Here is a 115,343-nt window from a genome sequence, read left to right as displayed (position 1 = left end):
GTTTTATATAGTATTACTGCCACAGCAGCATCTCCGAAGGTAGAATAGCAGACAGGATCATATTCACTTGCTATTAGGCTTCCCATAAAACTGCCCACAACTAAAGCTTTATTAATTCGCGAATTACTTGAAAGTATTCTGCTTGCAACATCAAGGCCAGATAACATACTTATGCAGTTGGAATTCATGTCAAAAATCTGATTTGCATTAGTTGTATGCAGTTTATCATGTAATAATAATGCATTTGTTGGTGTTAGTTGTTCTGGAGTGTCTGTACAAAAAATTAATAAATCAATTTCAGTAGGATCTAGATTGGCTGATTTTAAGGCTTTGACAGCTGCTTCATATGCCATCGTAATGACATTTTCTGTGTTATGATCTGCAATATATCGTGTTTCACTGCTGAGGTGTTTTAGTAGCCCAGACACATCAACTCCTATGCTATTAAAGTGGTTAATATAAAACGAATTGTTAATCTGATTAGCGGGAGTATAGGTTCCAATACTTCCAATGATTATATTTTGATGCATAAGTCACTCTCCTTTTAAGGAATATTTAAAATAATCACAGCTGCAATTCTTTTAATAAGATACACAAGCAAAGGAATATGTTCCCGAATAAAGAAGACAATTTAAGAAGGTAATAATAAAAAGTTATTTTTTAGAAAATACTTATATGGTATGAAAAATGGCTGAAATAAATTGCAATATAAAAAAGAACATTAGAATTTATCTGGCTCCTAATGTTCTATACAAATTAAATTATATGGTTAAGTTAATTACTCAAAATTTCAAGTTGATAGTTTTAAGTCAAACTTAACAATTTAAGATTGAGTAACTCAAGCTTAAGTTAATATACTGCTTAAACTTAATATATTAGGTGTCGTAGTATTATCAAATGAAAAGTAAATAATTTTATAAGACAAGTTAGTTTACTGCTTAAAAAGCCATTTGTAAACTTGAACATAGTACTACTTTTCATCGGAAAGTTAGGATTAGCTTTGATATAATGTTTTATTTCAACGCCAATCTATTAAACTTTCTTCTAAGTCTAAACTCAGATGGATATTTATATGAACTATTATTAATTAGGCTAAGTGTATGTTCCACAATTTTTTGAGCAGAGTTATGGTCAAAATATTGTAACTGAGACTCTTTAATTGCATTTAATTTCTTTCCATTATCAGCTAATAGTTCAGAAACAATTTCATATAGATTTGATATATCCTTGCACACTATACCAAGATTATTTTTCTCAGCGAAGTCAGGATTTTCCTGCTCTTGGCCTGGTAAAGCACCTGTTATAATGAGAGGAACATTGCAGGCAACTGCCTCCATCATTACATTAGGACTTCCTCTGGTGAAAGCTATATCAGAGGTTAGCATATATTCTTCAATATTAGAAGTATATCCAAGAATATTTATTCTACCAGGATATTGCAGCGATAATGTCTTGTTAAGTTTCTCTTTCAAGGATTTGTTTCTGCCTGCTATTATGTTAACATTACAGTTAAAATTATCTAATAGAGTTTTGGCAATTGAACCCATATCACCGGAACCTTCACCACCGCTCATAACTAAGCACTGCATAGGGTTATCTAAGATATAGCTTGGCTTTGAAATTTTTTGAGAAATATGCTTTGTAAACCTTGATCTAACAGGAAAACCAAATACTTTTATGTTTTCTTCAGCAACTCCAAAGCCTATGCATCTTTCTTTTGCTTCTTCAGTAGGACATATAATACAGTTTGCACGCTTGTCAGCCCATAATGGAGATATGCTTACTAAATCTGCCACAAAGGTGACGAAAGGAATATTAATTCTATATTCCTTTAGTATATTTATTATTGGTGTGTTGAAAATAGGATGAACACATAATATTAAATCGGGCTTTAGTTTTTTTAAAAGGTTTACAAAATTATGTTTTACTGATAATTCAATGAATTCATGCATTACATAAAGGTTCCTGCTTGAAATTTTCCATGCTAAATTCCAAAGTTTTTTAGCGTTTCGTGTTACTAATCCATAGGATTTACCTACTTGAACTCCCATATTACCAGCTAAATCAAAACCATCTATAATATTTATGATAATATCTTTATGCAGATTGAATTGTTCTTGCAAAGCTTCACTGATACTTTTGTGGCCGTGACCTGTATAGTTTGAAGAAATTATTATAACATTTTTCATTCTTAGATTAATGCCTCCCAAATAAATATGAAAATTAAACTTATACAATTGATAAATATATCATACATACATACAATTTCACAAATGGTAAAGTTAAGTTATATCGCTTATACTCAAAATAAAATGATAATTATTATGCGAAAACTTCACAAATAGTAGAACAGCTTATTTTATCATTATATTGTACGAGTTACAAACATAATTGTTTCGATTAACTAATATTAAACCTAACTTACGTTATAAACAAAGCATGTATTACATATATTTAACACAGCAGGACTAATTTGTTGTAGAAGCATAATATAGCCCTCAAAAGCTGAAAATGGCATTATATAAGCTACTCCTAAATATAAATAGAGGATGACAAATGCTGTTAAAAATCTAACGATTATAGTGAAAAGGTTGGGATGTGAGGTTGTTGAAGACTTTTAAGATACTTTTATTGGTGTTTGCAATACTGATAAATATGATTTGTACAAATTTAGCATGTGCAGATGATATTAATGATGATGAACCAATTGGCGAACTTTTTGAACAGGATAGCGTAGAAACTATGGGAAATAATCGTATAAACATTTCTGCGGGTGCTGCTATAGTCATGGATACGGTTAGCGGAAGAGTACTTTATGAAAAAAATGCTTATAAGAGGAGTTCCATTGCTAGCACAACAAAAATAATGACAGCAATAGTTGCATTAGAGAATGGAAGAGATGATGAAGATGTAGTAGTAAGTAAAAGGGCGGCATCAATATCAGGCTCACAGGTAAATTTGCAAGAAGGTAAGACGTACAAACTTGGTGATCTAATGTATGCAATGATGCTTAGGTCTGGAAATGATGCTGCAATTGCAATAGCCGAACATATTGGTGGTTCTATTGAAGCTTTTGCAGAAATTATGAATAGAAAAGCAGCTGAAATAGGAGCTACCAATACAAATTTTGTAACCCCACATGGATTGGATAATCCTCAACATTTTTCAACGCCCTATGATCTTGCACTAATAACTCAATATGCACTTAGGAATGAGAAATTCTGCAAAATAGTAGGTACAAAAAACGCTATATTTCTGGGAAACAATATTACAAACACTAACGAGATGTTAAGCTTATATCCTGGTGCTGATGGAGTCAAAACTGGATATACTGGTCAAGCTGGACGATGCCTTGTAACATCGGCAACTCAAAATGGCTGGAGAATAATAGCTGTTGTACTGAACTGTAGTTCTAGGTCTACTAGAGCAAAAAACAGCAAGATATTATTAGATTATGCATTTGGAAACTATAAAAGCTATGAGTATTTAAAAGAGGGCCAGGAGATATCAGAAATCAAAGTACATAAGGGATTAAAAGGTAATATTTCTGTCTTTTCAGATAGGGATATATCAATACCTTTGAAGCAAGATGAAGTAGATAAGCTACAGACGGTATATAATATTTCAAAAGAAATTGAAGCACCTGTTAAAATTTATAGCAAGGTTGGAACAATTGATTACATACTGGACGGAAAAATACTTGCATCAGCAGATATTATAACCCATGATGAAATAGACAGAAAGGACTTCTATTATTATTTTAATATGATTTTTAAATCATGGACTGGACTTGTGCGTGCTAAGTAAAGATGGCATAATAGAGGTACAAAAACAAAAAGTATCAGTTATAGATGAAGAATTGATGATAAATGCAGAAAGACATAAACACTGTAATGAATAATACTAGTTCCTAACAGCTTACTGATAAAAATCAATTTAGATTTAAGCTTGATATCAAATGATTCTTAAGAAAGAGATTAATTTATGAAAACAGTTTTAGTAGGGATTAATTCAAAATATATACATTCTTGTCTAGCTATTTGGTATTTAAAGGCAAGCATTAGTGAAATCTCAAACAATTCAAATGGAATTGTTGTAACAAGAGAATTTACAATAAATGATAGTAAAGATAATATACTATCTGAGTTATATAAAGAAAAGCCTGATATTTTAACTTTTTCCTGTTATATTTGGAATATTGAGTTGGTACTTTTAATTTCAAAGGAGATAAAGAAGCTGTTACCTCAATGCAAGATTATTTTAGGAGGCCCTGAGGTTTCTTATGATGCAAAAAAAGTTTTACAAGAGAATTGCTCAATAGATTTTATTTTATGCGGTGAAGGAGAAGAAATATTTCCTCAAGTATATAGTTGCTTATTAAATCATTCTGAGGACTACAAGAAGCTGTGTGGCATAGCATATAGGATGGATAATACTATTGTGTATAATGAAGGCTTTTGTTTGGTAAACAATTTAGATGAAATAAAGTCGCCTTATACTGCAGAATTAATGGCATCTGTGACAAACAGAATAGTGTATTATGAATCTTCTAGAGGTTGTCCTTTTTCATGCTCTTATTGCATATCTTCAACCTTTAATGGTGTTAGGTTTTTCTCAAAGGATAGAGTTAAAAACGACTTGAGTGTTTTATTATTGTACAAGCCCAAGCTGATAAAATTTGTTGACAGAACCTTTAACTGTAATAAGAGAAGGGCTAAGGAAATGTTTGAATATATTATTGGTTTGAATTGTGATACGTTATTTCATTTTGAGGCTGCTGCCGATTTATTTGATGATGAAATTTTAGAGATACTAAGCCGAGCACCAAAGGGATTAATTCAACTAGAAATTGGTATACAAACTACAAATAATGATACACTTGAGGAAATAGACAGGGTAACTGATATAGAGAAGCTTGCTGAAAATGTAAGAAAGATACTTGCAAATGAAAATATACATGTGCATCTTGATTTAATAGCAGGATTACCCTATGAAAATCTGAAATCCTTCAGGAATTCCTTCAATGAAGTATATGGTCTAGGTCCTCATCAACTTCAGCTAGGTTTTCTTAAGCTTCTGAAAGGCTCAAAAATACGAAACGAGTCTCATAAGCATGGGTTCATTTACAGACACTATGCTCCATATGAGGTGCTGTGTAATAATTATGTCACTTTTGAAGATATTCTGCTATTAAAAGATGTTGAAGAGGTACTTGAAAGATATTTTAATTCAGCTAGATTTAACAGTTCACTTGAGTATATTGAAAAATGCTTGTTTTCTGATGCATTTGAAATGTATTATATGCTTTCTGTTTTTTGCAGGGAAAGGGGCTATTTGGACAGGCCAATTTCATATAAAGAAAATATAGCCATTCTGTATGAATTTTTTGAAAACTCTTTTGGGAAAATTCCCCAAGAGAAAAAAGAAGTGTTCAGACAAAAAATGATATTTGATTTCCTAAGTTCTGACCGCTCATGTGCTATACCAGAGTTCTTAAAGAGAGAAGAGGATTTAATTAGCATAATTGCTATTCATCAACTGCTAAAAAATGAAGAATTTATAAAAGAGTATCTTCCTGATTTTATTGGGGTTCAGACAAAAAACATATTGAAAAGTGTATTTTTTATTTCACTTAGTAAGCTATCGAGAACTGACGAAATTATAATGTTTGACTATTCTAAAAGGGACTTAATGAGTGATAAATATAGGTATGTTTTAGTAAGCAGAAAGCTTCTATACAATAAAGATTTAAGCTAATAATGCAGTTGGGATGTAAAGTTGTACAATTTATATTTTGACTATGTTTTAGCTGACTTTTATATGTATAATTGCGAAAAATTATTGACAGTACCGTATAATTTGCATGAGAAACAGTATAGGTTGTATTGGATTGAATTATAAAGTAAAATAATGCGAAGAATATCATAGTGATTTTATGTTTATATGTTGAGAAATAGCTGAACATTTTCTTGACTAAATGGTTCTAGTTATAATTTGGTGCTGAATATGCTTTTGATAATGAATATTACATTTATTGAATTGTAATTATTTGAGAAGTAAAGTAGTAGCTGCAATATTTGTGAATTACTATTTAAGCCAGTATTTCTTTGTAAGTATCTTTGTTTTAATAGAAGAAATGTTGTGAATGCCCAAGCTGCTTTTTTTATTATATTTTACTACCCTGTATAACTCGTATTTCAACGGCTTGTTTTTCAACTGTATTAGTAACACTGTCAAGCTTGGCTTCCAATCTGTCAAATTTGCTGTCTAATTGCTTATAACCATCAGATAATACACCAGTCTTAGTTGAAAACTCATTTTTAAGAGAAGCAACCCGATTGCCTAATTTTTTTATTTCAGACGTATTTTGTTCTACTCTTGCTGTAATATCTTTTCTAAATTCTGTAAATTCTAAATACATCTTAGTTATTAAATTATATATTTTTTCCTCCATATTTTCACCTCATTTTTTCGAAATTATATCATATTGGTGATTGAAAATAAATATAAAAAAGTAATGTTAGTAACTGAATAAAATAATTATTCAGTCACATAAAAAGCCTTTCAGTGTTCAAGATTATCACAAGCTTGCTGCCCAAATAATTCGAAAGTATATTTGGTATATTATGCACTTTGAGGTCTTAAAGGCTTCAAGCATTTATTGCTATGTGGATAGTGTTTAGTTAAATAAATATTTCTTTTTAAGTTATTAACTTGTCTATTTGATAATATTATAAAAAAAGAGCACATATATTTTAAAATGAAATACTTTATTTTAAGAGATATTAATTATTATTTGATTAAAGAACATCTACAACTAGGCAAAAAAGGGGGGTTTTTGTATGACCACACCGGAGTTTGATTTCAGAGAAATGATCCAAAAAGATAGGGAAGAGAGGGTGAAAAAGCAATTTGAAGGCACATTTATTGAGTATTTGAATTTAGTAAAGTCAAATCCGAGTATAGCAGTACTTTCACACCAAAGAATATATGAACTTATAATTTCTAAAGGTATAGAGGCTGTAAAAACTGATGAAAATCCAAGATTAAGAAGAATATATGGCAATGATATTATAAAAAAGTATTCCTTTTTTGAGAATGACTTTTTTGGAATCGATAAAACCATAATGAAAATTGTAAGGTATTTTCACTCTGCTGCAATGGCTGGAGAGGAAGCTAGACAGGTGTTATATTTAGTTGGGCCGGTAGGGGCTGGTAAATCTTCAATAATGGAAGCACTGAAGAAGGCACTTGAGTGTGCAGACCCTATTTATGCGTTAAAAGACTGTCCAATGCGAGAAGAGCCACTACACCTCATACCTAAGCATTTGCGAAATGAATTTGAAAAAACGCTAAATACGAGAATTGAAGGAGATTTATGCCCGGTTTGTAGATACAGGTTAAAAAACGAATATAATGGCGAGTATGAAAACTTTCCTGTAGTGTCCACGGGATTTTCAATACGCTCTAGGAAGGGTATAGGCGTAGTACCTCCAGTTGATCCAAATAATCAGGATACTTCGATTTTGACGGGTAGTGTTGACATTTCAAAAATTGACTTATATCCAGAGGATGACCCTAGAGTGCTTTCTCTCAATGGAGCTTTTAATGTTGGTAACAGGGGAATTGTTGAATTTATAGAGGTTTTTAAAAATGAGACAGAATACTTACATACAATGATTACTGCTACTCAAGAAAAATCAATCCCATCTCCTGGCAAAGGCTCTATGATTTATTTTGATGGAGTAATATTGGCACATTCAAATGAGGCAGAATGGAATAAATTTAAATCAGATCATACAAATGAAGCCATACTTGATAGAATAGTCAAAGTTGAAGTTCCTTACTGTTTAGAACTTAATGAAGAAATTAAAATTTATCAAAAAATGTTGTCCAAAAGTAATTTTAAAGCTCATATTGCACCCCATACAATAGAAATTGCTTCTATGTTTGCAATACTAACTAGGCTTAGCCCATCTAGCAAGGTTGATCCAATAACAAAGCTTAAAATATACAATGGAGAAGAAATTTTAGAAAAGGGAATGACAAGAAAAATTGATATATTTGAATTGCATGAGGAAGCACCAAGAGAAGGAATGACTGGAATATCAACAAGGTTTATTATGAAAGCACTTGATACTACCCTTTCAGAATCTGAAAACAATTGTATAAATCCAATAGCTCTTATGGAGACTTTGATTAAATCTGTCAAGGAGTTGGGAATAGGAGAAGAAGAAAAAGAACGATATCTTAGACTTATTTACGATTCAATTAAAAAAGAATATAATAAAATACTTGAAAAAGAGGTTACAAAAGCCTTTATACATGGCTACAAAGAGCAGGCTGAAAGCTTATTCAACAATTATTTAGACCATGCTGAAGCCTTTGTTAATAAAACTAAGATTAAGGATTTAAATACTGGAGAAGAACTTGAGCCTGATGAGAAATTTATGAGGTCTATTGAGGAACAGATTGGTATATCTGACACAGCGGTTAAAGGTTTTCGATCTGATGTTACTGCATATATGTTCTTTGTTATGAGGAATGGAGGAACTTTGGATTATACCAGCTATGAACCACTTAAGGAAGCAATAGAGAAAAAATTGACGGCTTCAGTCAGAGATTTAAGCAGAGTAATTACACAGACAAAGGTTAGAGATAAGGAGCAGACTCAGAAATACAATACTATGGTAGAAGAAATGAAAAAAAATGGCTATTGTGATAATTGCTGCAATGTTATATTGAAATATTCGGCTAATAACCTATGGAAAGATTAATTGCAGCTTTGGAGGGCTTCTACTATGACCATTTTTAGGGATTGCAATAATGGTGGCAGAGATAGATCTGCCGAGGACAGACGAAGGCACAGAGAATTAATTGAAGAATCTATTAAAAAAAATCTTGGTAATATTATTGCTGAGGAAAGTATTATAGGTAAAAGCAAAGATAAAAAAATAAAAATTCCTATAAGGGGCATTAAGGAATATCAATTTATATATGGTAAAAATAAACCTGGAATTGGCGTTGGTGAGGGTGACGAAAAAAGAGGAGATAAATTTCCAGGTGAAGCAAGCAATAATTCGGGAAAGGGGAAAGCAGGCAATCAGGAGGGTGAAGAAATATATGAAACAGAAATTACTATAGAAGAGGTGGTAAAATATCTATTTGACGACTTAAACCTTCCTGATATTGATAAAAAACAGCTGTCTCAATTAGAAGAGAAAAGCTATAGAAAGCTTGGGTATCAAAATAAGGGAATACCCCCAAAACTGGCAAAAAAACGTTCAGTTGTGGAGAAAATTAAGAGAAGACAGTCATATAAAAGAGCTTTAGAAGAGCAAAATCAAGAAAAGCTTACTTCCAGTCAAGCTATATTTGAGTCGAACAATGCTGACATAGACTCCAATGAAGATGAGTTGAATTCAAAGCCAATTTCTTCAGTTACTACCCGAAGGGAAAGATTTCCGTTTATTGAAGAGGATTTAAGATATTACAGGATTAAAGAGGAGAATAAAAGAGACTACAATGCAGTAGTATTGTGCATAATGGATGTTTCTGGTTCAATGGATCAAACCAAAAAGTACCTTGCCAGAAGCTTTTATTTCTTATTGTATCAGTTTTTACAGCTGAAGTATGCCAATGTGGATGTGGTTTTTATTGCTCATACTACAGTAGCTAAAGAAGTAAATGAAAAAGAGTTTTTTCACAGAGGAGAGTCTGGAGGTACCTACATAAGCAGTGGTTATGAGAAAGCACTTGAGATAATTTCTGAAAGATACAGTCCTTCTAATTGGAATGTATATGCTTTTCATTGCAGTGATGGAGATAACTGGTCAGAAGATAACAATAAGGCTATAGAAAGTGCAAAGAAGCTTTGCGAGGTTTGTAATTTATTTGGATATGGAGAAATTGTACCTGGCTATTATAGTATAGGCAGTACAATAAAAACTGAATTATTAAATAAGATAGAGAGTAAAAATTTTGCGGCTATTAACATTAACAAAAAGGAAGATGTTCTGCCTGCACTAAAAAAGCTGCTTGAGAAGGTTAGTGACAAAGATGTGGAACAGGAGGGTTAAGGCTTAATGGCAGACTTTAGCATAAGAGATTTGGAATATTGGAATGAACGTATTGAAAAGCTGGCCAAGGATTATGGATTAAACTATTATAATCAAGAATTTGAAATAGTAAACTATGAAGATATGATTGGTTATGAATCCTATATTGGAATGCCTTCTCATTACCCTCATTGGAGTTATGGGAAATCTTATGAAAGAATAAAAACTTTGCATAAGTATAATTTAACGGGTTTACCATATGAAATGGTAATTAACTCAAATCCTTGTATTGCATATCTTATGAAGGATAATTCATTGCTAGTGCAGGTGCTGACTATCGCTCATGTATATGCTCACAATGATTTCTTTAAAAATAATAGGCTATTTAAATTAGGAACTAAGGCAGAATATGCAATTGAAATGTTTAAAAATCATGCAGACCGTATTAGAGAATATATTTCTGATCCAAGTATAGGCTACGTTCGGGTAGAAAAAATTCTAAATTCAGCACATGCAATAAAGTTTCAAACGGAGCGGGTTGTTGAATTCCAAAATAGAAGAGAGGAAAAAGAGGAACCTAAATTTGCCGTGACAGAAAACAAAAAAGAATTTCCGAATTTAGAAAGATATTCCAACAATAAGTCAGAAGAGGAAGTAAAAGAAGTACAGCAAGATAATAGGTTTTTTGCTAAACAGGAGGAGGACCTTCTGAAGTTTATTATTGAGAATGGACGACTTCAAGATTGGGAGAAAGATATATTGTCTATAGTAAGAGAAGAAGCCCAATATTTTATTCCACAGATTGAAACAAAAATAATGAATGAAGGTTGGGCAAGTTTTTGGCATTATAATATATTAAATAACCTTGAATTACCTCAAAATATGCACTTTGAGTTCTTGAGAAAGCACAATGAAGTAATACGTCCGTTGAAATCCAGCATTAACCCCTATTACATAGGTTTTAAAATTTTTGAAAACCTTAAAAACAAATTTGGCTTTGAGAAAATATTTGAAGTTCGGCAAACTGAGAGAGATCAATCATTTATAAGAAGGTACTTAACTCAGGAGCTTTGCTGTGAAATGAATTTATTCGAATATGTTACAACAGGAAATGATTATATGATTTCAGAGGTGTCTGATGATGAGGGATGGAAAAAAATAAGAGAAACTTTGTGCAATACAGTTGGCATTGGAAGCATCCCAATAATTTTAGTAAACGATTGGAATAAAAATGATAACACACTTGAATTAAAGCATGAATTTGATGGACGTGAACTGGAATTGGGTTATGCATATGAAACATTAAAGCATATTGTTGACTTATGGAATGGAAAGGTTTCATTGTCAACTCAGTTGGAGGGAAAGAAAAAGACCATAAATTGTGATGAAGCAAAAAGAATTTCTTTGTATGGTTAATAAACACAGTTAAATTGGTGAAAAGTCTTAATTAATTTCATCTAAAAATAGCATATCAAAAGGCTAAAAAGGAATATGGTATTACTTTTATAATAGTTTATTCAGTATTTATCAAAATGAATGATATAGGAAGGTTTTGCTTAATAAATATAATTAACGAGCGATGAGAACTAATTCATCGCTTTTTTATTTCAAAAAAATGCACAATATAGATATTTAGCTAATAAAAGATGAAAATTAAATTAGATTTTGTATACTCATAGACTAATCTAATTCAATGGACTGATTAGTAATAAATTGTTAGCACTCTTATTAATTGAGTGCTAAAAAATACTTGAAATATTTCGCTATTAGAGGTATATTATTACTATCGTAATTAATTCAAGTATAGAAGTGCTTGAAATTAAATAATAACGAAAAGGAGGATTAGGTTCATTCCTGTACTATAATGAGTGTGCAGGGTTTGGACAAGATTATTATGGCGCAAGAAAAAGGAAACATATCTATTAATACGGAAAACATATTTCCAATAATAAAAAAATGGCTCTATTCTGAGAAGGATATTTTTATAAGAGAGCTTGTATCAAATGCAAGTGATGCTATTAACAAATTGAAAAAGCTAGATGCTATGGGAGAAGCAGAACTGCCAGATGACAACAAGTATGAAATAAAGGTCATTGTCAACAAAAATGACAAAACCATTAAGGTTTTAGATAATGGATTGGGAATGACTGATGAAGAAGTTAAAAAGTATATTAACCAGATAGCTTTTTCAGGTGCAGTAGATTTTATTGAGAAATATAAGGACAAGTCGGATGATGCTCAAATTATAGGGCACTTTGGATTAGGATTCTATTCAGCATTTATGGTATCTGAGCGTGTGCAAATTGACACATTATCTTACCAAAATGGCGCAAAGGCAGTAAAGTGGGTTAGTGATGGCGGTACTGAATTTGAAATGTCAGATTCTGATAAGACAGACAGAGGTACTGTGATAACCTTATACTTAGCTGAGGATAGCCTTGAATTTTTAGATGAATACAAAATGAGACAGACTCTTGAAAAGTACTTTGCATTCTTGCCTATAGAGTTATATTTAGAGGATGCTGCAAAAGAAGCAGAAAATACTGAGGAAAAAACTGAGGAGAAGGGCGAAGATAAGACTGAACCAGCAGCTCCAAAGCCATTAAATGATACTAAACCATTGTGGCTTAAGAATCCAAAAGACTGTACTGATGAAGAGTACAAGAAATTCTATACAAAGGTATTCCACGATTTTAATGAGCCTCTTTTCTGGATTCACTTAAATATGGATTATCCGTTTAATTTAAAGGGTATTTTATATTTCCCTAAACTAAAGCATGAATTTGAAACTATGGAAGGCCAGATAAAGCTGTACTATAATCAAGTATTTGTTGCTGATAATATTAAGGAAGTAATACCTGAGTTCTTGATGCTTCTAAAGGGTGTGTTGGATTGTCCAGATTTACCACTGAATGTATCAAGAAGCTTCTTACAGAACGATGGATATGTTAATAAGATTTCTTCGCATATAACTAAGAAGGTTGCTGACAAGTTAACTTCTCTCTTTGAAAATGAGCGTGAAAGCTATGATAAATACTGGAGTGACATAAACCCATTTGTTAAGTATGGCTGTATTAGAGAAGATAAATTCTATGATAGAGTGAAGGATATTATTATTTACAAGTCTACTAAGGGAGGATATGTAACTCTTAAAGAATATCTTGAAAATAATAAAGAAAAGCATGAAAACACAGTATTCTATGTTTCTGATGAAAATCAGCAAGCACAGTATATAAAGCTGTTTAATGAAAACGATATGGAAGCTGTAATTCTATCATCAATGATTGACAATCATTTTATGTCATTAATTGAAAGTAAAGTAACAGGAGTTAAATTTAATAGGATTGATGCAGATATATCAGCTAATATGAAACAGGAAAATACTGGAATATCTGAACAGGATGTAAGCTATCTTGAAACGCTGTTTAAAGAGACTATAAATGACGATAAATTAAAGATACAGGTTGAAGCTTTGAAAAATGAATCCATTCCAGCTGTGGTTCTTTTATCTGAGCATTCAAGAAGAATGCAGGAAATGAGCAAAATGTATGGAGGCGGTATGGACATGAGCAGTATGTTCCCTAAAGAACAGACCCTTGTACTTAATTCATCCAACAAGCTTGTTAAAGCAATTATTGATTTGAAGAATAATGAATCAAAGAAGGAAGATGTTAAGTTGATTAGTGAGCACATATTCGATTTGGCTATGATGAGTCACCAACAACTAGAACCTGAAGCAATGTCAAAATTTATTGCTAGAAGCAATGAGATATTAATGAAGTTAGTATAATAAAAATGTAATTATTATAAAAAATGGCTGAATTTAACTTAATGCTAGTTGAAATCAGCCATTTTTTCAGCTGTATCTAAATTTAACTTGAATGAACTAATTAATTAAATTTAGTATTTTCTGAAGTCATCTGTGCTAAACGTTGGCGGTGTGCTTATTCTGATATTAATTTAAATTTAATACTTTCTGAATTGCAACACAAATATATTTGAACACATACGTGAGAAGATTTGCATATACATTATAAATTAAAGTGTATCCGACAATGCAACTCATACATATACAAAATGAAGAAATATTTTAAATTAAAGAGTGGCAGCGCACAGGAAAATCCTGTTGCTGCCACAATTTTGAGTATTTGTATTAGTTATTAATTTGATAAAATTACTTTTTATTTTTATCTGTTTCTCTAATTTCTACACGTCTTATTTTTCCACTAATTGTTTTTGGTAATTCATTTACAAACTCAATAACTCTTGGATACTTATAAGGAGCAGTTACATTTTTAACATGCTCTTGAAGTTCTTTAATAAGCTCCTTGCTTGGAGTATAATTCTTTGCAAGAACAACTGTAGCTTTTACAATCTGTCCTCTTACTTCATCAGGAACAGCTGTTATAGCACATTCCAAAACTGCAGGATGTTCTAATAATGCACTTTCAACTTCAAAAGGCCCAATCCTGTAACCTGAACTTTTGATAACATCGTCAGCTCTGCCAACAAACCAGTAATATCCTTCTTCATCACGCCAAGCCAAATCACCAGTATAATATATGTCATCATGCCAAACCTTATTGGTTAAAGCTTCATCTCTGTAATATCCACCAAACATTCCTGCTGGTTTCTTTTTATCCGTACGAATAACAATTTGTCCCTCTTCACCAATTTGACATGAATTTCCATCCTCGTCAATTAAATCGATATCATAACCAGGAGAAGCCTTACCCATAGAACCAGGTTTAGCTTCTGTCCATTTAGTTATAGATAGAACAACTGTTAATTCTGTCTGTCCGAAGCCTTCCTTTAATTGAATTCCCGTTGCGTTATAGAACTGAGTAAATACTTCTGGGTTTAGAGGCTCACCAGCCACTACGCAGTATTTGAGAGAACTTAAGTCATATTTTTTAAGGTCTTCTTTTATAAAGAATCTATATATTGTTGGTGGTGCACAGAAGGTGGTTACTTTATACTTTGAAATAACCTCAAGCAAGTCCTTTGCAACAAATTTGTCAAAATCATATACAAATACTGCACTACCAGCTATCCATTGACCGTATATTTTACCCCAAACAGCTTTTGCCCAGCCAGTATCAGCAACTGTAAGGTGTAAGCCTCCATCAATTACATTTTGCCAATATTTAGCTGTAAAAATGTGACCTAAAGGATATACATAATCATGCCTAACCATCTTTGGCATACCTGTTGTTCCAGAAGTAAAATATAATAAAGATATGTCATCATTTTGAGAAGCTTGGTCACCTGTAGGTCTTTCAAAAACATTTGAAGCCTCGTCTACAGATTTTGTAAAGTCTATCCAACCAGCTTTACTATCGCATATTATTGCTTTATGCTTAAGAGATGGGCATTTGCTTTGTGCAGCTTCCACATTTTTTATTACCTCAGCGTCTGGAACGCATACAATCATTTTTATATCGGCAGCGTTAAATCTGTAAACATAATCTTTTTCAGTCAAAAGATGTGTTGCTGGAATAGTTATAGCACCTAATTTATGTAGGGCCAGAATACAGAACCAAAACTCATATCTTCTTTTCAATACAAGCATAACGGGGTCGCCCCTCTTAATGCCTATAGACTTAAAGAAATTAGCTGTTTTGTCGCTGTATTCTTTGAGCTGTGCAAAAGTAAATGTGGCTTCAGCGCCAGATTCATCACACCATACGATTGCAACTTTATTAGGATCAGTTTTTGCATATTCGTCAACCACATCATATGCAAAATTGAAATTTTCAGGTATTATTAATTTGTAATTTTCTAACAGATCTTCGTATGAAGTGAAGTCTGTTTTTGCTAGATATTTATGCAACATTTATTTTTCCCCCCAAGTTACTTAAGAATTATTGCTAAAAATTTTGCTTGTTTACCATTTAAGGCTTTCATTCCATGGCTTGCAGAAGAGTCAAAATATACTGAATCGCCTTCTTCTAAAACTAACTCATGACCATTTATTATTATTTGTACAGTTCCTTCAAGAACATAATTAAATTCTTGGCCTTGGTGTGAATTAAAATGAACCTCAGTAGCATCCGATGCAGCAGGAACAGTTACAATAAATGGTTCAGCCTTTTTTCCAATAAAATTATTTGCCAGATTATGATATTTATAATCTTCTCTTCTCTCTACGCTGGTACCTTTTCCTTTTCTTACTACTTGATATGTGTGCAGTTTTGGAGCGTCACCAGTGAGTATTGCTGAAAGTTCAACCTTGAATTTATTAGCTATTTGATAAAGAAAACTAACTGGTATATCCGTATCTCCGCTTTCATATGCTCTATAAGTTTCTTCGGGGATTTTAAGTTCATTGGCAAGAGTCTGAATGGATATTTCGGATATTTCTCTCAAGTCTTTAATTCTTGATGCTATTAGCTTTATTTGTTCAGACATGTAAATATCACCTTCCTATATTTTATAAATTATTTACATTAATTTGTTTTTTTCGCTGAAAACTCATTATTGCTATAATAATAATTTATGCTTTAATTGCCCTTGTGTATAAAAATCTGTACATATGTTCGAAGCATATAATATCATATAAAAACAGAGGGTGTAAAGCTTGTAAATAACCTTTTTGAGTAATTATTTTAACGATTTCAACCTAATTTATACTACCTTAATTATAAAAAGCAAAAAACAATATAAATTACTTTACTATTCACTTTATAACATTATATAAAAATTTACAATAAAATACAAATGTTTATATAATATTACATAAGTACAAATGTGCCTAAAATATTATAGAAATTATATATAAGATATGTTAATATATAAAATATGGAATAAATTTACTCGAATGATGGGGGCGAAATAAGTATGTCTATTAGCAAAAAGATACTTATTATTGTATTAGGTGGCATATTGATAACAGGTTTTGGAGTAATAGGTCATTTGTTTTTGAATTTTCCCGTTTTTGTGTTTCCTATTATTTCTTGGCTATTTATTATTTCAATTGGATTATATTTAACTATTTCAATCAGCAGACCCTTAAAAGTTATTGGAAAGGTTGTTGAAAGAACCGCAAACTTTGATTTGTCTCATGACAAAACATATAATAAAGTTAAAGAAAGAAAAGATGAAATAGGCTTTTTGGCAAAAAATCTGTCATTAGCAAGAGTTGCATTAAGAGATATTTTGGGATTGATGCAGGAAACCTCAAAGCAACTAACAGATAATACTCAAGAAGTTGAAAATATGACACTTCACTTAAAGGAACAAACTGATGATACTTTGCTGACAACAGAGCATATTTCTGCTGCTATGCAACAATCAGCAACAACTACTTATCAAATAAGTAATAGTACACAAGAGATAATGCAAAATATTAACCTTATATCACAAAACTCTGAAAAGGGTGCTAATCAAGCTAGCGCAATAAGTGAGCATGCTAGTGAATTGAAGGAAAGTGCAGTTTTATCTGCACAAAATGCAAACAATATATATTTTGATGTAAAACAGCAACTAAAAACGGCTATGGAACAAGCCGCAGAGGTTTCACAGATAGAATTGCTTGCTCAAGCCATACTTCAGATTACAGAGCAAACTAATTTGCTGTCTTTAAATGCAGCAATTGAGGCGGCAAGAGCAGGAGAAGCTGGTAAGGGTTTTGCAGTTGTAGCGGACGAAATTAGAAAGCTTGCCGACCAATCTTCAAAGACTGCAACAGATATAAAAAAGGTGGTTCAGACTGTAAATGAGTCAGTAGCTGCACTAACAGAGAGTGCGGGAGTTTTATTGGACTTTATGGACAAGGAAATTCTCAGTGATTATCAAAAGTTAATAGAGACTATTGAGCAATATTATACTGATTCCACATTGTTTAGTACAATGATGAACGAATTTAATGACTCATCAAAAGCAATGAATAACTCAATTTCTATTATCGTAAATGCACTTGAGCAGGTTTCATCAAGCGTTAACGAAAGTGCAAATGGAGTGGCATCAATATCAGTTAAAACAGCTGAAGTGGCTGGAAAAGTTACAGAGGTTAGGAATTCAACGCAAAACAATTTAGTTTCATCAAAAAGATTGGAGGATCAGGTTTCAAAATTCACTCTATAATTAAAAAAGTATATAGAACTAGTTTAATATAACCATAGGAAATGAGTCTCTATTATTTTTGTTATATGGAATTTATAATAAGGTAATATTATTATGAGGTGATTTCTGGTTATTAGGATTACAGTAGTATTATTCTAAAATAAATTTACATTATATGATGTGATGTGAGTTTATATAAAGGAGTAGGTGTTATTAGTATGAAATATGACTATGTAAAGGTTACCGAAGACATTATTGGAAGCTTTTTAGGTAATGATGTATATTCTACTTTTGGTAACATGATAGTGCCTGAAGATACATTAATTACAGAGTATATATTAAAGAAACTAAAAAATTTTGGAATTGAAAAGGTATATACTTACACAATTAACACCATTCATGGAGATGAGTATTTAGATAGTAGTGATATAAATGATGGGCAGAAAAAATACATTGAAAATGTAAACAAAGCAAAAGAATTGCTGCAAAATTTAGCTTCTGGTAAAAAATTGGATTTTGGTGTAGCAGAGGAAATTTCAGAAGATATCTATAGCAAGATTAATGATAGCAGTACTCTTATGGATTGCGTTAATTCAGTTAGAGTAGCTGATGAATATACATATGCGCATATGATAAATGTATCTGTATACGGCATGCTAATAGCGAAATGGATGGGATTGAGAAAAGAGCAGGTTCAAGATGTAGTAATGGCAGGACTTCTTCATGATGTTGGGAAATCACAGATTCCAATAGACATTTTAAATAAAAAAGGCTCATTGAATGAAGAAGAATATGAAATAATGAAAAAGCATACTGTTTATGGATTTGAAATTATAAAAAACAATAAAGAAATTAATATGGATGTTAAAAGAGCAGTAATAATGCACCACGAAAAAGAAGATGGTACTGGATATCCTTTTGGAATTAAGGGTAATCAGAAAAATTTATATGCAAAAATTCTTACTGTGGCAGACATATTTGATGCTATAACTTCTAATCGTGTTTATAGTAAAAGACAGACTCCATTTGAAGCTTTTAAGGAACTTGAACGAGTAGGATATGAGGTTGTTGATCCTAAAGTAATGATGGCTATGCTAAATAATATGCCTAGCTATTATGTAGGTTCAAAGGTCAGAATGCAAAATGGCGAAGTTGGAGAGGTTGTGTATGTTCCTTATCAGTGTGCTTATGCGCCAATTATAAAAGTAAATGAAAAGTTTTATGATTATTCAAAAGAGAGAGAGCCATTAATAGCCGAGTTTTTATAATTTTATCTAATGACCAAAATGCTAAATTTTCAAATTTATTGTTATTTATTAATTGGATAGAAGTATATTAATGAAAGTGTTCACAGCCTTTGATAAAACAACATTTTTCATCTTAACAATCCCAATTTCTCTAGTTGGGAGGGATTCTTTGAGCTTTATTTCAAACAATTCACCATTATTTATCAAATCTAATGCACTTTCTTTTAGTACATATGCTATTCCAGTGCCTATTTTTGCAAACTCAACAAGTAACTCAAGGCTTTCGAGTTCTATTTCAGGAGAGCAAACAAGTTCGTGATTTTTGAAAAAGGCATCTATAGTCTTTCGAGTTGAACTATCTGATTGCAGCATTATAAGAGGGTATTTTATTAATTCTTGTAATTCTATTTCCCTGTTTTGAAGCTGGGCATACTTATTTGAAGCTACAAATATATCATTTACACTAATAAAAGGAGTATACTCAAATACTTCTTTTTTTACTGGAAGAGTAGAAATTGCTATGTCAATAAGACCACTTTTCAAAACCTCTAAAAGTTGAGGTGTAGTTCTGTTAATTACTTTAATAGCAACCTTTGGATACAGCTTACCGAACTTTTCAATACATGGCATTATAAAGTATTTGCATATGGAATCACCTACACCTATTCTGATTTCTCCGGCACGAAGTCCTTCTATCTCTTGAAGCTTGCTTTCTGCAGCCTTTATGAAGTTAAACGCTTGGGAAGCATAGCTAAAAAGCAATTCACCCTCTGATGTAAGCTGTATACTTCTAGATTTTCTGTAGAATAGATTTACTCCCAATTGATTTTCTAGGCTTTTAATTGACTGACTTACAGCTGATTGGGTTATAAAAAGTTTCTGGGCAGCATTTGAAAAGCTTTTCTCTTGTGCGCAATAATAAAATATTTTATATAACTCAAAGTTTATATCCATAAGTTCTCCTAATAGAATATATTAAATATATTAATTTTACTAATATATTTTATCATATTATAATTATATCGAATAGAATCAATATGAAATTTTTTGCTCAAAAATTTTGTTTAATAATTTTGATTATATTTTGATTGAAAAATTTTGAATTTTGATTGAATAATTTTCGATTTTAGAAAGACTTAATTAGGATTCAGCTTAGTTCATTGAGGCAGGAGATATTCTCACTGCCCGATAACCAAAGTGGTACTCGACTTTTATATAAATAAAGAAACATTTTTTTGCCTCATTATTTGTAAAGAAAGCAAAACCAGTATGAGCATAAGCTTAGGATTTAAATATAGCTATAATAAAAAATTATAAAAAATAGGGAGGTGGCAAGTCCGTGTAATTTATTTTTATTATGTATAAATTAAGATACATGGACAATTATTTATGGGAAATGTTAAGAGGTTATTTGTTGAGAAGAAGCAGCCATATGATGTTGAAGCTCAGGGACTTTTATCTGATTTAAAGGGAACTTTGGGAATTAATGGACTAGAGTCTGTAAAAATAGTTAATAGGTATGACATAGAAGGAATAAATGATGATGAATACATGATGGCTAGAAATACTATTTTTTCTGAGCCGCCAGTGGATTTTGCTTATGATGAGGAATATAAGATTGCTGATGGAAGCAGGGTCTTTGCAGTTGAATATTTACCAGGACAATACGATCAGAGAGCAGATTCAGCTGCACAATGTATTCAGCTATTAACTCAAGGTGAAAGACCGGAAATAAAAGCAGCTAGAGTAATCGTGCTAGAGGGTGCAATTTCAGATGATGAATTTTCTGCGATAAAAAAATACTACATAAATCCTGTTGAAAGTCAAGAAGCAAAGATGGAAAAGCCTGATACATTAAAGACAGAGATTGAACAGCCAGAGGATGTTGCCATAATTGAGGGCTTTATAACTATGAATGAAGAACAGCTCTCAGAGCTTCTTAAAGAAATGGGCTTTGCAATGTCCTTCGATGATATTGTTTTTTGCCAAGGCTATTTTAAAAACACTGAAAAGCGTGATCCATCAGTAACCGAAATGAGAATGATTGATACATACTGGTCAGATCATTGCAGACATACTACTTTTCTAACCTGTATTGATAGTGTTAAGTTTGAAGAAGGTAAGTACTCAGAAATAATCAAGGATACCTTTAATGATTATAAAGCTACAAGAGAAGAGATTTATAAGGGCCGCGATGACAAAGATGTATGCCTTATGGATGTGGCGCTTTTAGCAATGAAGGCACTTAAAAAGCAGGGTAAGCTTCAGGATTTGGACATATCAGATGAAATAAATGCATGCAGTATAGTTGTTAAAGCAGATATAAACGGCAAGAATGAAGAATGGCTTGTTATGTTTAAAAATGAAACACACAATCATCCTACAGAAATAGAGCCTTTTGGTGGTGCTGCTACTTGCCTAGGCGGAGCAATAAGAGATCCATTGTCAGGAAGAGTATATGTTTACCAAGCAATGAGAGTTACAGGAAGCGGAGACCCAAGAACAAAGCTAGAGGATACAATTCCAGGTAAGCTTCCGCAGAAAAAGATAACTACTGGAGCAGCTGCTGGTTACAGTTCATATGGAAATCAAATTGGACTTGCAACAGGTCAGGTTGCTGAGATATATAATGAAGGCTATGTTGCTAAAAGAATGGAAATTGGTGCTGTAATTGGTGCTGCACCTCGAAAAAATGTAGTTCGTATGGTTCCGCAGGCAGGAGACAAGATTATATTACTAGGTGGAAGAACTGGAAGAGATGGCTGCGGAGGAGCTACTGGTTCATCAAAGGCTCATACTGAGGAATCATTAGTTAGCTGTGGTGCAGAGGTTCAGAAAGGTAATCCGCCAACTGAGAGAAAGATTCAGCGTTTATTCAGAAATCCTGAAGCAAGCACTTTGATTAAGAAATGTAACGATTTTGGTGCTGGTGGAGTATCTGTTGCTATTGGAGAATTGGCTGACGGACTAGAAATAAACCTTGACGTAGTTCCTAAAAAATATGAAGGTTTAGATGGAACAGAACTTGCAATTTCAGAATCTCAAGAGCGTATGGCAGTTGTTGTTGATGAAAAAGACGTTGAGAAATTCATTGATCTTGCATCAAAGGAAAATCTTGAAGCAGTTGTAGTTGCTGAGGTTACAGAAGCAGCTAGACTTAAAATGACTTGGAGAGGCAAAAAAATAGTTGATTTAAGCCGTGAGTTTCTAAATTCAAATGGAGCAAAGCAGAGAATAAATATTGAGGTAACTGCTCCAAAAGAACAGACTTATTTTGATAAGTTTAATAATATAAAGATTGATAATATAACAGACAAATGGATTGAAAATTTACAGAATTTAAATAGATGCAGCCAGAAGGGTCTTGTTGAAAGATTTGACTCAACAATAGGAGCAAATACTGTTCTAATGCCATTTGGCGGAAAGACTCAGTTGACACCAGCAGAGGGTATGGCTGCTAAGCTTCCTTTAATGGAAGGTGATACCACTACAGGTACATTGATGTCATATGGTTATAATCCTGACATATCAATGTGGAGTCCATTCCATGGCGCTGTTTTCGCAGTAGTTGAGTCAATAGCTAAAATTGTAGCAATGGGAGGCGACTACAGCAAAGCAAGACTTACATTCCAAGAGTATTTCGAAAAGTTGGGCAAAGATGCTAAACGTTGGGGCAAACCACTTAGTGCATTGCTTGGCGGATATTATGCGCAATTAAAATTAGGAACTGCTGCAATAGGCGGTAAAGACAGTATGTCAGGCAGCTTTATGGATTTAGATGTTCCGCCAACACTAGTATCCTTTGCTGTTGACACAGTTAATGTAAACAATGTTATCTCAAATGAATTTAAAGCCGCAGGCAGTAAGGTTGTAATGCTCAAGGTTGGATTAGATAAGAATTACTTGCCTGATTTTGAACAGTTGGATAAGGTATACAGCCATATTCACAAAATGGCAAATGAAAAAGCTATATTATCTGCAAGTTCAATAAGAGAAGGCGGTATTGCTGAAATAATAAGCAAAATGGCATTTGGAAATATGATTGGCTTTACTTTTGAAAATAATATAGAAAGTGAAATGCTTTTTAAGCCCTTCTATGGTTCAATAATACTAGAACTTCCTGAAAATACTGATTTGGAAAAGGTGCTTAATGGTTTAGAATACACATTACTTGGAGTAACAACAAGCAATGCCGAAATTAATATAAATGGAACTGTGATTGCACTTGATATGCTAGTTCAAAAATGGCAGGAACCGCTTGAAAAGGTATTCCCAACAAAGGTTAAGCAATTAAATGAACAACCTGTAGAATACAGCTTTGTAGCAAAATCAAAGATTAAGCCAAAAGCAAAAATAGCTAAACCAAGAGTGTTTATTCCAGTATTCCCAGGTACAAACTGCGAATATGATACAAAAAAAGTATTTGAAAACGCGGGCGGAATTGTTGAGACCTTAGTAATTAGAAATATGTCACACAATGACATTGAAGAGTCCATAAAGGAAATGGAAAGGCTTATAAATAATTCTCAAATAATAATGATTCCAGGTGGTTTTAGTGCTGGTGATGAACCTGAAGGATCTGGTAAATTTATAGCAACAGCCTTCAGAAATCCTGTTGTAAGTGAAGCGGTGATGAATTTACTCAAGCAAAGAGATGGCTTGGTAATGGGTATATGTAATGGCTTCCAGGCATTAATTAAGCTAGGCTTGCTTCCATTTGGTGAAATAAGAGATATAGATGATAGCTGCCCAACATTAACATTTAACACAATTGGACGCCATCAGTCTTGTTTAGTAAATACAAGAATAGCATCAAATCTGTCACCATGGCTAAATAATGTTAAGGTTGGTGACATTCATACAATAGCTATTTCTCATGGAGAAGGCCGCTTTACTGCAAGTGAAGCAGTACTAAAAACATTAGAGGCTAATGGACAGATTGCTACTCAATATGTTGACCTAAATGGAAAGGCAACCTACGACATTGCTTATAATCCTAATGGCTCAGTAAATGCAATTGAAGGTATCACAAGCCCTGATGGAAGAATATTTGGTAAGATGGGTCACTCAGAGAGAATAGGTTCAAACCTTTACAAAAATGTACCTGGTCAAAAGGATCAGAAGCTATTTGAAGCGGGTGTTGAATATTTTGGATAAAGCCTGTTAAGTAGCTTATGCTTGTTGAATTTTAGACAAATTAATTTTAAGTAAATTAGGAAAGCTGGATTGAATTATTTGGCTTTCCTAATTTTTTAAGATATAAAAGTAAGAGTTCTGTCATGTCAGTTAATATTGCTTCTGCACCTGATATTACTAGGCTTTAAGCAGCATATTTAAATGAGAAGTTTGATGTAATTAAATAAAAAATTTAATATGGTATGTTTGAAATAGGTTTGAAATAGAGCAATTATAACTTTAATTAGCTTGGAGGTTATTATGAAAATCAAGTTCTATAATAATATAAAATATATAAAAATTATATTTGCAGTATTATTTACAGCATACTTGCTTCTGTTGGCATATTTGACACTTGCAAGCCAGTATTATGGCAGAGAGGTGGAACACAGTAGCATAAATATAATACCGCTTAGAACTATAATAGAGTATTCAACCTCTGGATATAATGTAAAAGCAATTACCACAAATTTATTGGGAAATATTGCCGCTTTTATGCCAATGGGCTTTTTGCTTCCGATAGTTTTTAGTAAGCTAAATAGAATGCGTAAAGTGATATATGTATCATTTATTTCAGCATTACTTATTGAACTTATGCAGTATATTTTAAGAGTAGGAGCAAGTGATATTGATGATGTTATACTGAATATTCTAGGGGCTGTATTAGGATATTGGATTATGCGGTGTGTAAGACAAATATATAAGTCTTTGTTATAAGGAGACTAACTTATTCTGTAATCAATTTTGTAGATATAAATATGAGTTGGAGTTACCTCAGAAAGTAGTAAGTTGATTAATTTACATTTGTGTGATAAAATTATTACATAAATGTTAATAAATGTAAATATAAATCATTATTTTTCGGAGGTGGTCATTACGAAAATTTCGTTTTCTACACTCGGTTGTCCAAACTGGAGTTGGGAAGACATGCTTTCAACTGCAAAGGATATTGGGTTTGATGGAATTGAAATCAGAGGTATTGAAAATGAGATGTATGCTCCAAGAATAAAACAGTTTTCTGCTGAAGATATTGAATTGACTAAGAAAAAAGTTGCAAAAATTGGTCTTGAAATTCCATGTTTATCATCTGCTTGTTTTTTATTTGATAAAGCAAATATAGAAAAGCAATTGCAGGAAGGAATTGATTATATTGAACTTGCTGCAAAGCTGGAAACTCCATATGTTAGAGTTTTAGGGGATGCTCAGGCTAAGCCTGGCGAGGTAGATACAGACTTTGTTATTGAAAACTTAAAGAAGCTGGCAGAGCGGGCTAATAAAAGAGGTGTAAAGCTTTTAATTGAAACGAATGGCGTTTTTGCAAATTCTAAGGTCATGAAGACTTTAATTGAAACTGTCAATTCTAATAGTGTAGGAGTGCTTTGGGATGTTCATCATCCAATAAGGTTTTTTAATGAATCAGTTGAGTATACTTTCGAAAATTTAAAAGATTACATTTACTTCTTACATGTTAAGGATTCATTAGTTATAGATGGTATTATAAAGTATAAGTTGATGGGATATGGGGATATTCCGATAAAAACTATAATAAGATTGCTGAAGGAAAATGACTACAAGGGCTATATATCAATTGAGTGGTTAAAGAGATGGTACATTGATTTAGAAGAGCCGGAAATTGTTTTTTCACATTTTGCTGGTTATATGAAGGGGTTAATTTAGCACGTTTTGCTAATTAGTATATATACATTTAAGAGTAAATTATAGTACTGGGTTACTGTTTTTTCCATACAAACTTAACTAAATGGGTCACTACTAAGTGACCCATTATCTATGTTGTACTCACGTACCTAACTTAGCTAATGGATACTATATTAAAGGCTTACAGGTACTTACGTTCAAACTATCTTAATGAGGTTACTGTCAATTCACATTTACTTTTCTTATGGGCTCCAGAAAGGATTAAATTGATTCTCTCTGTAAAATAGCTTTAGTGATTTGATAATCAAGAGTATGTCGGGGAAATAATTTGAGAACATATGGAATTATATGGTATTATTCTTGCAAATATATATTTAGCAGGAGTATACAAATGAGGCGCGTAATTCTATTCATCTTACTATTTTCATTAATTATTGTATCTGGCTGCAATGAGGAAAAATCAGCTATTCCAAAGCATGGAGCATCTATGTATGATGATTTATCAATTAATTTAAAAAAGTCCACTAAAACTATAGATTTATTTATCGATTCAGGAAATCTTCAAATTTATTGCTGGGATAAAAAAGTTATTAAGCTTGAAGCAAAGCATACCATCAGAGATAATAAGACAAATGAAGAATTAGAGGAAATGCTGAAAAAGTACACTATCACATCTGAAGAAAAGGATAATACGTTGTTTTTTAAAGTTGAATATGATGGAAAAATAAAGAATCCACAAGACATATACACCGATATAAAGCTAACAGTTCCAAAACAAATAAATACGTTAAATATATCTCATCAATATGGCAGCATAATAGTAAGAGATAGATTTGAAGGAGATATAACTGCAGATTTGGATTATGTAAACTCTGAAATAAAAGCATTCAAGGGTCAATTAATTTATGAATGTGATAATGGAAATTTACGAGTGAACTCTGGAAAACTATCAAACCAATCCTATGTGGATATTAATTCAGGAAACATTTACATAAAGGCGCAATGTCAGGAAAAATCAAAGTACTTTTTTAAAACCAAAACTGGAAATATAGATTTGCATTTTCCAATTGACTCAGGCATAAAACTAAACAGTACTGGAACAGTTAATAATAATCAGTTTGCTGAAAATGGAGGGGATATTGAGATAGAAGCTATTTCAAAGATGGGGAAGATATCGCTTAATGGGTATTGATTCGAAGCGCAGCAAAATGTTATATATAATTAACTAAACTTTCTTACATGAAAAACATATTAATGTTCAATCTTATCAATGCTTTATACCTAAATAAATCAAGTATGACATTTGAGGTGCCAAAAAGGCAAAATTAGCTGTGTGTTTGGCATTTCTTATTATTTCCATTATAATGATAGCCTTTACGACTTTATAAAATTAGTTTTTGAGAATTTAATGATTTGTGCAACACTTACTCTTATCAGGCTATTACAAAACTTCAAATTCTTAGAATGTAAAAAAGACCTTCGCAGACTGAATTATCAAAAAAGTTATTTCAACATCATGGAAATTTCGTTCAATCATATTATGTTAGAGATTCTTTCGACCCTGTATGAGCTGATTAAGCTTGAATGAAAAAAGTAAGTTAAACTTGCTTATTAAAGGATGGAATTTACTTTTTGGTTTAATAATTAATACATAAAATGAAATAAATAGAAATAAATATAAAAAATTATTGACAAAATATGAAAAATTGTAATATAATGTAGTCAGATAGTTGCTGATTTTTCTCTTTAAAATCTCGTAAGACAGTGTTAATTAATTAGGTAATATTTTACTTAATTTTTATATACAAAAGAAAAAAGAGAAAGGGGAAAGGCAATGGCTCTTATTAAATTATTAATTTTTGATGACGACGATGAGTATTCATCTAATCTATGTAAATTCCTAACTCACCATTATTCTGAGACACTACTCGTAAATTTTTATAATAACTCTTATAAAATTGAAGAATGGATTAAGAAAATCGATCCGGACATAATTCTAGCCAGTGAAAACTATTATAGTCAAATCTGTAAGCAATTCAAAAAAAACCTGATTATTCTGACACCAGGAACAAATAGTGCTTATTTAGCAGACGTTCCATCAATCAATAAATATCAGGATGCAAATCAAATTGCAGGCAATATTATCAATTTCTATACGAATTCAAGCAACATAATTGCACATAAAACAGACAAATCTGCAAAAATAGTTGCAGTGTATTCAGCGGCTGGAAACACTGGGAAAACCACAATAGCCACGGGAATAAGCGCAATTTGTTCATATTCAGGTCTTTCTGTATTTTATTTAAATCTTGAACAATTCCCATCAACAGGTGTTTTTCTTTCAGACAGTTCTGAGTATTCTATTACTGATATTATTTACTATGCAAAAGAGCAAGATAAGAACCTGATGTCAAAGATTTCAACAATGAGCTGTAAGGATGTCGCTTCAAATGTACATTATTTTAAAGAAGCCAATAATTTATTTGAAATAAATGAGATATTGCCTCAGGATATTGAGTTAATTCTTAAAACTATGAAATCGAGTGGACAATATGATCTCATTGTAATAGATATGGACTCACAGCTAAATGATAATACTATATCGATATTTAATATGGCTGATGAAATTCTCTATATATTTACAAACGAGGAAATATGTTTACATAAAACAATGCTGTTTATAGAAAATATGAAAATTCTATCAAACAGGACATTTCACAGTACTTTATTTGCACATAAAATTCAATATGTAGCAAATAAAGTATCCAAACAGGCCCTCCTATCTTTTAATTCTCTCCAAGATGTAAATCTCATCTCAAAAATTCCCTTAGATTTAAGTTTCAACTCTGCAAAAAATCTTTTCAAAATAAATGGAGGGCCTGAAATAATTAAAGATTCTTTAAAGGAAATTGCTAGAAGGTATATAGAATAGCTGCTATATAAGGTTTCAAATAAAATAATATACTAGAGTTAATATTCATATATCATTATAATATGTTTACATAATATTCTATTGAATCTATTTAAGAAACCTTATTATAGCAAATTATTATATCTATTAAAAGATTAGTAATAAGGGAAAATAAGCAAAGTCTAAAATATAATAAGGAGGAAAATATTGAAGCAGGAACTTATTAGTGAAATAAAAAGTTACATAAGTCAGAAGTTTGACTTGAAACGTGAATTCTCAGATAATGAAATAAATGAAATGATAGCTAAAGCAGTAATTGAAAAATCTAAACAATTTTTTATTAAATCAGATGAGAAAAGGGAGATAATCAGAACAGTATTTAATTCTTTTCGCAGGCTGGATATATTGCAGCCAATATTAGATGATAATGAAGTAACAGAAATAATGATTAATGGGCCTAACAATATTTTTGTAGAAAAAAGTGGTATAATCTCAAAGCTTGATTTAGAGTTTGAATCTTCTGAAAAATTAGAAGACATAATTCAGATAATGGTAACTACTGTAAATAGAATTGTAAATGAAGCTTCTCCAATTGTTGATGCACGGCTTAAGGATGGCTCAAGAATAAATGTAGTGTTGCCGCCCATTGCATTAAATGGCCCAATTGTTACAATTCGAAAATTTCCCGATAAACCAATAGATATTGATAAGCTTATAGAGCTCGAATCATTGACGTTAGAGGCAGCAGAGTTTTTAAAAATGCTTGTTATAGCAAAATACAATATATTTATAGCAGGAGGTACTGGTTCAGGAAAGACAACCTTTCTAAATGCACTATCAAACTTTATTCCAAAGGATGAACGAATTATAACAATAGAAGATTCCGCTGAACTTCAGATATTAAATATACCAAACTTGGTTAGGCTTGAAGTTAGAAATGAGAACTTAGAGGGTAAGGGTGAAATTACAATAAGAGATTTAATTAAAACCAGTTTGCGTATGAGACCCAATAGAATAATTGTTGGGGAAGTAAGAGGCGCAGAAGCAATCGATATGCTTCAAGCTATGAATACTGGGCACGATGGCTCTCTTTCTACTGGTCATGCAAATTCCACAGAAGATATGCTGTCAAGATTGGAAACAATGATACTTAGCTACTCGACATTGCCCATTGAAGCAGTTAGAAAACAAATAGCTTCTGCAATTGACATAATAATTTTTCTTTCAAGACTTAGGGATAAATCAAGAAGAACAATTGAAATATCAGAAATTGTAGGAATAGAAAACAATCAAATAAAACTAAATCCTATTTTTGTTTTTGAGGAAGCCTTCCCTTCTGATTCAGAACCGTCTAATTCTGTAGTTGGTTCTTTAAAAAGAACTAATAACCCATTATTCAACAAATCTAAATTAATAAATTCTGGAATATACCCAATCAAAGGAATAAGTGTATGAACTAGGAGGAGTACTATTGATTGATTATGATTCATATGTTATGAGCATAAAGCTTAAGATAATGTATTCCTTTATGGCAGCAATTTTTATTTTTGCAGTTTCATATTTATTTTATAGAAATATCTTATTTTCAACAATTGTATGCCCCTTTGGAATTCTATATTTAAAAATAAAGCAAAAGCAATTAATTGCTAAAAGAAGAAATGAACTTAATTTACAGTTCAAAGATCTTCTAATTTCGCTAGCAGCTTCTTTGAGTGCAGGGAGAGCTTTGGAAAATGCTTTTGAAAGTGCCCTTGAGGATTTATTTGTTCTTTATCCTAGTGATGAAGCTTTTATTATAAAAGAAACAAAAGTTATAATACAAAAGCTATCCTATAATATTACGATTGAAGAAGCAATAGGTGATTTTGCAAAAAGGTCTGACATTGATGATATTATTAATTTTGCTGATGTTATGTCAATATGCAAAAGGACTGGTGGAAATCTAATAGATGCAATAAAGAATTCTGCTGCAATTATCAGTGACAAAATTGAGATGAAGCAGGAGATAGATACAGTGCTGTCAGCTAGGAAGTTTGAACAAAAGATATTAAATGTCATTCCAATTGGTATGGTTTTAATTCTGTCAATAACAGCCTCAGAATATATTAAGCCTGTTTTTACAACAATTCAAGGAAGAGTAGTAATGACAATAGCCTTAGTTTTACTAGCAATATCATTTTGTATATCAAATAAAATTATGAATATAAAAATGTGAGGAAGAATGTTAATTTTAAATTTAATTTCAGCACTATTAATATTATTATTGCTGATTATATTTTGCACAATTTTATATATGCATGGTCCAAAATACTCAGAACATATTGAGGCCCTGAATGGGAGAGATTTTAAACTAAGAATATTTTTACCTTTTGGGCTCTATATTCTAGATAAGTATTGCTATTCGTATAATTCAGATTATGACAGAAGCATACTCAATATAATAAGTGAAGTATATGGACAAGAGTATTCTGTATTTTATATTAGAATATTTCATGCAAACAAAGTGGTATTAGTATTAATAGGAGTAATTTGTGAACTAATTGCTGGTTTGTTGTCTCAATTTCAAGGTGTATTTTTAGTGTATTTACCTCTTTTATTTAGTGTACTAATAATTTCAGATGATTTGAAACTAAAAAACAAACTTAAAAAAAGAAGGTTAGAGATACAGTTAGAATTCCCTAATTTTATAAATAAGCTAACACTATTAATTAATGCAGGTATGACAATGTCAAAAGCATGGGAAAAAATATCTGCTGATTGCAGTAAAGTGGGAGATTTCTATACAGAAGTGCATAAAACGGTTATTGATATTAAATCGGGAAAAAGTGAGGCAGAAGCCTTCAGTCAATTTGCTAAAAGGGTTAAGACGCCTGAAATATCAAGACTTATGTCAATGATAGTTCAAAGTACAAAAAGAGGTGGAAATGACCTTGTATTATCCTTAAGGCTTCTATCAAATGAATGTTGGGAAATGCGAAAAAATGCTATTAAAAGACTTGGAGAAGAAGCTGTAGCAAAGCTGTTAATTCCGATGATGATTATGTTTTTGGCAATAATTATCATAGTTATCACACCAGCGATCATTTCTATGCAAGGAATTTAAAGAGATTAAAACTTATGTATGAGAATTTTTTTCATTATATATCTGTTTAGTTACTAGGGGATATAAATAATAATTAATAAAAATGACTAAAAATTAATTTACAGGAGGCATTATATGTTTTGTACAGTAAAAAGGTTTTTTAACGAAGAGGATGGGATGGGAACAGTTGAAGTGATTATTATTATCGCTGTTCTTGTAGGTGTGGCTTTGCTATTTAGAAGTCAGCTAATAAGATTTGTAAATAGCATTATAGAAAATCTTTTTCCTGATGGAAGCCAACTTGAAAACAATACTGGAACCCAAATAAAACTTAAGGGAACAGACTAAGCATTAAGGAGATTAATAATGTCCAGGATATGGAATAAATCAGAAATGTTTATAAATAAGAAAGGCAGCTTTACAGTGGAAGCATCTATTATTTTTTCAGTTGTATTTTTGCTTGTTGCTGCATTAGTTTATATTTTTGTTTTAATGTATAAGTATGCATTTCTTCAAAGTGCTGCAAATAAGGCATCAAATATTGGAGGGTATTACTATTCTGAGCAATATGGTATAGGGGGAAGTATAAGGCAAACTTCTGATTTGTATTGGAGAATGCTGGATACAAAAACTTTACATAAAAAAGAACAGCTAAACAGGTACATTTCTAACAGTCTTGAGAAATCAATTGTTGACTTAGATATATATTCTGATAATTTGCTATCCCATAAGTTTTTTTCAAAACAGATTAATATTAGAATAGAGACTCAGTATCCTCTTCCAATTGGTAATATGTTTGAAAAACTTGGGTTGCCATCTACACTAAAAATGAGAGCTGAAGCAAATTCCAATATTTATGACAATGCAGAATTTGTGCGAAATTTAGATATTATAACTGATATAAAAAAGTGTATTTTAAATAGCGATAATAAATGGATTGGAAAGGGTTCTAAGGTAAGTGATGTTTTAGAGAAGCTGCTAAAACACTAAAGTGACGAGGTGGTATTAAATTTGAATTTAAAAAATAACAGGGGAGCAATAACAGTTTTTATCAGCATTGTATTATCAGCTATTTTGCTAGTTGTAGGTGTTTTCACGGATGCTGCAAGGATTAATTTAGCACATTCTCATATACTAAGAGCTAACAAAACTGCTATTTCTTCTATATTGGCTTGCTATAATAACCAATTAAAGGATGAATATGGCCTTTTTGGAGTGTTTCAAGACAGTGATACAATTTTGGAAAGTTATGAGTATTACTTATCTAAGAACTTGAACATTTATGACAAAAAGGATTTCTTATATGATTTTAATATTGAACAAGTAAATATTATTGAACAGTACAATTTAGAAAATAGAACTCTTTTTGAAAAACAAATAATAGAGTTTATGAAATATCGTGCACCTTATGAATTAGCTGATGATTTATTAACTAAGATTAATGGTATGAAAAGCATTTCAAGCAGTTCTATAGTGTGTAAAAGAATGTTTGAAACAGACAAAAAAGCCAGTGAAGTAGGGGAATTGCAGAGTTTCCTTGAAGCTAAAACAAAGCAAATAAGTGAAATGGGTATAACTTCAAAGATAAAAGATATGAAAGAAAGTTTATTAATCCAAAATGTAAAGTACCAAGAATACATAGAAAAAATAAATTCATTTCAAAGATTACTTTCATTTGAAACAGATAATAAGAAAAAAGAAGAACTATCAGAGAGCATTAGAAGCTTGAGAAATGAACTTAATATTATTGTTAACATAAAACAAGATATAAAAAACAGCATTTTAGAAGTTTTAAATTATTACAAAAATCTTAATGTTGAAGCTATTGAAAAAGCTAATGATATTTCTGTAAAAAAGCAAAATTTATTAAATGTAATACAAGAAGAATTAGATTATTTAAAGAATACAGAAGATGGAATAAAAGAAATACAAAGTTGTTATGAAAATGATTTACTAAATATAAAAAAGCTAATTAATGAAGATAACTGTGAAGAAATTATCGGAAGTCTTAATAATAATATAATAAAATGCATGAGTATATCAACAAAGGCAAATTACGATGAGGCAAGTTTTTTATCAGAATTAGATAGTATTTCAGAATCAAATATCAAATACCTGTTTGATAAAGCCAAACCAGCAAAGTCAGATGATGAGGATAATAGAGATGGAATTGAGAAAGCAATGCAAAATGCTCTTAGCGCAAAAGGTGATGGAAATGTTATCAAAAGTAACTTGCTAGAGCAATTGCCTTCTAGAAAAGCGAAAACTGGTGAGGAGCCTGATATTGATAAATCAGATAGTATGTACTTGAGTATGGATAGCAGCATAAGTAAATATTTAGATACCTTATCTACAGAAGAAAGCACAGTAAGTAATTCAAGTAGTAATTCAATCTGGATAAATAATTTTAAGGACATTAGTAAAATAGCTTCACAGGTAATTGAAGATATATATATTAACGAGTATATAATGGGCATATTTAAGCATGGTGTTCCCCTGTTAAAGTGTGAAGAGGATAGTGCTGCCTATAACCTGCGCTCAGAAGATAAAACTAAAAGAGATGGATATTTTGATAATTTTGAAGTTGAGTATATCATTAATGGAAATGAAAAGGAAGAAACTAATTCACTATTGCTAAAGTCTGAAATATTAGCAATAAGACTAGTAGCAAATGCAATACATATTTACACTGATAGCTTGAAAATGAGTAGAATTACAACTCTTGCAGCTAGTCTAAGTGCTTGGAATGCTGGACTGTCAACGCCGCTAATTCAAACAATGATATTATTCTCATGGGCTATGGCAGAATCAATATACGATTTAGAGCAGTTAAACAAGGGGGAAGAAATACAATTAATTAAGACAAATGAACAATGGGTAACAGATATTTCAGGTGCTTTAAACAAAAAGACAGATAACCACATAAAAAATAATTCGTTATCTCTAAACTACCACGATTATTTAAAGATATTCCTTTTACTTATAGATAAAGATAAAAAAATAGCTAGAATACAGGACTTAATACAGCTTAATATGGGGATATCAAATTCGGGATTTTTATTAGAGAACTGCAAAATTATGCTTAAGTCAAATACAAATATATCTATAAAAAATTTATTTATCTCAATTCCTTCCAACTTATCAAAGTTAAGAAGCACTATATCAAGAACCTATATAAGTGAGGATATATGCATTGGTTACTACTAATAAGAAATATTACATGAAGCAAGTTAAAAATATCAAAATGAAGAATTGTAGAGGCTCAATTACTGTAGAGGCAGCAATTTTATTGCCTATTTTTATAGCAGCTATTATGACCTTTGTATTTATTATAAAAGTTTATTATGTACATGAAATTGTTCAACAGGCTATAACTTCAGCTTGTGAAGAAATGAGCCTATATAGCTTACTTTATTATGAGACGAATGCTGATGAACTAATAAGCGGCTTAGAAAAATTCACAAGTTCACAGGAAGACGATAAAGCTATAGAAAACACTTGGATTTCTCCAATAATTGAGCAGTTAGGCAAGGATGCAAGTGATTATGTAAGAGCTCAGTTGGTTTTAGTGCCAATATCTAAAATATTAGTAAAAAAGAACTTGGAAGTTAGTTACTTTGACAATGTTGATAATAGGCTACGATTGTTAAATTTGAAGGACGGCTTTGAAGGGATAGATTTTTCAAATAGCAGGATGCTAGCAGATGATAAAAGTATAGACATAATAGTTCAGTATAAAATGTTTTTTCCATTTTTAAAGCAATTCATACCTGAAATAAAAATAATACAAACGGCTTCAAGCTGTGTTTGGGCAGGGGAGGATGGAATAAAAAATGCTGAGGAAGAGGAAGAAACTGAGTGTGTATGGAATATGAGCAATTTAAATCGTGGCAGAGAAATTAGAAAGCTGCAAGGAGCAAATCTTCCTTTTAATTTTCCTACAATATCAATATTTAAAAATGGAACTGCAACAAGTATAAAAAGCTTAAACATAGATGAAGAGTATTACAAAAATGTAAATAATCTAAAAAAGAAGCTGCTGCAGTATATTAATAAGCTTGAAGAATTTGAAGGAGGAGAAAGTGGCGGAATAACAATTGAAAGCTGGCAGATTTATAAAAAAGAACTTCGACTGATTATTCCAGAAACTGAACTAATGGAAAATCAACAGCAAACAATAAATGAGTGTATACAAGATGCAAGGAAAAAGGGTATTGATTTGGTAGTAATCAAGGCTTATGGCAAAGAGCAAGACAAAAAGACAGAACCTCAAAGTGAAAATTAAATGTAATTAGCCCCAAAATAATATTGCTAACTAACTCAACCTTCCATTGATAAGTTAAGCACTTGCAATTATGCTGAGAAAATTGAAAACGGTAAATTTTATAGTTGTTTTTATTCACTTAAAAGATGAATTTGATTGTTTGGAGGCGGTTACGAATAATTTGTGCATATAAAATAATGAAAAGAATAGGTGTGCCTTTGGTATTATGTTTAATAATTTGGATAACAGCTGTATTGTATGGACTTATATATATAAAAGCTGTATTAGACACTATTGTTTTTATATCTTTAGTCACTATTCAGTTGGTGGCTTCTATAAATGATTTATATAGCAAAGCTATACCATTAAAGCTAATATTTATAGGAATATTTATGGGTTATGCAGTTTTTTTATGGTTCTCACATGGTGATGCTATTTGGAATCATGTATTAGGTGGTGCAGCTGCATTTTTAGTAATGGCACTATTTATAATGCTGTCAAAAGGTCAAATTGGAGGAGGAGACTTGTGGCTGATGACATTAACAGGTTTCTTTACTGGAATTAATTCATTTCTTAGTATCTTGTTTATTTCTATAATATTAGCTGGAATATATTCAATAATGCTATTGCTTGCCAAAAAGGCTAATAGAAGAACGGAAATTCCTTTTGCTCCATTTATAATGATTGCTACAGTGATTTTAATGTTAAACAATTAATTTGTAATAAATTTATGACTTACATAGAAAGCTAAGTTAATTCTAAATTTAAACAGAAAGGTAAAATAATATGTTGTACAGTTTAGAAAATGATTTTGAGGTTTTATATGAGAATGATTCTACATCAAACTATCTAATTTTAAAAACCAGCATTGATAAAGAAATATTAAATTATCAAGCACAGATGCTATTACACAATAAGCTGAAGGGCTTGTTAAATTTTAATATGAATCGAATAGGAGATGAACTGAACTGCTTTTATAATATTACTTCAAAGTGTACTTTAGCAGCTTATTTGTCAAGAAAGTCTTTTACTCGTGATGAATTTCTAGAAACTATTCTTAATATTATTAACAATGTATATCAACTAAAAGATTATTTACTTTATGATGATAATATTTTATTGGATGAAAACTTTATTTATGTAGAACCTGATAGTATTAGCCTCTACTTTGTATACTTACCTTTTAGAGGTTGTAAAAGTGACATTAAAGCCTTCTTTGCAAAACTTATTTTTCGGCTTGTAAAATTTGAGGATGAATATAGTGACAATTATATTCAAAAAATACTAGAAAATATAAAAAGCGATACTTTTAGTTTAAGCAGCTTCAAATCACTAATTGAAAGCCTTTTATGTGAGAGCATTAAAAGTACTGCAAAGTGTAAAGAAGCTTTAAAGAAAGATGAAAGTAATGATGAAAGTAATATAGAAAATAGCAAAATCAGGAAGGATAAGACATTTGGAAGTTGGCTTATTTCAAGCAAAACAGAGGTTGAAAGGTTCAATACGCAAAAATCAGAAAAAAGGGTATCTAAAAAAATAAAAACAGAATCCCCCATAAACATCATGCCACAAAATGAAACCAAATTTCAAAAAGGAAATTTTAAAATTCCTAATTCTAATAAGGTAAATAAACTAGATAATATCAGTCATGATCAATTAAAAACTGCTAAAGGTAAGGAAAGCAATAATAAAAATAGAACTAATAATATGTTATTGCTTACTATGATTCTACTTCAACCGTTATTGATAGCAAGTTTTATTTTAATACTAAATAGTAAACTTGTAATGCTCTCAGATAACCCGAAAACTACAGTGATTATACTTATATTAATATTCTTGGGTATTGATGTTCTGATAATTAGAATTCTTAATGAAAAAGTTAATAAAGATGGTGAACTATCAACGTTAAAAAAGGACATAGTAGAGGTTGATAACTATAAGCCACTGCAAATTATATCTAGCAGGATGAAAAGTAAAGAATTACTTGTAAGCCAAGAAACTCAGAACAATAAATTAGAAGAAGTGCAAAATGGGGTTGTTGAGAATTATAGTGGTGAAACTGTAATAATCAAAAAGCCCAAACTTTCGGAATATCCTTATTTAAAAGCTAAAGAGGGTGATGAAGTAATACAAATTAGTAAAAATAGCATACTTATTGGCAGAATGAGAAATTTTGTAGATTATACTATAAATAGCAGTGCTATTGGTAAAATTCATGCCGAGATATTACAAGAGGAAGATAATTTTTATGTTATGGATTGTAATTCAAAAAACGGGACATTTATTAATGACCATAGGATTTTACCTAACACAAAAAATAGTATAAAAAATAACGATACACTGAGATTTGCAAATAGAGAATATATATTTTCTAATTGTGTGGAAGGCTAGTAATTAAGATATTAATGGTGATTTTTCTAGCATCAAAACCACAATAAAATTATTGGCAGTTTTGCTGGAGGTTGTTATGGTTAAATATATTATTTTAATTTGCTTGCTTATTTTCTCTATAATAAGTGATATAAAGTATTCAAAAATACGAAATGTTTGTGTAATGCCTGCGGCTATTTCTGGACTGCTCATAAATACATTTGAAGATGGGACTCAGGGCTTTAAGTCAAGTCTGTTTGGATTGTTAGTGCCAATATTGCTTTTGGGATTTTTATTTTATTTTGAACTTATAGGGGCAGGTGACATAAAGCTATTTAGCGCTATTGGGGCACTTTTTGGATGTGAATTTATTTTATATGGTATGGCATATTCGTTTATTATTGCAGGAATTTTATCTGCTTTAAGATTAATTCAAAATAAAAAAGTTCAAGCTGGAAATACTGCAGTATATAGGTCTATTGAAAGCGTGATCTGCAATCTTTACTCGAATATAAAGACGTGCTGCCTTACCTCTTCTTTATGTTTTCTAAGTAGTGGTAAAAGGCATTTTATAAAGCTTTCACCCTATATTGCAATGGGAATTGGCCTTCAAGTTATTATTACATATTTTTAAAACAACAAATAAATTCATTTTTAATACCACAAATAAATTTCAAGATAGTTTAACTTTTGTAATTGTTTATTTACAGACAATGTAAACAATACAGCTGATTTTTTGCAACGTATAATTTAGGTGTTCATACTTATAATATAGAAGGTTAAATTGTACCCAATTTAGCCAAATTAGTTTATTTAAATATATTTTAGCAACCTAATTTAAGTAAGCTTGTATGGAAGTACTAGGGTACATCAAGATTAAAAATAATTAGCAAAATGCATTAAATTGGAAAAATAAACTTTATTAAATTTTAATAAAATTTTTATATATCTATTCTTTTAGAGAATAAATAGATGTATAATATAAAAGATAAAACCTACTTCGAGTGTTGACTAGAGAGGGGCTAATAATGCCAAAAATTGTTGAATATTCTTATGGGAAGCTTTTTAAATATACGATGAAAGCTATTAATCCCATAAAAAAAGCAGTTATGACAACTGAGTGTTTCGTACACAAGGCAATAAATATACAGGCGTTATTGATACTAAAGAATGATAAAAAGACAGAACAGTATGAATTTTTTTTAGATTATATTACTGATTTGAATTTAGGAGTTGTTTGGGCGGATCAGGATTTTAAAAGTTCTGGGCATTTCTATAATCCAGTTAAAGATCGTGGACTTTATGGAAATACAAATGCACTTATGCTTGCTAAAAATTATTATGCTTTTGCTATTAGCTTTTGGAATTCTCGTGATATCAAAAAGTCAATGTTTTTTTTGGGAGCAGCAGCTCATTTAGTACAAGATATGACTGTACCTCAGCATGCTAACATTAAACTTCTAAAAGAGCATCATAAGTTTGAAAAGTTTGTAAGAGACACTTTTTATGACACTCCTGATTACCTTGTGTCTGATAAGGGATGCTACTTAGGTAGTGTTGAGGCCTTTATAACTAATAATTCAGTATGTGCTATTAAGGTAAACAAAATTTTGAGTCGTATTGAAGACGAAAACGAGAGGTTTTCAGCGCTAAGTAAATACACTATTCCTTTAGCTCAGAGAACTACAGCTGGTTTATTCATGTTGTTTTATAAGGATGCAAAGGTTAATAAAAATAGGATCTACAGTCAAAGCAGTAATTAAAAATAATGAGATATTAATATGGGAAGTTATCTAAATAGAATTGTTTTCTATTTGGGTAGCTTCTTTTTTGTTCTTTGCCAAGAGTTGTGGTAGAACTGTAAACAGAATTTTTGATAACGAACTAATAGTATGCCTTTTGATACGTCAAGTGATGTGGTTGTGGCATATTGGCTTAAGTGGTTCAATGTCAATAGTTGGGCTAGAAATGTAAACAGAATTTTGATAAAGAGTTAATAGTGTGCTTTTTGATAGGTCATGAGAAATAATTACGGCATAGTCGTTTAGGCGGTTCAATGTCAATAGTTGGGCTAGAAATGTAAACAGAATTTTGATAAAGAGTTAATAGTGTGCTTTTTGATAGGTCATGAGAAATAATTACGGCATAGTCGTTTAGGCGGTTCAATGCCAATAGTTGTGGTAGAACTGTAAACAGAATTTTAATAAAGAGTTAATAGTGTGCTTTTTGATAGGTCATGAGAAATAATTACGGCATAGTCGTTTAGGCGGTTCAATGTCAATAGTTAGGCTGGAAATGTAAACAGAATTTTGATAAAGAGTTAATAGTGTGCTTTTTGATAGGTCATGAGAAATAATTACGGCATAGTCGTTTAGGCGGTTCAATGTCAATAGTTGGGCTAGAAATGTAAACATTAATTTTTAATGGGCCTATGGCTTTGAAGTACCTTTATTTACTTGACAATGAGTACTTCAATAGGTAATTGGTTCTACATTTGGGCATAAGCTATGTAGAATCCTATGCCTGAAATTATGAGTTCTTGATGCTGAAAAGCATATCAAGTAAATTAAGTGAAAACAAAGCTAATATGTTATAGAGTGCATAAAATCCTGTGTAATTAATTTATCTTATTAATAAAAAATTCAATTAGTACTAAAAAATGTATTGACATGATTTAGTTATTATTGCATAATAAAACCTATAAAATCCATAGGAAAACTATATAATATAAATTTTTCTTGAGTTATTTTGCTGCAGGATAAGATGCTGTGTAATTTATTACTGATTGCTATTTTACCAAGTTTAATAAATGTGAAAATAAAAATTGATTAAGGGAAGTGTTGAGTGCATCTGTTGTGGCTCTTTTTTTGGCATTCCATGTAAATGAAGAGTGCAATTATATAGAAAGATATGATGGGGTGAAATGAAAATGACATTACAGCAACTGCATTATATTATAACTATTTCAGAAACAGGCTCACTGAATAAAGCTGCGGATGCGTTATTCGTTACTCAGCCGTCTTTGACAAGTGCAATAAAGGAACTAGAGAAGGAAATAGGTATTACTATTTTCAACCGAACCGGAAAAGGTGTAACTCTGACAAATGATGGCATGGAATTTATGCTTTATGCCCGTCAAGTATATAGTCAATATGATTTGCTTTTAGAAAAATACGGGAAGCATGCAAACCTGAAGAAGAAGTTTGGTGTTTCCACACAGCACTATTCCTTTGCAGTAAAGGCATTTGTCGAAATGGTAAGAGCCTTTGATACTTCGAAGTATGAATTTGCTATTAGAGAATCAAAAACATGCGAAGTCATCAATGATGTAAGCACATTTAGAAGCGAGATTGGGATACTTTACTTAAGTGATTTCAACCGAAAAATTATCATGAAGCTTCTTAAATCTAGCAACCTTGAATTCCATAAGTTGATTGATTGTAAGGCATATGTGTATCTTTGGAAAGGTCATCCTCTAGCGAAAGAAAAGACTATTCGTTTTTCACAGCTTAATGAATATCCTTCCCTTTGTTTTGAACAGGGGGATAATAGTTCCTTTTATTTTGCTGAGGAAATCTTGAGTACCAATGAATATCCAAGAACTATTAAAGCTTCTGACCGCGCAACTATGCTTAATTTGATGATTGGGCTGAACGGGTATACACTGTGTTCAGGAATTATCTGTGAAGAGTTGAATGGTACGGATTTCGTCGCAGTTGCTTTTGAAGCAGACGAGTTGAATCCTAACAGTGTAATGGAAATAGGATATATTGTTAAGAAAAATAGTATGCTTAGTAAAATGGGGACTCTATATATTGAAGAACTTAAAAGGTATCTTGCAGCTTATTCTGAGAGAGAAAACAGTAACACTATCAGAAATTAGTGTAAAATGATTGAATACATAATAAATTCTTCCTATAACATTACATTATTTTTATGTATTAGACACCTCTATAATTCAATGACATAATACATACAAGCAGAACATAAGCAGAGGGGACGAAAGTAGCGAAAGCAGCTAGATACCACGAAATTCGATGAAGCTATACATAGTATTCTACTGCTAAGGTGTATTTGAATACATGTTAGAAATTTCTGAAATAAAGTTCTGATGCCTTAACTAATAAAATCTATTTAACTGTACTTTTAATAAAAAATTATCTTTAAATTTAGGAGGGATAAAAATGTCAAATATTAAAGACACTACCACATGGGGTTTTGAAACTAGGCAGATACATATAGGACAAGAGCAGGCAGACCCAGTAACAGATGCCAGAGCAGTTCCAATTTATGCATCAACTTCTTATGTATTTCATAATGCACAACATGCATCAGATCGTTTTGGCCTTAGGGATGTGGGAAACATCTATAGCAGACTTACAAATCCAACTAGTGAAATTTTTGAGAAGAGAATTGCTTCTCTTGAAGGTGGTGTTGCTGCTATAGCAGTGGCATCTGGTGCAGCTGCCATTAACTATACTTTTACTGCATTGGCACGCAGCGGTGAGCATATCGTTTCATCTAAAACAATATATGGCGGTACTTATAATCTGCTTGCAAACACGCTTCCGCTTACTAATGGAATTACTACTACATTTGTTGATCCAGAGGTTGAAGGTTCCTTTGAGGCAGCCATTAAGGAAAACACTAAGGCGATTTTTATTGAAACTCTTGGCAATCCTAATTCTAATATCATTGATATTGAAGAAGTTGCGAAGATTGCACACAAGCATAAAATTCCACTTGTGGTTGATTCGACCTTTGCTACACCTTATCTGGTAAGACCTATTGAATATGGCGCGGATATTGTTGTTCATTCAGCTACTAAGTTTATTGGTGGCCATGGTACTGCGATAGGTGGTGTTATTGTTGACAGCGGTAAGTTTGATTGGAAAGGTTCTGGAAAATATCCGTGGATATCGGAAGCCAACCCAAGCTATCATGGTATTTCTTTCGCTGATGCGGTAGGCGCTGCAGCATTTGTAACCTACATTCGTGCTATTTTGCTTCGTGATACAGGTTCTACACTCTCGCCATTCCATGCATTCTTGTTTTTACAGGGGCTTGAAACCCTTTCACTGAGAGTGGAACGGCATGTTGAAAACGCACTTAAAATTGTTGAATATCTTGATAAGCATCCGCAGGTTGAAGCTGTTCATCATCCATCGCTGGAAAATGAACCTAGTCATAAGTTGTATAGAAAATATTTTCCTAACGGAGGAGGTTCCATATTTACTTTTGAAATTAAGGGTGACGACAAGACTGCGCAGAAATTTATCGATAATCTTGCAATTTTCTCATTGCTTGCAAATGTAGCTGATGTTAAGTCGCTTGTAATTCATCCAGCAAGCACAACTCATTCACAGCTTTCTGAGGAAGAATTGCTAGAACAGGGCATTAAACCAAACACCATTCGCCTTTCAGTAGGTATTGAAAGTATAGATGACCTAATAGGTGCGCTAAATTATGCATTTGATGCTGTAAAGTAATATCTCTCCCTTAAGCAAATTACTATTGGCTTTTGCCGATAGTAATTTGCTTATATACATATAATCCATTATTTATTATCCCCAACGCAGCTTTTGTGTAGGGGATATTTCAACACTTTTTTAATGGTGGCACTTTTATTCGTTAACTGTAAATTTATTACATTAATACCATTTAGAGATAGCATGGATAATCCAACAGCTTCATATACGGATAACATTGAAAGGATGATGAATATGGCAAAAAAGACAATCAATTTAGATATGACAGCAGTAGAAAACCGAGAGATGCGATTGGGAACTATAACTGCATGGGATGGTTCGGCTACAAAGCTTTGGAGGGAATCGAACTATGAATTAAGAAGCCAAAGAAAGCATGGAGAAGGTGATAGACCCAAAACCTGTCGCTTATGTGAACTGAATTCACCTCTTAATCAGCAAACAATGTGCGCTAATGCTATTGTTGAATGTCAGATAGGAAATATTACTGATTGTGTGCTCATTCAGCATGCACCTATAGGCTGTTCTGCTGATAATCCTTGGTTTAATCTTGCATTTAATATGGGATTGGGACGAAGAAATAAACCACCACAGAATTTGCAAATTTACAGTACAAATCTTCTTGAAAATGATATGGTATTTGGTGCATCGGATAAGCTCAGACAGACCATTCGCGACGCTAAAGTGCGATTTAATCCAAAGGCCATTTTTATTTCAATGGCATGTGCAACAGCAATTATCGGAGAGAATATTGACAGTATTGCAGAGGAGATGGAGGAAGAAATAGGAGTTACTGTTATTCCGCTACACTGTGAGGGATTCCGTTCAAAGCATTGGAGCACTGGTTTTGATGTTTCACAGCATGGTGTACTTCGTCAAATTGTAAAGCGTAAGCCAAAGAAGCAGAAGGATTTAATTAATATCGTTGCTCTTTGGGGTACTGATTATTTTACGGAAATTCTGAAACCACTCGGACTCAGAGTGAATTATATGATAGATATGGCTAGCTATGATGAACTAGCACAAGCATCAGAAGCTGTTGCAACAGCAACCTTCTGCCACACACTGGGTTCTTACATGGCAACAGCACTTGAGGAGCATTTTGGTGTGCCTCAGATTGATGCGCCACAACCATATGGAATTGCTGGAACGGATGCATGGCTCAGAGCTATTGCAAAGATAGTTGGTAAAGAGGCTGAAACCGAAGAATACATTAAAAGTGAGCATGAAAGAATTCTTCCTAAAATTAGTGAATTAAGAGAGAAATTCAAGGGAATAAACGGTTTTGTTATGACTGGTTCATCCTATGCACACAGCTTGATTTCTGTACTTCGTGAACTTGGCATTGGTGTTGAGGGCTCTGTTGTATTCCACCATGACCCCGTATACGACGGAGGACACGAAAATCAAGATACTTTACGTGAACTTATTGACACGTATGGAGATATACCGTATTTCACAGTGAGCAAGACACAGGCATTCCAGTTAAACGCTTTATTTAAGCGCGTAAAAACCGATTTCGTAATTATACGCCATCAGGGACTTGCACCAGAGGCGGCAAAGCTAGGTATTCCGTCGTTGGCAATGGGAGATGAACATTTTCCTGTAGGCTATGATGGAATAATCAGAACAGGTGAGGTCATTTTGGATATTCTTGCAAGAAAGAAGTTTAATGAAGTACTTTTAAGACATGTTAAAAGTCCTTACAACGACTGGTGGTGTTCTCAGGAGGATCCATTTCTTTTGGCAAAGCATCCCGAGATTATTGATGAAAGAGTTAAACTTGAATAAAGGAGAATTATAGCTATGGCTGAAAATATAACAAAAATACATAAAAAGAGTAATACAATAGTACATCCGCATTATGCCTGCGCTATAGGAGGAGCATATTCTGTGGTGGCAATCAAGGGTGGTATTCCTATTGCTAATTGCGGGCCAGGCTGTATGTATAAGCAGTATTTTTTTCTGGGATTTGAAAATGGATTTCAAGGCTCCATAAGTACAGGTGGTGGAAATGTTCCAAGTGCAAATGTAGGAGAAAATGATGTTGTATTTGGTGGAATGAATAAGCTTGATGACTTAATAAAATCCACTCTTGCTATTTATGATGGAGACTTATTTGTAGTAACTACTGGCTGTACAGGAGAACTTGTAGGTGATGATGTAGGTTCTGTGGTAAGAAAATACCAGGAGGCAGGTTATCCTTTGGTTTATGCAGACACAGGAGGCTTCAAGGGCTCTAATCTTATTGGTCATGAAATAGTTGTTAATGCTATTATTGATCAGTTTGTAGGAGACTACAAGGGCAAAAAACGTGAGGGATTAATTAATTTGTGGTTTGAAACTCCATATTTTAATACAAACTGGCGTGGTGATTATATTGAAATTGTTAGAATTTTAAGGGCAATTGGTTTTGATGTGAATGTTCTTTTTGGGCCCCAGAGTGGCGGAGTTGAAGAGTGGAAAAATATTCCAAAAGCGCAGTTTAATCTTGTTATATCGCCATGGGTTAGCGTTGGAATAGCAAAGTATTTAGAAGAAAAGTATGATCAGCCGTATTTGCACATTCCCGTTATTCCTATCGGAGAAGAAGCAACAACTGCATTTATAAGGCAGATAGTAGAATATGCAGGAATAAACTCTGATAAGGCGGAAAAGTTTATTGCGGAAGAATCAGAACTTTATTATTATTTTCTAGACTCATTCTCTCATTTCTTTGCAGAATATTGGTATGGCTTGCCTTCTCGCTTTGCTGTAGTAGGTGATAGTGCCTATACGCTTGCATATTCGAAATTTCTTGCAGATCAAATAGGCCTTATTCCAGTTAAGCAGATTATTACAGACAATCCCCCTGCAGCCTTTCGAGAGAAAATACGTTATGAATTTAGACAGCTTTCAGATGGAGTTTCTGTAGAGGTTGAGTTTATAGAGGATGGATATCTAGCTGAAAAGTCACTTGCCGAGGCGGATTTTGGTTCAAGCGTGCCTCTTATTCTAGGCTCTTCATGGGAGTCGGATGTGGCAAGAGAAAAGAATGCGCTTCTTTTGGAGATAAATGCACCATCATCTGGAACGGTTGTGCTAAACAGAAGCCACATAGGATATAGAGGAGCGTTACAGTTCATTGAGAGAATTTACACTGCTACTGTTGGCGGGAAATAATATATATTTCAGTATATCAAAATATTGTTCAGAAAAGTGATAGAGTAGCGCTGACTCCCCATTTTAAAATATATAAAGCCATCATATAAGAAATATACCTCTTGCATTATTTGTCAAGGTTGAAATTAACGCCTAAGCTTAGGGCGACCTTGACATAAGCAGGGTAGATGATGTGTGTACTCTTTCTTTGTGATTAAAATAATTCTATCTGTTTTTTAAACAAATATAGTTATTTGAAGAATGCAGCCAGTCTCGTTTTCAAAGGGTTTCAAGTTTTAAAATTCTATGTAGTATACTGCTATGTTCTATAATTTTATAATAATTTTATCCCCTAACTAGATATTTCTCTTTCTATTGCCTAGATTATTGTGTCTATAGCAAGTTCTTTAACCGTCTCAATTGGACAGCTTACAAATTATTGAGTTCAAGTTACAGCAAAGTAATTAGCTTTTGTATATTAATATGGCAGATTATAACGTAAATATAGTTATAACAAGTGCTCTATTGGTAAAGGTCATTTAAAATTTGGAAGTTTTATTGCTGACAGCCTGTGAGATTTGAAGTCAATTATTTTTGGCTAAATATTCGATGAAACCGGGCGATAATTTGGACTTGTTGGACCACGGCCAGTGGAGGTTTGAACTAAAATTGATTTAGTGACTGTTTTAGGACGGTGATTTTTCGTAAGCTATATTTACATTTAGCATAGGTTTGCTAGGATATGTTTTCTGCTGATGTATATGGTGTTATTATGGGAAAAATAGTATAATAACAGCATAAATATAAGTAAATTATAAGTTAACATAAGTAAAGATAAGACTGCTAATAGTAAAAACGCAAGTTCTCAAGCAAATATTGCTTAACCAAATATAAAGGGGGATATAACTATGAAATCATACAGAAAAGAGTTGTATTTTAATATACCAAGGAGAAGAGCATATATTAATATCAGTGCTGAGGTTCAAAAATGCATTGATGAAAGTGGAATAAAAGAAGGACTGGTGCTTGTTAATGCGATGAATATTACTGCAAGTGTATTTATAAATGATGATGAAATGGGACTACACCAAGATTTTGAAAAGTGGTTAGAAAAACTAGCACCTGAAAAGCCTTATAACCAATACAATCATAATGGTTATGAGAATAATGCAGATGCACACCTGAAGAGACAAATTATGGGCCGAGAGGTTGTGGTTGCTGTTACAAATGGTAAACTGGATTTTGGAACCTGGGAGCAAATCTTTTATGGTGAATACGATGGAATGAGAGAGAAAAGGGTGCTGGTGAAGATTATAGGAGAGTGACGATGATGAAAAAGGTGTAGTTCATAATAAAAATATGATATCTGTTACAGAAAATCAAATAATGAAGGAAATTATTAATAATGAGTAAGAAACTTTTAAGTCAGAGAAATAAATTTTTTTATTTTTTGGCTATTTGGTATAGAAGGTTGAAAAGATATTTTTGTTGGTATTTTGATTCGAATACATATGCAAAAAAGAGGCAAATAGAAAAGCTTCCGTTTAGAGTAAAAAAACATCAGTCTGTCTTGATAAGGAAGCTTGGAGATAGCGATATGATATTGCAGTACAATAAAGTTACCAATTTAAAAATTGCAATAGAAAGATTAAATGGAATAATTATTAAGCCTAATGAAGTATTTTCCCTATGCAGACTTATTGGATTGCCAACAAAAAGAAAGGGATATTTGCCAGGGATGGAACTTTTTAATGAAGAAGCAAGACCGGGTATAGGCGGGGGCTTGTGCCAAATAGCAAATTTAGTTCACTGGCTTGTTTTGCACAGCCCTTTAGATATTATAGAAAGGCATCATCATAGCTTTGATCCTTTCCCTGACGATGGAAGAATTCTACCATTTGGAAGTGGTGCTACAATATTCTATAACTATATTGATCTACAGATTAAAAATAATACGCCATATACATTTCAGTTTAATTTTTGGCTATCACAAAAGTGCTTAGAGGGTGAACTCAGAATTGACGAGGAATTACCTTATTCTTATCATGTGTTTGAACGAGAACATGAATTTTTAAAAATAGAAGATGAGTTCTTTAGAAAAAATGAAATATGGAGAAATAAAATTGCCAAATTTGCAAGTGGAAAAATCCTTGAAACTGAATTATTAATAAAGAATTTCTCGAAAGTGAAATATACTCCAGAATGCTTTAAGAATAGTAATTGATATAATATTATAAATTAAACAATTAAGAGGATACATGTTGGAAAAAGAAAAAATGGTCGTAAATAATCAGGCAAGCCATTAAACTGACTCCAGTAACAAAAGAAAAGAATAAGTTTTTATGGGGACTGCTTATTTAAATATTGATATTTATTATAATTAATTATTGTTGATTTATATAGTACGATATAGGCTATCAAAAAAGTTATTTTAAATTTAAGACATTTTAGAGTGACAATACGTATTATAATTGTAAACAATTTCTAGCAATTAAATATAGGAGTTAAGTATGATTTCATGGGGAAAGAAATAAAAATACTGAAATTTTATTAAGAAGATTTATTGAAATATAAGAAGACTCCTAAATTTATAAGAAAGAGGGATTATAATATGTGGTCAAGAGAAGAACTTAAAAGTAGGGCAAAGGCAGTTCTGAGAAATAATTATTGGAAAGCACTTTTAATTAGTTTAGTAATTGGAATTGCAAGTGGTTATAATGGCGGAAGCAGCAGATTTACTTTAAATGATAGTAACAATAATTATAGTGCTTCAAAAAACTGGATATTATCTGAATCGGTATTATCAAATATTACAGCCCAAATTATAGCAATATTTGCTTTAGGGGCTATTGTTATTACTTTAATTATTGTTTTTGTATCAGCCTTTCGAATATTGTTAGGATATCCTTTAGAGGTTGGTGGAAGAAGATATTTTATAAAATCTGCTAGATACGAAGATAATTCAAAATGCTTTAGTTTTGCATTTTACAGAGAAAACTACTCAGGAATAGTATTTACCATGTTATTAAAAGCCGTTCAAAACTTTTTGTGGTATCTCCTTTTCATTATACCTGGAATTGTAAAATCATATTCATATAGCATGGTTCCATACATATTAGCTGAAAATCCTAACATTGGTATCAGAAGAGCAATTGAAATTAGTAACAAAATGACTTATGGGCATAAATTTGATATGTTTGTATTGGATCTTTCCTTCATAGGTTGGTGGTTACTATGCGTGCTGACTTTAGGTATAGGAACTATATTTCTTGCTCCTTACATTAATGCCACTAAAGCAGAACTTTATTTAGTGCTGCGTGATTATGCCTTGAACACTGGCATTTGTAGTCATGAAGAACTGGCACAAGCAAATTAAATAACTTCACAAAAAAATATTGAATGTAAAAATAAATGTAAAAGAATTTTGTGTTCAAAAAAATCCTGTGCACAAAATTCTTTTGTATATTCCTAGAGGAGGTCAAATAAAATGCAATGGCATGAAATTTTTCCGCAAGATACGCAGCCTACTATGGAGGATATAGTTGAATATATTGGTGGGGAAGCAAAGCAGTTATGGCAAGAATTAATGGAGTATATAGAAGAGAAATACAAGGCCAAACCCAAGCTAACTTACAGTTGTTGTTCTGGTAAGCCTGGCTGGAATGTAAAGTTTCAAAAAAGCGGGCAATCTCTTGGAACCTTGTACCCAGAGGAAAATTCATTTTCTGTTTTGCTGGTTATTAGCTATAAGCTTGAACAAAAAATGGAGGCTATTCTTCCGGCTTTAACTGACAATATTGCAGAGATTTACAGGCATGCAGGAGATTATATGAAAATTGGAAAATGGGTTATGTTTCAGGTAAAAGATTTAGCTACATTAGAGGACTACAAAAAACTGATATCAGTTAAGTTGTCTCCTAAGAGCAGCAAGTAAATATGTACAAGAACAAATTTTGTTGTGCATATTTGGATATAGCACAAGTCCAGAAGTAGTAAGTAGCATAGGTACTAATGCAATGGTTGTTAGTTTTATTTGAAGCAGCTTTTATAAAGAATACAAATATATCAGCATAATTTTCGTGAACAATTCATAGATTGTACTATACAGTATGAATGATTTAAGTAGTTAACGCTTAAAGATATATACTATATTTTTAAAGTCTTATAACAGCTTCGTCCTAACATATTATGTAAATGTATTTATTCATGCTAAAATACAACAACAGTCCTATATTTATATGCATTGTGAATAATGTTATACAGAAGGTATAAATTGTATTTGAATTGGAAATATTATAAATAGTAAAATAATGGAAATTGGATTTCTGTATTTATTTCTGGTTCATAAAGATTTGTTAACATTATTATTACCACTAGAGATGATGTGGTTTACGTAATAAGGAGCATATAAAATATGGATGGTTCTGACGGCTATAATATAAATAAAAGCATTACCATTAAAGTACTTATGATTTTTTTGGTTTTAGCATGTTTAGTTCTTAGTTTTTACTGTATAAAGATGAATAACTTATTTTTAAAATATAAAGTGAAGTATGATAATGAATGTGCACAAGCAATGATAATAATGAAGTCTAACCAGTCCCTATCAATAAGAGAAAGGATGGCTAGGGACGAGAATAAAATGTTGGCTGAAAGCTTAAATAAGCAGTATAATGCACTCAAACAGGAAAACGAGAAAATAAAGAAAGAAATTAATGAACTAAAACAAAATAGAAAAAAAATAGAGGAGCAAAACAACGAATTACTAAAAGATAATCTTGAACTTCAAAAGTCACTTAAAAAAGCAGCATCAGTGGGTTTGACACCTCAATCTTATAAAATATATAATAGCGAATCATTGACTAATAGTAATATAAAAAAAGAATATATAGGAAAATTTCTAGGTACAGCCTATACGCCTTCGGTAGAGGAATGTGGAAATAACAAAGGAATAACAAGTTCTGGACACCCAATAATTCCAGGTGTGTCAGTTGCAATAGATAAAAAACATTGGCCATATGGAACGATATTTTACATAAAAGGCCTTGGCTATGCTATTGCTATGGATACAGGCAGTGCAATAAAGGGTAAAAATAGATTTGACTTTGCTGTATTTGATAAGAATTTTGCAAAAGCTTTAGGCAATCAGTATTATGATGTATATTTAGTAAAAATGGGAAATGGGAAGATTGATACATCTATTCTGGGTTAATCAACGTATTTTAGGGAAATTAAACTTCTATGTGGAAATGTTGACTTTTTTAATTGTGTACGATAAAATATGTTTGCTAAGTCAAAAAAATATATAAATTTTTAGAATCAGTGTCCATATTGCATTGGTGTCTAAAGATTTGTCGCTGAGTTATAGTTATTAAACTATAAGCGGGGGAACCATTAAATGGGGTGAATCCTGATAATTCAGGTAGGGTTAGTCTCTTGCAACCCGAATCCGACAGCTAACTTCGTAAGCGTTGGGGAGAAAGTGAATTTAATTTGATAATTCTATCCAATGCTACAGTTAATACTGTAGCATTTTCATTAACATTCATTTTCTTCATATTTATTAACACTTAAAAGTATAAGTGCAAAGTAAAAAACTTGCACAAAACTGCACTTTTGATTAAAGCGCAGCATTTTGATTATGCTGTAAGTGTCACATTCTAGTCGCTCTTTTAAAAGCAGTGGCTAAATCATTTTATAAATAAGGAGGAAAGCTTAGTGATCAAAATTTGCATAGCAGGTGTTGGCCGTACAGGTAAGGAAATTTCTAGAGCAATTTTAAATGACAAAGATCTTCATATTGTTTCAGCTATATGCAGCCCAAATAGCAAATCTTTGAACAAGGATTTAGGGAAGGTTATAGGTACTGATGATACGGGAATAATTATTAGTAGTTCTGAAAAACTGGAACAGGTGATTTTTAAAGACAAACCAGATGTTGTAATTGATTTTTCTAATCCAAAGGCTGCCCTAAAAAATGCAGTGATTTTTTCAAAGTATAAAGTTAATATTATAATAGGAACAACTGGATTTTCATCCTATCAGCTAAAAAAGATATATGTTTTAGCTAGAAAATACAAAAATGGAATATTATATGCACCTAATATTACTTTAGGCGTAAATGTATTGATGCTTCTTACAAATATAGCAGCAAGCCTTCTAAATAACTACGATTTTCAAATTACAGAGGTACATCACAAAAATAAACTAGACTCACCTTCAGGAACCGCAGAAAAAATTGCTTGTGAAATTCAGAATGGATTAAAAAATGTAGGTTCTCCAATTGCTAATAGTTATCAAATACCTATTAATTCAGTAAGAGCAGGAGGAGTAATTGGCAAGCATGAAGTTATGATTGTTGGAGAGGAAGATAAAATAGAAATAAGTCATGAATCTTTTTCTAGAAAAGCATTTGCTGAAGGAGCAATAAAGGCTGCTAAATTCATTCATAAAAAATCAGGTTATTTTGAAATGAAGGATGTTCTTGATTTAGAAAAGGTATTGAAAACATATATAGAAAATTCAAATAGATCAAAAAGGCAAAAAAGTTATAAAGGTAAGCTTGATGCAGAAATAGTCTAATAATGTACTTAATTTAATAATATAAAAACTTAGCTCACACACTCAAGTGAACTAAGTTTTTGTTCTTTTTAATACTTTAATAATTAGAATTATCAATTTATATATCACTATAATTAATTCAATGGTTAAAAGTATAAATACTATTATTGATAAATCTTGATTTTCCTTAAATATTGATTTTATTTTAGTTCTATAATCCTCTGGAGCTGTAACTGCTTTATCTGGATATAAATTAACTTCTACTACAGTGTCATCATTTAACGTGTAAGTCAATACGCCTGCAATTGTATCTGTACTAATAGGGAGACTTAGTTTTTTATTGATATCAAAGCTGATATTTTTAATAAAGCTGTCACCTTTTGGATATGTGTAAAGAACATCAATTTTACTAATTAAATCGACCTTGTAATCCTCAACAGTTATGCTTCTTAAAGGGGTATTCTTAGAAACTAGAACACCAGTAAAGAAGTTAGAAAAACCATAATCAAACAGCTGAGCAGTTTGTGATAGTGCTTTTTCTTCAGTTTCATCAAATACGACTGCTATTAACCGTCTATTATCTCTTGTTGCTGTAGTAACAGAAGTAGTTCCCTGCTGAGGAGTAGAACCAACCTTACCGCCATCAACACCTGAATAACTCCAAAAAAGCTTGTTTTGGTTAGTTAGAATTGAAGAGTTCTTTCCATTAATCCAAGCTACACCTTTTGAACCAAATAATGAATTAAAGGTAGGATTTGAAATTGCAAACTTTACAAGTTTTGCAATGTCTCTAGCTGACGTAAATTGTTTATCATCATGCAATCCCGTTGGATTTACAAAAAATGTATCAGTTAAATTTAACTCTTTTGCTTTGTCATTCATATAACCAACAAATTTATCTATACTACCATTACCAACATATTCAGCTAAAGCTATTGCAGCATCATTTCCTTGTGATAATATAATGCCGTATAATAAATCTTCTACGCTATAAAGATTTCCAACTACAAGATTCAAGGAGGAACCATTAATTTTGGCTGTATTTTTACTCACAGTAACCATAGAGTTTAATTGAGATTTCTCAATGGTTATTAAAGCTGCCATCAGCTTACACATAATAGATGGCGGATTAATAGCATCTGCTCCCTTTTCATATAATACTTGACCTCTGGTAGTATCCATCAAAATAGCTGAAGTGGCAGATAAATCCTCTTCAGGTGTCCAAGCGAAAACAGATACGCTATTAAATATTAAAATAAATGCTAATACAATTAAAATGGTTATTGTTGATTTATTTTTCATTTTTCTCCTGTGGAAAAAATACTTATTAATAATTAATATTTCTAATTAAATATATAATAATTTATTATGTAATAATTAACAAGCAAAAAGTATTAAGAAATTATTAAAAAAGTATTACAGCAATTAACCGACAAATTTAAACAAATATCTTTAACCAAGCAATCCATTTATCTAAGTTGTACTCGCGTATCAGTATAAATTTATAAATTGAAAGCTGATTATTCAATTATATTTTTATTGTGTTTAGTTACATGTATATTAATGTAATTTATTTACCATAATACTTTTGATTGGTTATATTACCTAAATTCAAAATAAAATTTTTTATAAATGAGGTTTTCTCACTGCATAAAAACCAAAGAGGTACCAGATATTTATACAGTATGAGATATTTTCTTGTCTCATTAAAATACTTAGCCTCAAGATGTTATTTTTATGGAATAGCGGGATGTAAGTAGGTCAGGAGGTATTCTCGCTGCATAAAAACCAAAGAGTTACTAAATACTTATAAAAGCAGGGGACATTTTTTTGCCTAAATATATTTCATAATTTTGTGCTGAAAAGGAGTATTAAATTGGGACTATTTAAATCTATCAGTAAATATATTATTTATAAAGAAAAACCTATAAAAAATGATTTTGTTCTGGAAGAGAATAAAGCTATAAATTGCGATACTGCAAAGAATGTTTCTTCTCTGGATGTATTTAATAAAAAAGAACTTGAAGGAGCCTTTATAGGCTGTCCAGTTAAAGATGATATTTTAAAAAATAAGATAACAAATGATATTGAACTTAATAAAAAAGTAATTAAGACAACCTATGACATCCCTAAAAATAGCGATATAGTACTTAGGGAATTCAATTTGACTGTTAAGGAGAAATCAGTTAAAGCCTTTATAATTTTTATTGATGGGATGACAAACAGTACTAATATTAGTAATTTCATTTTGCAACCACTCATGCTTCTCTCAAACATTAAAATATATGATGAAACAAAAGCTATAGGAGATTATATTTTTGAAAGGTTGATAACATATAATCAGATAGAAAAAGCTGAAAGTTACACAGATGTGGTAAGTGCTGTCAATTTTGGCGGGTGTGGGATATTTATTGAGGACTTGGAATATGCATTTGTTGCAGATATAAAAACATGGGAACATAGAGGGATTGACGCACCTAAATCAGAAACTGTTATTCGCGGTCCTCAGGAAGCGTTTAATGAACAGCTCAGATCCAATACAGCTTTAATAAGAAAAATCCTTAAAGACAAGGATTTAATAATACAAAGTGTATCTGTAGGTGATAGAAGCAATACTCCTTGCGCTGTATTGTATATAAAAGATATAGCAAATGATTCGTTAGTTCGTGAAGTATTAAAAAGAGTCAAAAGTATAAAGGTAGATTATATATTTGACTCTGGTGAGTTGGAGCAGCTATTGGAAGATAGCACATTTCTTACAGCTCCTCAAATATTTGCAACAGAACGTCCGGATAAAGTAGCAATGATGCTTTCTCAAGGAAATGTTGCAGTTATTTTAGACGGAAGCCCTCATGTTTTGGTAATGCCTGCTACTATAACAGAATTCTTGCATACAACAGAGGATAGTAATGTCAGGTATCCATATGTAAATTTTATACGCATAATAAGAATTATTGGTATAGCTCTTGCCCTTTTATTGCCTGGAACGTATATTGCTATAACAAATTTTCATCAAGAAATGATTCCAACTAATTTATTGTTTGCAATTGAGGCGTCAAGAGAAAATGTACCTTTTCCTTCAATAATTGAAATATTAATAATGGAATTCTGCTTTGAGTTAATAAGAGAAGCAGGACTTAGGGTACCAGGAGCAATTGGTTCTACCATAGGTATAGTTGGAGGTCTTATTCTTGGACAAGCAGCTGTATCTGCTAATGTAGCCAGCCCAATTATGATTATAATTGTTGCTATTACAGCTTTGGGTTCATTTACAGTACCTAGCTTTTCTATGTCCTTTTCTGTAAGAATAATTAGATTTGCGTATATAATTCTTGGAGCGATAGCAGGATTTTTAGGCATATCATTGGGTTTAGTTATAAATTCTTTGGTATTTGCGTCATCGAAATCATTTGGTGTACCCTTTTTAACACCTTTTGCACCAATTACAAATGGTAAGTATGCAGATAAGCTGACAAGAAAGCCGACATGGAAACAGGAAAGAAGACCGGATTATTTAAATGTTAAGAATATAAAGAGTCAGCCTAAAATAAGTAGAGGATGGACAGAAAAAGACTCGGACACTGAGGATGATAAGTAAAAATATATATGATACTAATTATCAGTATATGTTTTGAAACAACTAAAATAAGTGCTATGTTAATATAAAGGAGGAAGGATTCCGTGCCAGTAAATTCGCTGAATTTACCTTAATATGGAGCATGGATATATTATGAAGAATAAAATTGGTTTTGGATCATGGGAAGCAACAGCTCTGATGGTGAATTTTGTATTTGCTAATATAATGCTTGTATTCCCTCGGAATGTAGTAAACTTTGGGGGAAGTGCTTGCTGGACTATTCCTATTATCATAACTATAATTGCAATTTGTTATTTTGCACTCTTAGCTAGGTTATACAAAAATATTGGCAGTTTAGACTTAATAGACATTTCAGAGTGCATTGGCGGTAGGGTTTTTAAAGTTATAATTGGACTATTGATAACAGCATTTTTAGTATTTGTAGTTTCTATTTTTATGGGAGCTTTTACACAAACACTAAAAATTATTTCTTTAAACAAATCAACATTTAAGTATGTTGAAATGCTTTTCTGTGTTGGAATGGTAATAAGTGCATTTTACGGAATAGAGAGTATTGCAAGGATAAGTGCTTATTTAGTACCTATAATAGTTTTTGGCTTTATTTTGATAACTATAGGTGTTATTCCTGACTTTAGATTATATAATCTATTTCCTATTTTAGGTGAAGGTATTATATCAATTTCAAAGGGAAGCATATTAAAGCTTAATGTGTTTTTTTCTTTTATTATCTTATTTTTGATGGTTCCGTTTTTTAAAAAACAACATCTTAAAAAAGTAGGATATTCCTATATAATCATATCGGGATTACTATTACTATGGTCCGCACTTAGCTTTATTCTTATATTTCCATATGAACTGGCTGTAGACAAAAAGATACCTATATTTCAGCTAGCTAGACACATAGAATTTGGAAATTATATTCAAAGAATTGAGTCTATTTCAGTATTGATTAGTTCTATTTGCGCTATCATTTTTTTAGGAGCAATATTCAATTTCATTATATATGTGCTTGAAAAATCACTTGATTTAAAACAATCTAAGCCTATAATTTTACCAATAGCTATTATTGTATTTTCACTAGCTTATCTTTCAAAAGCGTATAATATTGATTTTCTAGGCATTGGCATAGTAAATAGTATATTGCTTATTGGAATGATTATACCTTTGATTTTAATTATAATTGGTTCAATTAAAAAAGTGGGATTAAGCGGTAAAGGAGACAAAAATGAGCAGAAAACTTAAAACTTTAATTTTGCTACTAATTACAATAATTTCTGTTGTTTCAGTTTCAGGCTGTTATGATAGTAATGAAGTAGATGATTTGGCTTATGTAATAGCAATAGGCGTAGACAAGGCCGATGATAATTCTTTTAATCTTACATTTCAAACTGCCGTTCCCAAATCTATTACAGGTGGTGAGGGAGAAAGCACAGATATCAAGACTTTTAAAACTGATAATTTTTTAACTGGATTAAAAAAAACTAGTGCCTATTTAGAAAGAAAAATAAATTTGTCACACACTAAAATAATAGTTGTTTCTGAGGAAGTGGCAAAAGAAGGCATAATGGCTTTTCTGAATGGTTTACAACAAAATATAGAGCTTAGACCTAGTGTTGAAATCATTGTTTCTTCAGAGGGAGCTCAAAAATATATTGAATCTATAAAGCCAAAACTTTCATCAAGCCCTGCAAAACACTATGATTTACTATTTAAATCTTTTGAAACTGATTTTCTTGTAAAAGATACCCAATTAGAAGACTATATGTACAGAGCTAAGTACAAAAGCACTCAGCCTATTGCAATCTATGCAGCTATAGATAAATCAATCAATGATGAGGAAAAATCTGATAACGGAAATAAAAAGCAAGAGGAAGAAGATAAAAAAGATGAAGAAAGTAGTAAAGAAGATAAAGATAAAGATGATAAAAACAAAGGGGATGAAAATAAAGAGGGAAGTATGTCAGTAGCGGGTTTGGCAGTTTTCAAAATGGACAAAATGGTTGGAAAACTCAATAAGGATGAGGCAATGTTATTTGCATTAATGACAAGCACAAAAAATAAAGAAATAGAGATAGTTGACCCTTTGGATGATAGGTTTAAAGTATTAGGGAATGTTACAAAATTAAGGACATCTTCCTCTAAAGTTAAAATAATTAATGGGAAACCTCAAATTAATATAAAATTAGACTTGAATGTTGATGTGAAAGCAGTACAAAGTGACAATGATTATGATGACCCGGAAAATGGAGCTAAACTTAAAGCTGCATATGAACAATACCTAAATGAGGGGATAAAAAAACTACTTGATAAGACTACAAAGGAATTAAAGTCAGATATATTTGGATTTGCTCAAGAAGCCAAGAAAAATTTTTTAACAATTGATGATTGGGAAAATGCCAATTGGGATGATATTTTTGTTAAGTCAGAATATGAATTAATGGTTGATGTTAAAGTAAGGAGACAAAGTTAATATGATAGTCAATATAATTTCTTATTTAGCAGTAATTTGGATAAGTATTTATTCTATTAGTTTTGGTGTATGGACATGGAAAAATAATAACAAGTTTGGCGGGATGATGATTATGTTGATATCCTTAATATCATTGGCATTACCAGGATATTTTTTGTTCTTTGTTCAATAGTTGTTTTTACTCAGCCGTTGACAACACAATATTTAGAACTGTAAATTGTTTAAATAGCAATTAACTGGCAGAGTTTTTGTTATTAAACAAAGCCCAAATTTGAATTATTTAACAGACGATTTATTGGATTTATTCAAAAAAATATGCTTTTCTGTGGATAAATATGTTTACTAATGTCATTGTTTTTCTTTTTTGCTTGTATTAAGATATATAGAAAATCTTAATAGAAACTATACAGAAAATTATAATTAAATTATTAAAAAGTAATTTAATTATTGTATAATTATTTTATTACATGTAAAAAAGTGCTATATATTTAAATTAATAACATATAAGAATTGTAAATATAAGTATCACGTGAACAAGTTATTATATGCTATGTCAGAATAAAGGACTTTAAAATATATGTAAGGTATGATTAAAATGTGAAAATAACATCAGGGAGTGACAGTAATGAAAAAAATATATACAAGCAGGAATAGTCGTAAAAATAAGAATCAAATACATGAAGAAGATTATTATTATATTCAGTCTAATATTTTTCCAAAGACTCTTGGTAAATTACCATTTTTACCAAATGTGTTTGTGGAAAGACAAAATGATATAAAGAATATTAGAAACTTGCTTTTGGAAGGCAATAACCCCTTGGTTTTGTTCAATAGAGAAGCTGGTATAGGGACAACATCTGTTGCTTCAAAATATTACTATGAATTCCAGAATGAATATAAACATATTGGGTGGGTACATTGCAAAAAAAACATTTGCACAGCTGTATTAACTCTGGCACAGTCATTAGGAATAGAGTTTAATGAAAAAATGGCAGAAAATAAGAGATACAAATGTATACTACAGGTGCTTTCATCTATTGAAAAACCATGTTTGCTAATAATAGACGATGTAAATGACTATGAAGATCTAAAAAATAACATAGATAAACTAAATGAATGTTCAAATTTACATATATTAATTACAACAAATATTACAAACTTTAATCTTATTAAGAACTATCATGTTAAAGAACTAAATGAAGAACAGATTGTTGCACTTTTCAGAGAATATTATCCTATGCATAAAGATTCTGACAATGTTCTATTAGGTGAAATATGCCGTGCAGCAGGATATAATACACAGGTTATAATAATGTTTGCAAAGCACCTCTATGAGTTCAATCAGGTTCGTGAAACATATTCACTAAATAAACTTCTTGAAGAATTTCAGAAAAAAGGACTTTTTTTGGCTAAAGACAATCAGATTATTGGTACTGAATATCATGTTTATGGAGGTATTAATGAGGAAAAGCCGGAAGATATTTTGAAGGTATTATTAGAAATAGGAGATTTAACAGAGCAAGAAAAATCACTTCTTTCAGTCTTTGCAGTACTACCATCAATAGGTATTACACATAAAGATTTGACTGACTTATTATCACAGGTTAAAGGTATTGAACTGATTCTAGCAACTCTTTCTCAAAAGGGCTGGATAGATTTCAATGAATCCACAAAAACCTATAAGTGCAATACTTTAGTACAGGAAACGATAAAGAAAAATAAGAGTTCGATGGAATTACTAGATGACTGCAATGTGTTAATTGAGTCACTTATCAGCAGGTTGGAGTATGAGCCAGGAACAGGACATCTAACAAAAATTTCTTATGAAAAGGCAACCACCATTATTGAATATTCAGAGGCCATTTTACAATTTTTTAAGACTGCAGAAAGAAGTATTTCTGTGTTATGTGAAAGGATAGGCCGATATCACGCAACTGTAGGCAATTTGACTAAAGCATTGGAATATTATGAGGAGTGTACAGAACTTAAAAAGAAGTTATATAATGAATACCCTACAAATACGGGGTTTAAATTCGGTTTAGCTATTGCTTATTCACAGTTAGGTACAGTATATAAAAATATAGGAAACTTAAGAAAAACATTAATGTGCTTTAAAGAAGATGCTAAGTTAACAAAGGAGCTATACGAAGAGTACCCAAACAGTGTAGCCCTAAAAAATGGTTTGGCAATGTCCTACTCACAGTTGGGAGCAACTTACCAGAATACATATAATTTTAGTAAGGTTCTTGAGTACTTCGAACAATATACAAAACTTAAAAAAGAGCTATACGAAGAGTATCCAAATAATATGGGATTTAAAAATGGCTTAGCGGTATCCTATTCAAAGCTGGGAACTGCATATAGAGATAATGGGAATATTCCAAAGGCATTAGAGTGCTTTAATGAAGAAATAAAACTTTTTTCAGAATTATATGAAGCAAATCCAACTAATATAAGAATTAAAAATGCACTGGCAATATCTTATTCAAAACTTGGATTATTATATAAAAATATGAATAATTTCGATAAGGCATTAAAATATTTTATGGAAGACACCAAGCTTACAAAGGAACTATATGAGGAGAACCCTGGAAATGTAGGCTTCAAAAATGGATTAGCAGTATCCTATTCAAAACTTGGTTCTATGTACAAAAGTAAGGGGGAATTGAGTAAGGCCTTGGAGTACTTTGAAGAGTATTCAAAGTTAAAAAAGGAGTTATACGAGGAGTGTCCAGACTTTATTGGATTTAAAAACGGTTTAGCAATATCCTATTCAAAGCTTGGTTCAACATATAAGAATATGGGTGATTTAAATAAGGCATTAGAATACTATGAAAAATACATCAAATTAAGAACTGAATTACATGAAGAATATCCTCAAAATATTGGATTGAAAAATAGCTTAGCAATAGCATATTACAAAATAGGAATGTTTTACAAGGATTATAAAAATAGCAAAAAAAGAGCTTACAAATATTTTCAGGAGTCTGAAAAGCTATTAATTGAACTGTTGAAATACATGCCTCAATCTGTAATATTTTCTAGCTTTTTGGATAAGGTTGAAAAAAGGATGAAAAGCTTAAAAAACATTCATTAGCATTAATGTACATCTGCAAAGTACCCAAATTATTTTATGTTAACAGCTTTTTGGATACAATAAAAGCTTAGAACCCTTACAGTTCTAAGCTTTTATATGGCAGGGGTGGGGGGACTCGAACCCACAGCCAACGGTTTTGGAGACCGGTACTCTACCAATTGCGCTACACCCCTAAGACGAATATTAGTATACAATAGACTTTATACTCTTGTCAATGATAAAATTAAAAAAATTGTGGAAATTAATAAAATTAAAAACTTGAGAAATATTTGTTATTACTTGATTAATATAAACAATATAAGTACAATAAATAGTATCTTTAATTGTTTGTAACATAAGTACTATTATATAGTATTTATTGTTTATATTTATTGTTTATATTTATTGTTTGTAATAAGGCAAGAAAATGTTCTCCACTTCTATAAGTGGTGGATATAACTTTGTATATTAGGCTGTGAGATTATCTTCTGCCATAATAAAACGCCGTTAATGTAATAAATTTTCTATAATCGAATATATAATCGAAAATTATATAGATTCTAGGCGTTATAAGAGGGACAAAATGAAATTAAAAGGATTTAGAGTTAACGATAGATATATTATTTTATTATTTGCATTTATGCTGCTTGGAGCTTTAATCACTCTTCAGATTAGAAGTACAGTTAGTGTGCAGCGGCAGGCAGCTGATATACTGAATACTGACAAGCTAAAAATTCAGCTGGATGAAAAGATTAAAACAGGTGAGAAATATAAGGAACAGATTGAAAAGCTGGAGAATGATAAGGCTGCATTTTTGGCTGCTCCAATTAATAATGTAAGTATTTCTCAAAAAAAAGAACTTGAATATTTAAAACTCATATCTGGTTTGACTGATGTTACTGGAGAAGGAGTAATAATTACATTGAATGATGCAGAATTTCCTGATTCTGAAATAGTAATGGATTATATTATTCATGATAATGATATATATAATGTCGTTAATCAATTAAAAATAGCGGGTGCGCTTGCTATATCAATTAATGATGAGAGAATTATAGCCACAAGTGAGTTGATATGTGCAGGACCAACTATAAAAATCAATAACAATAGATATGCCGTACCTTATACAATTAAAGCAATAGGAGATTCGGACGTGCTATATAAAGCTCTTAAGGAAAGCTATATAATTAACGATATGTTAACACTAAAAAAACGTGTAACAATATCCCAAGAAAAAGATATTGTAGTACCTAAATTTACAAATGATATTAATAGTCTGATTTCCAGACTGGAGGTAATAGATTATGAAGACAAAAAAAATTAGCAGCAATATATCCATATCAATAATTTGTATATTATTGGGGCTGGCACTTTCGTGGCAGTTCCAAAGTATAAGGAATAATGCTAGTGCTATGAAACTTGAAAACCAAAAAAAGGATGATTTAGTTGTCAAAATTCTTAACGAGCAGAAAAATAATGAAAACCTTAAGGCTAAGCTTAATGAGTTACAAGTTCAAATAAATAAATTTGAAGATGCAAGTGGTAATTCAGATGAAAACATGAAGCTGTTATCCGAAGAAATTAAAAAATTGAAAATTGTTGCTGGATTAACTGATGTTAAAGGAAAGGGAGTAATTATAACCTTTGCAAAAGAGGATTCGTTAAATGTAGCCGACGATGATCTTTTATCAATACTAAACGAGTTGAGAGCAACGGATGCGCAAGCTTTGGCAATAAATGACCAGAGGGTTATTGATACCACAGAGGTTAGAGCCGCTGGAGGCTATATTATGGTAAATGGACGTCATGTCATTCCTCCATATCAGATAAAGGCTATAGTTGATCCTGATAATGCTGTAAATGCTTTGAGCATGATTGGAGGGCCTTTGGAAAAGATAAAATTGTTTATCGATGTTGATGTTAAAAAATCTGATGAAGTTGTCATACCTAAAATCAGTGAGGAACTAATAAAAACAAACAAGCTTACTCCAGTTGAAAACAAATAAAATTAAATTCTTGAGTCTTATATATGTTATTACATGTATAAGGCTTTTTTGTTGTTCTCAAAAACTATAAAACTATATATAAATATATGAGAAGTGTTTTTTTTATTATACTTAGCTTTTTATTCAATGATTATGCTTAGGATAGTGAGGGATTATTTTGAAAATGAAAAAAGTTGTTACCTTGGCTGTTTTGCTTATAATTTTAGCTGTTATAGTAAACTGTGTTGTTATGCGAAGATACAATTCAGATGCAAATTCAAACCTTTCAGACCTAGGCGGTGTTTTCAGCGTAAGCAGCAGAAGTATTGATTACTCTACAGAACTTACAGGAAATTTATCGGAAGAGGTAGATTCTGAAAATTGTATATCATTACAAAATGAATTTCCTTATGGGAAGAAGCGCTGCTGGGGAATAAGAAGGCAGCCTGATAATAAGACGCCTATAGCTGATCCAGGAACAGATAAGCTGCTTGAAAAATATGGCGGCAAGTATGTTGGTGATGTAAATAAAAAAGTAATTTATTTAACTTTTGATGAGGGCTATGAGAATGGATACACATCTAAAATACTTGATGTTTTAAAGGAAAACAATGTCAAGGCAGCATTTTTTATTACAGGGCCTTATCTTAATGAGCATCAGGATTTAGTAAGAAGGATGGTTGAAGAGGGGCATACAGTTGGAAATCATACAATTCATCATCCAAGTTTACCAGAAAAGAGTGATTCGGAGATTGAAGAGGAGGTTCTTGGGTTAGAGAGAGCTTTTACTGAAAAATTTGGAGCAAAAATGAAGTTCCTTAGACCTCCAAAGGGTGAATATAGTGAAAGAACTCTTAGTATTACCAGTAAGCTAGGTTATTGCAATCTTTTTTGGAGTTTTGCATACGATGATTGGTATAGAGATAAAATAAGAGGGCCAGAGTATGCATATAAAATGGTAATGAAAAATTTGCATAATGGTGAGATAATACTGCTGCATGCTGTATCAAAGGATAATGCGGATGCACTAGATATGATAATTAAAGGAGCAATTGCAAGTGGATATGAATTTGGAAATGTAGAAGATTTGGCAAATTAGTTTTTATTGCTAGTCATTGACAATATGTATACAATTCACTTTTTTGTACTAATTTTAGGAAACTTTGGCTTAAAATCCAAACTATCGACCCTTATCGTAGATATTTAAACGATAATAATTGATTTGTTGATTAAAAACTAATTCATTATATGAATTTATTTATCTTTATGAATTTATTTGACTTTGTAACTTGTTATTGCCGTGCCGCTGCACCAGAAATTAATAGACCTTAGCAGCATATATCTGCGAAGTTTGATTGTATAAGAAAAAACTCTTAATCAAAGTTCGTGAGAATATAGTACTTAGTTTGAACTCAACCAACCAAAAGTGTATTTTGACAGATAAGAAAGCAGAGGTACACCACTGAAAGTTTACCAAATTTGTAATCAAAAGTGGGTGCAGGAGGATAGTGTAATGCAAAAAATAGAGAAAATCAGTAAAGGTAAACATACTAAAAATAATAAAAATGTTAAGCCTGAATCAAAAATTAAAATAAAAGAAAAGTTTACTGAATTGTTAGAACTGCCAAAAGAAATAGTATTAGATATGCCCAAACTAACTATGTTGGGTAATGGAGACTTAATTATAGAGAACTATAAAGGTATTGCTGAATACGTTGAAGATGTTTTGCGAGTTAATACTACATCAGGAACTATTAAAGTAAAAGGAACTAATGTTTATATTAAGGAAATTACATCAGAAAGTATAATGATTTATGGCAATATTTTATCGCTGGAATTTTTAAAATAGCAATACTTAATTAATATAGTACATAAAAGTAAAGTTACCAAGTTTCTTAAACTGGAGGGCAAAATGTTAATTTTGAGGTTATGGAATTATATTAGAGGATATGTTATTATTATTGTTGAAGGATATTTTTTAGAAAAATTTATAAATATATGTACTCATAGGCAAATAAGATTATGGAATGTTAAGTGGCAAAAAAACAGCAGTGTTAAAATGATGATTAGTGTTAAGGATTTCAAAATGCTTAGGCCTATTGCAAAGAAAACTAGGTGCAGAGTACATATTGTTATGAAAAAGGGACTGCCTTTTTTATTAAATAAATATAAAAACAGAAAAGCTTTTGTTATAGGTGCTGGAAGCTGTATCATAGTATTTTTCCTAATATCCTCGTTTATATGGGATGTATCAGTTGTTGGAAATAGCAGTGTACCAACTGAAGTCATAGTAGAGAAGCTAAATGACAATGGAGTTAAAATAGGTGCCTTGAAATATAGCATAAATCCTGAAGACGTAGTTGGTAATATGATGCTTGAATTAAATGACCTTGCTAGAATAAGTGTTTATATTCGTGGAACAAAGGTTCAAGTTGTTGTAAATGAAAGGGTAAAGCCACCAGATCTAATAAATAAAAATGTGCCATGTGATATTGTGGCTCTGAAAGAAGGTGTAATTTGTTCCATTGTTGCAAAAGAAGGTCTTGAAGCAGTCAAAGTAGGTGACACTGTTACAAAAGGGCAGCTGCTTATAACAGGAAGGATTGAGAATGCTAATTATCCGGAAGCTAGTCCCTTAATGGTTCATTCTATGGGGAGTGTTAAAGCAAGAACTTGGTATGAAGCTAGTGCGAAGGTAGAGCAAAAGCTTGAAAGAATCCAAAGGACGGGTTTGAAAAAAGAAAATTATTCAATTGTTCTTTTTACAAAAAAAATAAAACTATTTCATAGCAAAATCCCATATAAGAATTCAGAATATGTTGAAATTAAAAAAAAACTATGCATTGGTAAATATTTTGCATTACCAGTTGAATTTATTATAGATCAGCATTATGAATATAAAGTGGAGCACTATGAAATTGATACTGAAACTGCGGAGGAAATGGCAGCAGACAAAGCCATAGATTTGGCTAAGCAAAAAGTACCTAAAAACGCAAAAATAGTTAATACAAATATTTCTTTTGTCAATAATGACAATGGTGTGAGTATAGCTAAGGCAATAATCGAATGTATAGAAGATATCGGAGTGACACAGGAGATAGGAGGAATGTAATACTTGACAGAGAAAGTAGAAAAAAATATTGATTTTTATAGCATAGAATATGCAATGAATATTTTTGGTAATTACGATGAAAATATAAAAATTATTGAAGAAGCCTTTAATGTAAAGGTTGTAACTAGAGATACGTCAATAGCAATTAGCGGAGAAACAGAAAATGTTAATAAAGCTGAAGCAATTGTTACGAAGTTATTAGACATTGCAAAACGTGGAGAAAATATTACTAGGCAAAATGTACAGTATTTAGTAGGGCTTACAAACGAGAAACAAATAGAAAAGGCTGATGAACTTTTAGGCGATTATGTTTGTCTTACTGCAAAAGGAAGGCAGATAAAAAATAAGACACATGGACAAAAGCTGTATGTTGATGCAATGAAAAAAAATGATATTGTATTTGGAATAGGTCCTGCAGGTACAGGAAAGACTTTTCTAGCGGTTGCTATGGCAGTAAATGCTTTTAGAAATAAAGAGGTTGACAGAATTGTTCTTACAAGACCAGCGGTAGAAGCAGGTGAAAAGTTAGGGTTTTTGCCAGGAGATTTACAAAATAAAGTTGATCCATATTTAAGACCACTTTATGACGGACTTTACGAAATAATGGGAGCCGACCTTTATTTAAAATATCTTGAAAGAGGCATGATAGAGATTGCACCTCTTGCTTATATGAGAGGAAGAACTTTAGATAACTCGTTTATTATATTAGACGAAGCTCAGAACACTACACCAGAACAGATGAAGATGTTTTTAACAAGAATTGGATTTAATTCAAAAGCAGTAATAACAGGTGATATAACTCAAATAGACTTACCAGGTGACAAGAAATCTGGATTAAAAGAAGTAACTACTATTTTGAAAGATATAGATGGTATTGAGTTTTGTTACCTTACTCAAAAGGATGTAGTAAGACATGAACTGGTTCAGAAGATTATAATTGCATATGATAAATACTCTTTGAAAGAAGAGAAACAAAAGGAAGAGAAAAAAAAGGAAGATAGACAAAAGACTTAAGCTTAAGCTAATATACAACACTTACCTGGGGGTAGCAAATGAAAAAAGCTAAGAAAGGCGAAAATAAAATAAGTAAAATTACTAATAACTTTGCTGTTCAGCGTTCATTTATGGTAATTATTACTATATTAATTGCTTTTATTATAATTGAGACAGGTGCTCAACCAACAAAATATAAATTAAATTTAGGTGATGTCTCGTATGATGATATAACTGCGCCTAGAGATGTGATTAATGAAGTTTTAACTGAAGAAAATAGGATTTCTGCTAGAGATAATGTTGAGAATGTGACAAAAGAAGATTCAAAGGCATTTGTACAAGTTATATATAAGCAGGACGACTTTTTTAAGGCTATATCAAATGCTAGAACAAGTGTTGATAAAAGAATGAAGGAACTTGGATTATCTCAATATAGCAAAAGCTATAATGAGTATCTTAAAGAGGCTCGAAAAACAGCAGCAAATAGCTTAAGTGACAGATTAAATGATATGTCAATATCATTGTCACAGGCGCAAATTGAATATCTTATATCAACTGTTACAGATAGTGAATTAGAAGCTTTTGAAACTTTGACTAAACAGCTTATATCACGTTCTATGTCTGAGGTTATTACAGAGAGTAACATTGATATACATATTCAAAATTTGTTCAACAGCTATAAGAATGAGCAGGGTATAAATGACCAACTAAAAAGCATCGGAGAGCAGCTTTCTAAAAGTATTCTCAGAACCAATCAGATAGTTGATGAAGAGGCTACGGAGAAGAAAAGACAGGAAGCATATAATGATGAGGCTAATATTGTTAAGATTAAAAAGGGTTCAAGAATTATTAGCTTTGGCGATATAGTTACAATGGACAAGCTAAAGTTATTAGAGGAACTTAATCTTCTTGAAACAAAAAGCAGATATGATTATCTTTTTTCTCTTGGGATATTAGCAATTTTACTTTTTCTTGTTGGAATAGTTGCGATATTCTTAAGAAAATATAATAAAAAAATATACAAAAGCAGAAAAGAATTATTACTGTTATGCTTAATATCTGTTATCATTCTTCTTATTGCCAGATATTTATTTCCATATTATCATGGTTTACTTATTCCAGTTTTTGTAGGAACAATGCTTACTTCAATATTGCTCAATTTTGAACTTGCAGTAGTGATTAATTGTATTCTTACTGTTTGTATATCATTATTGCTTAGGGGTGACTATAAGTTTTTATACATGGGCTTAGTTTGTGGTGTAATATCAGCATTTATGGTTACTAAGGCACATCAACGCAGCAGATTGTCAATGAATGGGCTTTTGCTTGGACTAATAAATGCTGTATTTATAGTTTTTATAAATTTCATAGAAAAGAGCGATGCTACAACAATTCTTACTGAAAGCCTAGCAGTGTTTATTAATGGAATTGTTTCTATGGTATTAACAATTGGATTGCTTCCATTTTTAGAGAGTGCATTTGGAATTGTTACTCCATTAAAGCTTCTAGAATTATCCAACCCAAACCATCCTTTGCTTAAAAAGCTTCTTATGGAGGCACCGGGCACATATCATCATAGCCTTATGGTTGGAAATCTAGCAGAGGTGGCTGCAGAGGATTTGGGAGCTAACGCCCTTCTTGCAAGAGCAGGAGCATATTTTCACGATGTTGGAAAGCTTAAAAGACCGGATTTATTCACTGAAAATCAATTGTCAGAAAATCCCCATGAGAGAATGACACCAAATGTAAGTTCAGTTGTTATTACATCGCATACATCGGATGGTGTTGAAATAGCAACTAAGTATAAGCTGCCTTCTGTAATTAAAGACATAATAAAGCAACACCATGGAACAACGCTTGTAGCATATTTTTATTATAAAGCTATTAAATCAGAATCTGGTAATGAGGTTAAACAAGAGGATTACAGATATGAAGGGCCAAACCCACAGACTAGAGAAGCTGCAATAGTTATGCTTTCAGATTCTGTTGAAGCAGCAGTTAGATCAATGAGCAATAAAACTGAAGAAAAAATTGAAGCTTTAATAAGAAAAATAATTAAGGACAAGCTAGATGATGGCCAGTTAAATAAATGTCAGCTTACGTTGGCTGATTTAGATACAATAGCTAATTCCTTTATTAAGGTTCTTAGTGGCTATTTTCATGCACGTGAGCAATATCCAGATGTTAAAAATTTAGTGAAAAAAGATATTTTTATTGAAGAAAAGGGAGAGTATAATATAGAGCATATTAAAAATGAAGTTTCTGATGAAGCAAGAAAAGACGGAGGAAAGAAAGTTGATAATAATTGAAAATGAACAAGACAAGGTATCAATTGATGAGAATATTAATATACTCATTAAGAAGGTAATTGACATATGTATGAAAGCTGAAAATCTAGAGATGGAATATGAAGTAAGTGTGCTGATTGTAAATGACGAAGAGATACGATTAATAAACAAGGAGCATAGAGATATTGATAAATCTACTGACGTGCTATCTTTTCCGATGGCTGAATTTAAAAATGGAGAATTAATTTCTGATGAAGGGGATTATGATCTTGAGTCTGAGCAATTAATGCTAGGTGATATTATTATTTCAGCTGAAACAGCAAAGAGACAGGCAATGGAATATGGTCATAGCTTTGAGAGAGAAATAGCGTTTTTGACAGCTCATTCGTGTTTTCATTTATTAGGATATGATCATATGGAAGAAGCAGAAGAAAAGGTTATGTTTAGCAAGCAGGAAGCTGTTTTGAAGGAAGTAGGATTAACTAGGCTTCGATAGGCTTGCTAAAAGGTTTGATACATTATAATAACTTTATATTTGTTAGGCGAAAATTTACAATTCAACTTCAGTGCTAAGTATTGCTCTGTCAGGTTGAGGCTTTAGACAGTAAATTTTACCTAATTTTTCAGCCTGTTTTAGGTGTGGGGGATTATATGAAGAATAAAAATCTTATCGAAAGCTTTTTGAATGCCTCTCGAGGTGTATTATATACTATTGTAAAAGAAAGAAATATGAAAATTCATTTGGCTATGAGTTTTTTTGTGCTTTTGCTTGCAATATGGTTAGGTGTCAGCAAGGTTGAGTTTGCTATATTGTGCTTAACAGTTGCAATAGTTTTATGTTTTGAACTCATAAATACGGCAATGGAGGTAGTAGTTGATTTTATAGTAGATGTATATCATCCTAAAGCTAAGATAATAAAGGATGTTTCTGCCGGTGCTGTTTTTGTTTCGGCATTTTTTAGTATTATAATAGGTGTTGTAATAATGGGAGATAAATTAATGTTAAGATTAATAGATTATATAGGCAAATAGTAAATTACAGATAAAGGAGAAGAGTAATGACAGATAAAGAACTTATTGAGACCGCAAAAAAGGCACTAGAGAATGCATATGTTCCTTATTCGAAATTCAGAGTAGGTGCAGCTATTCTAACCAAAACAGGAAAAGTTTATACGGGATGTAATGTTGAAATAGCATCATTTGGTGCAACAAATTGCGCTGAAAGAACTGCTGTCTGGAAGGCCATATCAGAGGAAGGCAAAATTGAGATTGAGAAAATTGCAATTGCAAGTGATGATGATGACTATATTTATCCTTGTGGTATTTGCAGGCAAGTCATGGCGGAATTTGCAAATGACGACATGAAGCTTCTTTGTACAAATAAAGCAGGTGATTACAGAGAAATTCGTTTTGGAGATATATTACCTAATGCTTTCAGAAGTTTTTAAGGTTAAATATAAGAATATTGATTATTGGTGCAAACTGTTAATTATAGGAGTATTTATAGAACAGATTAAAACAAGAAATGGTAAGTGGCGTAATTTTTTTCATTGCAGGACTACCACTTGAGCTAAAATAACGTTTATGAACAAAAACATATTAACGTAACGCATGAAAAGTAATGGAGGAAACAAATAGAATATGGCATACAAATCAGGATTTATATCGGTTATAGGTAAACCAAATGTTGGAAAGTCAACGCTTTTAAATGCTTTAACCGGTGAAAAAATAGCAATAATGTCAAATAAACCGCAAACAACAAGAAATACAATTAGAGCTGTTATAACAAGTGATGAATATCAGCTTGTACTTATTGACACACCAGGTATTCATAGGCCTAAAACAAAATTGGGAGAATATATGGTAAATGTCGCTTCTGAAACAATCAAAGAAGTGGATTTGATTTTCTTTTTAGCTGAGGCTACTACTTCGCCTGAAAGTTTGGATATTAGCATTATTGAGCAGCTGAAAAAGGTAAAAACACCAGTTTTGCTAATTTTAAATAAAGTGGATATAGTTGAAAAGGAAAAGTTACTTGCTTTAATTGCTAGATACAATGAATTGATGGATTTTAAAGCCATTATACCTGTTTCTGCGTTAAAAAAAGATGGCTTGGATATTATTTTGGAAGAGGTGCTTAAATATATACCTGAGGGAGAAAAGTTTTTCCCAGAGGATACGTTAACTGACCAACCAGAAAAGATAATAGCTGCTGAAATGATAAGAGAAAAATTACTTCTTAATCTTGATGATGAAGTTCCTCATGGAGTTGGTGTTGAGGTTACGTCCTTTAAAGAGAGAAAAGATGGTCTGATTAATATTCAAGCAACTATTTATTGTGAGAAGAGTTCCCATAAGGGAATAATTATTGGAAAACAAGGTGTGATGCTTAAAAAAATAGGGGCTGCAGCGAGATTTGAAATAGAGCGGCTTTTAGATACAAAGGTTTTTTTAGAACTTTGGGTAAAAATAAAACCAGATTGGCGAAATAATGACAATATGCTAAAGGAACTTGGATATAAAAGAAAATAATAAATTTAATAATATATTAATTCAAAAATGGAAATGAATATTTATTTGTGTTTGTATACTATTGGACTATTTGAGAGAAAATATTTTTATAATATTGAATAAAAGGAGCTGACATTTATGCTAGTAGATTTTATTTGGAATGTTTTTAAATCAACTGGTAGTGTTGATTCTTATGTACTAATGAAGGAAATTGAGGAAAAGTACAAATCAGAAAAAACAGAAGATGTCGTTCAAGAAGAAATAAAAATTTAGCATAACTTAGTAGTCTGTAAATTATATACAGCCAACTTTAAATAGTTCATTTATTAGGCAGAAGTTTGAGTTTGATAGTTTATAAAACATATATAACTTGGCTTCTGCCTTTGTTTTGATTGGTTTTTGCCTAGTTTTTTAGTGCATAGATTCAAATAAATAATTTTTGAATTTTGCCAAGCGGTGTTTAGTTGAGGCGAGATATATTCTTAGCCTGAATAAAAAGAGGCATCCGCTATTTATAGACTGGATGAGAATTTTCTTGATTCGTTATAAGTGACATAAAAAATTAGGATTATTTCAGGCATAACGTTTGTACTTAAAATTCAATGCTGTCGGGATATCAATAGTCTGATAAGTGACGGTTTTACTTAGCAACTAACTAAGCGCGGTATTAAGTTCTGGAATATCAATGTTCCGATGAGTGAAAAATCACATTGTAAATTGACATATGAATGTTAGGGAAAAGATAGATAAAAAGTATAGATAAAAAGTATAGATAAAAAGATAGATGGTAGTATTACATTTTAGAATATGGTGGTTATATGGCATATGTGAATTATAAGGGGATAGTTTTAAAAGAAGTAAATACTGGGGAAGCTGACAAGATAATAACTGTTTTGACTGCTGAAGAAGGAAAGATATCTATAGCAGCAAAAAATGCTAGAAGAGCCAAAAATTCTCTGAGTTCAGGTACTCAACTGCTTTGTTATAGCAGTTATATGCTTTTTAAAGGCAAGGAACTTTATAACATGTCTAGCTGTGAGGTTATAGAATCAAATTATGAAATCAGAAATGACATTGTAAAGCTTACATACTGTTCTCATATACTGGAGCTTATTTCAGATAATGTACAAGAAGGTGAGCCAGCAGAAAGTGTTCTTCAGCTTCTGCTTAATACACTATATGTAATTTCCAAAACAAATCGCTCGTTAGAATTTGTAACCAGAGTATTTGAACTACGGTTAATGTCATTGCTAGGGTATGAACCTCATGTTATTAGCTGTATACACTGCAATAAAACTGATGATGAAAAAATGTTCTTTGATTTAGATAACTCGGGATTGGTATGCAGCGAATGTGTTAATAAAAGGGGAAGGATTTATCCATTGCTGCCTGGAACAGTTAAGGCTTTGAAATACATAATGCTTATTAATCCTCAAAAGCTTTATAGTTTCTCCCTTTCAGAAGAAAATATAAAAGAACTGAGCACAATTTCAAAGAAATACATAAAAGAGCATTTAGGTAAGGAATATAATAAATTGGACTATTTGAAATATTACAAGTAGAGACTGTTACAAAATTAGAAATAATATATTCAACCTTAACGAGTTTAAATAGTACGACGTAGCAATATATCTATTGCGTGCTCACGAAATTGACGCTGAAATAATTGCGGTGAACAACAAGCACTTCCGACGACTGTATTAAACTCGAAATCCTGTCTCGAGTTTATACTCAAAGATGCATCATGTAGCTTAGTCGGCTACAATACTTGCTCTTCACATACTATTTCTAGCATCAATTTCTAACCGAACTTTGCAATTATATATATATTATTACTTAGTACTATTTGCTAAAACATCAGTATACAATAAATTTCTTTCTTAAGCAGCCCCTTTCATTATAAGATTACAATAGTAATGAACGAAGAATATAAGTGCGAAAGTTGTACAACATAACAATATAGTATATTGGTATTTATTGAGTGAATTTATGGGGTGATTATGAAGCTAAGTTTATATACAATTATTTCAATAACAATAATTCTAATTAATATCCTATTAATAATAACAGCTGTTTTCATTGAAAGGAAAAAACCAGTAAATGCCTTAAGCTGGGTTTTGACTTTATCTTTACTGCCTTTAGCTGGATTCATACTGTACTTAATCTTTGGCAGGTCATATCATATTAAGAAAAAGAAATTTCTAATAAAATGCGATAGAAGTAAACAATACTGTCAAGAACTGCACAATACCTTAGATATTGCTTTTTATGATGAAACTAAATTTCATGAACCTTATGACAACAACATTAAGGAGTTAATTAAATTCAACATTAATACTTCACAGAGTACCTTTACAAATGATAATAAAGTAACTATTTTTACAAGCGCAGAAGAAAAATACGGAGAACTTTTAAAAGATATTTATGCTGCAAAATCATCAATTCATATTTTATATTTTATTATTCAAAATGATATTATTGGCAATAAAATTATAGCTGCATTAGCACAAAAAGCAAAAGAGGGGCTTGAGGTCAGAGTTTTATTTGATCACGGGGCAAAACTTTTGACTCCTTTAAAAACTTATAAACCCATAATAGAAAATGGCGGTGAGGTATTATGCTTTTTGTCAAATACAGTTAGTAATTATTTAAGAGTAAACTTTAGAAATCATCGCAAGGTTGTGATTATTGATGGGGGAATTGGATATATTGGCGGAATTAATATAGGAGATGAATATCTAGGATTAAATAAGAAAATATCACCATGGCGCGACACACATATGAAAATTATTGGGAGTAGTGTGCACTGCTTGCAGCTAAAATTTTTTGAGGATTGGATATATGCCTCAAAGAGTGATATGGAGTTTGTTGATACTGAGAAATATTTTATGCCTATAAATAAACAGAATTCAGGAAGTACAGGAATGCAGATCGTATCTAGCGGCCCCGACACGAAATATGAAGAGATAAAACGCAGTATGATTAAAATGGTTAATTCGGCTAAAAGGAGTATATTTATACAGACACCGTATTTTGTTCCTGACAGTACATTTTTAGAGGCGCTTCAAAATGCTGCGTTATCTGGAGTTAAGATTATAATTCAAATACCAAAAATACCTGATAAACCATATGTTTACAAGGCTACTATGGCTTTTGTGGCAGATGTAATTGATTATGGTATAAAAGTATATTTATATAAGGGATTTTTACATGCAAAGATGATGGTAATTGATGATGAATGTTGTACTATTGGAACTTCAAATATTGATGTGAGAAGCTTTTCATTAAACTTTGAGATAAATGCTTTTATGTATGGAAAAGAAATCTCACAGAGGTGCGCAAAAATATTTAATGAGGATTTGGAAATGTGTGAACTATTGTCAAAAGAAAAATATCAAAACAGAGGCTTTTTTATTAAGATACAGGAAAGTATTTTCAGATTGCTGTCACCAATACTGTAGGACCCACAATTTCAAACAAATATCTTTATAATTCATTTATCTAAGTTATACTTGCCAATAAGTTTAGACTATAAACCCAAAAATAAACTAAATAGTTGCAAAGAACCTCTATACACAGATGTATAGCTAATTTCATATAGATTAAATTCTTAGTTTAACTAGTTTATCACTGTAAGTGTGTCAGCAAAAAGAAAGTTGGGCTAAATTATAATCTATCGTAAAGGTGTGTTATCTGTTTGTTAAGAGGTTCTTTTTTATGCCACTAAAATATTACTTTATACAAGCTTACTCATGTAAGGAAATGGAGGGAAATATAGTAACATTAATATACAGATATATTGAGTATATAAATTATTGGAATTATAACTCATATATTTAAAAAAATAGGAGGGATTAAAAATGAGCAAAAGGGTTTTCAAATCAATAGTTATATTGCTATTTCTAATTATTACTGTTTTTGCTGTCAATGTAAATACAGTATATGCGGCAAATATAACTGTAGGTGATATTACTTATAATGAAAATGATTTTACCAAGCTTAGAACATTTTTAAACCAGAACTCTGCTGTTACAGGAGTTACCAATGGAAAAGCGATAAATGCAGGGTATGATGAAAATAATCCTGCTACCTGGTCAGGGATTACGTGGACAGACGATGAAGTCAAGCGTATAAAAACAATAACATGGGATACTAAGTCTTTAGCTGGTAATTTGGACTTGAGCGGTGCAACCTCAATGACAAGTCTTGTGTGCAGTAATAACAAGCTTACATCTCTAAATGTATCTGGGAATACTGCTATGACTATCCTTAGCTGTTTCTCAAATCAACTCACTGATTTGAATTTAAGTACTAATAAAAAGCTTGTAGCAGTAAATTGCAGCTTCAATAAACTTACAAATATAGATGTAAGCAAAAATACATCACTGACCAATTTGTGCTGCTATTCAAATGATATAGCTAAGCTGGATATAAGCAAAAATACAGCCCTTACATATTTTGATTGCAATACAAATAAAATAACAGAACTTGATGTTAGTAATAATAAAAAGTTGAGTACGTTTTTGTGTTATTCCAATCTATTAACTGAATTGGATTTAATCAATAACACACAGCTAACTTCTCTAGATTGTCATTCAAATAAACTAGGTCAGCTTAATGTAGATGCTTGTACAAAGCTTATCACATTAAATTGCAGTTCTAATCAATTAATTGAACTAGATTTGAGCAAGAATACAAAAGTAACTAATTTTAGTTGCTCTGACAATAAATTAACAAAAATTAAATTAATATTATCTAATAATAGTATTAATTTGAAATCTCATGGTAATGGATATGTTGAGTTTTTCATAGACAGTTCAAAAAAACAAGCAATAGCAGTTCCTTTTGAGAATGGTACAGGTGTAAGCTGGGAAGATACAGACAAGGGAGTACAACTTTCAAATTCTTATACATACAATCTCACAGCAGGACGGACATATAATCTGCAAGCTAACTTTGCTCAAAACGTGACATTTAACTCACAAGGCGGAAGTGAAGTAGCAGCTATAACTGCAAATTATAACAGCACAATAACAGCACCAGCTATACCCATAAAGGATGGATATATTTTTGATGGCTGGTACAAAGAGGCTAATTGCATAAATAAATGGGATTTTGCAGCTGATAGGGTTACAGCCGAAATAACACTATATGCTAAGTGGCAGCAAATAAGTACAGAGACCATAATAATAAATGGTGTTACTTACAATAGTAATGACTATACTAAGCTTAAAGCATTTTTAAATCAAGAGTCTGCACAAAAAGGGACTAGTAATGGGAAACAGCTTAATAATGCTTATGATGAGAATAATCCTTCCACTTGGACAGGAGTTACTTGGACTGATGGAACAATAAAACAAATAAAAACTATATACTGGTCTTATAAGAATTTAAATGGCAGGCTGGATTTAAGCGGAGCTGCAGGATTGACTAGCTTAAAGTGTTATGGAAATAAAATTACTGAACTCATTACAACAGATGATACAAAACTTACATATATAGACTGCGGTAAAAATATGTTAAGTAGTATTGATATTAGTAATAATACAGCTCTAACTTATTTGGATTGTTCATATAATGAACTGAAATATTTAGATGTAAATTCAAATAAAGAGTTGACTGAGCTTTATTGTAACAGTAATGATTTGATTTCTTTAGATGTAAGCGAAAATGAAAAACTTACAAAATTAAATTGTGAATACAATGAACTTATTAGCCTTGATACCAGTGGAAGTCCAAAATTAAGATACCTTTCATGTTCTGAAAACAATTTGACGAGTTTAGATATCAGTAAAAATATAAATTTATTTTCAATTAAGTGTTCTTATAATCAATTAACAGAGGTGGATATAAGTAATAACTTACTTTTAGGAGAAATTGAAATATATGGCTACAATTTAAAAAAATTTAAATCAGAATTAAACAGTAAATATTTTTATAAAAGCCTTAACGCAATTGCTAATGGAAATGGCTATTTGTACATATCTAATCATCCAGTATCTGGTGAAATTTTATTAGAAGCAATTCCAATGAAAGGGAACTCTTTTGCAAACTGGACTGATCCCGTTAATAATTCCATAGTATCAGTGAAAAATACATTTAGAGATTGGAAACCAGATTTATCCTATAATTTACAAGCAAACTTTTCTCAAAATGTTATATTCAATTCACAAGGGGGAAGTGAAGTAGAAGTTAAAATAGTAAATTATAATAATACAGTGGAGGAACCACAAATACCAACATATGAGGGATATATTTTTGACGGCTGGTATAAAGAGGCGGATTGCATAAACAAATGGGACTTTACGACGGATAGGGTTACATCAGAAACAATCTTGTATGCTAAATGGATATCTAAAGAAATACTGTACACAGTTACTTTCAATTCAAATGGTGGAAGTGCTGTACCAAATATCAGCAATATTAATTATGGAGAAAGTATCACAGCACCTGATACTCCAACTAGAGATGGATATGATTTTTTAGGTTGGTTCAAAGATTCAAATTACAAAAATGCATGGGATTTTTCTAAGGATGTAGTTAAAGATAATATAACTCTATATGCTAAGTGGATAGATAGCGGAAAGACCTATACAGTAAAGTTCAATGTAGATGGAAACATCGTATCAGAAATAAATAATATTAAATATGGAGATACTATTACAGCACCTTTACCTCCAATTAAGAATGGATTTAAGTTTAAGGGCTGGTATAAAGATAGCGCGTTATTGGATGATTGGGATTTTACGAAAGATGTAGTTAAAGAGAATATAACACTATATGCTAAGTGGGCAGCAGAAGAAATATTATATACAGTAACATTTGTAGATGGTGATAGTACATATTTTGTAATCAAAAATGTTAAAGCTGGAAGTACTATTGATGAACCTACTGCTCCAACTAAAGAGAATTTTGCTTTTATTGGCTGGTATAAAGAAGTTGATAATAATAAAGAATGGGATTTTATAAGGGATAAAGTTACCTCAGATACGATATTATATGCTAAGTGGCTACCATCTGCAGATGTAACTATTAATGGTATTACATATAACGGAAATGATTATAATAAGTTAAGAGCATTTTTAAATCAGGAATCTGCTGTGGCAGGAAAAAATAATGGACAAATGATTAATACAGATTATGATGAGAATGACCCTACTACATGGACAGGAGTTTCTTGGTGCCCTGGTTATTTTGACAATAATGAGGTAAGTTATATTAAAGAAATATCATGGGAATCAAAATCATTAGCCGGTAAGTTAGATTTAAGTGGAGCAAAATATCTAGAAAAGCTGAACTGTTCATCAAATCAGATTGTTGAATTAGATTTAGGTGGGGCTGAAAGGATGCTGAAACTAAACTGCTCATCAAATCAATTGGCTATACTGGATGTTAGTGGAGCTAATTGGTTGTATTCAATAGACTGCTCTTACAATCATATAAATAAGCTTGATTTAAGTAGCATTATTGATATTAGCTTAAATTGTTCTTCAAATGATATGAGTGAGTTGTACATAGAGGGGTGGGTATATTCTTTAAAATGTAGTGGAAATAAATTCTCTAGAATTAATTTGAAATATTATTATTTAGACCTTATTTCTAGTGGTAATGGATATATGGATATAAACTATGAATATGCAAAGTATGCAAATGTATCTGCAATCCCTAATTCAGGATATTCATTTGTAAACTGGACGGACACACGTACAGGTAATCAAGTTTCAAGTGCTGCTACAATTTATATTTCTGAATATGATTTAGAGATGAATTATTCTGAATACACAGCTAACTTTACTCAGAAAGTAATATTTGATTCACAAGGAGGCAGCGAAGTAGAGGCTGCAACTGTAAATTATAATAGTACAATAAAAGCACCAAATCCTCCTACATATGAAGGTTATATATTTAAGGGATGGTACAAAGAGCCTGATTGTATAAACCCATGGAATTTCACTAATGATGTAGTAAAAGAGAATATAACACTATATGCCAAATGGGATGTTGCAGATTTTGCTTAATAAGCAGAAAAGCTATATTAATGAAGATGTGGATTTGTTGCTGATACTGGCTAAAACTTATAAAACAGGATTTAATGCAAATGTGGACAGTATGTTTTTAGTAATAAGTAATGTTACATCTGGCAGTGCTTTCAGTATATAAACTATTACTGCAAAGGAGGGATATACCTTTTTAGATTAGTACAGGTACGAAAATTGTACAGAACCATTGGATTTTGCGGTAGATGCTGCTATTGCAGACATAAAATTATATGCCAAGCGGTTATGAATATTTACAATCTGATCATAAGTTTTAAAATCGTAAGGTTTATAATTTTGACTAAAAAATAATACAAAAGACTAAAAAGAACCTCTGTACTGGTTGTTTAGAGGTTCTTTTTAGTTATATATAAGTATATAGAGGAAATTTTTCTATAATAGTATTCTATAATTTTATTCTATAATCGTAAAAATTTATTTTGATTCTAGGCGTTTTATTGAAACTAACTTTTAATAAATATATCACATTATATAGAATTTTTTGTTATACTATTCTATGCAGAATTGAAATACTAATTACATATTACATAAGTTTGCTGAAATGGAGCGTGGGAGGTTTGTATTTTAAAAATATTTGCAAGCTTGGCTTCATTACTACAAATATGGCTATTTAAGATGTGATTCCGCATTTTAAGTCAATTATTATAATATAGGGATTGTAGGAGGTTTTTTCTCGTTGTTTAAGTTAGTTAAGTATTTAAAGCCATACTTAAAGCAAGTAACTTTAGGACCTGCTTTTAAGCTGTTTGAAGCTATATTAGAGTTGCTTATACCATTAATGATGGCAAAGTTAATTGATAATGGAGTAAGAGCAAATAATTCATCATACATTTATATGATGGGCGGATTGATGGTAATAACAGCAATAACAGGTGCTTGTTCTGCATATATTTGTCAATATTATGCATCAATAGCATCGCAGGGCTTTGGAACTACAATGAGAAATTTGCTGTTTAAGAGAGTCCAAAGCTTTTCGTTAAATGAGATAGATAAAATTGGCGTACCTTCGTTAATAAATAGAATAACAAGTGATGTTAATCAGCTGCAATTTGCTGTTGCTATGCTTATACGGCTTGTTGTAAGGGTGCCGTTTTTATGTATTGGCGGTTTAATTATGGCCATGCTTATAAATTTGAAGCTTTCTTTAATATTGTTGGTTATAATGCCTATTTTTTTGGTTTTTATTTATATTATAATGTCACGTACAGTACCCCTTTATAAAGCTGTGCAAAAAAAGCTGGATACACTTTCTGTTATTATTAGGGAAAATTTATCAGGAGTCAGAGTCATAAGGGCTTTTGCAAGATTGGACAAGGAAAGAGAGCGTTTTGTTAAAAGTAATAAAGAATATGCTGAGGCTTCCATTAGCGTTGGGAGGATTTCTGCATTGTTAAATCCTGTGACTACAGTTGTTGTGAACCTTGGGATTGCTGCCATACTTTGGTTTGGAGGAATAGAGGTTTATAAAGGGAGTATGACACAGGGTGAAGTAATAGCCTATATAAACTATGTAAATATGATATTGTCTGCTTTAATAGTTTTAGCAAATTTAGTGGTAACCTTTACGAAGGCAGCAGCCTCTGCTAATAGGGTTAACGAAATACTTGAGTTAGAACCGTCAATTGTGGATAAGGCTGATTTTTCTGAAAGTATAATAAACAGTGATTATGATTTGGAAACTGAGAAGTCAATTAAAAATAGTAGTACAAAAGTAAAAGCTTCAAACCAGTTGAAGAGCGAAGAAGATGAAAAACCAATAATTCAATTCAAAAATGTAAGCTTTTCATATTCTGAATCATCAGAATATGCACTTAAAAATATTTCATTAGAGATAAATAAAGGTCAAAGGGTTGGAATTATTGGTTCAACTGGTGCAGGAAAGTCAACCCTAGTAAATTTAATTATTAGATTTTATGATACAACAGAAGGCTCTGTGTACGTTGAAGGAAGAAATGTTAAAGACTATACTCAAAAAGAACTAAGAGATAAAATCGGTTTAGTACCTCAAAAGTCTGTTTTATTTTCAGGTACAATTGAGGATAACCTAAGATGGGGGAACAAGGAGGCTTCTCAGGAGGAAATTGAAGAAGCGGCTAGAATAGCTCAAGCCTATGATTTTATAGTTAAGAAAGAAGAGGGCTTTAAATCAATGATTTCTCAGGGGGGAGCAAATCTTTCAGGTGGTCAGAAGCAAAGACTGGCAATAGCCCGTGCTATTGTGAAAAAGCCAGAAATATTGATTTTAGATGATAGTATGAGTGCATTAGATTATGCTACTGATGCAGCATTTAGAAAAATGCTGTCAGAGAAACTAAGTGATAAAACTATCATTATGGTTACTCAGAGGGTATCAACTATTAAAAATGCAGATTTAATTATTGTTTTAGATGACGGTGAAATTGTTGGTATGGGTAATAATGATTATCTCCTTGAGAATTGTTTAGTATATCAAGAAATATATAATTCTCAAGATGAAGAAAAGGAGGCTCAAAATGAATAATAATATAATAAAACGCCTCTTAAAATATATTTTAAACAACAAGCTATATGTATTTGGAGCACTAGTTTGTGCAGCTTTTAGTAATGTTCTTATGATAGTAGGGCCCTTTATTATAGGAAAGGGTGTTGACAATATCATTGACATGGGAAATGTTAATTTTGAGAGAGTAAAGTACTATGCTTTTATTGTAATTGGACTTTATTTAATTAGTGCTGCTTTTCAATGGAGTTTGCAGGTTTTGACCAGCAAGTTGTCAAATAAAACTGTTGAAGAAATTAGAAGCAATTTATTTGAACATGTTACAAAGATGCCATTAAAATTTTTTGATTCAAATTCTCATGGAGATATAATGGCTAGATTGACAGGAGACATAGAAAATATATCCGAGGGTATTTATCAATCTGTTACGCAGTTTATAACAGGAATTATATCAATTGTAGGTTCGCTGGTTTTTATGTTTATTTTAAATCCTGTTATTACGCTTGTTGTAATTATAATGACACCTATTACTTTTATTATTGCGGCATTTATAACAAGGAAATCATCAAAAATGTTTTCTGCTCAATCTAAGCTAAATGGCGAATTAAATGGATATATAGAAGAGATAATAAGCAATCAGAATGTGGTAAAGGCATTTAATTTTGAGAAATCTTCAATGGAGAGATTTGAAGAAATAAATAATAAGTTGTATAATAGTGGTAGATGGGCACAATTTTATTCGTCGCTTGTAAATCCTTCAACACGTTTAGTAAATAATATTACTTATGTTTTACTCGGAATGACTGGTGGAATTGCTTCTCTAGCAGGTCGTTTAAGCATAGGATATATTTCAAGCTTTTTGACATATTCCACATATTTTTCTCAGCCAATAAATAATATTACAAGTGTAACCACTCAGCTTCAATCAGCAATAGCTTCAGCGAAAAGGGTATTTACTATAATGGATAGTGATATTGAAATAGAGCAAAGCATAGATGATATTGAGCTAAAGGACACAGAAGGTAATGTTTGTTTTGAGGATATAACTTTTTCCTATAATCCACAAATACCGTTAATCAAGAATTTTAGCCTGAAGGTTAATAAAGGCTCAAGAATTGCTATTGTTGGTCCAACTGGTGCAGGTAAAACAACTTTGGTAAATCTTCTTATGCGTTTTTATGATGTAAATAGTGGGAATATATATATTGACAACATTAATATAAATAAAATATCAAAGGATAGCTTAAGAAAATCTTTTGGTATGGTATTGCAGGATACTTGGCTCTTTAAGGGTACGGTAAGAGAGAATATTTCATATGGAAAACCAGAGGCATCTATCGAAGAAATAATTAATGCTGCTAAGGCAGCTAATGCACATAATTTTATAAAGAGGCTTCCGAAAGGCTATGACACAGAACTTACAGAAGGTGCAGGCAATTTGTCTCAAGGGCAGAAGCAACTTATTACCATAGCAAGAGTAATGCTAGTACTGCCATCAATGCTTATTCTAGACGAAGCAACCAGCAGTGTAGACACAAGAACAGAACTAAATATTCAAAAAGCTTTTCTCAGAATGATGGAGGGACGAACTAGCTTTATAATTGCCCATAGACTTTCAACAATTAGGGAGGCAGACCTAATACTAGTACTTAATAATGGACAGATTGTGGAACAGGGAAACCATGAGCAATTACTAAAAAAAGGAGGATTTTACTCTAACTTGTATTACAGCCAATATGATAATCAGTAGTTGGCGATAGTGAAAATAAAAGTTACTTAATTTTAGCTTTACCAGTTATTTCGGCAACAAACCATTGATAAGTCTTACACATGGATGGATTATTATGTTGAAGAAGGTTAGTTAAGTAAATTTATCATATTCATAAAAATTAATTCAATGCAAAATATATCATAATAAATGGTGGTGATTTTATGGATAAATTATTGGAAGAATATAAAACACAAAAAAGATTACTTGTAGAAGCATTAGTCGAAAAGGAGCATATGCAAACTTACGAATCTTATGTGTTAAAAAATGATTTTGTACTTAAGTTAGGCGAACCTCGTTATGAGCTTCACAAGCTTGAACTGACTATTGCAAGGGCAAAGCTAAAGCTTGATATGATGCAGGCTTGCATAAAGTTTAAAGTGCCTATAGATACTGATAATATTGACAGGCAGCTTGAAAAGGAATTTGAAAAGCATAATAATGTGCTGAGAAATATGAAAAAAGAAATAGATAGTGTACACAATACAAATGATGAAGAGGATAAAAAAATTCAGAATATGCAGGAGTTGAAAGAGTTATATTTTTCGATTGCCTTTTATATTCATCCTGAGTTAGTTGATACTACTGATAAAAACATTAAAAGGGTATGGAAGGCAACAAAAAAGGCTTATGAAAATGGCGATATAGATAAGTTAAAGAGATTGCAAAAAAAAGTACAAAATGAGTTTAAGGATGCTGCGTTAAAAATAGAGTCTCAGGATATTGACCTTGAAAATACTGTTCTTTCTATGAGAACAAAGAGAAAGATGATAGTTTCAGAAATTGAAAGCCTTAAAAGACAATTTCCATTTACAGAAGAAAAAATACTTAAGGATGAAGAAGCTGTTAATAAATTTAAAAAAGAAATAGATTTAGACATAAAGCTGGCCAGCGAGGTACTTGATAAGCTTGAAAAGCAGATATTAGAAAAGCTGCCGGCACCAAGTAAATATATTAACTAATAAATATGAAGGAACTGTTGCAAAGCAAAAAAATATGATATATCAACGATGAACTGCTTAAATAGTACGACGTAGCAATATATATCTATAGCTTGTTCACGAAATTGAAGCTGAAATAGTTGCGGTGAAGAACAAGCACTTACGCCGACCGTATTGAACTCGGCATCCTTGTCTAGGGTTAATACTCACAGCTACTGACTTCCGCTGTGTCGGCTACAATACTTGTTCTTCACCTACTATTTCTAGCATCAATTTCTAACCGAGTTTCGCAATTAGATATATATTACACTCGCATACTATTTCTTGCAATAAACATCGGTAAATAGAAATTATTGTTTTGAAACAGTCCATTCTTTTTTAAATATAATATGTTTAATTATTTTCTAAACTACCTGCAAAATAGCACATTTTAAATATTCAGTTTCTGGAGAAGCAAGCAGGACTGGGTGGTCTTTCGCCTGTGATCTATATTCAACAACTCGTACTCTCTTTTTTGCATCAGCTGCAGCATCATATAAAATATCCATAAATAAATTGGAGTCAACATGTTGAGAGCATGAACAAGTAATTAGATAGCCTCCGCTTTTTATTATTTTCATTGCACGTAGGTTTATTTCCTTGTAACCTCTGATTGCTCCCTGAACAGCATTTTTTGTTTTTGTAAATGCTGGAGGGTCAAGTATAATTGTGTCAAAAATCTCATTGTTATCATAGTATTCACGTAAAATATCAAAGGTGTTGGCTGCTTGAAATTTAACTACATTATCTAAACCATTAATCTCAGCATTTTTTGTAGCACATTTTACAGCATGCTCAGATATATCTATTCCTAAGACACTTTTTGCTCCATATAATCCTGCGTGAAGTGCAAATGAGCCAGTATGCGTAAAGCAATCCAAAACTTTTGCATTCTTTACAAAAGGAGCAATAGCGGCTCTGTTTTCCTTTTGATCAAGAAAGAAGCCTGTTTTTTGGCCATTTTCTACGTCAACTAAAAACTTTACTCCATTTTCAGTCATTTCAACAAGAGTGTCAAAAGATCCTTTTAAAAAGCCCTTTTGCATTTCTAAGCCTTCAAGTAGTCTTACTGGAACATCATTTCTTTCATAAATGCCTCTTGGTTTTATTATTTCATCAAGTATATTGACAATATCATTTTTAAATCTATCTATTCCAAGTGCAAGTGTCTGAACAACTAAAATATCTGAAAATTTATCTACAACAAGAGCAGGCAGAAAATCTGATTCAGCAAAAATAACACGGCAGCTGTTAATGTCTGCAACTTGCTTTCTATAATTCCAAGCATTATTTATTCGATTATATAGAAATTCGAAGTTGATTTCTTCGTGCTCATATGTCAACATTCGAATTGTTATCTGGGATTTAGGGTTATAAAAACCACGTCCGAGAAATTTATTTTTGCTGCTATATACATCTACAATATCGCCTGGCTCAATATCTGCATCTATATGAGAAATATCACTTTTAAAAATCCAGGGATGTCCATATTCTGTTCTGCTTTCTTTTCCTTTAACTATAAAGGCTTTAGCCATATCAATTATCCTTTCTTAAGCTTCTTCTGTTCCCTTGTTGGTCAACTATAATAGTATTATCCAAAGTTGCTTTTAGATTTGATCTGAAAGCAGCAATATACTCTTTTCTTAGTTCATCTCTTTCCGCTAACTCTGAACTTGTAAGTGTATCTGTTTTTGCTTTTTTAGCTAATTGGTTCAGACGTTCAATTTTGCTTCTTTCCATAAAACACACATCCTATTCTTATTTAATTTTACAATTATATATACAGTCAAATAGTAACCACTAGCAAACTAGTTTATTATATCAGAAATAATGTTCTTTAAAAAGTAGTTTAGTTATGCTATTATGGAGTTATACAATTGGGATAAAATATTAAATGTACAATATTAGGGAGGATTAAAGGATGGCTGACATACAGGTTGTTATATTTAATTTGAAAAATGAGTTATGCAGTGTAGATACATCAATTGTTTATAAAATTGAAAAATATAGTGATGTTTCTCTTGTTCCAGAGATGCCAGACTATATCAGAGGCATATATAATCTTAGAGGCAGAGTTGTTCCAATTGTAGATTTGAATAAGAGATTTAATATGGGTGATTCAGAGATAACAGGTAAAACAAAGATTATTATTACTGAAAAAGATAACCAGTTATTTGGATTTATAGTTGATAATGTTCTTGAAATAATAACTCTAAATGAAAATTCAATTGACAAGTCAGAAGCAGTTTTAAAAATTAATAATAACAAATATATTAAGGGAATAGGGAAGAAGGACGAAAAGCTATTCTCAATTATTGATTTAAATGAAATTTTGAATATGAATGAGGTAAATGAAGTATTGTCAAATGATGCATTTTCAGATAATAAATAATATACTCATTATTCTCAGTTATGCATTAGACATATAAATGGAGATTTAAGCAATTAATAATTGCATGTATCAGTTTTCAATAAATGTATAAATAATAAATATATAAATAAGGTATAAATAAAAGTATTCATGAATTATACAATTGTTAATTATTCCATAAGTTATTTAAGAATACAGAAGTTATGTTAGATGCATAAGAAAATTTTACATTGACCTATATCTGATTTTAATTTTCTGTATATTACTTGCGTTCAGTATATTGATAAATACTATTTTATGTTAATATTATGTTTGCTATGTGATAAACATTTTTTATCCATTTGGATAACCTCTTTGTTATTTTATATGTGGTTGGTGAACCTGCAATTATTTTAACAAAGGGGTTATATTTTTTTTGATCATAACAATAAGCCTTTTTGAATCACACGGAGAACGTTTGGTATTCGTTAAACAGCAAAGGCTGTGCCTCTATACCGAAGCACAGCCTTTAAAAAATAGTATAAACTATACGTTAAATCTGAATAAGGTAACATCTCCGTCTTGCATAACGTAATCTTTTCCTTCCGACCTGACCAGCCCTTTTTCTTTTGCAGCAGTATATGTGCCACAACTTATTAAATCATCATATGAAACGATTTCAGCTCTAATAAAACCTCTTTCAAAATCACTGTGAATTTTCCCTGCAGCTTGAGGTGCTTTTGTTCCCTTGATAATAGTCCAAGCCCTAACCTCTTGTGGACCAGCCGTAAGGAAACTAATAAGACCAAGAATCCTGTAGCTGGCTTTAACTAATTTGTCTAAACCAGACTCTTCTAATCCCATAGCTTCAAGGAAATCAGCTTTTTCATCATCAGAAAGCTGAGCAATTTCTTCTTCGATTTTGGCGCAAATAACCATAACCTCGGAGCCTTCTTCTTGAGCAAGTTCCTTAAGTTCAGCTAAAAACTTATTTTCATTTAGGTTAGATAAATCATCTTCAGAAACATTTGCAGCATATAATACTGGTTTTGATGTGATTAAAAACAACTGGTCAACAATTTGCTGCTGCTCCTGATCGAAGCTTATTGACCTAGCAGGCTTGCCGCTTTCTAAATGTAATTTGATTTTTTCGAATACCTCTAACTCAGATAGGAATTTCTTATCCCCTGATTTCATCATTTTTTTAGTTCTATCAATTCTACGCTCCAGCATCTCCAAATCAGCAAATATGAGCTCTAAATTGATAGTTTCAACATCTCTTTTTGGACCAATTGAACCGTCAACATGAATAATGTTTCCATCTTCAAAACACCTAACAACATGAACGATAGCATCAACTTCTCTTATGTGAGATAAGAATTTATTGCCAAGTCCCTCACCTTTGCTAGCGCCCTTAACTAAACCTGCAATATCAACAAATTCAATTACTGTTGGGGTGTTTTTCTCAGGATTATACATTTTTGCAAGCATATCTAATCTTTCATCGGGAACAGCTACGATTCCAACATTTGGTTCGATAGTACAAAAAGGATAGTTAGCGCTTTCTGCGCCAGCCTTTGTAATAGCATTAAATAGAGTGCTTTTTCCTACATTTGGTAGACCTACAATACCTAGTTTCATTTATAATATCCTCTCATGGTTATTAAACATTTAAAACATCATAAAGATTATACACTTTATAATTTTTCAATGCAATAACAATGGACTCATGTTTCCATTAAATATTCTTTTTTTTTGAATACTTATAGTATTCGGTAATTAGTTCATCTAGATCATGACTGAGGGTCAAAATTGATTCACTGTCTAAGCTGCATTTTTCTATTTCGCTATTGAGTGTTTCTCTTAGCTTGTTAATCCTATCCTCTAGCATACAAAACCTCCTGCACGCATCTATCCAATAATGTGATTCTTAAGCTTGCATGATAAGTTATAATTGATCAACCAATATAATAGCATAAATGGAACGAATTACCACATGCATATATTATAAAATTCAAAATGAATTATGTCAATATTATAGTATAAAAATCTAAAAACCAAAATGCACTTTGCAATTTCAGTAAAATAAGCCTTTTACAATATATCAAAGTAATATATAACTCATATATATAACTTCATATATATGACTTCATATTTGCCATAATATACCAATGTCTTATGGATAATCAAATAAGAAATTATAATTGTAAAAAATTGCGTGCTCTTTTGTATCCTTTATGCAAACAAGTTTTAAGGTATATTTTCATATCGGCAGTGCAGCAGTTTAATTTAATATAAATTTTATAAATAACTAAACTTTCTACAAAATGTTCATTATATTTTCATTATGCAAAAGGAAATGTTTGACAATTTAAATGGTAAAATTTATAATTATACTTGAATGGAAAATGAAAAATTATATAGGAAGGAGCTGCTTATGGATATTACCGTTGGAGAGAGGTTAAAACAATTAGTAAAAGAGAAGGGCTTAGAGCAACAAGAAGTTGCGGCTCAGCTAAACATCAAATCACCAACTTTTAATGGATATGTAGGAAATAAGAGGGAGCCTTCTATATCAAGGTTGAAGCAGCTTGCAAGCTATTTTGATGTATCTGTGGATTACTTAATAGGCTATAATGATATTAGAAGTCCTTATTTAAGTCATTTGCCTGATGAGGTAAAGGAATTTGTACAAAATCCAGAAAATCAAACATATATTGAGTTGGCAATAGATATTAAAGAAAGAACACTAGAAAAAAACAGAAAAGCTTTGTAATAGCAGTTATAGAGATAGTCAATTCTAGCTTTTGCCTTTCTAAATTAGTCTATAATAGTAATCTATATTTTCTAAAATAAAAGCTGTTATGTAAACTTATGTAGATAGATTAAAAAATTAACATAAGAAGAACTTTTTCCTAAAAAAGTTAGATTAATAGCTATATTAAAATTTCTATTTGAAATTTATTATAATTTAATATATATTTAGTTTGGTTTAATGAAATATATTTTTCAGACATATTATTTCAGTAAACGTATACTTAGTTGAAATGCATTTTCAAATTGTAAAGAATAAATAAACTAAAGTATATATTAAATAAAGTAAAGGCAGGAGGTAGTATTATGTATTGCAGGAATTGTGGAAGTATAATGAATGACCAAGCTGCTATATGTGTTACTTGTGGAGTACCAGTTGGGAAAGGTAATAATTATTGTCCTATGTGTGGAGAAGCAACGGAATCAATGGCTTTGGTATGTATGAAGTGCGGAGTAAATTTAAATTCTTATGGTGAGCAGAAATCAAAGCTAGCAGCTGGTTTATTTGGCATATTCTTAGGAATGTTTGGAGTACACAGATTCTATCTTGGAAATATCGGAATTGGAGTTGCTCAGCTGCTAATAACAGTATTGACATGTTTTTTACTTTCATGGGTATCGGCTATTTGGGGATTGATAGAAGGTATATTGATACTGTCAGGTAGTATAAATAGAGATGCAAAGGGCGTTCCGTTAAGGGATTAGATTTTCATGTAATTAATTTGTGTAAGTTGATTATAAACTAAAAAAAGACCAAAAGGTCTTTTTTTAGTTTAACAATGTTGATAGTATATCATTTAGTTCAATCAATATCTATTACCGACACTGGACAACCATCCCTAGCTTCTTCTGCTTCACTTTCATTTTCTTCTGGGATATCGTCATCTATTGCTTCGGCTTTTCCTTCTTCATTCATACTAAAAACAGCAGGGCAAATTGAAACGCACAATTCACAGCCGATGCAGCCGTCTTGATCTACAGATGCTCTCATATCTTTGTCTCCTCCCAAATTCTTATTTTTCATCAAATAAAAAAATAGTAGCTCTAAACTCTTTAGCTGCTATGTATTATTGCAATAAAACTAAATAAATATACAAAAACATATCCTAGAAATTAATTTAATAGTAAATAGAATTATACTTTTTGTATAAAATACAATAGAGATGTTTTTGAGGAGACAGTATATGAAAAAGCTTTACCTATCAATATTATATGTTGTATTGCTTTCACTGTTGATTAGCAGCGCTATTTTAATAAGTAAACCTGCAGAAAAAAATATATACAAGGCTGCTAGTAATAGAAATATAAGTACTATTCATACTTATCCTGATAATCCTAATAAAATAAGAACAAGTGCTAATGATAATAGCAAATTTCGTAATGAAGCTATTACGGTCTTTTTTAATACATCTGATATTGATTTGCAAGCGTATCTTGTTGAGGATATAAGTGGTCAAGTTTCAATAAATCTAAACTATAAAATGGACGGAAAGTATATTGCGAAAAGAATAGAAGCATCTAGTGTGGCTGAAATTAGAAATATGTTTAGATTCAGAGAACAGCAAGGAGAAGGTTATAGACTCAACAATATGATATTGAACAAAGATATGAATAAAGTTTACTTTTTTGTAGAGAGAAAAAAGGAGCAAAAATACACTCAAACATCAATTTATTCATATGATTTGGTGAATTCTAAAATTGAAAGAATTACGTATGATTTAGGCGCATTTAGTAATTTTTCACTTTCACCTGATGGTAGATATAATGCATTTACTTATGAAGTTTGTCCTCAAAATATATCAGGCAATGAAAAATCAATAGTAGTAATAATCAGATGCTCTGATAATAAAATTATTTTCAACAGCAATGATGTTATTAACGATAATTCACAAAATAATTTTTATATTTATGGCTACAATTTTATCAAGTGGAAGAATAATGACATTTGTGAACTAAGTCAAGAAATAAGAGCGAAATACCAACTGAAAAATGTTGAAAAGCAAACAGTCTTATATAAGATAGAAAATTGAACTGAAATGAATTGAAAAGTATAATAATATCACAACTATATTTCGAACGGACAATCTGTACAAAAATTCTAATAAACAGCGTTCTTCATATTTGTTTTCGAATTGTGATGTTACATTGAAATTAACACTTATGCTTTAATGTTCTAAAATCACTATGACTGAAAGCATTAAAAGGTTAATTGAGTTGTTTAAATTAACTGTAATTGACGCAGATAAGCAATTAGTGTATTCTTAGTAGTGGTAATCTTTAAATGAATTATTCAACTTTCCCAGTTGAAAAGTTGTAGGTGTTAGACTTATCAATGGAAAGTTTGATTAGAAATAATTGCATGAATTAGTTGGTAAGTAAAGCTTGCTTTATTTACAAGAGTATTTAATTAATGAAATATTTGTATAACAAACTATTGATAAGATTGAATTTTGATAGATTTTTATGTGGAAAGTTTGACACATATTTACTGATAAATTATAGCTATAAATATTATAGAAATTTTCACAGATAAAAATTTAGACTTGTAATAGCAATATTTTATTGAAGTTTTTGAAATTAAGTTTTATTATTTGTAAATTTACTGTGAAAGTTTAGTGTTAATTAATGGGATTAGAATAGGAGTAAGAATATATGTTACATGAGTTTTCTAGAAGTGAACTGATTATTGGTACAGAAGGACTTAATAAACTTAAGAATAGCAAAGTTGCTGTATTTGGAATTGGCGGAGTTGGTTCATATACTGTTGAGGCACTAGTAAGATGTGGAATTGGACATATTGTTTTAATTGACGATGACTGCGTTTGCTTGACAAATATAAACAGACAGCTTCAAGCAACAAGAAAGACAGTTGGAAAGCCCAAAGTAGAGGCAATGAAAGAAAGAATTTTGGACATAAATCCAAAATGTGAAGTTTCTGTGATTCAGAAGTTCTACATGCCAGATGTAGCTGAAGAGTTTATTGATAAAAGCTATAGCTATATTGTAGATGCCATTGATACAGTGACAGCTAAAATTGATTTGGTTGTAAAAGCAAATGCTTATGGAATACCTATTATAAGTGCAATGGGTGCTGGCAATAAGGTTGACCCAACAAAGTTTGAGGTGTCAGATATATATAAAACTTCAGTAGACCCATTAGCTAAGGTTGTAAGGAAAGAACTTAGAAATAGAGGAATCAAAAAGCTTAAAGTTGTATATTCAAAGGAAGAACCTATTAAACCAGTTGAAACAGAGACATCAAGCTGCAGTAGCAGTTGTATTTGCCCATCTGGTACAACAAGAAAATGTACTGTTAAGCATCAGGTCCCTGGAAGCCTATCTTTTGTTCCATCTGTTGTGGGGTTAATTATAGCAGGAGAGGTAATTAAGGATTTAATTGGATGGGGAAAAAATTAACATAATTAATGAAATTATTCTTCAATAAAAATTTTAATCGGAAATTTTAATTTAAACTAGGCATTATATCGAGGCCCAAAATGTTCTATCTTTAATAAGTTATGGATGCACTTTGCTTTTCAGGAGACGAGAATATCTTCTGCCTCGATGAATGCTGCTAATGTGATTAAATTTTTCTATAATCAAAAATTAATCAAAAATTTTAAACAAAAAATTTCATTTTTAATCTAGGCATCATAATGCTTCAAGTAAAAGAAGATGGGTATATAAATAATTGAGGTGATTACATGTTTGAAAAACGTATAAATATTTTTACGGGTCATTTTGGCAGCGGAAAAACAGAGGTTGCTGTTAATTATGCTTTGAAACTTGCAGAAGCAGATTATAAGACTGCTATTGTTGATTTTGATATAATAAATCCATATTTCAGGACGGCAGACGCTAAAGAGGCACTTGAAAAAAATAATATCAGAGTGCTCTTGCCTAAATTTGCAAATACTAATGTTGACATACCTGCAATTCCAGCAGAAGTATACTCATTGTTTCAAGACAAGACATACAAGGTAGTACTTGACGTAGGCGGAGAAGATTTAGGTGCAAAAGCAGTTTCTAGATTTAAAGAAGAAATTATAAGTGATGATTATGAAATGTTTTTTGTAATTAATACAAAAAGAGGAATGACTGATACACCAGAAAAAATATATGAAATGATAGCAATAATTGAGGAGGGCGCAAATATCAAGATTACAAAGTTAGTTAATAACAGCAATTTGCTTGAAGAGACAACCCCTGAAATTATATTGCATGGCAATGATATTATTTCTGAGGTTTCTAGAAAAACTGGTATTCCAATAGCATTTACAGCTGGTATGGAAGAACTGATAAATGGTTTAAATAGTTATCATTTAAGCGGTTCAGAAATTTTGTCCATGAAGAAACAAATTTTCTTGCCTTGGGATAAAAAATAGAATATTTTGTACTTATAATTGTTGTGTTATTTTGATGAAATGATATAACTTTTATTTCAGTAAAAAAGTATAATAAAAATTGCATTATGTCACATTGTGTGGAATTTTAACCATTCTGAAGATAGAGATATTAACAATGCATTCTTTTATTTTATCTTTTTGAAGTTTTACGTTACTAAACTTGCAAATATAGTTAAAGAGTTTTATAATTAACAATAGTCTTGGTCTTTAATATTCTAACTAAGCAACAATCAAATAAATAAATTAAATAAGTGAGGTTTTGATAATGGCAAAAGTAAAATTCCATGAGGAAAGATGCAAAGGCTGTAAGCTTTGCGTAACAGTATGCCCAAAGAAAATTGTCATAATGAAATCTGATAAATTAAATCAGAAAGGATTTCATCCTGCTGGCGTAGATGAGATTGAAAAATGCATTGGTTGTGCTTTTTGCGCTACAATTTGTCCTGATTGCGTTATTGAGGTTGAAAAGTAATACTAATTCAAAGAATTGACATCAAAATTATAAGCTACGAACTAGTATAAATTTTTAATAAGTTTATTATGTGTCATAAAAGATGACTATTTTGGAGGGAAAGAAATGGCAGAGAAATTATTAATGAAGGGCAATGAGGTAATAGCAGAAGCAGCCTTAAGAGCTGGTTGCAGACATTATTTCGGATATCCTATTACACCACAAACAGAGATTGCCCATTATATGGCAAAGGTAATGCCAAAAGTAAATGGTACGTTTCTTCAGGCTGAAAGTGAAGTTGCAGCAATAAATATGGTGTATGGTGCAGCAGCAGCAGGTGCTCGTGTTATGACATCATCATCCAGCCCAGGAGTAAGTTTGAAGCAAGAAGGTATTTCCTATATAGCAGGAGCGGAACTTCCAGCGGTATTAGTAAATATTGTACGCTGCGGTCCTGGTTTAGGAGGTATTCAAGCAGCACAGTGTGACTACTTCCAAGCATGTAAGGGAGGAGGGCATGGCGACTATAAAAATATAGTTCTTGCTCCTTCAAGCGTACAAGAATTATATGAGTTAACTGTTGAAGCTTTTAATCTTGCTGATAAATATAGAATGCTCGTTATAATTCTTGGTGACGGTATGTTAGGTCAGATGATGGAAGCAGTTGAATTTAAGGACAAAGAAGAGATTTACCAGGATGACAAGAAGTGGGCTTGTACTGGTACTAAGATGCAGAGAGAGAGCAATGATATAACATCAATATATATTCAACCTGAAGTTCTAGAAGGCTTAAACAACAAGCTTCAAGCAAAGTACAGACAAATAGAACAAAATGAAGTTCTAGTTGAGACATATAATTGTGAAGATGCAGATATTATAGTAACTGCATATGGCACTGTTGCTCGAATAATCAAAAATGTTATTAAGATGGCTGATAAGGAAGGCATTAAAGTTGGTTTGATTCGTCCGATAACACTTTATCCATTCCCAACTGCTGCTTTTGAAAAGTATGCAGAGACTCCAAAAGCATTTCTGAGTGTTGAATTAAGTGCTGGCCAGATGGTAGAAGATGTTCGCCTTGCAATTAACGGCAAATGTCCTGTTCATTTCTACGGACGTACAGGCGGAGTAATTCCTAGCCAACTTGAAGTTTTAAATGAAATTAAGAAAATCTTAAATAAATAGGGTTTAAGAATGGAGGGTAAGAAATGGCAATTGTGTTTGAAAGACCACATGCATTAAAAGAAAAAGAACTTCACTATTGTCCTGGTTGTACACACGGTATAATTCACAGGTTAGTAGCAGAGGTAATTGATGAATTAGATATAGAAGGTATTACAATAGGTGTTTCACCTGTTGGTTGCGCATATAATAATTATGAATATTTTAACTGTGATATGGTACAGGCTGCTCATGGAAGGGCTCCAGCTGTAGCTACAGGAATAAAAAGAGTTCATCCTGACAACTATGTATTTACTTATCAGGGAGATGGGGATTTGGCAGCTATAGGAACAGCAGAAATTGTTCATGCTGCTGCTAGAGGTGAAAAAATAACCACAATATTTGTTAACAATGCTATTTATGGTATGACTTCTGGTCAGATGGCTCCTACAACATTAGTAGGTCAAGTAACAACAACTTCACCATATGGAAGAAAGCCTGAAATACATGGATTTCCAATTAACGTGTGTGAGATGCTATCTACATTAGAGGGTGCAGTTTATGTAGAAAGAACTTCTGTTCATGATGTAAAGAATATTAAAAAGACAAAAGCAGCTATTAAAAAGGCATTTCAAGTTCAAAATGCTAAAAAGGGATTCTCTATTGTTGAGGTACTTTCAACTTGCCCAACAAACTGGGGAATAAATCCTGTAGACTCACTTAAATGGTTAGAGGAAAACATGATACCGCACTATCCTCTAGGTGTATTTAAGGGAAAGGATTTGGAGGTGTAGTGTATGAAACAGCTTGATTTAATAATTGCTGGTTTTGGTGGACAGGGTATACTCTCTGCTGGTAAATTACTTGCATATGCTGGAATGCTTGAAGGAAAGCATGTTTCATGGCTTCCATCATATGGACCTGAGATGAGAGGCGGTACTGCTAACTGTAGTATTGTTATTTCTGATGATCCAATAGGTTCACCAATAATAGATTATCCAAATGCTTTAATTGCTATGAATGGCCCATCTTTGGAGAAATTTGAAAAGAGAGTTATAAAAGGCGGCTTAATTATTACAAATAGTTCATTAGTTGAGGCAAAGCCACAAAGAACTGATGTGGACTTTATTGGAGTTCCTGCAACAGAAATGGCTTCAGATATGGGTAATCTTACTTATGCAAATATAATTATTCTTGGAAAGTTATTAGGGAAAACAGGTATCGTTAAAAAAGAAAGCTTTGAAGCAGCACTTAAAAAGGTTCTCCCTGAGAAGAAACATTTCATGATTCCTGAAGAAATGAAAGCGCTTGTTGCTGGTCATGATTTATAATTAACTTTTGTACATAAATTTTGAGTAAGTTTATTTTAATATGAGTAAATTATTTTATAGTTGTAAAAATATGTAATACCCTATATACTGAATTAGTAGGTATATAGGGTATTTATATTATGTATTTATATCTACATGTGTGGATTAGATAGAAAATGTAATATTAATTTTATATAAATTATGAAAGGAATAAATGTATGGATTATAAACTAAAAGACAATAAAAATATAGATGATTTTGTACAGCGTTTATCACAGGCGCTGCAAATTAAAACTATCTCATATGAAAATATGGATATGGTAGACAAGTCGGAGTTCCTTAAATTTCATACATTTATTGAAAAATCCTTTCCTAATGTTCATAGAGTGTTGGTAAAAGAAACAATTAATGATTTTGGTATTCTTTTTAAGTGGGAGGGTACTGAGACTAATCAAGACTCTATTTTGCTGATGGCTCATATGGACGTAGTACCTGTAGAAAAAGAAACAGAAAATGAATGGTGTTTTGAACCGTTTTCAGGTAATATATCAGATGGCTATGTATGGGGACGTGGAGCACTTGATATGAAAAGTCAGCTTATGGGAATTCTTGAAGCTGTTGAAGGACTTATAATAAATGGATTTAAGCCTAGAAAAACCATTTATTTAGCCTTTGGACATGATGAAGAGGTGGGTGGTTATTTAGGAAATGCTCAGATGGCTTCTTACCTTCAATCAAAAGGAATCAAGCTATCTATGGTATTAGATGAAGGCGGATTTATTATTAAGAATGCTATAGCTGGCATGAGTTGCCTGGCTGCTTTAATCGGAATAGCTGAAAAAGGAATGACTACACTTGAACTTTTTGCAGAAAGTAATGGAGGACATTCTTCTATGCCTCCAAATAGTACTGCTATTGGAAGATTAGCAAAGTCAATATACATATTGGAAAAGAAACAGTTTAAAGCAAATATAAATAGCATATTAAAAGAGTTCTTTAAGGCTATTGCACCTAAAATGCCATTGCTGAAGAGAATTATTTTTTCAAATATATGGTTGTTTAAGCCTTTAATTATAAGAATCTTTACAAAGTTACCAAAAACTAATGCGTTAGTTAGAACCACCACTGCATTTACCATGATTGAAGGCGGATTCAAGATGAATGTACTACCTCAGCAGGCTAAAGCTGTTGCTAATTTTAGAGTAATGCCTGGAGAAACTATTGAGGATGTAAAAAAGCGAGTTGAAAAAGTAATAAAAAAGCTGGATATAACAGTAAAAGTAAATGATGTGAGTTTTAATCCTTCAAAAATAAGCCATATAGCATCAAATGAATATAAAGTAATGTGTAAAACTATAGTGTCAGTTTTTCCTGAAAGTGTAGCAGCACCATATCTTACTGTAGGTTCAACAGATTCTCGATATTATCAAAAAATCGCAAATCAGATATTTAGATTTTGTCCAATAGAAATTGAATCAGAGGACTTAGAGAGAGTTCATGGAGTAAATGAAAGAATTAGTATTGAAGGCTATAAGAAGATGATAGAATTCTTTTATTTGCTTATAGAGAGTCTTTAGAATACATATTTAGCTATGCTACATCCTGTAGCTTATACGGCATAATTTCATATGCTTCACCTGTATCTCGGCAATTATTTCTAACTAAGCTCAGCCAGAAATTTAATGGTACTCTTATAATGAGAGATTAGTAAGAGTTCAATTTAAATTTCTGGCGTTTCTTCCAAAATAACTGTTGCAGTTGACAGAATATTTGCTATAAATAAAATCACCTCCAAATGTTATGATAACCTAACATTTGGAGGTGAACTTCTATATATTAATAATATCAAAAATGTGGAATCACATTCTAAATAGCTTCATCATTAAGTTAGTCCGAAGCCAATTTATAGTATTATATCAATCCACTATACATTAAACAAAATATCTGCATAGGTTGGGAATGGCCACACCTTAGAGTCAACTATGCTTTCAAGCTTGTCAGCTGTAGCTCTTAAATCAGCCATTTGCGTAAATACAACATCCTTATAATATACAGCCTGTGCATAAGAACTTTCATGTGTTTCTTGAGCTTTACTTAACTTAGCTTCAAGATTGGATATATCTTTCTTTAGTTGACTAGTTAATGTGGTAACTTCTTTTAGTAACTCAACATTTGCAGAAATATCAACGTCTACACCACAGTTCTTAATTTGATTTATAGAGTTTGCAACATTGGCTGAAAAATTGATAACAGCAGGAAGTATCTGTCGTTTAGCCATTTCTAGCATTGTTAAGGCTTCAATATTAATTGTTTTTATATACTTCTCTAGTGATATTTCATAACGGGAATTCATTTCATTACGATTGAAAACCTTATGTTTTTCCATTACAACTTTATTTTTTTCTACTTGAAGGCTTGCAATTGCATCTACGTAACTCTTGAGGTTTGGAAGTCCTCTTTTTTCAGCTTCTGCAATCCAATCATCTGAATAACCGTTACCATTAAAGATTACTTTTCCATTCTTTTCATATACATCTTTTATAATTGCGTTTACCTCTGCATTAAAATCATCAGCGTTTTCTAATCTATCTGCAAATTGCTCTAAAACTTCAGAAACTATAGTATTCAAGAAGAAATTTGGTGAAGCAATTGAGGCAGATGATCCAACCATTCTGAATTCGAATTTGTTTCCAGTAAAGGCAAATGGAGAGGTTCTGTTTCTATCAGTTGAATCTTGACGAAAAGCTGGTAAAGTAGTAACACCAACCTTTATTTTACCGAATACGCTTGATGTGCAATCCTCACCACATGCAATGTGCTCAAGGATTGAAGTTAGTTCATCACCAAGGAATATAGAAATTATTGCAGGAGGTGCTTCATTTGCACCCAAACGATGATCATTTCCGGGGTTTGCACCAGCTAACCTCAACAAGTCAGCATACTCATCTACAGCTTTAATTACTGCACATAAGAAAATAAGGAACTGTGCGTTTTCATGAGGAGTTTTACCAGGCTCTAGTAGGTTTTGGCCGTCATTAGTTGAGAGTGACCAGTTGTTGTGTTTTCCTGAACCATTAACACCTGCAAATGGTTTTTCGTGAAGCAGACAAACCAAACCATGCTTTAAAGCAATTGTCTTCATTAATTCCATTGTAAGCTGATTGTGGTCAGTAGCAATATTAGCAGTAGTAAATATTGGTGCAAGTTCATGCTGAGCAGGAGCAACTTCATTATGCTCAGTTTTTGCTGATATACCTAACTTCCATAGTTCTTCATCCAAATCCTTCATAAAAGCCGAAATTCTTGGTTTAATACTTCCGTAGTAATGATCGTCCATTTCCTGACCTTTAGGAGGCATTGCACCAAATAAAGTACGGCCTGTAAATATTAAATCCTTTCTCTGGTCATACATTTTTTTATCAATAAGGAAATACTCTTGTTCTGGTCCAACTGTAGCAACCACCTTTGTAGCAGTGGTATTTCCAAATAGACGAAGAACTCTAAGAGCTTTGTTTGATATACATTCCATAGACCTGAGTAAAGGTGTCTTTTTATCCAAAGTATCTCCGTTATAGGAACAGAATGCAGTAGGAATATAGAGTGTATTGTTTTTTATGAAAGCAGGAGAAGTACAATCCCATGCAGTATAACCTCTGGCTTCAAAGGTTGCTCTTAGACCTCCAGAAGGAAATGAAGAACCATCAGCTTCACCTTTAATTAATTCTTTTCCTGAAAACTCTAAAATCACCTTACCGTCAGATGTAGGATTGATGAAGGAATCATGCTTTTCTGCTGTGATTCCAGTCATTGGCTGAAACCAATGAGTATAGTGAGTTGCTCCCTTTTCAATAGCCCAATCTTTCATACAGCTTGCTACAACTTCAGCTATTTCATAATTCAAGGGAAGGCCCTCATCAATAGTCTTTCTTAATGCCTTATATGTAGCTTTAGGAAGACGTTCCCTCATAATTGCATCATTAAATACATTTGAACCAAATAATTCACTTAATCGACTCATATATTCCACCTCATTAAAAATTTATAACTATATACATTTATTAGTTGCTAAAGTATCAATTATTAAGCTTATATATAAAAAGTATATATAATTACTTATTTATAAAAGATACAATTTTTTCATAATAATTGCAAGAGAAAATATGTAGGGAAATAAATAATATATATTATTTGTGCTATAATTACAATATTAATGTAAAGATTATATAAAACATTGTGCAATATTAATTAAGGTGAATATGTTGATAAGCCTAGAAATTAATCCTGTAAGTATCATACTTTTAGCCCCTGTAATTATAATACTTGTTAGTTCGCTATTTATTTCGATAAACCATGAGAGAATTACAAACGGCTTTTATTCAATAGTAAATTGCTTTGAGTTTATTGTAGCATTTATATTAGCATTGCTGCTTACAAAGGGTATTCTTTTTGACAAAAGTAATAAAGTATTTGTTTATATATATGATATGCTACCTGATTCAGTAAAAGCTAGTCTAGTGGCAAATAATATATATACTTATCTTTGTATTGCCTTTATTATTCTGATAATTGTTGTTATTGTTATTAGACTTATAACATATCCTATATATACGCTTGTGTTTGAAAATTTATCATACAAATTGTATAGAGTAATAAATTCGCTAAGTCCATTTTTCAGAAGATCAATTTCATTTTTAATTAGTATACCTAAAGCCTTTGTATCGCTAATACTTATAAGCTTTATTTTTTACTTATTATCATATTATTTTACCATTCCTGGCTTTTCAAAATACATTGATGAGTCCATAGTTTTAAACAAGGTTTATGACACAGCTCTTAAGCCCGTTATTGATTCTGATATTGCAAAAAAAATACCAGTTATACTTAATGATAGCTTTAACAGCCTTGGAATGAATAATGACTATAATGAGAATATAGCTGAAAATATTAGGGAAACTCTTGATAGCTATAACATTAAGGTGATTCAATACTATAACGGGGTTACGCTTGATGATGCGATAAAGTCTACTCCTGAGATTGATAAACTGGCAGTTGATTTGGTAAGTAATGAAACCAATGAATATGATAAGTGTAAAAAAATATATGATTGGATAACAAAAAATATATCATATGATTATGATAAAGCCAATAAAATTGCAAAAGACAGTCGTAATACTAAGTCAGGAACAATAGTATGCTACCAAACCAGAAAGGGTATATGCTTTGATTATGCCAGCTTATTTGTATCAATGTGCAAAGCTAACGGCATAAAGGTAAATTTAGTTACAGGTCTAGGCTATAGCGGGATGTTATGGGGAGACCATGCTTGGAACCAATTTTATTTTCAAGAACAAAGCAGATGGGTAAATGTTGATACAACATTTGGTGTTAGCGGTGTAAATTATTTTGATACAGCAAATTTTTCCCTTGATCATAAAAGCGGTAAAGTGCAAGGGGAATGGTAATATATTAGAAAACTAATCAATATATTTTGCAAAGCTGGTAAAGATTATGTTAATATAGATATAATTAAAACTTGGAAAAGTAACTATTTGACAAATTATGTGTTAGAAAGTCACCAAACTAGCTTTATGAAGATATTTGATTTTTCTGGCAATAGAAGCTAATGAGTTGCTTATTGGCACTTGAAATTCAAAACTTCATTAAAATAGCGGTGGTATAGCAAGAACACTACTTATTGACATTTTGAGATTCAAAGCAGTTATACTTATTAGTCTGCATTAAGCCTAAAACTCAAATATGTCAAGTATGGTTTATTTTAATCGCTTTATTGAATATATATAAAACAGAATGGAGATAGATTTTACAATGGAAGAAAGAGTAACAAAACTTGAACTAGAAACAAGAATTGAAAGGCTTTGTAACGCTATAACTAAAAGAAATCCAGAATGGGATAATGTCCTAATAATAAATCGTATTAATCAATATTACTTAACAGGAACTATGCAGGATGGTTTATTAATAATTAATAAAAATGGAACTGCAAAGTTTTTTGTAAGAAGAAGCTTAAATAGAGCAATTGATGAATCACCTTTAGCTGAATCGCAGATATGTACTATATATCCTATGGAAAGTTACAGAGATGCTGCAAAGATAGTCGGAAGTGAACTAGGAGAGACCTTTGTTGAAACTGAAACCTTAACAATTGGTATTATTGAAAGAATTAAAAAGTATTTTAAATATAGTAATTTATACCCAGTTGAAAACATTATTTTTGAAGTTCGTGCAGTAAAAAGCCCATATGAACTTTATTGGCTGCAAGAAGCAGGTAGACTGTATAATATTTTATTAGAAGAAGTAGTTCCCAGTATATTAAGAGAGGGAATGAGTGAACTAGAATTTACAGCAGAAATGTACAGTACCATGTTAAAGATGGGGTATCATGGTGTTACACGTTTTTATAGATATCAAACGGAGATGATTGCAGGCCAGATAGGCTTTGGTGATAGTTCCTTAGTTGAAACCAACTTTGATAGCCCTGGAGGAATGAGGGGGATGTGTCCTGCTGTTCCTATTATTGGAAGCAGGGATAGAATTTTAAAAAAGGGTGATTTGGTATTTATAGATATTGGATTTGGAATGTACGGATACCACGTTGATAGGACACAAATATATATGTTTGGAGCTTCTCCGTCTGATGAGGTTATTGAGGTCCATCGTAAATGTATTGAGATAGAAAAAAGAGCTGCTCAGTTATTGAAACCAGGTAATATACCGTCTGAGATTTATAATAACATAATGAAGGAATTAGACTCTGATTTTTTAAAAAATTTCATGGGCTTTGGGGACAGAATGGTAAGGTTCTTGGGGCATGGTATCGGGCTTCATGTTGATGAGCCGCCGGTTATTGCAAATGGTTTTAATAGTCCTCTTCAAGAGAATATGGTGATAGCACTAGAACCCAAAAAGGGCATAGCAGGTGTTGGAATGGTTGGAGTTGAAGATACATATATAGTTACACCTAATGGTGGAAAATGTATTACTGGCGGTGAAAAGGATATAATTATTGTTTAATTAGATGCAATATATTAAGCAAGTCAAATTTATAAGTTTAAGTTTCATGACTTGCTTTTTATATTGGTTTTATTGTTGGTTTTATTGTATGAATATTTAAGATATATCTAGCTTGTAGCCTAATCCACGAATAGTATTTATTATTACTTTTGAATTTAAAGAAGATAATTTTTTTCTTAAAAAAGATATGTATACTTCTACATGATTTGCTTGTGCTTCAGAATCAAATCCCCAGATTTTCTCTATTATTATGTCTTTTGAAGTAATCATGCACTTTCTAATAATTAAAAATTCTAAAAGTTTACTCTCGCGACAGGTTAAAGTAGTTTCTTCTTTATCTGTTGAAAGCTTTAAACTATTAGTATCGAGAGTAATATCCCCGAAACTAAGTGTGCTATTTAGCAGTATTGTATTTTTTCTCCTTCCTAAAGCTCTGATTCTTGCTAATAACTCATCTATAGAAAAGGGTTTAACTAGATAGTCATCAGCTCCGCTATCAAGTCCCATTACTTTATAGGATACTTCACTTTGATTAGAAAGAAGAAGTATAGGCATTGTTAATCCGCTTTTCCTTATACTTTTTATGAGAGTTATACAATCTGTTGTATGATCGAAAGTATCCATTACAACAATATCGTAAGCACCGAGCAAAGCAAGATATAGTCCATCTCCGATATTATCAGTACGGTCTATTGAGTGATTATTCTTTTTTAATATGCTTAACAATGAATCAGTTAATGGAATTCTGTCTTCAACAAGCAGAATATTCATAATAATAAACCCTCATTTCTATGACTAAAGTCAATTATGGTTCAAGCTTTCGCCATTTAATATCGGTTTTTTGACGAAATATGCATTAATGCAGTTTGGGTTTGAAGTTGTTCCATAACTTGTTGGAAACTTTAGTCAATAGTAGTTGACTCAATATATATAATGTTACATCTAAAATAACATGTCAATAATGTAAATTGTTAATTTATTCTGAATTTATTCTGAATTTTGTATATTTTAAGGATGATTTAAGTTCTAAAATGTAAAATTATATCACATATGGTAATATGTAAAAAATGGAAAGGGAGGATATTATGAAAAGAAAATTGCTTTTAGTATTATCGCTAGTAGGTACACTAACTTTTAGCAGTATGCTAGCGAATGCAGCAGTTGTTTATGGTGATGCAAATTCGGATGGAGTAGTAGATGCACTTGATATTGCTGCAATGAAGGGGATTCTTTTAGGAAATTCAACAATCGGTGACTTAAAAGCTGCGGATGTAAATGGCGACGGTACAGTAGATGCAATTGATTTTGCGCTGTTAAAAAGTTATCTGTTAGGTAGTATAACTAAGTTCCCAGCTGATACTGGTACTACTCCTGAAGAGCCAGTTGATCCTAAAGAAGCATGGAAACTCAATGTTGGGAAAATAAGTCTGGGAAGTACAATCACATGTACTGGAACGGGTGCGTCCGTAAGTGGTACAACAGTTAATATTACAGCTGGCGGTGATTTTGAGGTTGTTGGTACTTTATCAAACGGTATGATTTATGTAAATACTACTGATAGGGTTAAGCTTCGTCTTAATGGCTGCAGTATTACTAATTCAAATGGGCCGGCTATTTACTTCCATAATGTTGACAAAGGATTTATTACAATTGAGAAGGGCACAACCAACTACTTAACTGATGGAAGAACTTATTCTACAGCTAATGCTGATGCTAAGGCTGCTTTATTCAGCAATGATGATTTGGAGATTAAGGGATCAGGAACTCTTTATATTACAGCTAATCATAAGCACGGTATTTGTGGCGATGACGATATCAAAATTGAAAATGGAAATATCATAATTAAATCTGCTCCTTCAGACGGAATTCATTGCAATGAAACTATTAAAATTACTGGAGGAACTTTAGACATTACTGCAACTTCAGACTGTATTGATACAGACGGCGATGTAATAATTGAAGATGGTAATCTAACTCTTAATGCAGGTGATGATGGAATACATTCTGAATTGGATTTAACAATTAATGGTGGTTCAATTACAGTTACAAAAGCATATGAAGGTATTGAAGGTAAAACTATAGTTACTGTTAATAATGGTACTATAAATATAACTGCAAGAGAAGATGGATTATGTGCTGGAAAAAAACTAATTATAAATGGTGGAGACATTAGTATAACTGCAGGAACAGATGCGTATGACTCAAATGGAACAATAACTATGACTGGTGGTAATGCTATAATTTACGGCGGTGGATTTCCAGATGGTTGTGCTGACTGCGATACAAATAACTTTACTATAACAGGAGGAACACTTGCAGCAGTTGGCGGATGTACATCTTCTCCAACAGCTTCCACATCAACACAATGCTCAGCTGTATTATCTGGTCCTACATCAGTAAATGCTGTGGTTAGTATAAAAAATTCAGCAGGAACAGAAATATTCAAATTTACTGCTAAAAAAACGGGTGCAACTTTGCTGTTTACTTCCCCATCTTTATTAAAGGGACAAACCTATACAATGTATGTTAATGGAGCATCTACAAGAACTTTTACAACAAATTCAATGGTAACTAGTGCTGGTGGTCAAATATTTGGATTTGGTGGCGGTGGAATCCCAGGTGGCGGCCCAGGCTGGGGTTGGGGCTGGTAATAGGAAAAATAGTATTTCTTATTCCTGATTTGGCTGAAGTTCTTGAGTAACTAAGTATATATTATTTTGCTAGAAATAAATAAGGTTCCCTAATTTATTGAATATAAGTTAGGGGACTAATTTTTTGAATTAACGAAATTTTATTAACAAATTATTTGAGAATTACATACTATGTAGAGACTCTGTTTAGAGCCATTTTTTATTTAATATTTCGAAATATTAATAACTCATCTTTAAATTAATTGTATAAAAAAGATGAATGATATTTTAGCAACAAATAACAATTAATATATTATTTGCTATATTTTAAGGTTCGTTTAAGGTTTTGTATGTAGAATACAATTAGAGAAAGGGGGTGAAAAGATGGCTATAGAGGTATTTAACAGACATGAAAACAAGTATTTGTTAAATAGTGATACTTATGAGATGCTTTCAAAGAAGCTAAGGGAATATATGGAACTTGATGAATATAATAAAACTCATCCGTTTTATACAATAAGTAATATATATTATGATACCCATGATAATCACCTTATTAGAACTTCATTAGCAAAACCAAAATATAAAGAAAAACTTAGATTACGTGCCTATGGAGTACCTTCTCTTGAAGACAAAGTCTATTTAGAAATAAAGAAAAAAGTAAATGGCATGGTAAACAAAAGACGGACAAAGTTAATTTTACGAGAAGCCTATGAATTTGTTAATACTGGAGAAAAACCAGAAATTAAAAAATATATGAATCAGCAAGTTTTAAAAGAACTAGAATATTTTTTAAAAGTTTATAAACTTTCGCCAAAGCTTTATCTTGCGTATGACAGACAGGCATATTTTGCCATAAACAATAGAGACTTACGTTTGACTTTTGATACTAATATTCGTACAAGAAGAGAAGATCTTAGGCTTGAAGCTGGAGATTATGGCGATAAGCTTCTTGACGATGATGTTTGGCTTATGGAGGTCAAGGCTGAAAAATGTATTCCTGTATGGCTTGCTAAAATTCTTAGCGAGTATAAACTATACAAAACGAGTTTTTCTAAATATGGAACTGAATATAAGTCTATGATAAAAAAACGATTAGAAATGAGGGGAAATGAATGTTTGATTCATTATTAAATTTTGGAACAGATACCACTGCATTGTCATTTGAGGGACTAGTTTTATCACTAGTTTCTGCTTTTGTGTTAGGTGTAATTATTAGCTTTACTTATAAGAAAACTCATGTAAAAGGACAGTATTCACAGAATTTTTCATTAACATTGGTAATGATACCATGTATTATAGCAATTATTATTTTAATGGTAGGAAGTAATATTGCAAGAGCATTTGGTCTTACAGGCGCATTTTCAATAATACGTTTTAGGAGTAATGCAACAGATCCTAAAGATATATCTTATGTATTATTTACAATGGCTGCTGGTCTTGCTTGTGGAGCAGGAAGTTATTCTTATGCATTATTTTTTACGGTAATTTTATGTATAATAATGTTTATATTATCTAAAATTAATTTTGGTGCAAAAAATTCAACTTACAAATTATTAAAAATTATCATTCCCGAGGACTTAGATTATCAAGGGGCATTTGATGACGTTTTTGAAACATATACAATAAATCATGAACTCAAAAAAGTTAAAACAACCGATTTGGGTACACTTTATGAACTTGTATATAATGTGACTATTAAAAACGATGTAAATGAAAAAAGTTTCCTAGATGAACTCAGATGCAGGAATGGAAACTTAAACATTATTCTTTCAATGAATGCAGAGCCTGGGGATAATTGATAAAGGTTAGGAATAATTTTTGTTAGTTGTTTATATAACACTGTGATTTTATGATGGTTTTATGTCGTAAAATTACAGTGTTTTTAATTTCATCTTTTTAGAAAAAATTTAAGCACTTTTTTTAAATATAAATAAACAAAATGTAATATATTTTGTCGATATTACCGATAAATATTGCATAGAAGGCATAAGTATGTAAATTTATACTATTCAGTGGCACATTATTTTTTATTATTTATAGTAATTTAAATTTAAACTCAATTCAAAAGTATTTGATAATCTGAGTTTAACGAAATACTACGAAATTTATACAGATATTCTTTATGTTTTTAAACATATAGGAATTTATATATTATGTCTTTAAGATTATGGATTTTTAAGTAATACACAAAAATTACAAAGCCATTGGTTTTAAAGGGTACAGAGTAAATAGGAAGTATTTCGCTGCAGGAGCCGAGATAAATTTTGATTGAACCAAGAAATTTGAATGTAATAATCAATGTTAGAGGTAACAAATGGCTTTGTGAAGCAAATTTTTGAGATTGTTAATATTTATTGTGTTTATGTACATTATTTTTGTAATTCCAGTTTTGTATTTATACTATATATAATCATATAATGGTTTTCCCATTATTACATACTAGGGGAGGAATAATGATGAAGTGGGAAGGGTTAATTGATGATAATTCCGCTGTTTTAGATGTTGATAGATACAGCGAAAAACTGAGACAGTTTAGTGTTGAAAATGTCAGGATCTATTCTGCATATAATAAAAAGCTGGAAACACTTAAAAAGAATATGTTCAAGGATTTTGAAAATTGCCTTTCAAATGGTTTTGTAATAGAAAAAAGAGGAGAAAAAAATATATCAGCCAAAAATCCTCAAATAACTATAATTCTTTGGGAAGAAAAAGGTGAGGATAACAGCTTAGTACTCAGTTTTAGAAAAACCTACGGTGATAACTGGAGATTTACGTTATTTATTGAACCTATTGAAAAGAAATTTGAGAAACTTACAGAAGATTTAGGTTGGTATGTTGACCATGAAGGGAATTTAGAAACCTTTAAAAATGATGAAAAAACTAACGAGTTTTATAAAAATGAGGTTATCAGAACTGAGCGAATTATAAAAGAAAAGAAGAGCGTATTTAAAGAAATAGATAAGCTAAATTTCAAAATTAGCTTATGGCATAAAAATAATTTGATTGATAGCTATATAACATTCGAAGATTGTTTGTATAAAGCAGTAGAATTAAGTTAGGAACAATAAATAACCATTAAGAAAAATATAAAATAGTATAGTTTATTAGAAGAAGCTGCCTACAATAAAGTAGGTATTTTTTTGCATGTGACTAAAGCCAAGAATTAATCCTCTCAAACAACCTATATCCAACTGGAACCAAGGTAAAAATCTCAATTAAAATTCCAGCAACAATAGATAAAGATAATAAGTGCTGGCCTAAGATAGCAAGAATAATTGATATTATTATCAGTATAATAACGTCTCGAATAGCTTTTCTTTTGAAAATAGCTGCCTCATCTTCTTCAATTGGCCTATTTACGCAGTCCTTTGGAGCATATTTTTTTAAGAGGAATAAGCAAATTACAAATGCTACGGCAATAATAATTATGATCCAGACTGTATTAAATTCAAAACTAATCTTACTAATTAGCGTTCCGGGAATAACAAAAGAACAAACGGTAGAAATAATGCATTTTCCTTCAGTGTCCATATGAAATCCGCCTGCATATCTTCTGAGTAAAACAAATGCGAATGTCAGTGCTAATACTTGTAAAAGTGATTTTAAGGCAGACGAAATTAATATAACAATAATTAGCTTAATGATATCTCCGTATATAGCTTGAAAGCCGAAATAAAGGATTCTTCTGTTTTCGTGATTACCATTATTATTTTTTTGAATATAAACTGCGCTCGAATATGCAAATCTTCTAATAATTTTCATTCGTATTTCCTATAAATTTACTGTTAAATGTAATTGTACTATTTACAAATCTTTACGAGAAATGTAAAATTACCTTAAAAGAATAGTACCATATATAATAAAGTATGTAAATATATGTTGAAAAATAATATTTTGTATAAGGGGAATTATGTATATGACCAATATTATTGATTTTTTACTCAATATTTTATTAATTTCTATTTTGGAAGAAAGCTATGTGGTAGTTGCAACATTAATATTATTACGAATGACAAATATGATAGTATTTAATAAAAAATTAGTTACATCTATTCTAGTTCCTGCTGTAATTTCAAATATACTAAGATACTTTTTTAACATTGATATGACTATTATATTTATTGTCTTTATATTAACTATGGTGGTAATAATATGCTTACTTTATAAACAAAAAACCTTAAAAAGAATATTTGCGGTATTTAGTTTTGTTTCTGTAGCATGTATGATCAATGCAATGTTGGAAATTGTAAATTTTAAAGTAATTATGCTTTGTACAAGTATAAATGAATTTAATTTAAAGGATAACATTATAAATGCTTTTGTTAGTTCATTACCAATAAGAGTGGTAGAGTTAGGAATAATAGTTTTATATTTGAGAAAACGAAAGTATTTTGATGAGAAAATAAACACTAATATATGGAAAACGCTGATAAAAGATGAAGAACTAGCTCTTTTTTCTTTGATAGCTTCTGTTTTTAATATAATTTGGATTGTTGCAGCTGTAAAAATATTTGTATTAGACAAGTTCCTAATAAATAGTTCTCTAGAAACACAAACGACATTACTAATATTAATGGGTGTTATTGTTGTTCCAATTATAATTTATATTTGTTTGTTTTTCTCTGTATATAACATACAAGCTAGGGAGGCATATATAGAAAGGCTGAACACAGATTTAATAAAAGCAAGAGAAAACTTAGCTAAAAATGAGATTCATAGAGATAATTATAAAGGTAATTATTAAATTACATAGATATTTAATACATAAAGAGGAGTGATAATATGCAAAAGACGAAGTTAACTAATGTAATTGGAAAGAGTATTGAAAAAATATCAATTCAGAAGGCTGGTAAATGTATGTTGATGATTTATCAACCTAAGGTTCCCAAGGTACTTAGAGAAAAAAAGGAATCTACAAAGTAATATTTTTTTAGAAGACTTCATTAATTTGAAGTCTTCTTTTAGCGTTGAGGGTATTCAAACTATTTATGTTATTTTTTGAAGGATTAATTTCAGCAACTAATTGTGTACTTGTTTTTTGAATCTGTTTATTATAGGATAAATATGAATGGAAATATTAAGCTAGTAAGTATTTTTTAGGAGGGGAATTCTATGCAGAATTTGATATCGAAGAAAATGACTATGGTATTAGCAGTTTTTGTTGCTTTGACTTGTGTAAATGTGTTTTTTATGAATTTTAGTTTAGAAGCAGACGCATCAAGTGCATCGGCACCTGAGTCATATAATACTATAAAATATGGTGATGTAGACGGAGATGGGCAGATAAATTCGATAGATTTTGCTCATATAAAAAAATATTTGCTAGGTTATTCTACATTAACAGATGAAGCCCTCAAAGCCGCTGATGTTAATGGAGATGATGTAGTGGATTCAATAGACTATGCTATACATAAGCAATTTTTACTAGGTATCATTTCTGAGTTTCCTGCGGATAAACTACCTCCACCTCCTGTTATACCGACATTTAAAGATGTAACGGTGCATGATCCTTCAGTTATCAAGACTAATGGAACTTATTATGTTATTGGTTCCCATTTGGCTTCCGCTAAAACTAATGACTTAATGCAATGGCAGCAAATTTCTTCAAGCGTTAGCAATTCAAATCCATTAATACCAAATGTATTTACAGAATTAAAACAATCCTTTGACTGGGCGCAGACCCAAACAATGTGGGCAGGCGATATAATTCAGCTTCAAGACGGAAAATATTATATGTATTATTGTTTATGCAAAGGTGATTCTCCAAGGTCGACTCTTGGTTTGGCAGTATCAAATAGTGTAACAGGTCCTTACAAGGATGTTGGTATATTATTGAAGTCTGGAATGTGGAATC

General features: G+C 31.5%; 93 protein-coding genes, 1 tRNA gene and 1 riboswitch (2 of these 95 only partly in view). Of the genes, 78 read left to right on the top strand and 16 right to left on the bottom strand.

Annotated features, from left to right (window positions below; all coding sequences use genetic code 11):
* Together EHE19_RS12375 and EHE19_RS12370 are read right to left on the bottom strand one after the other, a co-directional pair.
* Nucleotides 1-530, bottom strand: partial view of a 3-oxoacyl-[acyl-carrier-protein] synthase III C-terminal domain-containing protein gene (locus EHE19_RS12375; RefSeq protein ID WP_137697921.1) — the 5' portion only. It extends 472 nt beyond the left edge of the window; only the first 530 of its 1,002 coding nucleotides appear in the window; it begins with the start codon at nucleotides 528-530; its stop codon lies off the left edge, out of view.
* Nucleotides 531-1,013: 483 nt separating this feature from the next.
* On the bottom strand, nucleotides 1,014-2,189 hold the full coding sequence (locus EHE19_RS12370) for an MGDG synthase family glycosyltransferase (protein ID WP_137697922.1): 1,176 nt from the start codon (nucleotides 2,187-2,189) through the stop codon (nucleotides 1,014-1,016).
* Between the two features lie 409 nt (nucleotides 2,190-2,598).
* Between EHE19_RS12370 and EHE19_RS12365 the strand changes: the two genes are divergently transcribed.
* Nucleotides 2,599-3,807: a D-alanyl-D-alanine carboxypeptidase family protein gene (locus EHE19_RS12365; RefSeq protein ID WP_342343322.1), complete on the top strand. Its 1,209-nt coding sequence runs from the start codon at nucleotides 2,599-2,601 to the stop codon at nucleotides 3,805-3,807.
* Nucleotides 3,808-3,984: 177 nt separating this feature from the next.
* Nucleotides 3,985-5,757 carry a B12-binding domain-containing radical SAM protein gene (locus tag EHE19_RS12360; RefSeq protein WP_137697924.1) on the top strand — a complete coding sequence of 591 codons (1,773 nt, stop codon included), beginning with the start codon at nucleotides 3,985-3,987 and terminating at the stop codon, nucleotides 5,755-5,757.
* A gap of 409 nt (nucleotides 5,758-6,166) precedes the next feature.
* Here EHE19_RS12360 and EHE19_RS12355 read toward each other — a convergent pair whose 3' ends face one another.
* Complete coding sequence (locus tag EHE19_RS12355; protein WP_137697925.1) at nucleotides 6,167-6,454, bottom strand: hypothetical protein; 288 nt, start codon at nucleotides 6,452-6,454, stop codon at nucleotides 6,167-6,169.
* Between the two features lie 388 nt (nucleotides 6,455-6,842).
* Here EHE19_RS12355 and EHE19_RS12350 point away from each other — a divergent pair, with 388 nt between their 5' ends.
* From EHE19_RS12350 to htpG, 4 genes are all read left to right on the top strand, one after another.
* Complete coding sequence (locus EHE19_RS12350) at nucleotides 6,843-8,777, top strand: PrkA family serine protein kinase (RefSeq protein ID WP_137697926.1); 1,935 nt, start codon at nucleotides 6,843-6,845, stop codon at nucleotides 8,775-8,777.
* A 24-nt stretch (nucleotides 8,778-8,801) separates the two neighbouring features.
* A complete protein-coding gene (locus EHE19_RS12345; protein WP_137697927.1) occupies nucleotides 8,802-10,079 on the top strand; it encodes a YeaH/YhbH family protein in 1,278 nt (425 codons plus the stop codon).
* Nucleotides 10,080-10,085: 6 nt separating this feature from the next.
* Nucleotides 10,086-11,474 (top strand): SpoVR family protein, encoded by a 1,389-nt coding sequence (locus tag EHE19_RS12340; protein WP_137697928.1) that lies wholly within the window; start codon nucleotides 10,086-10,088, stop codon nucleotides 11,472-11,474.
* A gap of 478 nt (nucleotides 11,475-11,952) precedes the next feature.
* Nucleotides 11,953-13,848 (top strand): molecular chaperone HtpG, encoded by a 1,896-nt coding sequence (gene htpG / locus EHE19_RS12335; RefSeq protein WP_137697929.1) that lies wholly within the window; start codon nucleotides 11,953-11,955, stop codon nucleotides 13,846-13,848.
* A 384-nt stretch (nucleotides 13,849-14,232) separates the two neighbouring features.
* Here the strand turns inward: htpG and EHE19_RS12330 are convergent, their stop codons facing one another.
* Both EHE19_RS12330 and EHE19_RS12325 read right to left on the bottom strand, forming a co-directional pair.
* Nucleotides 14,233-15,894 (bottom strand): AMP-binding protein, encoded by a 1,662-nt coding sequence (locus tag EHE19_RS12330; protein ID WP_137697930.1) that lies wholly within the window; start codon nucleotides 15,892-15,894, stop codon nucleotides 14,233-14,235.
* 17 nt (nucleotides 15,895-15,911) lie between these two features.
* Nucleotides 15,912-16,469: a helix-turn-helix domain-containing protein gene (locus EHE19_RS12325; RefSeq protein ID WP_137697931.1), complete on the bottom strand. Its 558-nt coding sequence runs from the start codon at nucleotides 16,467-16,469 to the stop codon at nucleotides 15,912-15,914.
* 429 nt (nucleotides 16,470-16,898) lie between these two features.
* Between EHE19_RS12325 and EHE19_RS12320 the strand changes: the two genes are divergently transcribed.
* Both EHE19_RS12320 and EHE19_RS12315 read left to right on the top strand, forming a co-directional pair.
* A complete protein-coding gene (locus EHE19_RS12320; protein WP_137697932.1) occupies nucleotides 16,899-18,143 on the top strand; it encodes a methyl-accepting chemotaxis protein in 1,245 nt (414 codons plus the stop codon).
* A 197-nt stretch (nucleotides 18,144-18,340) separates the two neighbouring features.
* The gene (locus EHE19_RS12315; protein WP_137697933.1) at nucleotides 18,341-19,390 is read left to right on the top strand and encodes an HD-GYP domain-containing protein; all 1,050 of its coding nucleotides are present in this window, start codon (nucleotides 18,341-18,343) and stop codon (nucleotides 19,388-19,390) included.
* A 48-nt stretch (nucleotides 19,391-19,438) separates the two neighbouring features.
* On the opposite strand, the gene EHE19_RS12310 is transcribed toward EHE19_RS12315, so the two are convergent.
* A complete protein-coding gene (locus EHE19_RS12310) occupies nucleotides 19,439-20,323 on the bottom strand; it encodes a LysR family transcriptional regulator (RefSeq protein ID WP_137697934.1) in 885 nt (294 codons plus the stop codon).
* 435 nt (nucleotides 20,324-20,758) lie between these two features.
* On the opposite strand from EHE19_RS12310, the gene EHE19_RS12305 reads away from it, so the two are divergent.
* From EHE19_RS12305 to dapB, 26 genes are all read left to right on the top strand, one after another.
* Nucleotides 20,759-24,526 (top strand): phosphoribosylformylglycinamidine synthase, encoded by a 3,768-nt coding sequence (locus EHE19_RS12305; protein ID WP_137697935.1) that lies wholly within the window; start codon nucleotides 20,759-20,761, stop codon nucleotides 24,524-24,526.
* Nucleotides 24,527-24,805: 279 nt separating this feature from the next.
* Nucleotides 24,806-25,261: a VanZ family protein gene (locus tag EHE19_RS12300; RefSeq protein WP_137697936.1), complete on the top strand. Its 456-nt coding sequence runs from the start codon at nucleotides 24,806-24,808 to the stop codon at nucleotides 25,259-25,261.
* A 210-nt stretch (nucleotides 25,262-25,471) separates the two neighbouring features.
* Nucleotides 25,472-26,221, top strand: a complete 750-nt coding sequence (locus EHE19_RS12295) for a sugar phosphate isomerase/epimerase family protein (protein ID WP_244648226.1) — start codon at nucleotides 25,472-25,474, stop codon at nucleotides 26,219-26,221.
* Between the two features lie 370 nt (nucleotides 26,222-26,591).
* Entirely contained in the window at nucleotides 26,592-27,392 is an 801-nt protein-coding gene (locus EHE19_RS12290; RefSeq protein WP_137697938.1) for a DUF4097 family beta strand repeat-containing protein, read from the top strand.
* A 642-nt stretch (nucleotides 27,393-28,034) separates the two neighbouring features.
* Nucleotides 28,035-29,132: an AAA family ATPase gene (locus tag EHE19_RS12285; RefSeq protein WP_137697939.1), complete on the top strand. Its 1,098-nt coding sequence runs from the start codon at nucleotides 28,035-28,037 to the stop codon at nucleotides 29,130-29,132.
* Between the two features lie 186 nt (nucleotides 29,133-29,318).
* Nucleotides 29,319-30,566 carry a TadA family conjugal transfer-associated ATPase gene (locus EHE19_RS12280; protein ID WP_171003588.1) on the top strand — a complete coding sequence of 416 codons (1,248 nt, stop codon included), beginning with the start codon at nucleotides 29,319-29,321 and terminating at the stop codon, nucleotides 30,564-30,566.
* Nucleotides 30,567-30,582: 16 nt separating this feature from the next.
* Complete coding sequence (locus EHE19_RS12275) at nucleotides 30,583-31,326, top strand: type II secretion system F family protein (protein ID WP_137697940.1); 744 nt, start codon at nucleotides 30,583-30,585, stop codon at nucleotides 31,324-31,326.
* A 6-nt stretch (nucleotides 31,327-31,332) separates the two neighbouring features.
* Nucleotides 31,333-32,214, top strand: a complete 882-nt coding sequence (locus tag EHE19_RS12270; protein ID WP_137697941.1) for a type II secretion system F family protein — start codon at nucleotides 31,333-31,335, stop codon at nucleotides 32,212-32,214.
* 114 nt (nucleotides 32,215-32,328) lie between these two features.
* Nucleotides 32,329-32,541: a Flp1 family type IVb pilin gene (locus EHE19_RS12265; protein ID WP_137697942.1), complete on the top strand. Its 213-nt coding sequence runs from the start codon at nucleotides 32,329-32,331 to the stop codon at nucleotides 32,539-32,541.
* A gap of 18 nt (nucleotides 32,542-32,559) precedes the next feature.
* Nucleotides 32,560-33,183 carry a TadE/TadG family type IV pilus assembly protein gene (locus EHE19_RS12260; protein ID WP_137697943.1) on the top strand — a complete coding sequence of 208 codons (624 nt, stop codon included), beginning with the start codon at nucleotides 32,560-32,562 and terminating at the stop codon, nucleotides 33,181-33,183.
* 21 nt (nucleotides 33,184-33,204) lie between these two features.
* Nucleotides 33,205-35,400, top strand: a complete 2,196-nt coding sequence (locus tag EHE19_RS12255; protein ID WP_137697944.1) for a DUF5702 domain-containing protein — start codon at nucleotides 33,205-33,207, stop codon at nucleotides 35,398-35,400.
* Nucleotides 35,387-36,478 carry an endonuclease toxin domain-containing protein gene (locus EHE19_RS12250; protein ID WP_244648225.1) on the top strand — a complete coding sequence of 364 codons (1,092 nt, stop codon included), beginning with the start codon at nucleotides 35,387-35,389 and terminating at the stop codon, nucleotides 36,476-36,478. The genes EHE19_RS12255 and EHE19_RS12250 overlap by 14 nt, the downstream gene beginning before the upstream one ends.
* A gap of 176 nt (nucleotides 36,479-36,654) precedes the next feature.
* Nucleotides 36,655-37,173 (top strand): prepilin peptidase, encoded by a 519-nt coding sequence (locus EHE19_RS12245; protein ID WP_171003589.1) that lies wholly within the window; start codon nucleotides 36,655-36,657, stop codon nucleotides 37,171-37,173.
* A gap of 70 nt (nucleotides 37,174-37,243) precedes the next feature.
* The gene (locus tag EHE19_RS12240) at nucleotides 37,244-38,848 is read left to right on the top strand and encodes a DUF6382 and FHA domain-containing protein (protein ID WP_137697946.1); all 1,605 of its coding nucleotides are present in this window, start codon (nucleotides 37,244-37,246) and stop codon (nucleotides 38,846-38,848) included.
* 76 nt (nucleotides 38,849-38,924) lie between these two features.
* Complete coding sequence (locus EHE19_RS12235) at nucleotides 38,925-39,461, top strand: A24 family peptidase (protein ID WP_137697947.1); 537 nt, start codon at nucleotides 38,925-38,927, stop codon at nucleotides 39,459-39,461.
* Nucleotides 39,462-39,855: 394 nt separating this feature from the next.
* Complete coding sequence (locus EHE19_RS12230; protein WP_137697948.1) at nucleotides 39,856-40,590, top strand: zinc dependent phospholipase C family protein; 735 nt, start codon at nucleotides 39,856-39,858, stop codon at nucleotides 40,588-40,590.
* Nucleotides 40,591-41,756: 1,166 nt separating this feature from the next.
* Nucleotides 41,757-42,710 (top strand): LysR family transcriptional regulator, encoded by a 954-nt coding sequence (locus EHE19_RS12225; protein WP_137698609.1) that lies wholly within the window; start codon nucleotides 41,757-41,759, stop codon nucleotides 42,708-42,710.
* Nucleotides 42,711-43,011: 301 nt separating this feature from the next.
* On the top strand, nucleotides 43,012-44,316 hold the full coding sequence (locus EHE19_RS12220) for an O-acetylhomoserine aminocarboxypropyltransferase/cysteine synthase family protein (RefSeq protein ID WP_137698603.1): 1,305 nt from the start codon (nucleotides 43,012-43,014) through the stop codon (nucleotides 44,314-44,316).
* Nucleotides 44,317-44,550: 234 nt separating this feature from the next.
* A complete protein-coding gene (locus EHE19_RS12215) occupies nucleotides 44,551-46,104 on the top strand; it encodes a nitrogenase component 1 (RefSeq protein WP_137698608.1) in 1,554 nt (517 codons plus the stop codon).
* 15 nt (nucleotides 46,105-46,119) lie between these two features.
* The gene (locus EHE19_RS12210; RefSeq protein WP_137698602.1) at nucleotides 46,120-47,475 is read left to right on the top strand and encodes a nitrogenase component 1; all 1,356 of its coding nucleotides are present in this window, start codon (nucleotides 46,120-46,122) and stop codon (nucleotides 47,473-47,475) included.
* 887 nt (nucleotides 47,476-48,362) lie between these two features.
* The gene (locus EHE19_RS12205; protein ID WP_137698601.1) at nucleotides 48,363-48,779 is read left to right on the top strand and encodes a secondary thiamine-phosphate synthase enzyme YjbQ; all 417 of its coding nucleotides are present in this window, start codon (nucleotides 48,363-48,365) and stop codon (nucleotides 48,777-48,779) included.
* 80 nt (nucleotides 48,780-48,859) lie between these two features.
* Nucleotides 48,860-49,678 (top strand): VanW family protein, encoded by an 819-nt coding sequence (locus tag EHE19_RS12200; protein WP_137698600.1) that lies wholly within the window; start codon nucleotides 48,860-48,862, stop codon nucleotides 49,676-49,678.
* Between the two features lie 387 nt (nucleotides 49,679-50,065).
* Nucleotides 50,066-50,830, top strand: coding sequence for a DUF975 family protein (locus tag EHE19_RS12195; protein WP_137698599.1), 765 nt, complete (start codon nucleotides 50,066-50,068; stop codon nucleotides 50,828-50,830).
* A gap of 111 nt (nucleotides 50,831-50,941) precedes the next feature.
* Complete coding sequence (locus tag EHE19_RS12190) at nucleotides 50,942-51,388, top strand: DUF3788 domain-containing protein (RefSeq protein ID WP_137698598.1); 447 nt, start codon at nucleotides 50,942-50,944, stop codon at nucleotides 51,386-51,388.
* Nucleotides 51,389-51,868: 480 nt separating this feature from the next.
* Entirely contained in the window at nucleotides 51,869-52,666 is a 798-nt protein-coding gene (locus tag EHE19_RS12185; RefSeq protein WP_137698597.1) for a 3D domain-containing protein, read from the top strand.
* Between the two features lie 133 nt (nucleotides 52,667-52,799).
* Nucleotides 52,800-52,940, top strand: a riboswitch (cyclic di-AMP (ydaO/yuaA leader).
* Between the two features lie 235 nt (nucleotides 52,941-53,175).
* The gene (gene dapB / locus EHE19_RS12180; RefSeq protein WP_137698607.1) at nucleotides 53,176-54,036 is read left to right on the top strand and encodes a 4-hydroxy-tetrahydrodipicolinate reductase; all 861 of its coding nucleotides are present in this window, start codon (nucleotides 53,176-53,178) and stop codon (nucleotides 54,034-54,036) included.
* A gap of 51 nt (nucleotides 54,037-54,087) precedes the next feature.
* Here the strand turns inward: dapB and EHE19_RS12175 are convergent, their stop codons facing one another.
* Nucleotides 54,088-55,317, bottom strand: coding sequence for a D-alanyl-D-alanine carboxypeptidase family protein (locus EHE19_RS12175; protein WP_137698596.1), 1,230 nt, complete (start codon nucleotides 55,315-55,317; stop codon nucleotides 54,088-54,090).
* 574 nt (nucleotides 55,318-55,891) lie between these two features.
* Between EHE19_RS12175 and EHE19_RS12170 the strand changes: the two genes are divergently transcribed.
* The 5 genes from EHE19_RS12170 (at nucleotide 55,892) to EHE19_RS12150 (ending at nucleotide 63,180) form a co-directional block, all read left to right on the top strand.
* Nucleotides 55,892-57,613, top strand: coding sequence for a spore germination protein (locus EHE19_RS12170; RefSeq protein ID WP_137698595.1), 1,722 nt, complete (start codon nucleotides 55,892-55,894; stop codon nucleotides 57,611-57,613).
* A 132-nt stretch (nucleotides 57,614-57,745) separates the two neighbouring features.
* Nucleotides 57,746-58,855 carry a GerAB/ArcD/ProY family transporter gene (locus tag EHE19_RS12165; RefSeq protein ID WP_244648224.1) on the top strand — a complete coding sequence of 370 codons (1,110 nt, stop codon included), beginning with the start codon at nucleotides 57,746-57,748 and terminating at the stop codon, nucleotides 58,853-58,855.
* Entirely contained in the window at nucleotides 58,839-60,083 is a 1,245-nt protein-coding gene (locus tag EHE19_RS12160; protein WP_137698594.1) for a Ger(x)C family spore germination protein, read from the top strand. Before EHE19_RS12165 ends, EHE19_RS12160 begins: the two co-directional genes overlap by 17 nt.
* A gap of 1 nt (nucleotide 60,084) precedes the next feature.
* Nucleotides 60,085-60,255, top strand: a complete 171-nt coding sequence (locus EHE19_RS12155; protein ID WP_171003620.1) for a hypothetical protein — start codon at nucleotides 60,085-60,087, stop codon at nucleotides 60,253-60,255.
* Nucleotides 60,256-60,708: 453 nt separating this feature from the next.
* The gene (locus EHE19_RS12150; RefSeq protein ID WP_137698593.1) at nucleotides 60,709-63,180 is read left to right on the top strand and encodes a tetratricopeptide repeat protein; all 2,472 of its coding nucleotides are present in this window, start codon (nucleotides 60,709-60,711) and stop codon (nucleotides 63,178-63,180) included.
* 97 nt (nucleotides 63,181-63,277) lie between these two features.
* Here the strand turns inward: EHE19_RS12150 and EHE19_RS12145 are convergent.
* Nucleotides 63,278-63,353: transfer RNA gene (locus EHE19_RS12145), tRNA-Trp, on the bottom strand.
* A 389-nt stretch (nucleotides 63,354-63,742) separates the two neighbouring features.
* Here EHE19_RS12145 and EHE19_RS12140 point away from each other — a divergent pair.
* The 19 genes from EHE19_RS12140 (at nucleotide 63,743) to EHE19_RS12050 (ending at nucleotide 87,314) form a co-directional block, all read left to right on the top strand.
* Nucleotides 63,743-64,483 (top strand): DUF881 domain-containing protein, encoded by a 741-nt coding sequence (locus tag EHE19_RS12140; protein WP_137698592.1) that lies wholly within the window; start codon nucleotides 63,743-63,745, stop codon nucleotides 64,481-64,483.
* On the top strand, nucleotides 64,464-65,165 hold the full coding sequence (locus tag EHE19_RS12135) for a DUF881 domain-containing protein (RefSeq protein ID WP_137698591.1): 702 nt from the start codon (nucleotides 64,464-64,466) through the stop codon (nucleotides 65,163-65,165). The genes EHE19_RS12140 and EHE19_RS12135 overlap by 20 nt, the downstream gene beginning before the upstream one ends.
* Before the next feature lie 163 nt (nucleotides 65,166-65,328).
* The gene (gene pdaA / locus EHE19_RS12130) at nucleotides 65,329-66,243 is read left to right on the top strand and encodes a delta-lactam-biosynthetic de-N-acetylase (protein ID WP_171003623.1); all 915 of its coding nucleotides are present in this window, start codon (nucleotides 65,329-65,331) and stop codon (nucleotides 66,241-66,243) included.
* 414 nt (nucleotides 66,244-66,657) lie between these two features.
* Entirely contained in the window at nucleotides 66,658-66,993 is a 336-nt protein-coding gene (yqfC, locus tag EHE19_RS12125; protein WP_137698589.1) for a sporulation protein YqfC, read from the top strand.
* A 63-nt stretch (nucleotides 66,994-67,056) separates the two neighbouring features.
* Entirely contained in the window at nucleotides 67,057-68,256 is a 1,200-nt protein-coding gene (gene yqfD, locus EHE19_RS12120; protein WP_137698588.1) for a sporulation protein YqfD, read from the top strand.
* 54 nt (nucleotides 68,257-68,310) lie between these two features.
* Complete coding sequence (locus EHE19_RS12115) at nucleotides 68,311-69,270, top strand: PhoH family protein (protein WP_483314006.1); 960 nt, start codon at nucleotides 68,311-68,313, stop codon at nucleotides 69,268-69,270.
* 38 nt (nucleotides 69,271-69,308) lie between these two features.
* The gene (locus EHE19_RS12110; RefSeq protein WP_137698586.1) at nucleotides 69,309-71,558 is read left to right on the top strand and encodes an HD family phosphohydrolase; all 2,250 of its coding nucleotides are present in this window, start codon (nucleotides 69,309-69,311) and stop codon (nucleotides 71,556-71,558) included.
* Nucleotides 71,545-72,033: an rRNA maturation RNase YbeY gene (ybeY, locus tag EHE19_RS12105; RefSeq protein ID WP_137698585.1), complete on the top strand. Its 489-nt coding sequence runs from the start codon at nucleotides 71,545-71,547 to the stop codon at nucleotides 72,031-72,033. Before EHE19_RS12110 ends, ybeY begins: the two co-directional genes overlap by 14 nt.
* A gap of 155 nt (nucleotides 72,034-72,188) precedes the next feature.
* The gene (locus tag EHE19_RS12100; protein ID WP_137698584.1) at nucleotides 72,189-72,569 is read left to right on the top strand and encodes a diacylglycerol kinase family protein; all 381 of its coding nucleotides are present in this window, start codon (nucleotides 72,189-72,191) and stop codon (nucleotides 72,567-72,569) included.
* Between the two features lie 26 nt (nucleotides 72,570-72,595).
* Entirely contained in the window at nucleotides 72,596-72,985 is a 390-nt protein-coding gene (cdd, locus tag EHE19_RS12095; RefSeq protein ID WP_137698583.1) for a cytidine deaminase, read from the top strand.
* Between the two features lie 193 nt (nucleotides 72,986-73,178).
* Nucleotides 73,179-74,069, top strand: coding sequence for a GTPase Era (era, locus tag EHE19_RS12090; protein WP_137698582.1), 891 nt, complete (start codon nucleotides 73,179-73,181; stop codon nucleotides 74,067-74,069).
* Between the two features lie 117 nt (nucleotides 74,070-74,186).
* Nucleotides 74,187-74,321: a YqzL family protein gene (locus EHE19_RS12085; protein ID WP_137698581.1), complete on the top strand. Its 135-nt coding sequence runs from the start codon at nucleotides 74,187-74,189 to the stop codon at nucleotides 74,319-74,321.
* A gap of 545 nt (nucleotides 74,322-74,866) precedes the next feature.
* Nucleotides 74,867-75,610 (top strand): DNA repair protein RecO, encoded by a 744-nt coding sequence (gene recO, locus EHE19_RS12080; RefSeq protein ID WP_137698580.1) that lies wholly within the window; start codon nucleotides 74,867-74,869, stop codon nucleotides 75,608-75,610.
* Between the two features lie 438 nt (nucleotides 75,611-76,048).
* Nucleotides 76,049-77,509, top strand: a complete 1,461-nt coding sequence (gene cls / locus EHE19_RS12075; RefSeq protein ID WP_137698579.1) for a cardiolipin synthase — start codon at nucleotides 76,049-76,051, stop codon at nucleotides 77,507-77,509.
* A 399-nt stretch (nucleotides 77,510-77,908) separates the two neighbouring features.
* Nucleotides 77,909-82,066 carry an InlB B-repeat-containing protein gene (locus EHE19_RS12070; RefSeq protein ID WP_137698578.1) on the top strand — a complete coding sequence of 1,386 codons (4,158 nt, stop codon included), beginning with the start codon at nucleotides 77,909-77,911 and terminating at the stop codon, nucleotides 82,064-82,066.
* Nucleotides 82,059-82,208, top strand: coding sequence for a hypothetical protein (locus EHE19_RS12065; protein WP_171003618.1), 150 nt, complete (start codon nucleotides 82,059-82,061; stop codon nucleotides 82,206-82,208). The genes EHE19_RS12070 and EHE19_RS12065 overlap by 8 nt, the downstream gene beginning before the upstream one ends.
* Nucleotides 82,209-82,781: 573 nt before the next feature.
* On the top strand, nucleotides 82,782-84,605 hold the full coding sequence (locus EHE19_RS12060) for an ABC transporter ATP-binding protein (RefSeq protein WP_137698577.1): 1,824 nt from the start codon (nucleotides 82,782-82,784) through the stop codon (nucleotides 84,603-84,605).
* A complete protein-coding gene (locus tag EHE19_RS12055; protein WP_137698576.1) occupies nucleotides 84,598-86,334 on the top strand; it encodes an ABC transporter ATP-binding protein in 1,737 nt (578 codons plus the stop codon). The genes EHE19_RS12060 and EHE19_RS12055 overlap by 8 nt, the downstream gene beginning before the upstream one ends.
* Before the next feature lie 182 nt (nucleotides 86,335-86,516).
* The gene (locus tag EHE19_RS12050; RefSeq protein ID WP_137698575.1) at nucleotides 86,517-87,314 is read left to right on the top strand and encodes a hypothetical protein; all 798 of its coding nucleotides are present in this window, start codon (nucleotides 86,517-86,519) and stop codon (nucleotides 87,312-87,314) included.
* 383 nt (nucleotides 87,315-87,697) lie between these two features.
* Here EHE19_RS12050 and EHE19_RS12045 read toward each other — a convergent pair whose 3' ends face one another.
* On the bottom strand, nucleotides 87,698-88,867 hold the full coding sequence (locus EHE19_RS12045) for a class I SAM-dependent rRNA methyltransferase (RefSeq protein ID WP_137698574.1): 1,170 nt from the start codon (nucleotides 88,865-88,867) through the stop codon (nucleotides 87,698-87,700).
* A 1-nt stretch (nucleotide 88,868) separates the two neighbouring features.
* Nucleotides 88,869-89,072 carry a DUF896 domain-containing protein gene (locus EHE19_RS12040; protein WP_137698573.1) on the bottom strand — a complete coding sequence of 68 codons (204 nt, stop codon included), beginning with the start codon at nucleotides 89,070-89,072 and terminating at the stop codon, nucleotides 88,869-88,871.
* A gap of 181 nt (nucleotides 89,073-89,253) precedes the next feature.
* On the opposite strand from EHE19_RS12040, the gene EHE19_RS12035 reads away from it, so the two are divergent.
* Nucleotides 89,254-89,724, top strand: coding sequence for a chemotaxis protein CheW (locus tag EHE19_RS12035; protein ID WP_137698572.1), 471 nt, complete (start codon nucleotides 89,254-89,256; stop codon nucleotides 89,722-89,724).
* Between the two features lie 504 nt (nucleotides 89,725-90,228).
* Here EHE19_RS12035 and ychF read toward each other — a convergent pair.
* Both ychF and EHE19_RS12025 read right to left on the bottom strand, forming a co-directional pair.
* Complete coding sequence (gene ychF, locus EHE19_RS12030; RefSeq protein ID WP_137698571.1) at nucleotides 90,229-91,323, bottom strand: redox-regulated ATPase YchF; 1,095 nt, start codon at nucleotides 91,321-91,323, stop codon at nucleotides 90,229-90,231.
* Between the two features lie 97 nt (nucleotides 91,324-91,420).
* Nucleotides 91,421-91,573 carry an aspartyl-phosphate phosphatase Spo0E family protein gene (locus tag EHE19_RS12025; protein WP_137698570.1) on the bottom strand — a complete coding sequence of 51 codons (153 nt, stop codon included), beginning with the start codon at nucleotides 91,571-91,573 and terminating at the stop codon, nucleotides 91,421-91,423.
* A gap of 546 nt (nucleotides 91,574-92,119) precedes the next feature.
* Between EHE19_RS12025 and EHE19_RS12020 the strand changes: the two genes are divergently transcribed.
* Nucleotides 92,120-92,458: a helix-turn-helix domain-containing protein gene (locus EHE19_RS12020; RefSeq protein ID WP_137698569.1), complete on the top strand. Its 339-nt coding sequence runs from the start codon at nucleotides 92,120-92,122 to the stop codon at nucleotides 92,456-92,458.
* 311 nt (nucleotides 92,459-92,769) lie between these two features.
* Nucleotides 92,770-93,201: an NINE protein gene (locus EHE19_RS12015; RefSeq protein WP_425314314.1), complete on the top strand. Its 432-nt coding sequence runs from the start codon at nucleotides 92,770-92,772 to the stop codon at nucleotides 93,199-93,201.
* Nucleotides 93,202-93,298: 97 nt separating this feature from the next.
* On the opposite strand, the gene EHE19_RS12010 is transcribed toward EHE19_RS12015, so the two are convergent.
* The gene (locus EHE19_RS12010) at nucleotides 93,299-93,487 is read right to left on the bottom strand and encodes a ferredoxin (RefSeq protein ID WP_137698567.1); all 189 of its coding nucleotides are present in this window, start codon (nucleotides 93,485-93,487) and stop codon (nucleotides 93,299-93,301) included.
* A gap of 193 nt (nucleotides 93,488-93,680) precedes the next feature.
* Between EHE19_RS12010 and EHE19_RS12005 the strand changes: the two genes are divergently transcribed.
* The 8 genes from EHE19_RS12005 to EHE19_RS11970 all read left to right on the top strand — a co-directional run bounded on the left by EHE19_RS12005 (nucleotide 93,681) and on the right by EHE19_RS11970 (nucleotide 101,401).
* Nucleotides 93,681-94,526, top strand: a complete 846-nt coding sequence (locus tag EHE19_RS12005; protein WP_137698566.1) for a TolB-like translocation protein — start codon at nucleotides 93,681-93,683, stop codon at nucleotides 94,524-94,526.
* Nucleotides 94,527-95,148: 622 nt separating this feature from the next.
* Nucleotides 95,149-95,913, top strand: a complete 765-nt coding sequence (locus tag EHE19_RS12000; protein ID WP_137698565.1) for a tRNA threonylcarbamoyladenosine dehydratase — start codon at nucleotides 95,149-95,151, stop codon at nucleotides 95,911-95,913.
* Between the two features lie 287 nt (nucleotides 95,914-96,200).
* Entirely contained in the window at nucleotides 96,201-96,881 is a 681-nt protein-coding gene (locus EHE19_RS11995; protein WP_137698564.1) for a hypothetical protein, read from the top strand.
* Nucleotides 96,882-97,167: 286 nt separating this feature from the next.
* Nucleotides 97,168-97,374, top strand: coding sequence for a 4Fe-4S dicluster domain-containing protein (locus EHE19_RS11990; RefSeq protein WP_137698563.1), 207 nt, complete (start codon nucleotides 97,168-97,170; stop codon nucleotides 97,372-97,374).
* Between the two features lie 105 nt (nucleotides 97,375-97,479).
* Entirely contained in the window at nucleotides 97,480-98,538 is a 1,059-nt protein-coding gene (locus EHE19_RS11985; protein WP_137698562.1) for a 3-methyl-2-oxobutanoate dehydrogenase subunit VorB, read from the top strand.
* A 23-nt stretch (nucleotides 98,539-98,561) separates the two neighbouring features.
* A complete protein-coding gene (locus tag EHE19_RS11980; protein ID WP_137698561.1) occupies nucleotides 98,562-99,308 on the top strand; it encodes a thiamine pyrophosphate-dependent enzyme in 747 nt (248 codons plus the stop codon).
* A gap of 3 nt (nucleotides 99,309-99,311) precedes the next feature.
* Nucleotides 99,312-99,845, top strand: a complete 534-nt coding sequence (locus EHE19_RS11975; protein WP_137698560.1) for a 2-oxoacid:ferredoxin oxidoreductase subunit gamma family protein — start codon at nucleotides 99,312-99,314, stop codon at nucleotides 99,843-99,845.
* Nucleotides 99,846-100,042: 197 nt separating this feature from the next.
* Nucleotides 100,043-101,401: a M20 family peptidase gene (locus tag EHE19_RS11970; RefSeq protein ID WP_137698559.1), complete on the top strand. Its 1,359-nt coding sequence runs from the start codon at nucleotides 100,043-100,045 to the stop codon at nucleotides 101,399-101,401.
* Nucleotides 101,402-101,748: 347 nt separating this feature from the next.
* Here EHE19_RS11970 and EHE19_RS11965 read toward each other — a convergent pair whose 3' ends face one another.
* On the bottom strand, nucleotides 101,749-103,842 hold the full coding sequence (locus EHE19_RS11965) for a glutamine synthetase III family protein (RefSeq protein WP_137698558.1): 2,094 nt from the start codon (nucleotides 103,840-103,842) through the stop codon (nucleotides 101,749-101,751).
* Nucleotides 103,843-104,080: 238 nt separating this feature from the next.
* Between EHE19_RS11965 and EHE19_RS11960 the strand changes: the two genes are divergently transcribed.
* Nucleotides 104,081-105,286 carry a transglutaminase-like domain-containing protein gene (locus EHE19_RS11960; protein WP_244648223.1) on the top strand — a complete coding sequence of 402 codons (1,206 nt, stop codon included), beginning with the start codon at nucleotides 104,081-104,083 and terminating at the stop codon, nucleotides 105,284-105,286.
* Between the two features lie 364 nt (nucleotides 105,287-105,650).
* Nucleotides 105,651-106,856 (top strand): M24 family metallopeptidase, encoded by a 1,206-nt coding sequence (locus EHE19_RS11955; RefSeq protein WP_137698556.1) that lies wholly within the window; start codon nucleotides 105,651-105,653, stop codon nucleotides 106,854-106,856.
* A gap of 96 nt (nucleotides 106,857-106,952) precedes the next feature.
* On the opposite strand, the gene EHE19_RS11950 is transcribed toward EHE19_RS11955, so the two are convergent.
* Nucleotides 106,953-107,627 carry a response regulator transcription factor gene (locus EHE19_RS11950; RefSeq protein WP_137698555.1) on the bottom strand — a complete coding sequence of 225 codons (675 nt, stop codon included), beginning with the start codon at nucleotides 107,625-107,627 and terminating at the stop codon, nucleotides 106,953-106,955.
* 314 nt (nucleotides 107,628-107,941) lie between these two features.
* Between EHE19_RS11950 and EHE19_RS11945 the strand changes: the two genes are divergently transcribed.
* From EHE19_RS11945 to EHE19_RS11930, 4 genes are all read left to right on the top strand, one after another.
* Nucleotides 107,942-109,507, top strand: a complete 1,566-nt coding sequence (locus EHE19_RS11945; protein WP_137698554.1) for a carbohydrate-binding domain-containing protein — start codon at nucleotides 107,942-107,944, stop codon at nucleotides 109,505-109,507.
* Between the two features lie 363 nt (nucleotides 109,508-109,870).
* Nucleotides 109,871-110,620: a polyphosphate polymerase domain-containing protein gene (locus EHE19_RS11940; RefSeq protein ID WP_137698553.1), complete on the top strand. Its 750-nt coding sequence runs from the start codon at nucleotides 109,871-109,873 to the stop codon at nucleotides 110,618-110,620.
* Entirely contained in the window at nucleotides 110,602-111,288 is a 687-nt protein-coding gene (locus EHE19_RS11935) for a DUF4956 domain-containing protein (RefSeq protein ID WP_137698552.1), read from the top strand. Before EHE19_RS11940 ends, EHE19_RS11935 begins: the two co-directional genes overlap by 19 nt.
* Nucleotides 111,289-111,942: 654 nt before the next feature.
* Nucleotides 111,943-112,548 carry a hypothetical protein gene (locus EHE19_RS11930; RefSeq protein ID WP_137698551.1) on the top strand — a complete coding sequence of 202 codons (606 nt, stop codon included), beginning with the start codon at nucleotides 111,943-111,945 and terminating at the stop codon, nucleotides 112,546-112,548.
* 91 nt (nucleotides 112,549-112,639) lie between these two features.
* Here EHE19_RS11930 and EHE19_RS11925 read toward each other — a convergent pair whose 3' ends face one another.
* Nucleotides 112,640-113,251, bottom strand: coding sequence for an accessory gene regulator ArgB-like protein (locus EHE19_RS11925; RefSeq protein WP_137698550.1), 612 nt, complete (start codon nucleotides 113,249-113,251; stop codon nucleotides 112,640-112,642).
* A 154-nt stretch (nucleotides 113,252-113,405) separates the two neighbouring features.
* Between EHE19_RS11925 and EHE19_RS11920 the strand changes: the two genes are divergently transcribed.
* The 3 genes from EHE19_RS11920 to abnB form a co-directional block, all read left to right on the top strand.
* On the top strand, nucleotides 113,406-114,233 hold the full coding sequence (locus EHE19_RS11920; RefSeq protein WP_137698549.1) for a hypothetical protein: 828 nt from the start codon (nucleotides 113,406-113,408) through the stop codon (nucleotides 114,231-114,233).
* A gap of 38 nt (nucleotides 114,234-114,271) precedes the next feature.
* Complete coding sequence (locus EHE19_RS11915) at nucleotides 114,272-114,412, top strand: AgrD family cyclic lactone autoinducer peptide (protein WP_137698548.1); 141 nt, start codon at nucleotides 114,272-114,274, stop codon at nucleotides 114,410-114,412.
* A 189-nt stretch (nucleotides 114,413-114,601) separates the two neighbouring features.
* Nucleotides 114,602-115,343, top strand: the 5' portion of a protein-coding gene (gene abnB, locus EHE19_RS11910) for an arabinan endo-1,5-alpha-L-arabinosidase AbnB (protein WP_137698547.1). 953 nt of this gene lie beyond the right edge of the window; 742 of the gene's 1,695 nt are visible here — the first part of the coding sequence; it begins with the start codon at nucleotides 114,602-114,604; its stop codon lies beyond the right edge, outside the window.

It is taken from the genome of Ruminiclostridium herbifermentans (assembly GCF_005473905.2).
Classification (GTDB): Bacteria; Bacillota; Clostridia; order Acetivibrionales; family DSM-1351; genus Ruminiclostridium; species Ruminiclostridium herbifermentans.
This window is presented reverse-complemented; position numbering and strand designations above follow the sequence as displayed.

Coding starts and splice junctions, on each gene's coding strand:
- EHE19_RS12210 (WP_137698602.1), top strand. CDS start 46,120: ATGGCTGAAAATATAACAAAAATACATAAAAAGAGTAATACAATAGTA.
- EHE19_RS12020 (WP_137698569.1), top strand. CDS start 92,120: ATGGATATTACCGTTGGAGAGAGGTTAAAACAATTAGTAAAAGAGAAG.
- EHE19_RS12300 (WP_137697936.1), top strand. CDS start 24,806: ATGAAAATCAAGTTCTATAATAATATAAAATATATAAAAATTATATTT.
- EHE19_RS12190 (WP_137698598.1), top strand. CDS start 50,942: ATGCAATGGCATGAAATTTTTCCGCAAGATACGCAGCCTACTATGGAG.
- EHE19_RS11935 (WP_137698552.1), top strand. CDS start 110,602: ATGTTTGATTCATTATTAAATTTTGGAACAGATACCACTGCATTGTCA.
- ychF (WP_137698571.1), bottom strand. CDS start 91,323: ATGAAACTAGGTATTGTAGGTCTACCAAATGTAGGAAAAAGCACTCTA.
- EHE19_RS12215 (WP_137698608.1), top strand. CDS start 44,551: ATGGCAAAAAAGACAATCAATTTAGATATGACAGCAGTAGAAAACCGA.
- EHE19_RS12265 (WP_137697942.1), top strand. CDS start 32,329: ATGTTTTGTACAGTAAAAAGGTTTTTTAACGAAGAGGATGGGATGGGA.
- EHE19_RS12240 (WP_137697946.1), top strand. CDS start 37,244: ATGTTGTACAGTTTAGAAAATGATTTTGAGGTTTTATATGAGAATGAT.
- EHE19_RS12135 (WP_137698591.1), top strand. CDS start 64,464: ATGAAGACAAAAAAAATTAGCAGCAATATATCCATATCAATAATTTGT.
- EHE19_RS12350 (WP_137697926.1), top strand. CDS start 6,843: ATGACCACACCGGAGTTTGATTTCAGAGAAATGATCCAAAAAGATAGG.
- EHE19_RS12085 (WP_137698581.1), top strand. CDS start 74,187: ATGCTAGTAGATTTTATTTGGAATGTTTTTAAATCAACTGGTAGTGTT.
- EHE19_RS11990 (WP_137698563.1), top strand. CDS start 97,168: ATGGCAAAAGTAAAATTCCATGAGGAAAGATGCAAAGGCTGTAAGCTT.
- EHE19_RS11920 (WP_137698549.1), top strand. CDS start 113,406: ATGACCAATATTATTGATTTTTTACTCAATATTTTATTAATTTCTATT.
- EHE19_RS12270 (WP_137697941.1), top strand. CDS start 31,333: ATGTTAATTTTAAATTTAATTTCAGCACTATTAATATTATTATTGCTG.
- EHE19_RS11975 (WP_137698560.1), top strand. CDS start 99,312: ATGAAACAGCTTGATTTAATAATTGCTGGTTTTGGTGGACAGGGTATA.
- EHE19_RS12345 (WP_137697927.1), top strand. CDS start 8,802: ATGACCATTTTTAGGGATTGCAATAATGGTGGCAGAGATAGATCTGCC.
- EHE19_RS12045 (WP_137698574.1), bottom strand. CDS start 88,867: ATGGCTAAAGCCTTTATAGTTAAAGGAAAAGAAAGCAGAACAGAATAT.
- EHE19_RS12340 (WP_137697928.1), top strand. CDS start 10,086: ATGGCAGACTTTAGCATAAGAGATTTGGAATATTGGAATGAACGTATT.
- EHE19_RS12035 (WP_137698572.1), top strand. CDS start 89,254: ATGGCTGACATACAGGTTGTTATATTTAATTTGAAAAATGAGTTATGC.
- EHE19_RS12100 (WP_137698584.1), top strand. CDS start 72,189: ATGAAGAATAAAAATCTTATCGAAAGCTTTTTGAATGCCTCTCGAGGT.
- EHE19_RS11980 (WP_137698561.1), top strand. CDS start 98,562: ATGGCAATTGTGTTTGAAAGACCACATGCATTAAAAGAAAAAGAACTT.
- EHE19_RS12005 (WP_137698566.1), top strand. CDS start 93,681: ATGAAAAAGCTTTACCTATCAATATTATATGTTGTATTGCTTTCACTG.
- EHE19_RS12285 (WP_137697939.1), top strand. CDS start 28,035: ATGGCTCTTATTAAATTATTAATTTTTGATGACGACGATGAGTATTCA.
- EHE19_RS12305 (WP_137697935.1), top strand. CDS start 20,759: ATGGGAAATGTTAAGAGGTTATTTGTTGAGAAGAAGCAGCCATATGAT.
- EHE19_RS11915 (WP_137698548.1), top strand. CDS start 114,272: ATGCAAAAGACGAAGTTAACTAATGTAATTGGAAAGAGTATTGAAAAA.
- EHE19_RS11970 (WP_137698559.1), top strand. CDS start 100,043: ATGGATTATAAACTAAAAGACAATAAAAATATAGATGATTTTGTACAG.
- EHE19_RS12140 (WP_137698592.1), top strand. CDS start 63,743: ATGAAATTAAAAGGATTTAGAGTTAACGATAGATATATTATTTTATTA.
- pdaA (WP_171003623.1), top strand. CDS start 65,329: ATGAAAAAAGTTGTTACCTTGGCTGTTTTGCTTATAATTTTAGCTGTT.
- EHE19_RS12025 (WP_137698570.1), bottom strand. CDS start 91,573: ATGCTAGAGGATAGGATTAACAAGCTAAGAGAAACACTCAATAGCGAA.
- EHE19_RS12000 (WP_137698565.1), top strand. CDS start 95,149: ATGTTACATGAGTTTTCTAGAAGTGAACTGATTATTGGTACAGAAGGA.
- EHE19_RS11940 (WP_137698553.1), top strand. CDS start 109,871: ATGGCTATAGAGGTATTTAACAGACATGAAAACAAGTATTTGTTAAAT.
- EHE19_RS12115 (WP_483314006.1), top strand. CDS start 68,311: ATGAATATTTTTGGTAATTACGATGAAAATATAAAAATTATTGAAGAA.
- yqfD (WP_137698588.1), top strand. CDS start 67,057: ATGTTAATTTTGAGGTTATGGAATTATATTAGAGGATATGTTATTATT.
- EHE19_RS11950 (WP_137698555.1), bottom strand. CDS start 107,627: ATGAATATTCTGCTTGTTGAAGACAGAATTCCATTAACTGATTCATTG.
- EHE19_RS12360 (WP_137697924.1), top strand. CDS start 3,985: ATGAAAACAGTTTTAGTAGGGATTAATTCAAAATATATACATTCTTGT.
- recO (WP_137698580.1), top strand. CDS start 74,867: ATGGCATATGTGAATTATAAGGGGATAGTTTTAAAAGAAGTAAATACT.
- EHE19_RS12070 (WP_137698578.1), top strand. CDS start 77,909: ATGAGCAAAAGGGTTTTCAAATCAATAGTTATATTGCTATTTCTAATT.
- EHE19_RS11955 (WP_137698556.1), top strand. CDS start 105,651: ATGGAAGAAAGAGTAACAAAACTTGAACTAGAAACAAGAATTGAAAGG.
- EHE19_RS12310 (WP_137697934.1), bottom strand. CDS start 20,323: ATGGATATAAACTTTGAGTTATATAAAATATTTTATTATTGCGCACAA.
- EHE19_RS12230 (WP_137697948.1), top strand. CDS start 39,856: ATGCCAAAAATTGTTGAATATTCTTATGGGAAGCTTTTTAAATATACG.
- EHE19_RS12150 (WP_137698593.1), top strand. CDS start 60,709: ATGAAAAAAATATATACAAGCAGGAATAGTCGTAAAAATAAGAATCAA.
- EHE19_RS11995 (WP_137698564.1), top strand. CDS start 96,201: ATGTTTGAAAAACGTATAAATATTTTTACGGGTCATTTTGGCAGCGGA.
- EHE19_RS12320 (WP_137697932.1), top strand. CDS start 16,899: ATGTCTATTAGCAAAAAGATACTTATTATTGTATTAGGTGGCATATTG.
- EHE19_RS12220 (WP_137698603.1), top strand. CDS start 43,012: ATGTCAAATATTAAAGACACTACCACATGGGGTTTTGAAACTAGGCAG.
- EHE19_RS12200 (WP_137698600.1), top strand. CDS start 48,860: ATGAGTAAGAAACTTTTAAGTCAGAGAAATAAATTTTTTTATTTTTTG.
- EHE19_RS12355 (WP_137697925.1), bottom strand. CDS start 6,454: ATGGAGGAAAAAATATATAATTTAATAACTAAGATGTATTTAGAATTT.
- EHE19_RS12010 (WP_137698567.1), bottom strand. CDS start 93,487: ATGAGAGCATCTGTAGATCAAGACGGCTGCATCGGCTGTGAATTGTGC.
- EHE19_RS12175 (WP_137698596.1), bottom strand. CDS start 55,317: ATGAAAAATAAATCAACAATAACCATTTTAATTGTATTAGCATTTATT.
- EHE19_RS12205 (WP_137698601.1), top strand. CDS start 48,363: ATGAAATCATACAGAAAAGAGTTGTATTTTAATATACCAAGGAGAAGA.
- EHE19_RS12315 (WP_137697933.1), top strand. CDS start 18,341: ATGAAATATGACTATGTAAAGGTTACCGAAGACATTATTGGAAGCTTT.
- EHE19_RS12290 (WP_137697938.1), top strand. CDS start 26,592: ATGAGGCGCGTAATTCTATTCATCTTACTATTTTCATTAATTATTGTA.
- cls (WP_137698579.1), top strand. CDS start 76,049: ATGAAGCTAAGTTTATATACAATTATTTCAATAACAATAATTCTAATT.
- EHE19_RS11965 (WP_137698558.1), bottom strand. CDS start 103,842: ATGAGTCGATTAAGTGAATTATTTGGTTCAAATGTATTTAATGATGCA.
- EHE19_RS12330 (WP_137697930.1), bottom strand. CDS start 15,894: ATGTTGCATAAATATCTAGCAAAAACAGACTTCACTTCATACGAAGAT.
- EHE19_RS12260 (WP_137697943.1), top strand. CDS start 32,560: ATGTCCAGGATATGGAATAAATCAGAAATGTTTATAAATAAGAAAGGC.
- EHE19_RS12225 (WP_137698609.1), top strand. CDS start 41,757: ATGACATTACAGCAACTGCATTATATTATAACTATTTCAGAAACAGGC.
- EHE19_RS12185 (WP_137698597.1), top strand. CDS start 51,869: ATGGATGGTTCTGACGGCTATAATATAAATAAAAGCATTACCATTAAA.
- cdd (WP_137698583.1), top strand. CDS start 72,596: ATGACAGATAAAGAACTTATTGAGACCGCAAAAAAGGCACTAGAGAAT.
- EHE19_RS12235 (WP_137697947.1), top strand. CDS start 38,925: ATGGTTAAATATATTATTTTAATTTGCTTGCTTATTTTCTCTATAATA.
- EHE19_RS12050 (WP_137698575.1), top strand. CDS start 86,517: ATGGATAAATTATTGGAAGAATATAAAACACAAAAAAGATTACTTGTA.
- EHE19_RS12160 (WP_137698594.1), top strand. CDS start 58,839: ATGAGCAGAAAACTTAAAACTTTAATTTTGCTACTAATTACAATAATT.
- EHE19_RS11925 (WP_137698550.1), bottom strand. CDS start 113,251: ATGAAAATTATTAGAAGATTTGCATATTCGAGCGCAGTTTATATTCAA.
- EHE19_RS12155 (WP_171003620.1), top strand. CDS start 60,085: ATGATAGTCAATATAATTTCTTATTTAGCAGTAATTTGGATAAGTATT.
- yqfC (WP_137698589.1), top strand. CDS start 66,658: ATGCAAAAAATAGAGAAAATCAGTAAAGGTAAACATACTAAAAATAAT.
- EHE19_RS12055 (WP_137698576.1), top strand. CDS start 84,598: ATGAATAATAATATAATAAAACGCCTCTTAAAATATATTTTAAACAAC.
- EHE19_RS11945 (WP_137698554.1), top strand. CDS start 107,942: ATGAAAAGAAAATTGCTTTTAGTATTATCGCTAGTAGGTACACTAACT.
- era (WP_137698582.1), top strand. CDS start 73,179: ATGGCATACAAATCAGGATTTATATCGGTTATAGGTAAACCAAATGTT.
- EHE19_RS12110 (WP_137698586.1), top strand. CDS start 69,309: ATGAAAAAAGCTAAGAAAGGCGAAAATAAAATAAGTAAAATTACTAAT.
- EHE19_RS11930 (WP_137698551.1), top strand. CDS start 111,943: ATGATGAAGTGGGAAGGGTTAATTGATGATAATTCCGCTGTTTTAGAT.
- EHE19_RS12040 (WP_137698573.1), bottom strand. CDS start 89,072: ATGGAAAGAAGCAAAATTGAACGTCTGAACCAATTAGCTAAAAAAGCA.
- EHE19_RS11960 (WP_244648223.1), top strand. CDS start 104,081: ATGTTGATAAGCCTAGAAATTAATCCTGTAAGTATCATACTTTTAGCC.
- EHE19_RS12370 (WP_137697922.1), bottom strand. CDS start 2,189: ATGAAAAATGTTATAATAATTTCTTCAAACTATACAGGTCACGGCCAC.
- EHE19_RS12195 (WP_137698599.1), top strand. CDS start 50,066: ATGTGGTCAAGAGAAGAACTTAAAAGTAGGGCAAAGGCAGTTCTGAGA.
- EHE19_RS12245 (WP_171003589.1), top strand. CDS start 36,655: ATGAAAAGAATAGGTGTGCCTTTGGTATTATGTTTAATAATTTGGATA.
- EHE19_RS12325 (WP_137697931.1), bottom strand. CDS start 16,469: ATGTCTGAACAAATAAAGCTAATAGCATCAAGAATTAAAGACTTGAGA.
- EHE19_RS11985 (WP_137698562.1), top strand. CDS start 97,480: ATGGCAGAGAAATTATTAATGAAGGGCAATGAGGTAATAGCAGAAGCA.
- EHE19_RS12165 (WP_244648224.1), top strand. CDS start 57,746: ATGAAGAATAAAATTGGTTTTGGATCATGGGAAGCAACAGCTCTGATG.
- htpG (WP_137697929.1), top strand. CDS start 11,953: ATGGCGCAAGAAAAAGGAAACATATCTATTAATACGGAAAACATATTT.
- EHE19_RS12295 (WP_244648226.1), top strand. CDS start 25,472: ATGCTTTCAACTGCAAAGGATATTGGGTTTGATGGAATTGAAATCAGA.